Origin of the sequence: Scardovia inopinata JCM 12537, from assembly GCF_001042695.1 — a bacterium.
Classification (GTDB): domain Bacteria; phylum Actinomycetota; class Actinomycetes; order Actinomycetales; family Bifidobacteriaceae; genus Scardovia; species Scardovia inopinata.
This window is the reverse complement of record NZ_AP012334.1, coordinates 1,384,118-1,499,460: the sequence shown is the minus strand read 5'-3', so window position 1 is coordinate 1,499,460 and position 115,343 is coordinate 1,384,118. Positions and strand designations below refer to the sequence as shown.

At 48.4% G+C, this 115,343-nt stretch carries 96 protein-coding genes, 7 tRNA genes and 2 pseudogenes (1 of these 105 cut by a window edge); 71 read left to right on the top strand and 34 right to left on the bottom strand.

Annotation, left to right across the window (positions count from 1 at the left end; genetic code table 11):
* The 7 genes from SCIP_RS06140 to SCIP_RS06110 all read left to right on the top strand — a co-directional run.
* Positions 1-513 carry the final stretch of a type 2 periplasmic-binding domain-containing protein gene (locus SCIP_RS06140; protein WP_006293585.1) on the top strand. It extends 1,245 nt beyond the left edge of the window, so 513 of the gene's 1,758 nt are visible here — the last part of the coding sequence; its start codon lies beyond the left edge, outside the window; the stop codon is at positions 511-513.
* A 133-nt stretch (positions 514-646) separates the two neighbouring features.
* Positions 647-1,318, top strand: a complete 672-nt coding sequence (locus tag SCIP_RS06135; protein ID WP_006293586.1) for an SGNH/GDSL hydrolase family protein — start codon at positions 647-649, stop codon at positions 1,316-1,318.
* Entirely contained in the window at positions 1,315-2,805 is a 1,491-nt protein-coding gene (locus tag SCIP_RS06130; protein WP_006293587.1) for an alpha-L-fucosidase, read from the top strand. The genes SCIP_RS06135 and SCIP_RS06130 overlap by 4 nt, the downstream gene beginning before the upstream one ends.
* Positions 2,806-2,843: 38 nt before the next feature.
* The gene (locus SCIP_RS06125; protein WP_231851921.1) at positions 2,844-5,015 is read left to right on the top strand and encodes a glycoside hydrolase family 3 C-terminal domain-containing protein; all 2,172 of its coding nucleotides are present in this window, start codon (positions 2,844-2,846) and stop codon (positions 5,013-5,015) included.
* Positions 5,016-5,038: 23 nt separating this feature from the next.
* The gene (yicI, locus tag SCIP_RS06120; protein ID WP_006293589.1) at positions 5,039-7,117 is read left to right on the top strand and encodes an alpha-xylosidase; all 2,079 of its coding nucleotides are present in this window, start codon (positions 5,039-5,041) and stop codon (positions 7,115-7,117) included.
* A gap of 5 nt (positions 7,118-7,122) precedes the next feature.
* Positions 7,123-8,679 carry a glycoside hydrolase family 43 protein gene (locus SCIP_RS06115; RefSeq protein WP_040591287.1) on the top strand — a complete coding sequence of 519 codons (1,557 nt, stop codon included), beginning with the start codon at positions 7,123-7,125 and terminating at the stop codon, positions 8,677-8,679.
* 10 nt (positions 8,680-8,689) lie between these two features.
* Positions 8,690-10,864, top strand: coding sequence for a beta-galactosidase (locus SCIP_RS06110; RefSeq protein WP_006293592.1), 2,175 nt, complete (start codon positions 8,690-8,692; stop codon positions 10,862-10,864).
* A gap of 80 nt (positions 10,865-10,944) precedes the next feature.
* On the opposite strand, the gene SCIP_RS06105 is transcribed toward SCIP_RS06110, so the two are convergent.
* From SCIP_RS06105 to SCIP_RS06080, 6 genes and pseudogenes are all read right to left on the bottom strand, one after another.
* Positions 10,945-11,742, bottom strand: a complete 798-nt coding sequence (locus SCIP_RS06105; RefSeq protein ID WP_006293593.1) for a TetR/AcrR family transcriptional regulator — start codon at positions 11,740-11,742, stop codon at positions 10,945-10,947.
* Positions 11,743-11,795: 53 nt separating this feature from the next.
* Entirely contained in the window at positions 11,796-12,617 is an 822-nt protein-coding gene (locus SCIP_RS06100) for an alpha/beta hydrolase (RefSeq protein WP_006293594.1), read from the bottom strand.
* A 37-nt stretch (positions 12,618-12,654) separates the two neighbouring features.
* Positions 12,655-15,234: a GH36-type glycosyl hydrolase domain-containing protein gene (locus tag SCIP_RS06095; RefSeq protein ID WP_006293595.1), complete on the bottom strand. Its 2,580-nt coding sequence runs from the start codon at positions 15,232-15,234 to the stop codon at positions 12,655-12,657.
* Between the two features lie 612 nt (positions 15,235-15,846).
* Positions 15,847-16,383 carry a hypothetical protein gene (locus tag SCIP_RS07565; protein ID WP_006293596.1) on the bottom strand — a complete coding sequence of 179 codons (537 nt, stop codon included), beginning with the start codon at positions 16,381-16,383 and terminating at the stop codon, positions 15,847-15,849.
* 47 nt (positions 16,384-16,430) lie between these two features.
* Positions 16,431-17,003: pseudogene (locus SCIP_RS06085) on the bottom strand (IS982 family transposase); the annotation flags it as partial.
* 96 nt (positions 17,004-17,099) lie between these two features.
* Positions 17,100-18,302, bottom strand: coding sequence for an alpha/beta hydrolase family protein (locus tag SCIP_RS06080; protein WP_006293599.1), 1,203 nt, complete (start codon positions 18,300-18,302; stop codon positions 17,100-17,102).
* A 122-nt stretch (positions 18,303-18,424) separates the two neighbouring features.
* Between SCIP_RS06080 and SCIP_RS06075 the strand changes: the two genes are divergently transcribed.
* A complete protein-coding gene (locus tag SCIP_RS06075) occupies positions 18,425-19,288 on the top strand; it encodes an IS982 family transposase (protein ID WP_048349279.1) in 864 nt (287 codons plus the stop codon).
* Positions 19,289-19,468: 180 nt separating this feature from the next.
* Here the strand turns inward: SCIP_RS06075 and SCIP_RS06070 are convergent, their stop codons facing one another.
* Positions 19,469-20,512 (bottom strand): LacI family DNA-binding transcriptional regulator, encoded by a 1,044-nt coding sequence (locus tag SCIP_RS06070; RefSeq protein ID WP_006293602.1) that lies wholly within the window; start codon positions 20,510-20,512, stop codon positions 19,469-19,471.
* Between the two features lie 240 nt (positions 20,513-20,752).
* Here SCIP_RS06070 and SCIP_RS06065 point away from each other — a divergent pair, with 240 nt between their 5' ends.
* The 6 genes from SCIP_RS06065 to SCIP_RS06040 all read left to right on the top strand — a co-directional run bounded on the left by SCIP_RS06065 (position 20,753) and on the right by SCIP_RS06040 (position 30,572).
* Positions 20,753-22,156, top strand: a complete 1,404-nt coding sequence (locus tag SCIP_RS06065) for an ABC transporter substrate-binding protein (protein ID WP_040591290.1) — start codon at positions 20,753-20,755, stop codon at positions 22,154-22,156.
* Positions 22,157-22,297: 141 nt separating this feature from the next.
* On the top strand, positions 22,298-23,179 hold the full coding sequence (locus tag SCIP_RS06060; RefSeq protein ID WP_006293604.1) for a carbohydrate ABC transporter permease: 882 nt from the start codon (positions 22,298-22,300) through the stop codon (positions 23,177-23,179).
* Positions 23,179-23,994, top strand: coding sequence for a carbohydrate ABC transporter permease (locus SCIP_RS06055; RefSeq protein ID WP_006293605.1), 816 nt, complete (start codon positions 23,179-23,181; stop codon positions 23,992-23,994). The genes SCIP_RS06060 and SCIP_RS06055 overlap by 1 nt, the downstream gene beginning before the upstream one ends.
* A gap of 97 nt (positions 23,995-24,091) precedes the next feature.
* Positions 24,092-26,704 carry a glycoside hydrolase family 31 protein gene (locus SCIP_RS06050; protein ID WP_040591291.1) on the top strand — a complete coding sequence of 871 codons (2,613 nt, stop codon included), beginning with the start codon at positions 24,092-24,094 and terminating at the stop codon, positions 26,702-26,704.
* Between the two features lie 212 nt (positions 26,705-26,916).
* A complete protein-coding gene (locus SCIP_RS06045) occupies positions 26,917-28,764 on the top strand; it encodes an ABC transporter ATP-binding protein (RefSeq protein ID WP_006293607.1) in 1,848 nt (615 codons plus the stop codon).
* Positions 28,764-30,572, top strand: coding sequence for an ABC transporter ATP-binding protein (locus SCIP_RS06040; protein ID WP_006293608.1), 1,809 nt, complete (start codon positions 28,764-28,766; stop codon positions 30,570-30,572). The genes SCIP_RS06045 and SCIP_RS06040 overlap by 1 nt, the downstream gene beginning before the upstream one ends.
* Before the next feature lie 49 nt (positions 30,573-30,621).
* On the opposite strand, the gene trpA is transcribed toward SCIP_RS06040, so the two are convergent.
* From trpA to glf, 7 genes are all read right to left on the bottom strand, one after another.
* Positions 30,622-31,413, bottom strand: a complete 792-nt coding sequence (gene trpA, locus SCIP_RS06035; protein ID WP_006293609.1) for a tryptophan synthase subunit alpha — start codon at positions 31,411-31,413, stop codon at positions 30,622-30,624.
* Complete coding sequence (gene trpB / locus SCIP_RS06030) at positions 31,406-32,590, bottom strand: tryptophan synthase subunit beta (RefSeq protein WP_040591294.1); 1,185 nt, start codon at positions 32,588-32,590, stop codon at positions 31,406-31,408. Before trpB ends, trpA begins: the two co-directional genes overlap by 8 nt.
* Before the next feature lie 81 nt (positions 32,591-32,671).
* Complete coding sequence (locus tag SCIP_RS06025) at positions 32,672-33,388, bottom strand: phosphoribosylanthranilate isomerase (protein ID WP_048349278.1); 717 nt, start codon at positions 33,386-33,388, stop codon at positions 32,672-32,674.
* Positions 33,381-34,235 (bottom strand): indole-3-glycerol phosphate synthase TrpC, encoded by an 855-nt coding sequence (gene trpC, locus SCIP_RS06020; protein ID WP_006293610.1) that lies wholly within the window; start codon positions 34,233-34,235, stop codon positions 33,381-33,383. The genes SCIP_RS06025 and trpC overlap by 8 nt, the downstream gene beginning before the upstream one ends.
* A 19-nt stretch (positions 34,236-34,254) precedes the next feature.
* The gene (trpD, locus tag SCIP_RS06015) at positions 34,255-35,277 is read right to left on the bottom strand and encodes an anthranilate phosphoribosyltransferase (RefSeq protein ID WP_006293611.1); all 1,023 of its coding nucleotides are present in this window, start codon (positions 35,275-35,277) and stop codon (positions 34,255-34,257) included.
* Between the two features lie 557 nt (positions 35,278-35,834).
* A tRNA-Ser gene (locus SCIP_RS06010) sits at positions 35,835-35,919 on the bottom strand.
* Positions 35,920-36,160: 241 nt separating this feature from the next.
* Positions 36,161-37,351: a UDP-galactopyranose mutase gene (gene glf, locus SCIP_RS06005; RefSeq protein ID WP_006293612.1), complete on the bottom strand. Its 1,191-nt coding sequence runs from the start codon at positions 37,349-37,351 to the stop codon at positions 36,161-36,163.
* A 198-nt stretch (positions 37,352-37,549) separates the two neighbouring features.
* Between glf and rfbB the strand changes: the two genes are divergently transcribed.
* From rfbB to SCIP_RS05960, 9 genes and pseudogenes are all read left to right on the top strand, one after another.
* Positions 37,550-38,671, top strand: coding sequence for a dTDP-glucose 4,6-dehydratase (gene rfbB, locus SCIP_RS06000; RefSeq protein ID WP_040591436.1), 1,122 nt, complete (start codon positions 37,550-37,552; stop codon positions 38,669-38,671).
* Positions 38,672-38,685: 14 nt separating this feature from the next.
* Entirely contained in the window at positions 38,686-39,606 is a 921-nt protein-coding gene (locus SCIP_RS05995) for a hypothetical protein (RefSeq protein WP_006293614.1), read from the top strand.
* A 185-nt stretch (positions 39,607-39,791) separates the two neighbouring features.
* On the top strand, positions 39,792-40,088 hold the full coding sequence (gene rpsF / locus SCIP_RS05990) for a 30S ribosomal protein S6 (protein ID WP_006293615.1): 297 nt from the start codon (positions 39,792-39,794) through the stop codon (positions 40,086-40,088).
* A gap of 114 nt (positions 40,089-40,202) precedes the next feature.
* Positions 40,203-40,871 carry a single-stranded DNA-binding protein gene (locus SCIP_RS05985; RefSeq protein ID WP_006293616.1) on the top strand — a complete coding sequence of 223 codons (669 nt, stop codon included), beginning with the start codon at positions 40,203-40,205 and terminating at the stop codon, positions 40,869-40,871.
* 71 nt (positions 40,872-40,942) lie between these two features.
* Positions 40,943-41,200, top strand: coding sequence for a 30S ribosomal protein S18 (gene rpsR / locus SCIP_RS05980; protein WP_006293617.1), 258 nt, complete (start codon positions 40,943-40,945; stop codon positions 41,198-41,200).
* Between the two features lie 20 nt (positions 41,201-41,220).
* Positions 41,221-41,682 (top strand): 50S ribosomal protein L9, encoded by a 462-nt coding sequence (rplI, locus tag SCIP_RS05975; RefSeq protein ID WP_006293618.1) that lies wholly within the window; start codon positions 41,221-41,223, stop codon positions 41,680-41,682.
* Between the two features lie 159 nt (positions 41,683-41,841).
* On the top strand, positions 41,842-42,471 hold the full coding sequence (locus SCIP_RS05970; protein ID WP_171821039.1) for an RICIN domain-containing protein: 630 nt from the start codon (positions 41,842-41,844) through the stop codon (positions 42,469-42,471).
* 23 nt (positions 42,472-42,494) lie between these two features.
* Positions 42,495-43,436, top strand: a pseudogene (locus SCIP_RS05965) (glycosyltransferase family 2 protein).
* Between the two features lie 372 nt (positions 43,437-43,808).
* Positions 43,809-45,134 (top strand): FAD-containing oxidoreductase, encoded by a 1,326-nt coding sequence (locus SCIP_RS05960; RefSeq protein WP_006293621.1) that lies wholly within the window; start codon positions 43,809-43,811, stop codon positions 45,132-45,134.
* Between the two features lie 18 nt (positions 45,135-45,152).
* Here SCIP_RS05960 and SCIP_RS05955 read toward each other — a convergent pair whose 3' ends face one another.
* Genes SCIP_RS05955 through SCIP_RS05945 form a run of 3 tightly spaced genes read right to left on the bottom strand, consistent with a single transcriptional unit; the run spans position 45,153 to position 47,585 of the window.
* Positions 45,153-45,857: a TetR/AcrR family transcriptional regulator gene (locus tag SCIP_RS05955; RefSeq protein ID WP_006293622.1), complete on the bottom strand. Its 705-nt coding sequence runs from the start codon at positions 45,855-45,857 to the stop codon at positions 45,153-45,155.
* A 10-nt stretch (positions 45,858-45,867) separates the two neighbouring features.
* The gene (locus SCIP_RS05950; protein ID WP_006293623.1) at positions 45,868-46,641 is read right to left on the bottom strand and encodes an ABC transporter permease; all 774 of its coding nucleotides are present in this window, start codon (positions 46,639-46,641) and stop codon (positions 45,868-45,870) included.
* Positions 46,641-47,585 carry an ABC transporter ATP-binding protein gene (locus SCIP_RS05945; protein ID WP_006293624.1) on the bottom strand — a complete coding sequence of 315 codons (945 nt, stop codon included), beginning with the start codon at positions 47,583-47,585 and terminating at the stop codon, positions 46,641-46,643. The genes SCIP_RS05950 and SCIP_RS05945 overlap by 1 nt, the downstream gene beginning before the upstream one ends.
* Positions 47,586-47,838: 253 nt before the next feature.
* Between SCIP_RS05945 and SCIP_RS05940 the strand changes: the two genes are divergently transcribed.
* A tRNA-Lys gene (locus tag SCIP_RS05940) sits at positions 47,839-47,909 on the top strand.
* 114 nt (positions 47,910-48,023) lie between these two features.
* Here SCIP_RS05940 and SCIP_RS05935 read toward each other — a convergent pair.
* On the bottom strand, positions 48,024-49,148 hold the full coding sequence (locus SCIP_RS05935; RefSeq protein ID WP_040591296.1) for an IS256-like element ISSin1 family transposase: 1,125 nt from the start codon (positions 49,146-49,148) through the stop codon (positions 48,024-48,026).
* 318 nt (positions 49,149-49,466) lie between these two features.
* Here SCIP_RS05935 and SCIP_RS05930 point away from each other — a divergent pair, with 318 nt between their 5' ends.
* The 4 genes from SCIP_RS05930 to SCIP_RS05915 all read left to right on the top strand — a co-directional run bounded on the left by SCIP_RS05930 (position 49,467) and on the right by SCIP_RS05915 (position 52,261).
* Positions 49,467-50,006, top strand: a complete 540-nt coding sequence (locus SCIP_RS05930) for a GtrA family protein (RefSeq protein WP_171821038.1) — start codon at positions 49,467-49,469, stop codon at positions 50,004-50,006.
* Between the two features lie 111 nt (positions 50,007-50,117).
* Positions 50,118-50,468 carry a tautomerase family protein gene (locus SCIP_RS05925; RefSeq protein WP_006293627.1) on the top strand — a complete coding sequence of 117 codons (351 nt, stop codon included), beginning with the start codon at positions 50,118-50,120 and terminating at the stop codon, positions 50,466-50,468.
* 65 nt (positions 50,469-50,533) lie between these two features.
* Complete coding sequence (locus SCIP_RS05920; protein WP_006293628.1) at positions 50,534-51,187, top strand: histidine phosphatase family protein; 654 nt, start codon at positions 50,534-50,536, stop codon at positions 51,185-51,187.
* A 120-nt stretch (positions 51,188-51,307) separates the two neighbouring features.
* Entirely contained in the window at positions 51,308-52,261 is a 954-nt protein-coding gene (locus SCIP_RS05915) for a hypothetical protein (protein ID WP_006293629.1), read from the top strand.
* A gap of 120 nt (positions 52,262-52,381) precedes the next feature.
* Here the strand turns inward: SCIP_RS05915 and SCIP_RS05910 are convergent, their stop codons facing one another.
* The 3 genes from SCIP_RS05910 to SCIP_RS05900 are packed head-to-tail and all read right to left on the bottom strand — an operon-like array spanning position 52,382 to position 55,154.
* On the bottom strand, positions 52,382-53,194 hold the full coding sequence (locus SCIP_RS05910) for an ABC transporter permease (protein ID WP_040591298.1): 813 nt from the start codon (positions 53,192-53,194) through the stop codon (positions 52,382-52,384).
* On the bottom strand, positions 53,191-54,090 hold the full coding sequence (locus tag SCIP_RS07560) for a DUF805 domain-containing protein (RefSeq protein ID WP_006293631.1): 900 nt from the start codon (positions 54,088-54,090) through the stop codon (positions 53,191-53,193). The genes SCIP_RS05910 and SCIP_RS07560 overlap by 4 nt, the downstream gene beginning before the upstream one ends.
* 29 nt (positions 54,091-54,119) lie before the next feature.
* Positions 54,120-55,154: a DUF805 domain-containing protein gene (locus SCIP_RS05900; protein ID WP_006293632.1), complete on the bottom strand. Its 1,035-nt coding sequence runs from the start codon at positions 55,152-55,154 to the stop codon at positions 54,120-54,122.
* 165 nt (positions 55,155-55,319) lie between these two features.
* Between SCIP_RS05900 and gltX the strand changes: the two genes are divergently transcribed.
* From gltX to SCIP_RS05880, 4 genes are all read left to right on the top strand, one after another.
* Positions 55,320-56,864 carry a glutamate--tRNA ligase gene (gltX, locus tag SCIP_RS05895; RefSeq protein ID WP_006293633.1) on the top strand — a complete coding sequence of 515 codons (1,545 nt, stop codon included), beginning with the start codon at positions 55,320-55,322 and terminating at the stop codon, positions 56,862-56,864.
* Between the two features lie 49 nt (positions 56,865-56,913).
* A tRNA-Glu gene (locus SCIP_RS05890) sits at positions 56,914-56,986 on the top strand.
* Positions 56,987-57,030: 44 nt separating this feature from the next.
* Positions 57,031-57,105, top strand: a tRNA-Gln gene (locus SCIP_RS05885).
* Between the two features lie 69 nt (positions 57,106-57,174).
* A complete protein-coding gene (locus SCIP_RS05880; protein WP_081442846.1) occupies positions 57,175-58,497 on the top strand; it encodes a metallophosphoesterase family protein in 1,323 nt (440 codons plus the stop codon).
* Between the two features lie 36 nt (positions 58,498-58,533).
* On the opposite strand, the gene SCIP_RS08340 is transcribed toward SCIP_RS05880, so the two are convergent.
* Positions 58,534-59,343 carry an IclR family transcriptional regulator gene (locus SCIP_RS08340; protein ID WP_407695025.1) on the bottom strand — a complete coding sequence of 270 codons (810 nt, stop codon included), beginning with the start codon at positions 59,341-59,343 and terminating at the stop codon, positions 58,534-58,536.
* Between the two features lie 759 nt (positions 59,344-60,102).
* Here SCIP_RS08340 and murA point away from each other — a divergent pair.
* The 4 genes from murA to SCIP_RS05855 all read left to right on the top strand — a co-directional run bounded on the left by murA (position 60,103) and on the right by SCIP_RS05855 (position 64,803).
* The gene (gene murA / locus SCIP_RS05870; protein WP_006293637.1) at positions 60,103-61,434 is read left to right on the top strand and encodes a UDP-N-acetylglucosamine 1-carboxyvinyltransferase; all 1,332 of its coding nucleotides are present in this window, start codon (positions 60,103-60,105) and stop codon (positions 61,432-61,434) included.
* 43 nt (positions 61,435-61,477) lie between these two features.
* Positions 61,478-62,404 (top strand): lysophospholipid acyltransferase family protein, encoded by a 927-nt coding sequence (locus tag SCIP_RS05865; protein WP_006293638.1) that lies wholly within the window; start codon positions 61,478-61,480, stop codon positions 62,402-62,404.
* A gap of 163 nt (positions 62,405-62,567) precedes the next feature.
* Positions 62,568-63,566, top strand: a complete 999-nt coding sequence (locus tag SCIP_RS05860) for an NAD(P)H-dependent glycerol-3-phosphate dehydrogenase (RefSeq protein ID WP_006293639.1) — start codon at positions 62,568-62,570, stop codon at positions 63,564-63,566.
* 67 nt (positions 63,567-63,633) lie between these two features.
* Entirely contained in the window at positions 63,634-64,803 is a 1,170-nt protein-coding gene (locus SCIP_RS05855; RefSeq protein ID WP_048349277.1) for a D-alanine--D-alanine ligase family protein, read from the top strand.
* Between the two features lie 27 nt (positions 64,804-64,830).
* On the opposite strand, the gene SCIP_RS07555 is transcribed toward SCIP_RS05855, so the two are convergent.
* The gene (locus SCIP_RS07555; RefSeq protein WP_006293642.1) at positions 64,831-66,144 is read right to left on the bottom strand and encodes a mechanosensitive ion channel family protein; all 1,314 of its coding nucleotides are present in this window, start codon (positions 66,142-66,144) and stop codon (positions 64,831-64,833) included.
* Between the two features lie 415 nt (positions 66,145-66,559).
* Here SCIP_RS07555 and SCIP_RS05845 point away from each other — a divergent pair, with 415 nt between their 5' ends.
* The 4 genes from SCIP_RS05845 to SCIP_RS05830 all read left to right on the top strand — a co-directional run bounded on the left by SCIP_RS05845 (position 66,560) and on the right by SCIP_RS05830 (position 71,282).
* Positions 66,560-67,726: a TolB-like translocation protein gene (locus SCIP_RS05845; RefSeq protein WP_050752394.1), complete on the top strand. Its 1,167-nt coding sequence runs from the start codon at positions 66,560-66,562 to the stop codon at positions 67,724-67,726.
* A gap of 184 nt (positions 67,727-67,910) precedes the next feature.
* Positions 67,911-68,105: a 50S ribosomal protein L28 gene (gene rpmB, locus SCIP_RS05840; RefSeq protein WP_006293644.1), complete on the top strand. Its 195-nt coding sequence runs from the start codon at positions 67,911-67,913 to the stop codon at positions 68,103-68,105.
* 63 nt (positions 68,106-68,168) lie between these two features.
* Positions 68,169-70,442, top strand: a complete 2,274-nt coding sequence (locus SCIP_RS05835) for an ATP-dependent DNA helicase RecG (protein ID WP_006293645.1) — start codon at positions 68,169-68,171, stop codon at positions 70,440-70,442.
* Positions 70,443-70,658: 216 nt separating this feature from the next.
* On the top strand, positions 70,659-71,282 hold the full coding sequence (locus SCIP_RS05830; protein ID WP_006293646.1) for an RsmD family RNA methyltransferase: 624 nt from the start codon (positions 70,659-70,661) through the stop codon (positions 71,280-71,282).
* Between the two features lie 133 nt (positions 71,283-71,415).
* Here the strand turns inward: SCIP_RS05830 and rpmF are convergent, their stop codons facing one another.
* The 4 genes from rpmF to coaD all read right to left on the bottom strand — a co-directional run bounded on the left by rpmF (position 71,416) and on the right by coaD (position 73,805).
* Complete coding sequence (gene rpmF, locus SCIP_RS05825; protein WP_006293647.1) at positions 71,416-71,613, bottom strand: 50S ribosomal protein L32; 198 nt, start codon at positions 71,611-71,613, stop codon at positions 71,416-71,418.
* 78 nt (positions 71,614-71,691) lie between these two features.
* Positions 71,692-72,303, bottom strand: coding sequence for a YceD family protein (locus SCIP_RS05820; RefSeq protein WP_040591300.1), 612 nt, complete (start codon positions 72,301-72,303; stop codon positions 71,692-71,694).
* A 25-nt stretch (positions 72,304-72,328) separates the two neighbouring features.
* Complete coding sequence (locus SCIP_RS05815; protein WP_006293649.1) at positions 72,329-73,186, bottom strand: ATP synthase subunit B family protein; 858 nt, start codon at positions 73,184-73,186, stop codon at positions 72,329-72,331.
* Positions 73,187-73,322: 136 nt separating this feature from the next.
* Positions 73,323-73,805 carry a pantetheine-phosphate adenylyltransferase gene (gene coaD, locus SCIP_RS05810; protein WP_006293650.1) on the bottom strand — a complete coding sequence of 161 codons (483 nt, stop codon included), beginning with the start codon at positions 73,803-73,805 and terminating at the stop codon, positions 73,323-73,325.
* A 298-nt stretch (positions 73,806-74,103) separates the two neighbouring features.
* Between coaD and SCIP_RS05805 the strand changes: the two genes are divergently transcribed.
* On the top strand, positions 74,104-74,463 hold the full coding sequence (locus tag SCIP_RS05805; RefSeq protein WP_081442858.1) for a DUF3039 domain-containing protein: 360 nt from the start codon (positions 74,104-74,106) through the stop codon (positions 74,461-74,463).
* Here SCIP_RS05805 and SCIP_RS05800 read toward each other — a convergent pair.
* Complete coding sequence (locus tag SCIP_RS05800; RefSeq protein ID WP_006293652.1) at positions 74,450-75,787, bottom strand: nicotinate phosphoribosyltransferase; 1,338 nt, start codon at positions 75,785-75,787, stop codon at positions 74,450-74,452. The genes SCIP_RS05805 and SCIP_RS05800 overlap by 14 nt on opposite strands.
* 154 nt (positions 75,788-75,941) lie before the next feature.
* On the opposite strand from SCIP_RS05800, the gene rph reads away from it, so the two are divergent.
* Together rph and SCIP_RS05790 are read left to right on the top strand one after the other, a co-directional pair.
* Entirely contained in the window at positions 75,942-76,721 is a 780-nt protein-coding gene (rph, locus tag SCIP_RS05795; RefSeq protein ID WP_006293653.1) for a ribonuclease PH, read from the top strand.
* Positions 76,722-77,462 carry a non-canonical purine NTP pyrophosphatase gene (locus SCIP_RS05790; RefSeq protein ID WP_006293654.1) on the top strand — a complete coding sequence of 247 codons (741 nt, stop codon included), beginning with the start codon at positions 76,722-76,724 and terminating at the stop codon, positions 77,460-77,462. It begins immediately after the preceding gene.
* Positions 77,463-77,503: 41 nt separating this feature from the next.
* Here SCIP_RS05790 and SCIP_RS05785 read toward each other — a convergent pair.
* Together SCIP_RS05785 and SCIP_RS05780 are read right to left on the bottom strand one after the other, a co-directional pair.
* Positions 77,504-77,584: transfer RNA gene (locus SCIP_RS05785), tRNA-Leu, on the bottom strand.
* Between the two features lie 22 nt (positions 77,585-77,606).
* A tRNA-Thr gene (locus SCIP_RS05780) sits at positions 77,607-77,679 on the bottom strand.
* A gap of 301 nt (positions 77,680-77,980) precedes the next feature.
* On the opposite strand from SCIP_RS05780, the gene SCIP_RS05775 reads away from it, so the two are divergent.
* The 12 genes from SCIP_RS05775 to SCIP_RS05720 all read left to right on the top strand — a co-directional run bounded on the left by SCIP_RS05775 (position 77,981) and on the right by SCIP_RS05720 (position 89,467).
* Positions 77,981-80,827: an Rne/Rng family ribonuclease gene (locus SCIP_RS05775; protein ID WP_081442849.1), complete on the top strand. Its 2,847-nt coding sequence runs from the start codon at positions 77,981-77,983 to the stop codon at positions 80,825-80,827.
* Between the two features lie 169 nt (positions 80,828-80,996).
* Positions 80,997-81,305: a 50S ribosomal protein L21 gene (gene rplU / locus SCIP_RS05770; protein ID WP_006293656.1), complete on the top strand. Its 309-nt coding sequence runs from the start codon at positions 80,997-80,999 to the stop codon at positions 81,303-81,305.
* A gap of 54 nt (positions 81,306-81,359) precedes the next feature.
* Positions 81,360-81,611 carry a 50S ribosomal protein L27 gene (gene rpmA, locus SCIP_RS05765; RefSeq protein WP_006293657.1) on the top strand — a complete coding sequence of 84 codons (252 nt, stop codon included), beginning with the start codon at positions 81,360-81,362 and terminating at the stop codon, positions 81,609-81,611.
* 119 nt (positions 81,612-81,730) lie between these two features.
* Positions 81,731-83,389, top strand: coding sequence for a GTPase ObgE (obgE, locus tag SCIP_RS05760; protein ID WP_040591304.1), 1,659 nt, complete (start codon positions 81,731-81,733; stop codon positions 83,387-83,389).
* Complete coding sequence (locus tag SCIP_RS05755; RefSeq protein WP_006293659.1) at positions 83,376-84,593, top strand: pyridoxal phosphate-dependent aminotransferase; 1,218 nt, start codon at positions 83,376-83,378, stop codon at positions 84,591-84,593. Before obgE ends, SCIP_RS05755 begins: the two co-directional genes overlap by 14 nt.
* A 121-nt stretch (positions 84,594-84,714) precedes the next feature.
* Positions 84,715-84,787, top strand: a tRNA-Trp gene (locus tag SCIP_RS05750).
* Between the two features lie 74 nt (positions 84,788-84,861).
* Positions 84,862-85,092: a preprotein translocase subunit SecE gene (gene secE / locus SCIP_RS05745; RefSeq protein WP_006293660.1), complete on the top strand. Its 231-nt coding sequence runs from the start codon at positions 84,862-84,864 to the stop codon at positions 85,090-85,092.
* 38 nt (positions 85,093-85,130) lie between these two features.
* Complete coding sequence (gene nusG / locus SCIP_RS05740) at positions 85,131-86,099, top strand: transcription termination/antitermination protein NusG (protein WP_040591306.1); 969 nt, start codon at positions 85,131-85,133, stop codon at positions 86,097-86,099.
* 191 nt (positions 86,100-86,290) lie between these two features.
* Positions 86,291-86,725: a 50S ribosomal protein L11 gene (rplK, locus tag SCIP_RS05735; RefSeq protein WP_006293662.1), complete on the top strand. Its 435-nt coding sequence runs from the start codon at positions 86,291-86,293 to the stop codon at positions 86,723-86,725.
* Positions 86,726-86,784: 59 nt separating this feature from the next.
* Positions 86,785-87,477: a 50S ribosomal protein L1 gene (gene rplA / locus SCIP_RS05730; protein WP_006293663.1), complete on the top strand. Its 693-nt coding sequence runs from the start codon at positions 86,785-86,787 to the stop codon at positions 87,475-87,477.
* Positions 87,478-87,898: 421 nt separating this feature from the next.
* A complete protein-coding gene (locus SCIP_RS05725) occupies positions 87,899-88,576 on the top strand; it encodes an HNH endonuclease family protein (RefSeq protein WP_115672883.1) in 678 nt (225 codons plus the stop codon).
* 387 nt (positions 88,577-88,963) lie between these two features.
* A complete protein-coding gene (locus SCIP_RS05720) occupies positions 88,964-89,467 on the top strand; it encodes an ATP-binding cassette domain-containing protein (RefSeq protein ID WP_006293665.1) in 504 nt (167 codons plus the stop codon).
* Between the two features lie 136 nt (positions 89,468-89,603).
* On the opposite strand, the gene SCIP_RS05715 is transcribed toward SCIP_RS05720, so the two are convergent.
* Positions 89,604-92,816 carry a glycoside hydrolase family 2 TIM barrel-domain containing protein gene (locus SCIP_RS05715; protein ID WP_006293666.1) on the bottom strand — a complete coding sequence of 1,071 codons (3,213 nt, stop codon included), beginning with the start codon at positions 92,814-92,816 and terminating at the stop codon, positions 89,604-89,606.
* A 338-nt stretch (positions 92,817-93,154) separates the two neighbouring features.
* On the opposite strand from SCIP_RS05715, the gene SCIP_RS05710 reads away from it, so the two are divergent.
* The 4 genes from SCIP_RS05710 (at position 93,155) to pstB (ending at position 97,236) form a co-directional block, all read left to right on the top strand.
* The gene (locus tag SCIP_RS05710; protein WP_048349276.1) at positions 93,155-94,390 is read left to right on the top strand and encodes a phosphate ABC transporter substrate-binding protein PstS; all 1,236 of its coding nucleotides are present in this window, start codon (positions 93,155-93,157) and stop codon (positions 94,388-94,390) included.
* A complete protein-coding gene (gene pstC / locus SCIP_RS05705) occupies positions 94,390-95,391 on the top strand; it encodes a phosphate ABC transporter permease subunit PstC (RefSeq protein ID WP_006293668.1) in 1,002 nt (333 codons plus the stop codon). The genes SCIP_RS05710 and pstC overlap by 1 nt, the downstream gene beginning before the upstream one ends.
* A complete protein-coding gene (pstA, locus tag SCIP_RS05700) occupies positions 95,388-96,383 on the top strand; it encodes a phosphate ABC transporter permease PstA (RefSeq protein WP_006293669.1) in 996 nt (331 codons plus the stop codon). Before pstC ends, pstA begins: the two co-directional genes overlap by 4 nt.
* A 73-nt stretch (positions 96,384-96,456) precedes the next feature.
* On the top strand, positions 96,457-97,236 hold the full coding sequence (pstB, locus tag SCIP_RS05695; protein WP_006293670.1) for a phosphate ABC transporter ATP-binding protein PstB: 780 nt from the start codon (positions 96,457-96,459) through the stop codon (positions 97,234-97,236).
* Here the strand turns inward: pstB and SCIP_RS08410 are convergent.
* Entirely contained in the window at positions 97,219-97,353 is a 135-nt protein-coding gene (locus tag SCIP_RS08410) for a hypothetical protein (protein ID WP_258190459.1), read from the bottom strand. The genes pstB and SCIP_RS08410 overlap by 18 nt on opposite strands.
* Positions 97,354-97,691: 338 nt before the next feature.
* Here SCIP_RS08410 and SCIP_RS05690 point away from each other — a divergent pair, with 338 nt between their 5' ends.
* Both SCIP_RS05690 and SCIP_RS08335 read left to right on the top strand, forming a co-directional pair.
* Complete coding sequence (locus tag SCIP_RS05690; RefSeq protein WP_006293671.1) at positions 97,692-99,092, top strand: NCS2 family permease; 1,401 nt, start codon at positions 97,692-97,694, stop codon at positions 99,090-99,092.
* Between the two features lie 1,632 nt (positions 99,093-100,724).
* Positions 100,725-101,126, top strand: coding sequence for a DUF559 domain-containing protein (locus SCIP_RS08335; RefSeq protein WP_231288050.1), 402 nt, complete (start codon positions 100,725-100,727; stop codon positions 101,124-101,126).
* Positions 101,127-102,202: 1,076 nt separating this feature from the next.
* Here the strand turns inward: SCIP_RS08335 and SCIP_RS05675 are convergent.
* Together SCIP_RS05675 and trxA are read right to left on the bottom strand one after the other, a co-directional pair.
* Positions 102,203-103,282 carry an aggregation-promoting factor C-terminal-like domain-containing protein gene (locus SCIP_RS05675; RefSeq protein WP_040591311.1) on the bottom strand — a complete coding sequence of 360 codons (1,080 nt, stop codon included), beginning with the start codon at positions 103,280-103,282 and terminating at the stop codon, positions 102,203-102,205.
* Positions 103,283-103,611: 329 nt separating this feature from the next.
* Positions 103,612-103,953 carry a thioredoxin gene (trxA, locus tag SCIP_RS05670; RefSeq protein WP_040591459.1) on the bottom strand — a complete coding sequence of 114 codons (342 nt, stop codon included), beginning with the start codon at positions 103,951-103,953 and terminating at the stop codon, positions 103,612-103,614.
* 532 nt (positions 103,954-104,485) lie between these two features.
* Between trxA and SCIP_RS05665 the strand changes: the two genes are divergently transcribed.
* The 10 genes from SCIP_RS05665 to SCIP_RS05620 all read left to right on the top strand — a co-directional run bounded on the left by SCIP_RS05665 (position 104,486) and on the right by SCIP_RS05620 (position 115,099).
* Positions 104,486-105,121, top strand: a complete 636-nt coding sequence (locus SCIP_RS05665; RefSeq protein ID WP_040591312.1) for a DUF4916 domain-containing protein — start codon at positions 104,486-104,488, stop codon at positions 105,119-105,121.
* A gap of 120 nt (positions 105,122-105,241) precedes the next feature.
* Positions 105,242-106,213 carry an alpha/beta fold hydrolase gene (locus SCIP_RS05660; protein WP_115672844.1) on the top strand — a complete coding sequence of 324 codons (972 nt, stop codon included), beginning with the start codon at positions 105,242-105,244 and terminating at the stop codon, positions 106,211-106,213.
* A 65-nt stretch (positions 106,214-106,278) separates the two neighbouring features.
* Positions 106,279-106,779, top strand: coding sequence for a glycine cleavage system protein GcvH (gcvH, locus tag SCIP_RS05655; protein ID WP_006293677.1), 501 nt, complete (start codon positions 106,279-106,281; stop codon positions 106,777-106,779).
* Positions 106,745-108,082 (top strand): App1 family protein, encoded by a 1,338-nt coding sequence (locus SCIP_RS05650; RefSeq protein ID WP_048349275.1) that lies wholly within the window; start codon positions 106,745-106,747, stop codon positions 108,080-108,082. The genes gcvH and SCIP_RS05650 overlap by 35 nt, the downstream gene beginning before the upstream one ends.
* A 54-nt stretch (positions 108,083-108,136) precedes the next feature.
* Entirely contained in the window at positions 108,137-110,776 is a 2,640-nt protein-coding gene (locus tag SCIP_RS05645; RefSeq protein WP_006293679.1) for a S9 family peptidase, read from the top strand.
* Between the two features lie 40 nt (positions 110,777-110,816).
* Positions 110,817-112,277: a lipoate--protein ligase family protein gene (locus SCIP_RS05640; RefSeq protein ID WP_407695018.1), complete on the top strand. Its 1,461-nt coding sequence runs from the start codon at positions 110,817-110,819 to the stop codon at positions 112,275-112,277.
* Positions 112,278-112,308: 31 nt separating this feature from the next.
* On the top strand, positions 112,309-112,974 hold the full coding sequence (locus SCIP_RS05635; protein WP_006293681.1) for a ribosome maturation factor RimM: 666 nt from the start codon (positions 112,309-112,311) through the stop codon (positions 112,972-112,974).
* A gap of 112 nt (positions 112,975-113,086) precedes the next feature.
* Positions 113,087-113,929: a tRNA (guanosine(37)-N1)-methyltransferase TrmD gene (trmD, locus tag SCIP_RS05630; RefSeq protein ID WP_006293682.1), complete on the top strand. Its 843-nt coding sequence runs from the start codon at positions 113,087-113,089 to the stop codon at positions 113,927-113,929.
* Between the two features lie 490 nt (positions 113,930-114,419).
* Positions 114,420-114,863, top strand: coding sequence for a 30S ribosomal protein S16 (gene rpsP, locus SCIP_RS05625; protein WP_040591468.1), 444 nt, complete (start codon positions 114,420-114,422; stop codon positions 114,861-114,863).
* 2 nt (positions 114,864-114,865) lie between these two features.
* The gene (locus tag SCIP_RS05620) at positions 114,866-115,099 is read left to right on the top strand and encodes an RNA-binding protein (RefSeq protein ID WP_006293684.1); all 234 of its coding nucleotides are present in this window, start codon (positions 114,866-114,868) and stop codon (positions 115,097-115,099) included.
* The last annotated feature ends 244 nt before the right edge of the window (positions 115,100-115,343 follow it).

Here is a 115,343-nt window from a genome sequence, read left to right as displayed (position 1 = left end):
AGCGGTGCCAACTCTAATGTGCCTGCTTCTTTTGGGGGAGGTTCATATTCAGATGGCGTTTCGGCTTTGAACTATCCAACAGAAATAGTTAACGATATTGATCCTGGAACCGGTCAATCCTTTAACGCTTCCATGTGGCCAAGTGAGTTGAAAAAGACTAATGCTAATCCTCTGACTAAAGATTGGCAAAAGCATATGGGAGGTGCAAAGACAACCATGGATTATCTGGAAAAGAACAAAATGATCCTGGTGGCTCCTGGCGCAACCTATACTCAGCCTGATGAGGATTCCCAAATTTCCACTCTTCGGGGATCGGTGAAGACTCAAATAGTGAATGCTTCCTGGAAAGCATCCTTCGCATCAAGTAATTCTGAATTTACCAATATTCTTAACACTATGCGTAATACTGTTCAAGGCTTGGGAATTGACCAGGTAATGAAGGTAGATATGCAGAATGCCAAGGACCAGAATACTGCTCGAGTAGCAATTGCACAGCAGTATAAGAGCAACTAATACAAGAATATAGAGAACAAAAAGTGGCAGAAGCGTCTGCAGAGCTAGATGCTTCTGCGGTGGCTGTACCCTGTCCGGGAAATGATAAGGCGGGGTACAACCACCACTTATTGCAAGGTAGCAGTGGTTGTTCATGCTTATTTTTCCTCAACAATCGCGTATTGTTTTTGCTGGTGATTCTGTGACAGATTCTGGGCGTGACTACTCAGCAATACCAGGAGGATGGGGCTTTGGAAATGGATATGTCAACCATATTCATAATCTTTTATGCGCCACCTATCCTCAGCTGTCATTGATTACAATTAATAAAGGGGTCAGTGGGGATGATATTCAGCTTCTATCTGAACGATGGGAAGAGGATATTGAGAAGGTACATCCGGATTATATTTCCATCATGGTGGGGGTTAATGATGTACTTCCACGGTTCGACTGGCCATATCGTGAGAAAACAAAGAGCGATCTGGAAGAATTTGCAGCCATTTATAATAACCTTCTGAAGAAGAGCCGCAAGGATTTGCCTGATTTGAGAGGATTCATCATCATGGGGCCAGCAATTTTTGAACCCTGGGAACAGGAACCTTTTCGCCTAAAACTGTCCCAGTATGCACACGTTTGTAAGCAGCTGGCTCGACGCTACTCAGCACTGTATGTAGATACACAGACAGCTATTGACACCTATCTGAAGAGACAGCATCCCTATACAGCCAGTCCCGATCGAATTCATCCTACAGAACGTGGAGCAATGATCATCGCCCGAGCATGGTTAAAAACTGTTGGATACAGCTGGGAAGGAGAGGTCTCTTGATTAATTTAGACACTATTGATGCAACAGTATCTCGTGGACCTTATTCAGACAATTGGGAATCCCTGAGCAATGCACAGACTCCTGATTGGTTTCCCAAGGCTAAATTTGGCATCTTCACTCATTGGGGTCTCTATTCCATCCCTGCGTATCGGAATGAGTGGTACCCACGTAATATGTATATTAAAGACCACCCTGAATTCAGATATCATCAGAAGACTTTCGGCAAGCAGTACAATTTTGGTTATAAGGATTTTATTCCGCTTTTTACTGCAGAGAAGTTTGATCCTGATCAATGGTTAGACATTTTTCACGATTGTGGAGCTCGCTACTATTTTCCGGTCAGTGAACACCATGATGGCTTCCAAATGTATAAAAGTGACCTTTCTGTTTGGAATGCATATCATATGGGACCACATCGCGATCTTTTAGGAGAGCTTCGGAAATCCACCCTAACCCACGGTCTTCATTTTGCTACATCGAATCATCGAGCTGAACACTGGTGGTTTATGGGAAATGGTCGAAATATTCATTCTGATATTGGCCCGGGTCAGAAAAGAGGCGATTTCTATTGGCCAGCACAACCAGAGCCCGAGGACCAATTTGATTGGTGGAGTCGCCCCTATCCGAGCGAAGAATTCCTTAATGATTGGCTTTTGAGGGTCTGCGAGATAATAGATAATTATTACCCGGAACTTCTCTATTTTGACTGGTGGATTCAGCATGAGGCTTTTAAGCCATATATCAAGAAATTAGCGGCATTTTATTATAACCGGTCTGTTGAGTGGGGGCATCCGGTGTCGATTTGTTACAAGGATGATAGCATGGCCTGGGGTAGCGGAATCGTTGATGTTGAACGTGGTGGAATGAATATCTCTCAGCCATTTGTGTGGCAAACTGACACATCTGTTGCCCGTAATTCGTGGTCCTATACCAATAATTTGGACTACAAAAGCCTTTCTGAGTTGCTCTCTATTCTGATTGATACTGTCAGCAAGAATGGCAATATGCTTCTGAACGTTGGCCCTAAGGCAGATGGAACAATAGCTGAGCAAGATCAAGATTTATTGGCAGGGATAGGAGCGTGGCTCCGGATAAATGGGGAAGGAATTTATAATACTAAGACTTGGAAAATTGCTCAGGAGGGGCCGACCGTTCCCATGTCAGGCGCTTTCTCTGATCAGAGTAGACAGGAATGGTCCTCTCAAGACTTTAGGTTTACTGCCCGAGACGGAGCTGTCTATGCTTTCTGCCTGAATCCTCAAGGTAAAGAATTTCTCACAGTTACTGCTTTTTCCCGCCATCGTGACAGTCGCCGATCGGTATTTCACGGTATTGTTAAGAAAGTAGAACAGCTGGGATTCGGGTCTGTTGCTTATGATCGCCGAGATGAAGGTATGATCATAAAGCCTCACTACTCAGTAAGTACCGGTGCTTTGAATCGGCTAGGGTCAGACATCCCTTTAGGATTCAAGATCACCCTAGAGTGATTCTTTTTTCTCTGTTTATTCAATAGTATGTGTAATGTGTGAAAGAAAATGATATGACTGTTATTACTGATAAAAATCGGCAAACTGCCGCAAAGCTTCTTACTCAGCTTACATTAGATGAAAAAATCGACATGATTCATGGAAACGGTCTTTTCCAAACAAAGGGAGTACTTCGCATGGGTATTCCGCCTTTAAAAATGAGTGATGGGCCCATGGGAGTGAGACAGGAATTTTCACAAGAAGCGTGGGAAGGTATTTATAGGGATCGAGATTGTGCTACATATTTGCCTTGCGGCAGTGCACTTGCATCCACCTGGAATCCGAACCTTGCTTTTAAGCAGGGGCAAGTCTTGGGACAAGAGGCTAGGGGAAGAGGAAAAGATATAATATTGGGACCCAGCGTAAATATTAAACGATGCCCTTTGAGTGGACGGAATTTTGAATACCTGTCGGAAGATCCTTATCTGACTGAGCAGATGAGTCTTCCTTATATCAAGGGTGTACAGGAATCGGATGTTGCTGCCTGTATCAAACATTTCGCCGCGAATAGCCAGGAAACTGACAGGCTGATGGTTGATGAGTCTATCAGCGAGCGAGCTTTACGAGAAATCTATCTGCCTGTTTTCAAAACAGCAGTAAGAGACGGGGGAGTTTTAAGTCTTATGGGGGCTTACAATTTGGTAAATGGAGAACGTTGCTGTGAATCAGTCACTCTGCTTGACAATATTCTGCGTGAAGAATGGGGTTTTAACGGGGTCGTAATCTCTGATTGGGGTGGTGTTTTTCGTACAAAAGAAAGTGCTGAAGTGAGCCTTGACATTGAGATGTCTGTCAGCAGTAATTTTGACGATTATAAGTTTGCTCGGCCCCTAAAGAAGGCAATTGAAACCGGGAAAATCCCTCGGGAAACTGTTGATAAAAAAGTTTTTCATATTCTTTGTCTCATGGATGCTCTGCATATGCTTCCTTCTGCTAATTCTGATAGGAGGACAGATATGTGTGAACCTGTGAGGAAAGTCGGTTCGTATTCTACGCCGGAGCATCGTATGGCAGCGTTGGATATCGCAAGAGAATCTATCATCCTTCTAAAAAATAATAATTCTTTGCTGCCCCTTAAACCTAACCAAATTGATCGTCTTCTGGTCATTGGTGCCAATGCCGATAGGACACATTCTCAGGGAGGCGGCAGCGCGGAAATCAAGAGTCTATATGAGGTTTCGCCTTTGCTAGGTTTATGCGGTCTTTTAGGAGGTCAGACTGAAGTCACCTATCTGCCAGGTTACGAGGTCGGAGAATCTCACCGGCAAGATCAGTCATGGCAGGCAGAGAGTCTGAATGATGGTACGGCTGGGCAAGATTTAGCAACTGGATCATCGCTTGCTTCCCGGCAGCTTGCAGATGAGGCGGTAGCACAGGCAGCAAAATGTAGTCATGTGCTTTTTATTGGCGGATTAGATCATGATTATGACTGTGAAGGCGTAGACAGGAAGTCTATGAATCTGCCATACGGACAGGATGCTCTTATTGAGCGGCTGTTGGAAGTCAATTCTCGAACGATACTCGCTTTTGTCGGAGGATCTCCTGTTGCAATGCCCTGGGAGGATAAAGCCCATGCTATTGTCTGGAGCTGGTACGGCGGCTGCGAAGCAGGAACAGCTCTTGCCGAAGTGCTTTTAGGACGAATAAATCCTAGCGGGCATCTGCCTGAAACTTTCCCCCTGGAAACTCAGGACTGCCCGGCTGTCTCCATAGGAACGTTCGGGGAAAAAAGACAGGTAGCTTATTCTGAAGATATTTATGTAGGATATAGATATTATGAGAGTAATCATGTTCCAGTCCGCTTCTGTTTTGGGCACGGTTTGACTTATACACACTTTGAGTATTCTGATTTGGATGTGAGTACTGACAGTAGGGCAGCAGACCTTACTTTCAGCGTGACTAATACAGGGGAAATGGCAGGTTTTGCACTTCCCCAGGTGTACCTGTCCTTAAGGGCTACAGGTGAAGACCGGCCAGAGAAAGAATTGAAGAAATTCACTAAAATCTATCTGAGACCTGGACAGCGGCAGGATATCCACCTGGTATTGTCCAAGAATCAGGCTTTACGTTACTGGAGCCTAAAGTCAGGTCGATATGAAATTGCCCCTGAAGCTTCGGTATTCGTGGGTGAATCAGTACAGGATATTAGGCTGTCAGCGGAAATTAAGTAGTAAACAAGTACAAAGGAGTAGTCATGAAATTTCTTGACGGTGATTGGCTGGTCAAAGAAGGGTACAGTGTCAAGTACGCAGCCAATGTATACGAAGCTTCACTCGAAGAAGGGAAACTGACACTATATTGTCCTTTTACTGAACCCATTCATCATCCTGGGCAGACCCTTGACGGAGGCATTCTGACTATTGAAGTCACTAGTCCCCGGCCAAATATTATTACGACCAGATTGATTAATTTCAGGGAAGACCGGCGGTCTCATCCTGCCTTTAGTCTTAACGACACCCATCCTGCAGTTATCATTACAGAAAATGACTCCGGCTGGACTTTTACTTCCGGGAAACTGAGCCTAACCATTGCCTCAGGCGATACTATTGATTTTTCTTACCGCTATGATGGCACCCTGGTGGCACATTCAGGCTGGCGTGCCAAAGCACTTATCACTGATCCTCAGGGAGTTCTTCATGTGTCTGAACAGCTTGATTTAGGGGTCGGCGAAAAAATCTACGGCTTAGGGGAACGGTTTACCAACTTTGTTAAAAACGGGCAGAGTGTAGAAATCTGGAATCGGGATGGGGGAACAGGCACAGATCAGGCCTATAAAAATATTCCCTTTTATCTGAGCAACCGAAACTATGGTCTTTTTGTTGACAGTCCCGGTGATGTCAGTTTTGAAATTGGATCAGAAAAAGTGTCCCGGATACAGTTCTCCTTGCCTGGCCAGGAGATGACATATTCAGTCATTGGAGGCGGTAATCTCAAGGAGATTCTGAATACATATACAGATTTGACAGGCAAACCCCCTCTCCTTCCTGACTGGAGCTATGGTCTGTGGCTGTCCACTTCTTTTACAACAGATTATGATCAAAAAACAGTTATGAGGTTTGTTGATGGGATGAGTGACAGAGGAATACCGTTGTCTGTCTTCCATTTTGACTGCCGTTGGATGAAAGAACTTGAGTGGTGCAATTTTGAATGGGACAGAGACAAGTTCCCCAATCCGCAAAAAATGCTGTCTGATCTTCATAAACGGGGGATCAAGGTCTGTGTCTGGATTAACCCTTATATTGCTCAGAAATCTCCTCTGTTTATTGAGGGGGCAAAGAAGGGGTACTTTATTCATCGTAAGAATGGGAAAATCTGGCAATGGGATAAGTGGCAGGCCGGAATGACAATTGTTGATTTTACAAATCCTGCTGCAGTGACCTGGTATCAGAACAAGCTGAGAAATCTTATGAAGCAGGGGGTTGACTGCTTTAAGACAGATTTTGGGGAGAGAATCCCCACAGATGATGTGGCCTATTATGACGGATCCGATCCGAAAGAAATGCATAACTATTATGCTTACTTGTATAATAAAGCTGTCTATGATCTTGTTGCTCAGGAAAGAGGAGCAGATCAAGCCATTGTCTTTGCCCGGTCTGCTACCGTTGGGGGACAGAAGTTTCCTGTCCACTGGGGCGGTGACTGTTCTTCGAATTATCCTTCGATGGCAGAGTCCTTGCGGGCTGGTTTGTCTTTTGGCATGAGTGGATTTGGGTACTGGAGTCATGATATTGCTGGTTTTGAAGACCGCCCGAGCCCGGATTTATACAAGCGATGGACTCAATTTGGACTTCTTTCTTCTCATTCACGGTATCACGGTTCCACTGAATATAAAGTTCCCTGGCTTTATGGGGAAGAAGCTGTGGAAGTTACCCGGGAATTCACTAAGCTCAAACTGTCTCTTCTGCCTTATCTGAAAAGAATGGCTCAGGAAACTCACGAATCAGGAGTTCCCATGATGAGGGCCATGGTTCTGGAATTTCCAGATGACCATTCCTGCGAAGATATAGACACCCAGTACATGTTGGGGGATGACCTGCTGGTTGCTCCTGTTTTCCGGAAGGATGGGACTGCAGATTTCTATGTGCCTGATGCTGGCGGGAATCAGGCCGGCAAGCCCTGGAGGAATATTCTTACAGGCCAGGAATACGAACCTGGAAAATGGCACAAGCAGCAATTCGACTATCATACTTTGCCTCTTCTGGCCCGTCCTGGGACGAATCCCTGCAGTGACAGTCAGTCCTCCTGCGGCCAGGTTGAAAGGGAGCAGAAGTAAGAGTCATGACCCTCTTTAATTGTGTGCCCGTTCATCGGATGGCTTCTGGTTTCTACCCGGATCCATCAGTCTGTACTATGGTTGATGGATCCTATCTGGCAGTATCAAGTTCGTTTGAATATTTTCCCGGTTTGGGACTCCATATCAGTTGTGATGGTGTTCACTGGACTTATGTAGGTGCTGCTTTAACACGGCCTGACCAGTTCCCCTATGAGGCTATGGGGAATAGTCAGGGGATTTTTGCCCCAACAATAAGATGCTACCGGGGAACCTATTACCTTATTGCGACCAATGTGAACAAAGGTACCATGATCCTAATAGCTGACAACCCGAAGGGCCCCTGGTCTCAGCCCCTGTGGATTGAAGATTGGCCAGGCATTGATCCCAGCTTATTTTTTGATGATGATGGTACGGTTTATATCTGCGGGAATGAGTCGGGCAGGGAAGAAGAGGCAGGTATCTACTTGTCTCGTCTGGATATTCATACGGGTAAGATTCTTTCGGCCCGCCTGAGAATTTGTTCGGGAATAACGGGGTCTAATCCTGAAGGACCGCATATGTATAAGCGTGAGGGAATGTATTACCTGGTTTGGGCTGAAGGGGGTACTGAATCTGGTCATATGGAAAATATTGCCCGTTCTACCAGCCCCTGGGGGCCTTATGAGTTTTACCCCGGTAATCCCCTCATCACTAACAGGAGTACGCATCTGACACTTCAGGCCATTGGTCACTGTGATTTTGCTGATTTTGATTCTGACAGAACTCTTATGGTTTTTCATGGGACCCGCAACAACGATGAATATCCTGCTCAGGGCTGGATTGGCAGAGAGCCTTATGCGACCTGGATTACCTGGAAAAACGGGTGGCCTGACTGTTCAGACCAATCCTATACTTGCTCATTCAACGGGGATGGGCAGGCTCTGGAAGAGAGGACGGACTGGGTTACTCCTGGTATTGATTCACAGCACCGGTATCAGGTGTGCCTCTGCGGCTTTGGGGACCAGGACGGCGGCAGAAACAATATCTATAATGCTGTAATTCATGCGATTAACCAGGATTTCTCTTTGGCAGCCGGGCCCCCTCTGATTGGTTTCAGACAAACAAATCCTCGATTTTCGTGGTCAGCTACTTTGAACACTATCTGGCAGGATTTGGATAGGCTGCAAGGAGACACGTCTGGCAATCTGCTGAGGGCCGGACTGGTTCTGTATGCAAATTCTCATTTTTATGTTGAGCTTTCTGCCTCGGCTCCCCAGGGCTCCCGGCAGGGTAGAAACACCAGGGATATTCGTCTCCTTGTCCATCAGGACGGGCTGATCTCCTTGGTGGGATCCTGCTTAGTTTCCGGACATACTCCGCTTAACTTCACCGTAAAGGGAAATGATAGAGGCTTTGATTTTTTTGCCGGAGACACACTTACCGGATTGAAGGACCTGGGATTTGTCCCTGGCCGTGTCCTTTCCTTTTCCCACGCCGGAGGCTTTACGGGAACAGTCCTGGGGCTTTTTGCTCATGGAAAAGGTACAGCAGAATTTAAGAACATTTCATACACAATTGAGTAAGGAATATTAGATGTATCAAAAAAATAATGAGGTTTGCAACCCTCTCACAGATGAGAAGGGCTTCCTTTTCGGGGGAGATTGGAATCCCGAACAGTGGCCGGAGGAAACATGGGAAAATGATCTTCGGATGCTTGAGGAAGCCCATATCAACGAGGCAACAATCAATATTTTTTCCTGGGCACTATTGCAGAGCCGGGAGAATTCTTATAATTTCACCATGCTCGACAAGATTGTTGGCCTCTTGATAAAACATCATTTTTCTATCATCATGGCAACATCAACTGCTGCTTTGCCGGCTTGGTTAGTTAATCAATATCCAAATATATTGCTTACTGATGTCACAGGCAGGCGGCATGTTTTTGGAGGAAGGCATAATTTCTGCCCCAACAATCCTGATTTCCGACGTTTATCTTCACAATTGGCAGGGCTTTTATCACAGCGATATGGAACGATTTCTGGTTTGAAAGCATGGCATGTAGGCAACGAATATGGAGGAGGCGGTAGCATTTGCTACTGCGAAACCTGTGCTCGAGCCTTTCGGACATGGTTAAAAAAGAAATATCATAGTCTGGAAGAGCTCAATCGTCGGTGGGGTATGAACTTTTGGAGTCATACAATCACTGACTGGGAACAGATTATTCCTCCGGTTTCATATGGGGATGGGATAAGTGGCGATAAAAGCGTTATTTCCAGCCTGCTGATTGAATATAGGCGCTTTCAGAATGATTCTCAGCTCGCGTGCTTTTTAGGAGAAAAGGAGGCAATCCGACAGTTTGATTCTTATACCCCTGTTACCACCAACTTAATGGGATCATTCAAGGACTTGGATTACTTCAGCTGGGGGCCACAGATGGATCTGGTCAGCTGGGACAATTATCCCGGAGCAGATATGGAGCCCAGCTACACGGCCATGTGCCATGACTTGATGAGGGGAGTATCTGCAGGCAAGCCCTTTCTCTTAATGGAACAAACCCCCAATCAGCAAAACTGGTTTCCCTTCTGCAGAGTGAAAAAACCTGGTGAGGTTAGAGCTCTAAGCTGGCAAGCTGTGGCCCATGGGGCGAATAGCGTCCAATTTTTTCAGCTGAAACAGTCTTTGGGCGGCTGTGAGCGTTTCCATGGTGCCGTTATTGGGCATGATGGCACGAATCAGTCGCGTACTTTTAAGCAGATAGCCAGCCTGGGAGACGAGGTCGGCAGAATCAGCCCGGTAATCAGCGGTTCTGTCAATCATTCCCGTGTTGCGGTGATGTTTGACTGGGACAATTACTGGTCTCTGGAAGCCTGCGTAGGGCCAACGTCAGGCTTGTCTTATCCTCAGGAGGTGCATCGTTTTTATAAGACTCTTTACCGGCTGAATCTATCGGCAGATATAATTCCCAGTATGGCTGATCTATCAGCTTTGGAGAAGTATGATCTGATTCTGGCCCCGTGCTTAATAATGGTGAAGCCGGGAGTATCTGAGGCTATAGAAGAATATGTGAGCCAGGGGGGAACTTTTATTACCTCGTATATGTCTGGCATTCACAATGAGGATGATCTGGTAATACCAGGCGGTTATCCGGGTCCCCTGAGGAGACTGACCGGTATATGGGCTGAAGAAATGGAAGCTTTTGCTCCCGATGAGGCTGTTGCTGTGGTGAGTACGTCTGACAAGTTCCCGCAAAGCGGGAAAGGAAAAACTGTTGCCTCGCTCATTAAGCTAGAAACTGCGCAGAGCCTGGCAGCTTACGGAGGAACCACTTTTTATACCGGAACACCTGCAGTTACTGAGAATAAATATGGACAGGGAACTGCTTACTATGTCGGCACCGCTTTGGATGACTCTTCAGCATATGCTTTTGTAAAAGGTATTGCTGACCGTCTGCAGCTGCCATACCTGTCTTCCTGCCCTGGAATAGAGATTTCTCATAGGTATCATGACAAGACGGGAGAGGATATCCTGTTTGTCATTAATACCAGTGATCACAGTAATTCGATATCTGGGGACCTGATAAAAGGATACAAAATACTGACTGCCGGGGCAGAACCTGATTCTGGCCAGCAAGCCTGTGATACTGGTCATCAAGCCTCTGGTGTTGGTCAGTATGCTTCTGGCAGATCAGACTTCCGGTATGAGAACCATAAGCAGGGCGACATACATCTAGATCCCTTTCAGGTGATGATCTTATCGTCACAGAAGTGAGGCAGGAATCTGCGTGAAACAGAGATCTGTTAAGCAGAAAGTATCTTCAGCTGGCTTAGACCAGCTGAAGAAAACTACTTTTACTCTTCAGAAGCAAAGTGAAGGCTTGTACTGTCTAGACAGCCCTGATCCGGGGAAAATTCGCTGGGATCAAGACAGCCTTTCCATTCGCTTTCAGGAAAGATAAGATCACTGAATCGGGCCCATTCATCCAGTAAACTGATGGAGCTGTCAGCCAGCCACCGATACTGAAGACCATCCATTGCGGACATTGCCAGGGTATACAAATCATAGAATTTGCGCTCTGTATAACCTTCCGGCAAAGCCCAGGTCATAGTTTTTATTAACTTCCAGTATTTCTGGTGACGATTTATAAAATAAGTATGGGCAGGATGCTGAGGATTCAAAGCTTCACCCATCAAGGTCGAGAAAAGTTGAACCATCTGGGCTCTTTTAGTGTTGTACATGACGATGTTCAGACAGTAGCGTGGGTAGTAAAAAGAGGTGTGACCGCAGGAGTCTGTAGCTGATGCTGACTGGGCATTGAATCTATCTGCTTCTGGGGTATCGTATGCTTCGGTTAGCAGCATCTCCAGAAGATCATCCTTGGTATTGATATAGTGATACAACCCAGCTTCAGTGATTCCTGCCTCATCCGCAACATCTTGGAGGGACATTCCCCAAAAACCCTTTTGGGCAACGACTTTTAAGGTTCCCTGGATGATTCTTTTACGTCTTTCGCTGGGGCTCATCCTTTTGCGTTTCGTTCTTGTCGAGGAAGAACGAATTTTGCGAGGCTTTACTGTTTCTATGAGTGATGGGTCTGTTACTTTTCCTGCTGATGTTTCAAAAAAAGGCTGCCAAGCGCTGATTACCACTTCTAATAATCCTTTGCTAGATTCATCTCTACGGTAACAAGGCGGTAAGATTTTTACGATTCAAAAGTGCGATTCAGCCAGTCAATTGCCAAGTGTGGCCAGATCTGGATAGCAGGAACCAGAGGACCCTGCCCTCCCCAAGCTGTCTCTTCTGTTCCCAAAGCGAGACCATGTCCCCCAGCGGGGAATAAATGTGCTTCGATGCTTGCTCCTGCCTTTTTGCAAGCCTGAATCAGGCTGAGTGTGTTTTCTACTGGAACAGTGTCGTCAGGCATGGTATGCCAGACAAAGATTGGTGGTGTGTTTGAATCGACATGTTTTTCAATAGAGAGCATATCCAGCAGATGATTATTTGTTTTCTGAGCACCTAAGAGGTGATTAATACTTTCCTGATGAGTTAGAGCGCCAGTTGTAATAACTGGGTATCCTAGAAGAAGGGCATTAGGTTTTACCTGGATGTTATCTCGAGCGTGCTCTCTGATAGCCTCGTTGCCCGAAGATGTAGCCAAGGTAGCAGCAAGATGCCCTCCTGCTGAAAAACCCATGAGAGCTACGTGATCTGGATTGAGGTGCCAGATCTGGGCATTACGCCGAATCAGAGCAAGTGAATCTGCCACTTGAAGTAGGGAAGTGGGATAGATCGAAGGATAAACAGAATATCGCAGAACAAATGCTTGGTATCCGGCTGCTGCAAATTGAATAGCAATAGGTTCTGCTTCCCTGTCAGATGTCATTTCATAGCCTCCACCGGGAAGAATGAGAATTGCCGGCCGATGTCTGTTCATGTCGATTTCGGGGCTGTTATCAAGAACATATCCATATAAATCGGCTTGAGTATTATCAATACCTGTAATTTTTTCGTGTATATAGTGCATGGTGCATTCAATCTATATAAGCTCTATTAATTTAACGCTAGAACGTTGCTTCTACCATAAGAGAAGAATTTGCTTGTAGAGAAGAATCTGACTGGGCCATAAACTCAGACAGTGTTGGAAAGAGAGGGATAGTATTTCCTCGTATCTTCTGTCCGTTGATTTTTAGGCTTCGGCTTCCTGTTCGTTTTAAGTTGATTTTGTACATATGGCCTTGGTAGGTTCTGTTGATAGATATAGATGTAAATGATTCAGGCAGATGAGGATCGATAGTTAAACCATGCAAAGTTGGTCGAATTCCCAATAAGTACTGAGAAACATTCAGAAAATTCCAGGCCGCAGCTCCAGTCAGCCAGCTATTTTTGCCCTCTCCGGGGCAAAAAGACTCTGGCCCGGCAACCATTTGACAGTAAACATATGGCTCGACCTTGCGAATATCTGATTTATCTTCCAGATAGGCCGGGCAGTTGTTCTTGTAGACAGCAAAAGCTTCGGCATCTCTGCCGATAAGTGCATTTGCAATGGATATCCAAGGGTTATTATGGCAGAAGATTCCACCATTCTCTTTATATCCGCAAGGATAGGTGCTGATTTCTCCTAGTTCAATGTGATAAGTCGTGTACGCAGGTTTCAGCATGGCAGTTCCCCATTCACTGGTTAATTTATTGGATACAGAACTAAGAGCTTGAGTCGCCTTTCCATTTTCAATACCTATGCCTGCCATGACGCACATCCCCTGAGGCTCAATGAAAATTTGGCCTTCCTTATTCAAGTGCGATCCAACCGGATGAGACTGAGCATCGTAAGCTCTCAGGAACCAGTCTCCATCCCAGCCTGAGGTCTCAATTGCCGTCTTCATCTCATCAATAGCGTGGCCCACTTCCCGTACCTCTTTGTTTGCAAGTGCTTGATCCCAGCCACTTGGTAAATGCTTTAGAGATGTGCTCCTGTTTAATAGATAAGTTTGAATAATATCCAGATACTGATTTCCATATAAGACGAACATACCAGCAATAAAGACGCTTTCAGCAATACTACTATCTTTGTTTTCCACAGTCTGGAAACTTTCTCCCGGCTGAGAAGAAAAGCAGTTGAGATTGAGGCAATCATTCCAGTCGGCTCTTCCGATGAGAGGTAATCCATGTGGTCCTCTGTGAGATAGAGTGAAGTGGATTGATCGTCTGAGATGTTCCAAGAGACTGACCTGGCTTCCTTTCTGGTTGTTGAAAGGGGTAGGAGTAGACAAAATACTGCTGTCACCGGTTTCCGCAAGATAAGCATAAGTAGAGGCAACCAGCCAAAGAGGGTCATCATTGAAGCCTCCTCCAATATCGGCATTGCCTTTTTTGGTTAGAGGCTGGTATTGATGCCAGGCAGATCCATCGGCGAGTTGGGTCGATGCGATGTCAATTATTCTCTCTCGGGCTCGTTCGGGGATAAGATGGACGAATCCCAGGATGTCCTGGTTGGAGTCTCTGAATCCCATTCCGCGGCCAACGCCAGATTCAAAATAAGAGGCTGAACGCGACATGTTAAAAGTCACCATGCATTGGTATTGATGCCAAACATTCACCATTCTATCCAATTGTGCATCGCCTGAATGAAGGTGAAAAGTAGTGAGAAGGTTGGTCCAGTAGTCCTTGAGCTGCTGTAATGCTTTGATAACTTTTTCTTCCGTATCAAACTTGTGGAAAAGATCATGAGCAGGTATTTTATTGATAATTCCAACTTTACGTGGATCATCAGGATCTTCCCACTTTTCGTCTTGTTCCAGTTCAATATAACCTAATAAAAAGACCAGATTTTCTTTTTGCCCTGGTCCCAGCTTGAGGCGGACATGATGTGCTGCAATAGGAGCCCATCCATGAGCGACAGAATTCGTGGATTTTCCCGTTTTAATAGTTTGGGGGCTATCCCAGCCATTGAATTTGCCCAGGAAAGAATCTCGGTCAGTGTCAAATCCTATGTCATTCTGGTTTGAAGCAAAGAAAGAGTAATGATTACGACGTTCTTTGTATTCTGTCTTGTGGAAGAGAAATGTAGATCCTGGAGTTTTTTCTATCTCTACTTCTCCCGTAGACAGATTGCGCTGGTAGTTGGTGGAATCATCTGCTGCGTTCCACAGACACCATTCAACCGCTGCTGTAATATCAATTGTTCGAGTGGAGTTTTCGGTATTCGTAATTGTCAGGAAATTGATCTCGGCGTCCGCACCTTGGGGAACGAAAACTGTCAGACTACTGCTGATTCCTTTTTTTGTTGTTTCAAACACTGAATATCCAAGACCGTGACGGCACCGGTAAGTATCTAAAGTATTTTTAGCGGGGAGGAAAGTCGGAGACCAAGTTTCAATCGGCTCCGCATATTCATCATCCGGACAGTCGTCTTTCATAAGACTGATATAGTAGCTGCGGGCTCCGTTGTCAGCGGGTACCCCATTATACCGGTAACGTGTAATGCGTCGTAGCTTGGCATCCTTATAAAATGAATACCCTCCCCCGGTATTCGAAATAAGAGAGAAAAAATTTTCATTTCCAAGATAATTGATCCAGGGGAGCGGAGTTGTAGGAGTGTCGATAACATATTCTCTGGCGTTATCATCAAAGTGCCCGTATCGCATAATATTCTTTTTCCTTTCATCCGCTGCATTGCGGCTGTCGAGATGAGTAAGAAGTTTGGAGTTTTCTTTACAAGATTGCTCGTATCTTAGCTTATTGTCTGTTTAGTGTCGTTATATGTCAACAGTGCGAAGAATAGAGCTAATCTGTTTCTCAATAAGGATATCTCTTATTTATGACTTTATAAATAAGAAATTGTCATGGACAGACATGTGATACCCTAGATATACTGGAAATAGATAGGCGAGGGGGAGTATGTTTTCCGCAAAGTTAGCTCTTTCCTGGTGATCAGGCAGTCCACTTTTCCTCTTCACGGAGTGGGTGTCAGCAGCATAGCAATTAGTGAGCACAAGGCTCCATATGGGCACAAAATCAGTCGATCTGATCAACGATAGAGGCTTGACATATTGTGTGATTACAATGTTGTAAATTTATGGATTTATTTTGACTGTTATTAGGGGTTATTTCCATTGTTTATTGCAGCAAGGGGACTGAAACTTGCAACTTCGCCTCAGAGAATCATGGTCTATCTGGGAATTTGTGCTGCTTTCTCTCTGGTAACAGGTGATTGGACGGGAAATCCAGAGTGTTGCTATAAGTTATTTATAATTATGTTATTTATTATTCTGTCTTTTCTGTTCTGCTAAATATTGGGAACGAAGCTGATAATCACGGAATGCTCGTGAGTGGGTTTGTCGGAGAAAATCAAAATTTCTAATTGTCAAGTCAGCCACAGGTTCTCCTTTGTGGTGGGTGGTTCCGTCTGCGTCAGCGACATCATGCTTATAGACTAGGTCTGCTTTACGCTTGAACCAGTTGAGGAAGTTTTGGGTGTGTCCGCTAGTGAGTGACAGGATAGTGTTCATGTCTTTCATGAAAGTGTTGTAGGTGACGTGTATGAGGTAGTGGAAGAGATGGTCTTGGTCGTGGATAACGCTGTGATTGTTTTTTTTGAGGTCTGCTGTTTGCCGTTTGTCGGTGAGGAATTCTGAGCGATCAGGGTGGGAAGCATCTTGCGGTGTAGAGTCATAGGGAAGGTCAATGAAAGTGAAAGTAACCGCTCCACCATCACTAAGAATAGGATTACTCGCCTCTATGGTCCGGTTTTCTTCTCGTAGTTGGGAGAGAACCTGCTGAAAATCCACCTGCATACCACCCCCCCCTCCAGCAATAAAGACTAAATAAAGTACTCGTGGTGCTAGTTAATTTCAAAATATCTTAAATTATAAGCTAATACGATTTGCTCTATCCTCAATTGCAATCCTGTTTTTCCTCTAGCTAGTGTTTGTTCCATATCGAAAAGCGTACAAAGTTCTGAAAAACGTGTCTCAATAGTCCTTCTCATAGCCATTAGTTTCCAATGATTATGTTGCTTAGCCCCCGCCATATTTTGACGTAAGGGAGTCCAAAGATGATAACCTTTTTGCTCCAAATGATCTCTAAGCTCACGACTAAGATAGCCCAAATCGGCCAAAATGTAAGAGTGATGGCAGTTTTCTAATAAGTCCTCAACGGCTCTACTATCGTGCACAGATGCTGGTGTTACAACGTAGTTCAGAATATAGCCTGACAAAGTGACCAGCATATGTACTTTGACCCCATAGAACCATAAGCGTTTGGAAGCATTATAACCAATGTCTGCCCATCCATCAAAAATACGAGCTCTATAATTACGGACAGGTTGACAAAGTGGTAAGGGAAAACTGTCTATGATAACAATGGTATCTAGAGAAATTCGAGTATTCATTGCTTGTCTAATGATTTGGACTAACCTCCTGTTTGTTTAGGCACTTACAGTATAGTCCTTTTGGGCTTTTTATGGTATTTTGAGATTAACTGGCACCACGAGTATATTTACTTTATTACTTTATTCAAATATAGTGTTTAACCAGTCAAAAACTACATTATGGACAAGTCTCAAATTGTTGACTTGGCAATGGGCATCCGCTCCACTTTCAGCTTCAAATATCTGAAGTCTAGTATGGGAATTTTTGGATTTAACGGCTTCGTAAACTACCTTTGCTTGACGTTGTAATTCTGCACTCTCTCCTTCTCCCATGATAAATAAACAGGGACACTGAACTTTGTGATAATTTACAACCTTTGCCCCCTTAAAAACCTCATCAATAGCTTTTTTAAAATCAGTAGTTCCAAATTGCCACGCATATTTTTGAAGATTTAAATCGGCAGACTCATTTAAATTTCCAACCAGTTTTAAAATAGCATTCATTAACCAACTAGAAGTTTTTAAACTGGATCCAAACTCTTTTTTAAATAGTTCGGCAATATCATAAATTGGGGTGCTAGCAATCCATGCCTGAATTCTTGTATCCTGTTCAACAGCTTGTGCAGTGAAATAGCCACCTCCGCTAACACCATAAATAGCTAAATGATTCAATTTAGGATTCTTGTTTTCTAACCAATCAATACATAGTGAAATTGGAGTAGCAGCATTCACATCAAAAGTGAGTTCTCTACTTGGATTAGAGCCTTGACCTGGGAGATCAATCATTAAAACATTATAGCCTCGTTTCCATCCAGGGTATCCTGCAAAATAAAACAGATCTTCCCGATACGTATCCCCACCACCAATCATAATTAGTGTTGGACAATCATCACCACTATGGAGGTAATAACCGGGTAAGTAGGATTCTTGATAGTGAATAGTTAACTCCTCAATAGGTGCTTTTAATGAATAAGTTGCTTTCTTAAAAGATTCTTCCATCCGTTGAACAGTGGGAAGATACTCCTCGGAAAAGGGATTAATAAATTGGATAGCCGAACGAATAGAATAGGTTTGTGCTAGGTAATATTGGGCTTTACTTTGTTTGCTTAAATCTGGATTACCTAGCTTTTGTGCAAGGTAGTCTGCATGAGATAGAAATACCTTTTTCCAAGTACTTGGTTTTGGAGATTTCCCTAGCCGTTGTGCGAGGTAATAAAGCTCCCCATGTGAAAAACCAAACACTTCGCCAATTCCTAGTAACCAATTAAAGAAAAAATCTGTATCACCATTTTTAAAAAATAATCTAGTTGACTGCCGCTTTAGGATAACTTCGCTTTCTTTCATGTTTTACCTCCGCTCTTTCTTTTTTTGAATTGATACCCGTGGTGCTAGTTAATTTCAAAATACCATAAAAAGCCCAAAAGGACTATACTGTAAGTGACCAAACAAACAGAGAGGACGTTCAAATGAGCCACTTACAGTATACCGCTAAATCCCATCACTTACAATGGAATATCAAACAATTATCAAAACTTTGTTATCAGCTGTATCGTGATTATTGCCCTGAACCTTTCAAACATCGTCGCAATATTAGTCTATCTAAAGTTTCAGACCACTCTCTATTAGTCTTGCTTCTCTTGCAAGCTGAACTAGGCATTAAGTCACAACGTCATTTCTATCGTATCTGTCAACTCTTTCCTTGTGGTCGTCTCCTTGAAAGAAGTCGTTTTAATCGGCGGGCACGACAGCTGATTTGGTTAGTCCAAATCATTAGACAAGCAATGAATACTCGAATTTCTCTAGATACCATTGTTATCATAGACAGTTTTCCCTTACCACTTTGTCAACCTGTCCGTAATTATAGAGCTCGTATTTTTGATGGATGGGCAGACATTGGTTATAATGCTTCCAAACGCTTATGGTTCTATGGGGTCAAAGTACATATGCTGGTCACTTTGTCAGGCTATATTCTGAACTACGTTGTAACACCAGCATCTGTGCACGATAGTAGAGCCGTTGAGGACTTATTAGAAAACTGCCATCACTCTTACATTTTGGCCGATTTGGGCTATCTTAGTCGTGAGCTTAGAGATCATTTGGAGCAAAAAGGTTATCATCTTTGGACTCCCTTACGTCAAAATATGGCGGGGGCTAAGCAACATAATCATTGGAAACTAATGGCTATGAGAAGGACTATTGAGACACGTTTTTCAGAACTTTGTACGCTTTTCGATATGGAACAAACACTAGCTAGAGGAAAAACAGGATTGCAATTGAGGATAGAGCAAATCGTATTAGCTTATAATTTAAGATATTTTGAAATTAACTAGCACCACGAGTATAAAGTATATAATTGTATCTTTTACTCTAGCAGGAGTGAAGTATTTGAGAGCAAGACGCAATGATTGCGAAAATTGGCGTGAAAAGGTAAACGCTGCAAATAGTTTGTTCGGCGGGCGTGATCAAGGTCATGGGGTAGAGGGGTTTGCAGTCTTTGCCCCTAGCAAGGGTCACCCATCGTAGCGTGCGTACAGTGATTTTTTCCTGGGTGCTCCGGTTGAGCTGCGGACGGTCAGTTCAACCGGGAACTCTTCGTAGGGCTTCTGCAGGGGCTGCCGGTTGATAAGATCCAGGGTTTTTCGTGCTGCTTCCTGGGCCATAATCCGGGGGTCCTGATGGATTGTTGTCAGTCCCACTTCACCGGCAAAAGTGCTGTCATCATAACCAATAATAGACAAGTCGTGAGGAATCTCCAGGCCGCACTCCCTGGCCCGGAAAAAGAAGGGGATTGCCTGGGAATCCTGATGCAGAAAGACGGCTGTTGGGGCATCATCTTGGGCCAGAAGACCAGTCAGGATGGCATCACAGGATGTAGTAGGAGGGTTGAAGGCCTCGACGACTCCGGTAACAGTTTTTAATTTGCTGCATTCCCGTTGAAAAACTTTCAGACGTTTTTGCGAACTGAATTTGAGATCCGATTGAAAAGTTTGATAAATATACAGGATTTTTCTGTGCCCTAAAGAAGCAAGATGATGAACAACCAGCTTGACGCCGGTATCATCATTGGTTCCTACAGTTGCAGAAAATCCCTGATGTGTGGGGACGTTAATGCCTATCAGGGGAACCCCCGCCGTTTGCAGTCGTTCAATTTCATTATTGCGAATAGCAAAAGAAGACACGATGACAGCATCGGTGTTGTTGCGAACGGGAAGATTATCAAAAAAGAGGTTTCGATTTTCGCTGTCATTCATGGGATAGGAAATGAGATCATAACCTTCGGGAGCAAGAACGTGGTTAAGTCCTTCGAAAACACAGGCCGTGAACCACTCAATCTTTTCATCACCCACCAGGAGGGCGATCCTGTGCGATTTGCCTGATTTAAGATTGCCGGCTGCACGAGAGATAGAAAAATTCAGATCGTCAGCTATGGCCAGGATTTTGTTCCTGGTGGCTTCGGAAACTTGGTCAGGTCGGGAAAAAGCTCTGGAAACGGTGGAGACCGAGACGTGAGCTTTGCGGGCTACGTCGCTGGCCGTTGTTTTATGATGTGTCACCCTTTATATTCTAATACAGGAAATGAAAAGGTTTGCAGTTCAGAATATGATGTGTGTTTTTTTCTAATTGAGATTGCGACACGCCGAAGAGCGAAGCTGACCAAGAATTTTACTGAGGCAAATGCAAACGTTTGCAATGAAACCGTTTGCAAGAATCGAGAAAAGTGTACGAAAGAGATGAAATAAAGAGAGAATTTTGCTATGATAATAGTACCCAAGACATACGAGGAGGTAGTGGGTATGAGAATTAAGCAATTACTGTCAGCGGCAATTGCAACCGTTTGCATTGCTGGACTGGCTGCCTGCGGTTCTGGACAGGCTGAGACCGGCGTCACAGATACTAAAGCCAACAAAGGTTTGTCCACTATTGGAACCACGGTAAAGTACAACCCTAATCATTTGGTCAACGGGGGCAAACCCATCACCATTGATTACTGGACCTGGAATGGTACAGGAGACACAGCCCTGCCAAGCTTCAAAAAGTACAGTAAAATCCATCCCAATGTCACTATAAAACGTCACGATGCTACCTGGGATGATTACTTTACCAAGCTTCCCCTTCAGCTGAGAGGCAAGAATGGTCCTGCCCTCTTTGCAGTTCACAATTCCTATGATTCTGTTCTTAGTCCTTATATGGCTGCCTATGACATTCCTGTCAAGGATCTCCAGAAGGATTATATTGGGGTCAAGCAGCATGTAAAAGACGGGAAGATTTATTACATAGATTCCATTATTAATACCGGCATCTGGTATTACAACACGGATTTATGGAAGAAAGCAGGTCTGACTGATTCCGATATCCCCAAGACATGGGATGATATGCGGGTTGTTGCCAAGAAGCTGACCAAGACCAACGCCAGCGGAAAGATTGTTCAGGCCGGAATTAACTTCAATGGAACCGGCGAATACAATGCCATGTGGCAGGGAATGAACTATCAGCAGGGCGTACTCCTTTTCAAGAAGGACGGAACTACGGTCAATTACAACAATGCGGCTACCAAGAAGACTTTGAATATGATCAAGGCCTTCTATGAGGAAGATAAGTCAGGTTCTGCCAACTTTGGAACTGATGCCCAGAAGAGTTTCGGTAATGGACAGACAGCTATGATCTACCAGTGGGGTCATTTTGCCATTGACCTCAAGCAAAAGTATCCCAAGATTAAGTGGGGCCAGTTTGCTCCTCCGCTGGTAACCAAGGGAACGACTCCCATGGCTTATGATCGCTACAACGGAGAATCTACTCCTGGTATCAATAAGAATGCCCGTCCAGATCAGCAGGCTGTTGCCCAGGATATCATGAAGTATCTGCTGGCTTCCGATGATCTGTGCAAAACAACTGCCCTGAACTTTGGCTCTGTTCCTGCTAAGAGGACTCTGGACTCAGACAAGCAGATTCAGGCTATGCCGGCGTACAAGGTTATACACCCTATTGTTAATCGTCTGATTTGGCCCGGTCCTGTTCCTTCGACTCTGGAGAGCACTTCCCAGAAGGTGTTCGAGAACATCTTCTACAACAAGAAGTCTATCAATGAGGCTGTTGCCAGCGGTCAGCAGACTATGCAGACTGATTTGAACAATTTGTCCAGCAAGTTTACCTCGCTGGAAAGCCAGTACAAGTATTTTGACGAGGCTAAATCCGAGTAACCTACCAAACACCTGATTCGGCGCAGCATACAGGTTTCTCCTTTCTGCATCTGCGCCGGATCTGTCCTCATCTGTTCTCATCTATAAGGCATGACCGTGTAGGCAAATGAAAGATTTGGTCTTAAGAAAGATATGTGAATTATGACAGCGCGACAACGATTTTCCTCTTTTTCCACATGGCTTAACCTGCGCAATATTGCAGTGTTTTTCCTGGTTGCTAACCTTGCGATTTTTACCGTCTACCCTATTGGCAAGGCTTTTGCCGGAAGCCTCCATCAATGGAACCCTCTGACTGGGGCTTATTCCTGGGTCGGATTGAAGAATTTTAAGACCATTCTGACCGATCATCTTTTCTGGCAATCGATTTGGAATACTTTCTATTTCTCTGCTTTTGCAGTTGTTTTTCGAATTGCTCTGGGTCTTGCCATTGCCCTGCTCCTATACTCCAAGTTGGCAAAATACAAGACAGTCCTGAGGGGCTTATTCTATATGCCCACGGTAACTCCATTGGTTGCTGTTTCCCTGGTCTGGGTCTGGATGTTCGATCCCCAATTTGGGCTGGTAGACAAAGTCACCCACCTTGATATCAACTGGCTTCACAGCTCAACCTGGGCTATGCCTGCCATTATCATCATGACGATCTGGAAAGATTTTGGCTACGCCACCGTCCTCTACCTGGCAGCTTTGATGAATGTTCCCTCCGATCTTTATGAGGCTGCTGAAATTGACGGAGCTAACAGCAATCAGATATTCTGGCGGATCACCCTGCCCATGATCAGGCCTACCACCATTTTCATTCTTATTACATCCATCATTACCTATATGCAGGCATATGTGCAGATCCTGATGATGACCTCAGGAGGGCCGGGAACTTCTACCTATACCATCAGCTATCTGATTTATGACACAGCGTTTGTGAAATATAACTTTGGTGAGGCTTCGGCCATGAGCATCATCCTCTTCCTTATAACCGGACTACTTACTCTGCTTATGTTCCGTCTGACCTCGGAAAGTGAAGAATAATGAAAATCAAGAAGCTGCTTTTTAATATCTTTCTGTGGATTCTTGCCCTGATCACAATTATTCCCTTTGTGTGGATGTTTATTTCTTCCTTTGCCCCCAACAGTGACATTGTGAGCATAAACGGAGGGTTTTTCCCCAAACCCAGCACCGTGGCAAACTATGTAGGCATTCAGCAGAAATTTAACTTTATGCGCCTTTTTGCCAACTCTATTTTTATCAGTGTGGTGAAAACAATCATTGCGCTCTATACCAGTGCTCTCTTAGGGTATATTTTTGCAAAAATGCGTTTTAGGGGCAGGAATATTCTGTTTGGCATCACTCTGGCAACGATAATGATCCCCTGGGCTGTAACTATTATTCCCCAGTATGAAATGATGCAGAACTTTGGTCTCTACAACTCATATTGGGCCCTGATTCTTCCTGCTCTGGTCAATGGTTTTGGCATTTTCCAGCTGAGACAGGGAATGGGTGAAATTCCCGATGAGATTGTGGAAGCTGCCAGAGTAGATGGGGCCAGCGAGACCCGCATTTTTCACCAGATTATGCTCCCTCTCTGCCGCAACAGTATAGCTGCCCTGGGAATTTTCGTCTTCCTCTGGAACTGGGAAGACTACCTCTGGCCCTTCCTGATGATCTCCGATGACGACCGGCAAATGCTGTCTGTAGGACTGAAGTCCTTCAACGGTCAGTTTGGAACGGATTATGGCGGTCTTTTTGCAGCAACATCCCTGGCAATTATCCCTGTTCTGATTGTCTATCTGCTTTTCCAAAAGCAGTTTATTGCAGGGATTGCTTCCGGCAGCAGCAAGGGATAGATAAAGCAGAGAGAAAACTGCTGAAAAGAGATTTGCGGGGAATTGCTCTGCCATTGCAGGGATATCCTTGAGGGATATATATTGTAAGGAGTACTCAATGAGTAAAACCAGCACCGAGTATGTGCCATTTGACAGCTTGCCATCCAGACCGCTTATGAATCCCCAGTCTGTGATTGAGGGATCGGGGTGGCGTATTGGTCTCCTGACCGATTCCCTGGTGAGATTTGAGTGGTCACAGACCGGAAAGTTTGAGGATAAGCCTACCCAGATAATCCTGAACCGGAATTTTGACCCGGTTCCTTTTACTCATACCGTTCAGGACGGAATCCATACCATTGAGACAGAAAAGCTGAGAATTAGTTTCGATGGAAAAAAATACAGCCGGCAGGGATTATCTGTTTTCGTCAAGGGAGTGAACACTCAGTTCAATACCTGGCGGTACGGGGACACGGCGCGAGGTAACCTGGGGGGAACAGCCAGGACTCTGGATAACGCCAATGGGGATCTTCCTCTGGAGAATGGCCTGCTTTCTGCTGATGGTTGGGCGATTATTGATGATTCTCAATCCCTGGAGTTAGTACGGTCTGACCAGGATCGCCTTCAGGCGGAAAAGGACCGGAAGCCTTTGGACCGGAATCCTGCAGATTTCAATCCTTTTGGAACCTGGCTTCAGCCCCGTTCTGACTGTCAAAGTCAGGATTTTTATTTCTTCGGGTATGGTCATCGCTTCCGTCAGGCTGTGCAGGATTTCTACCGTCTGACCGGCCCCGTTCCCCTCATTCCCCGCTGGGCTTTAGGCAACTGGTGGAGCCGTTTCTACCGGTACAGCCAGGAAGAATATCTGCAGCTGATGGACCGGTTTTCCCGGGAGGGAATTCCTCTGAGCGTATCGGTCATAGATATGGATTGGCATCTGACCGATATTGATAAAAAGTATGGATCCGGCTGGACTGGTTATACCTGGAATCGTGAGCTTTTCCCCGATCACAAACAGTTCCTGAAAGAGCTTCACCGCAGGTCTTTACGGGTTGCGGTTAATGATCATCCCCGGGATGGAATCAGAGCCTTTGAAGATGGCTACCGGCAGACTGCAGAAAAAGTTGGCATTGATCCTGCCAGCGGGAAAACAGTCGAGTTTGATGCTACTTCTCCCCGTTTCATGGGAGCATATTTTGATCTTCATCACGATTTGGAACACGATGGAATTGATTTTTGGTGGCTTGACTGGCAGCAGGGAGGGGTGACCAGGATGAGGGGGCTGGATCCCTTGTGGATGCTTAATCATATGCACTTCCTGGATTCTTCCCGGAAGGGAAAATGGCCTCTAACTTTCTCCCGATATGCAGGACCGGGTTCTCACCGGTATCCGGTCGGATTTTCCGGCGATACCGTTATTTCCTGGAAATCACTGCAATTTCAGCCTTATTTCACAGCTACTGCTTCCAATATTGGCTACGGCTGGTGGAGCCATGATATTGGTGGCCATATGCTGGGAACCAGGGACGAGGAACTGGAAGCCCGCTGGTATCAGCTGGGAGCCTTCAGCCCTATCAACCGCCTGCATTCTTCTGCTTCCCGCTTTATGGGTAAAGAACCCTGGAATTTTCATGCCCCAGCCCGGCAGGCTATGGTTCAGGCCCTGCGGCTGCGCCATCGCCTGGTACCGTACCTTTATACTATGAATTACAGATCAGCCTATGGGGGTCTGCCTTTGGTAGAACCCATGTATTGGGCAGATCCGGACAAGGAAGACTCTTATTCGGTTCGGGATGAGTACTACTTTGGCAGTCAGCTGGTGGTGTCTCCGGTAGTCAACCCAACTGATCCGGAGTCACGGCGGGCAAAGGCTAACCTTTGGCTCCCCCAGGGAGACTGGTTTGATGCTTTCACCGGCCGCCGGTATTCGGTTCGGTCGGAATGGGGCAGGAGCTTTGAAGCCTGGAGGAGTCTTGAGCAGATTCCTGTTTTTGCTCCTGCCGGGGCCATTATCCCCTTGGCCAATCTTCCTGAATCTGCCAGTAACAATGGCAGCGATGCCAACTTAAACACCTTGGGTAATCCCCAGTCCCTGTCACTGCTGGTTTTCCCCGGTAGATCGGGTGAATTTGCCATGATGGAGGATTCCGGTCTTCTGGGTTCTGAAGGCAAGGCGGAAGGTTTGGCGAAAACGGTGATGACCTGGTCTGATCGGGCGGATTCCAGCCGGGCAGTCTTCACTATTCACAGACCCGAAGGCCAGCTCTCTTCCCTGCCTGAGCAGAGGCAGTGGACCCTTATTGTAAGGGGGGTGGCTCCCTCTAATCCTGAAATCTGGAAGGATATAACTCTCTCCTGCAAGCAGCCAGGCAAGGCTGCTGCAAATCTGTCTTCATCTCAGATTGGTATTTCCTATGATGACGATAACCTTAGCCTGAGTCTGGTTCTGCCGCCGTTGCCAAGAGACGGGGAGATTACTCTTGCTGTGCCCCGGACGGCAGAGAAAATTGCAGACAATCCTTATCAATCTGACTGTTTCACAATCCTCTACGATGCTCAAATTCCATTCCTGACAAAGGACAAGGCTATGGATGCTATTGATCGGGATGGGGCAGGAGCTATTCCTGCTTTGCGAACCTTGACCTCAAGCAGAGCTGATCCTTCGAGTATTCTCTACTCGTCTTTGCCTCAGACTGTGCTGGCTGCGCTGGAAGAGGTGCTTCTGCGATCCTGACGCGATCTTCCTGATACCGTCACCTGATTTGTCTCATATAATGAACAAAGCGTGAAACACGCCCAAGAATACCGCCTGTATTCTTGGGGGAGACCTTGTGTAGCATAAATTCCGTAGTAGACGAGAAATGAAACATAATCAGACATTATAGTGTATAAATATAGCAATTGTGCTGATTATGAAGGACACAGGGATAGGTCACAGCTGTCATCATGTATGTAGATCCGACGAAGAATCAAGAGGCAAGCAACCTGAAATGGATTCTGCCATATTGCCGGCCCGATTGGCCGCGGGTAGCGGGGTCGCTTGTGCTTTTTATTGCTAACGATGCAATTGCCATGATTATGCCTCTGCTTGCCGGAGTGATCGTGGATCAGGTCATCACAGGAAAACGCTATTCTCTCCTGGCCCCCCTCTGCTGGCTGATGGTTATCTTGACCATTGCTCGAGTGGGAACCCGGTATGGCTACCAAATGTGGATGGAACGGTTTGGACAGAATTCCATCTACCGCCTGGTCAGCGATCAGTATGAGAAGCTGCATAGCCTGGATTTCACCTATTTTAATCACACGCGCAACGGTGATATTATGAGTCGAATGACGTCCGACACCGATGCCATTCGCCACTGCCTGAGCTGGGTCAGTTATCAGGTGCTGGACTGCGTTGTTATGTTTGTGGGAGCCCTGTGCATCATGTTTGCCGTGGACTGGCGGCTGGCCTTGGCCTTGGCTGTCTTAACTCCGCCCCTCTTTCTGCTCGCCCGGGCCCTGGCCTCACATGCTCACCCACTCTTTTTTGCCATCCGTAATTCCCTGGCAGACCTCAATTCTATGGTGGAAGAAAATATTGAAGGCAACCGGGTTGTCAAAGCCTTCGTCCGCGAGGAGCATGAGACAGCAGTTTTTGATGAGCGCAACAACGATTACATGCAGCGTAACATGGATCTGGCTTACAATAGCCGCAAATACATGCCCTGGCTGGATGGTCTGGGTTTTGGTTTGGAGCTCGTTACCTTGGGACTAGGCGGTTTCCTGGTCATTCGAGGTTTTATGACTTTGGGGAATTTGGTCACCTTCAACAGCTTCCTGTGGATGGTGGAAGGCCCTGTCCGCCAATCAGGCTGGCTGATTAATGATTGGCAGCGTTTCAATGCCAGCTGCGTAAAAATCCGCCGTCTGTTGACTGCCAAATCGAGGATTGTGGATCCTGCCGGGAATGCAGCCGCCCAGCTGCCCATGAGGGGAGCTATTCAGTTTGATCATGTAAACTTTGCCTTTCCAGATGAACCAGAGACCTTTGTATTGAAAGATTTGAATTTCTCGGTTCCAGCAGGTTCCAAACTGGGCATTTTGGGGGAGACTGGAGCAGGCAAGTCTACCCTGGTTAATCTGATTGCCCGCTTCTATGATCCCACCTCGGGCAGGGTTCTTATTGACGGGAAAGATGTCAAAGAATGGCCGTTGAAAACCCTGCGCAGCAAGGTGAACATAGTTGCTCAGGATACTTTCCTCTTTTCCGACACCATCAGCGAGAATATCGGCTTTGGAGCCGGCGTGGGAGCAAACGAGTCTGTTCCGGGTACTTCCGACGAAGCGTATATTCGCAAAATGGCCCAAATTGCTGGAGCTGACAGCTTCATCAGCGCCATGCCAGAAGGTTATGACACCGTAGTTGGAGAACGGGGGGTTGGCCTGTCTGGCGGTCAGAAGCAGAGACTGAGCCTGGCCCGGTCTCTGGCCGATAATCCTGCTATCTTGATTATGGATGACACTACATCAGCAGTAGACATGGAGACCGAAGCGCAAATTCAGAAACATCTGCGCTCGCTGGATGGGAACAGAACCATGGTAACTATTGCTCATCGAATTTCTTCCATCAAGGATTCTGATCTAATCCTGGTTCTTGAAGGCGGGAAAATTGTAGAGAGAGGAACCCACGATCAACTGGTGTCCATGCATGGACGGTACTGGGAAATCTATCGTAAGCAATTAGGCCTGCAGTCAGGGCAATCTCAGGGCTTTGACTATCAGGTGGGATCTAGAGCAGAGGCAGGTGAGTAATGGCAGGACGCAATACCTATCGCGATGATGAAGAGCTTGAAGAGAAAATCAACTTTCATGACCTAGCCAGGGTAGGGGTCTATCTCAGGCCCTATCGCAAGCAGATCCTAGCGATTGTACTTGTTCTCATGGGCATGAGCTGCATATTGGTTGCTGTGCCCTATCTGACTAAAATTGTTATCGACAGCGCCATTCCTCACAAGGATTTTACTCTCTTGTGGCGTTTGGTTCTTCTGTTCAGTCTGCTCATTATTGTCTATGAGTTTGGGCTCAGATACCGGACCGTATCCATCACCCGGGTAGGGCAGCTGATGCTGAAGGATATACGGCGGGATATCTTCACTCATATTCAAACCTTGTCTTTCGATTATTTTGATTCCAGGCCCCATGGAAAAATCCTGACCAGGGTGGTCAATTATGTCAATACTCTCTCTGACACCCTGTCTGACGGACTCATCGAGGTTATTGTTGATGTTTTTACCTTCCTGGTTACCTTGATTGTTATGTTTCTTGTGGATTGGCGTCTGACTCTGTGGGCCCTGGTCCTCTTTCCGCTTTTGATAGTCTGGGTTATTGTTTTGAAAGTCAAGCAGAAAAAGGCCTATCAGGAGCTATCCAGCAAGCAGAGCAATCTTAACGCTTATATCCACGAATCTATTGCCGGAGTTAAGACCACGCAAACCTTTGCTCAGGAAAAGGCTAAATACCATACATTCCAGGAACAACAAAATAACGTGCGGACTTCCTACATGAAGGCCGTTCATATTCAGTTTCTCTTCTGGCCAGGTATTCAGATTATTTCCACATCTACGATTGCCCTTATCTATTACATTGGCATTATGAGCCTGGGCGGCGTTCATGTGACGACCGGAGTCCTGATTGCTTTCATTGGCTATGCGAATACCTTCTGGGATCCGGTAATCAGCATTGGTAATTTTTATAATCAGCTGGTCACCTGCTCAGCTTACCTGGAGAGGATTTTCGAAACCCTTGATACCAAGCCTTCCATAGCTAACAAGCCTGAAGCCATTCAGCTGCCCCCGATTGAAGGTTGGGTGGATTTCAATAATGTTGTTTTCCGATATGAACCGGATGGGCGCAATATTCTCAATCTGGTGGATTTCCATATTCAGCCCGCTACAACAGTTGCCTTGGTTGGACCAACTGGAGCAGGAAAGACAACCATTATCAATCTTCTTTCCCGCTTTTATGATGTGGCGGAAGGATCAGTCACTATTGACGGCCATGACGTGCGGAATGTGACCCTTCAGTCTTTGCGGAGACAAATGGGGGTTATGCTTCAGGATACTTTCATCTTTTCTGGGAATATTAAAGACAATATCCGTTATGGAAAGCTGGACGCCAGCGACGAGGAGATTGTGGCTGCTGCCAAAGCCGTTCACGCTCATGACTTCATCATGGGACTTCCTCAAGGATATGACACGGTCGTAGAGGAGAGGGGATCTACCTTATCTGCCGGACAGAGACAGTTGATTGCCTTTGCTCGGGTTCTTCTGGCCGATCCCAGGATCCTGATTTTGGATGAAGCCACGTCCAACATTGATACTCGAACCGAGGAAGCTCTCCAGGCTGGGCTGGCCCATCTGTTGAAAGGGCGGACATCCTTTATTATTGCTCACCGCTTGTCTACTATTGAGAATTCTGATGAGATTTTTTATGTGGATCATGGGCAGATTATCGAACATGGCAGCCACACTGATCTTCTCAGACAGAAGGGGGCCTACTACCGTTTATACGAATCGCAGTACGCCATGATTCGCGCTGGTCACGGGGATGGGGACATATAAATCCCCCTCTCATCATCCTCATGTCGCCCCCTGCTTGCTTCAGCCTGTTTTAATCTAAGCTGTCTTTCATTTTCTGGACATAGGTGGTGATGAGGGGGCCGGCGTCCCCGCCATGGTCACCGATAATTCTTACTAAAGCACTGCCTACTATGACCCCATCAGCAAGTTCTGCCATCTGATGAGCCTGTTCAGGAGTATTGATCCCAAAACCAATAGCTACAGGAAGGTCGCTAGTCTGATGGATAGAATCAATAAGGGATCGTAAATCTGTGGTGATTTCGGAGCGTTCCCCGGTGACTCCTAGAGAGGACACCAGATAAATAAAGCCACGAGCCTTTGAAGCAATGGCATGAATTCGCTCTTGAGAAGTCGGGGCAATCATGGAGATGATATCAACTCCGTACCGGGACGCGATGCTGCTGCATTCGTTTTTTTCTTCAAAAGGGAGATCAGGAATAATGATTCCGCTGATCCCCACCTGTTGGCAGCGACGGAAAAAGCGATCATAGCCATAGTAAAAAACGATATTCAGATAAGTCATGAAGACGAGGGGAATAGTGGTCTTGCTGCGGACATGCCCGATTGCAGCAAAAACATCATCAGTTGTTGTTCCGGCAGCCAGAGATCGAATATCTGCTTCCTGAATAATTGGGCCCTCAGCAATTGGGTCTGAGAAGGGGATACCAACCTCAATTAGATCAGCCCCGGCCCGGTCTAGGTCAAGGATGAACTCTTCAGTTTTGTCCAGGCTGGGATCGCCGGCAGTGATAAAGGGGATGAAGGCCTTGCCGTCTGCGAAAGCATCAGAGATGGGCGGTGCCATGGTGTCTGTTCTATTCATCAATATCAACTCCTCTGTATTTGGCGATGGAAGCTACATCCTTGTCGCCCCTGCCTGACAGGCAGATGATGATTATCTGATCTCTACTCATAGTTGGTGCAATCTTACGGGCATAAGCCACGGCATGAGCGCTTTCTATTGCCGGAATAATTCCCTCCATTCGGGAGAGGTATTCAAAGGCATCAACCGCCTCGTCATCGGTGATAGATACATATTCCGCTCTGCCTGTCTGGTTCAGATATGCATGCTCGGGACCAATACCGGGATAATCCAGTCCGGCGGATATGGAATAGACCTTGTCAATCTGTCCGTACTCATTCTGGCAGAAAAGGGATTTCATACCGTGAAAAACGCCGGGTTTTCCGGTAGCAATGGTGGCAGCGGAAAACCCGCTGCCTATTCCGCGGCCGGCAGCTTCACATCCAATCAAACGGACTTGTTTATCTGGGATGAAGTGGTAGAAGGCTCCTATGGCGTTGGAGCCTCCTCCCACGCAGGCAATGACAGCGGTTGGCAGCCGGCCTTCCTGGTCAAGAATCTGTCTGCGGGCTTCCTGAGAAATGACTGATTGGAAGTCCCTGACCATAGTGGGGAAGGGGTGGGGGCCCATTACCGATCCCAGCACATAATGAGTGTCTTCCACCCGGCTGGCCCATTCCCTCATTGCCTCATTAACAGCATCCTTCAACACCTGGGATCCTGTTTTCACATGATGGACCTTGGCCCCCAATAATTCCATCCGGTATACGTTGAGTTTTTGGCGCTGACAGTCAATTTCTCCCATGAATATTTCGCATTCCAGACCCAGAAGCGCAGCAACGGTCGCGGTGGCGACTCCATGCTGACCTGCTCCAGTTTCGGCTATGACCCGAGTTTTCCCCATCTTTTTTGCTAAGAGCACCTGCCCCAGGCAATTATTGATTTTATGAGCTCCGGTGTGATTGAGATCTTCCCTCTTGAGATAGATTTTGGGACCCTGTAAGTCCTCTGTCATTTTTTGCGCATAGTAGAGGAGAGACGGTCTTCCTGCATAATTATTGAGAAGATCCGTCAGCTCATTCTGAAATTCTGGGTTCTGACTGTAATATTTATAAGCTTTTTCCAGTTTGATTAGTTCGCCCATCAGGGTTTCCGGGACGTATTGCCCACCGAACTGTCCAAATCGTCCTTGCGACATGTGGTTCCTTTCTTTTACGGATAGTTATGTGTTATGGAGGTTGAGCTTGGTCTGGTATTTCTTTGACCGGGTACTTCTTGTTTATAATGGGGTGATTTTGTTTATACTATTTCTGCTTTGTCCGGGCGAACTTCTGGCAATCTCCACGCACCTCCGGATCTTGAGTGGATCTTTTACCCTCACTGGTTCTGCTCCCTGGCGCTCCAGATAGGATTCAACTCCGCTGCTTATATCCACTGCGTAAGGATGGAAGCGGCTGATAGCTTCTGTCAGATTCTCCGGACTCAACCCACCGGCCAAAAAATACTTTCTTCCTATGCCGTTTCCTAATGTTTTCTCAGCCTTCTCTAGCAAATCCCACTGAAAGGTTTGTCCGCTGCCGCTGCCGTTATCCAGGAGAATATAATCAGCTGAACTAGATCTTGCCCGGATAATATCATTGAGAGTACGAATGGTGACAGCCTGAATAATTTTGCACGTAGTGATCTTTCTCAGGCGGGTCAGGTAGGATTCATCTTCATGCCCATGCAGCTGGATCATGTCAATAACCTTCGAATCTGCCGCCTGCCCTATCAAGTCCACTGGGGCATCAACAAAAACTCCCACAGCAGTAATGCCCTTTTTCCTCATGGCGGACAGTTTGCCCGCCTGGCTCAGACTGACCCGGCGCCGGCTTCCGGGAGCAAAAACGAAACCGCAGAAATCCGGCGGATAGGTATTAATAGCTTCCATGTCTTCCTCTCGACTCATCCCACAGATTTTGATTTTGGTTGATGTCTGAACATAATCATCAGTCATTTTCTACCTCCACTGTGGATCTGCTCAGCCTTGTTGCATCGTCAGCCACGGGCTCACAAGCCTGACGTAGTCCTGCTATCATCCCTTTTTTGTTGGCACTTCTCATGAGACTCTCCCCAATGAGAACGGCATTAACCCCGGCACTATACACTGCTCGAATATCATCGGCAGTATGAATTCCGCTTTCTGATACATATACAGCATTAGCCGGGACCAGATCCCTATACCGCACGGAATTGGCAATATCCACGGTGAAAGTTCTCAGATCACGATTATTCACACCAATTATTCGCCCGCCACAGGCGACGGCTTGTTTAACTTCGTCCGCATCGTGCGCTTCAATCAGGGCTGACATTCCCAATGATTCAGCCAGCTGACGGTAAGCAGTGAGAGTTCTGCCATCCAGGAGAGAACAGATCAACAGGACTGCGGAAGCCCCAATCACTTTGGCCTGATAGATCATGTAATCGTCTACGGTGAAATCCTTGCGCAGAATGGGAATCGATACGGTCTGTGAAATATCAGTCACATAGCTGTCCTTCCCTTGAAACCACCGGGGCTCGGTCAAACAAGAAATGGCATCAGCACCGGCTTCCTCATAGTCACGGGCAATCTGTTTGTAAGGAAAATCGGGAGAAATCAAGCCTTTCGAGGGGGAAGCCTTCTTGCACTCGCAGATAAAGTGAATACCCGGACCCCGCAAAGCATCTTCAAAAGCGAAGTGGCCGCTGCCAGCACCGTCTGCCAGAGCTTCCGCCGTTTGCCGCATTTGCGAATAGGGAATAGTTTCCTGATCATGAAGTGATCGCAGTCTGGCATAATCCGCCAAATCATCCAAAATTGTCATAATCGGTTCCTTACCTGGGCTAATCGCCAGAAGCGGTTATGAAGGAAGTAAGTACATTCATGGCTGAACCATCATCAATCAGCTGTTCCGCCAATTGGCAGGCTTCTTTCATACTGTCCGACTTTCCAGCTGTATAGATTCCGGCAGCAGCATTCAGGACGGCAATGTCTCTTTTAGCCCCGCGTAGTTCCCCAGCAAGTATATTTCTGGTAATTTCGGCATTTTCCTGGGGAGTTCCGCCAACAATGTCAGTCTTCTTCCTGCGGGCTAAGCCAAAATCCTCAGGCTTAATCTGGCTGGTCTCATAATCTCCGTCTTTTAACTCGCAGACAGTTGTGGGAGCGCTGATAGAAATCTCATCAAGCTTATCCTGTCCATAAACTACCAGAGCACGTTCAACTCCTATATGAGAGAGAACCTGGGCAATGGGCTCAACCAGATATTCATCATAGACGCCCAGCACAAAATATTCAGGCTTCGCAGGGTTGGTGAGAGGGCCAAGAATATTAAAAACCGTCCGAAAACCCAGCTCTTTACGAATTGCTCCTACATACTTCATGGATGTGTGATATTTTTGAGCAAAAAGAAAGCAGATCCCCACAGATTCAAGCAAATCGAGCGCTTTCTGTGGATCCTGCTGAATAGTGACTCCCAGTGCTTCCAGACAGTCTGCAGTCCCGGATTGAGAGGAGGCTGCTCGATTTCCGTGTTTAGCCACCTTAATTCCGGCAGCTGCTATGATCATGGCTGCTGTGGTGGAGATATTGAAAGAGCTGGCTTTATCTCCGCCGGTTCCCACGATGTCAAGGACTTTCATACCCGGGTGGGGGACGGGGGTGGCATGACTTCGCATGGCGGCAGCGCATCCTGAAATCTCTTCGATTGTCTCTGCTCGGGTGCTTTTTGTAGAAAGCGCTGCCAGAAATGCTGCATTTTGTGTGGGTGAAGTCTGGCCGCTCATGATTTCATTCATCACATCATAAGCTTGCTGATAGGTCAGATCGCCGTGAGATACGATGGTTGCAATGGCTTCTTTAATCATTGTTCTTAATTCTTTCTGCTGTGGTTATTGGGCTTGTGTTTATTGTGGTTATGCTTATTATGATTATGCTTGATTCCGCCGAGCTCAGCAATGAAATCTATACCTGGTCGTCCGAAGGATGATAATAAATAGGGATAATAAAAATACACTTGATAAATTCAGATTAAGGACAGTTGACTGAGAATTATCTATATTCTTATTATTAATTTATTAGTGCTAGGGATTCTTATAGGTGTGGAGCTGGTATACTTCCGCAACTGATAAAACCACAACACCATGGATAAAGACTGCTCTGATACTACTGTGTAATCAATTACAGCTGCATTGATCAGTCAGAATAAGTCATAATCAGTCGTGATCAGTTTGAAAGCACCAAAAACTGCGCTCGCTATTGGTGAGCGTTACCATCGAAATTCAGAAACAATAAAATGGTGCATCTTTAAATACCTTTTCCGTATTTAATTAATATACCTTTAGTATATACACCCCTATGACAAAACCTGCGACAGAACTTCGACAATGATAGGGGATGGGATAGGGGACAAATAAAACCTGAGCGGAGGATACGAGATTCGAACTCGTGAGGGTTTGCACCCAACACGCTTTCCAAGCGTGCGCCATAGACCACTAGGCGAATCCTCCGTGTTCTGACCCAACATCAGACAACCCCTAAACTGTAACACAGCCTATCGAATTAGGAAGCATGACCCTTTATTGACGTGTCGCTGGCTCTTTATGAGACTTTTTGATTACATCGCATCACATATATGGGATATGGGTCCGGAGGGGCAGATACAAAAATGAGAATGGCGAATTTCTTCCTTATCGCATTTTCTATCTGACCTTCCGGCTAGCTGGCCTTCCGGGCCTACCCGAGCTTGTACTAGTCTAAAAGAGGAGCAACTTCCGTCTCATAAGCGATGAGGGCACTGTTAATGACCTGATGCATATCGTAATAAGCATAGGTTCCCAACCGACCGCCAAAAATAACCTGTGGCTCTTCAGCTGCTTTGGCCTTATATTGGGCGTAAAGGGCCCGATCCTCATCGGTGTTGATGGGGTAATATGGTTCATCGCCCTTTTTCGCGAAGCGAGAATACTCTTCCCAGACCACAGTTTCATTATGGTTCTGCTGATCGTAGCGCTCGGGATTGAAATTTTTGTATTCAATTGCCCGAGTGTAAGGAACATCAGCATCTGCATAATTCATCACAGGGCAACCGAAATGGTCGTCTTCGTGATATCGCTTTTCTTTGAAATCAACGGTTCTCCACTTGAGCTCACCCAGTTGGTAATCAAAGTAGCGATCCACCGGGCCTGTATAAATAACGGGGAGGCGGCCAACCAGGTTCTTCTTGTTGTAAGGCTGGCTGTCATCGAAGAAGTCAACTCCCAGGGAAACGGTAATGCGGGGATCGTCAATCATCCTCTGGAACCAGGCCGTGTAACCATCTACTGGCAGTCCCTCCCAGGTGTCCTTAAAATAGCGGTTGTTATAGGTAAATCGTACAGGGAGCCGGCGGATTATTGAGGCTGGAAGGTCAGAGGGATCTGTCTGCCACTGCTTGGCTGTGTAATTGCGAATAAAGGCATCGTATAAGGGCTGGCCGATTAATTTTTTACCCTGTTCATCCAGATTTTTCGGCTCAATATCTGCGTACTCGCCTGCCTGCTTCTCTATCAGAGCCTTAGCTTCAGTAGGAGTGTAGGCTGCATGAAAGAACTGATTGATAGTTCCCAAGTTGACAGGCAGGGGGAAAACCTCGCCGTCATGAGTTGTGTATACCCGATGCACATAATTGGTGAATTTAGTGAATCTGTTGACATACTTCCATACCCGTTCATTGCTGGTATGGAAGAGGTGAGCCCCGTACTTATGAATTTCCGCACCGGTTGCGGGATCAAAATAAGAATATGCGTTCCCGCCAATATGGTCACGGATGTCAATGATATGAACTTTCTTGCCGGTGTGTTCAACAACCTGCTGGGCAATGGTCAATCCAAAGAGACCAGCTCCAACAATAACAACGTCAGCATCGATTTCGTTAGTGGCTGCCGTTTGCTCGTTTGCCATAAATATCACCTTTCGTGGGTGGGAAGTTAACATTTCCTATTCTATCGCTGAACGTGTATGGAGAAGGATTTTTGTTGCCTTGATATGCCAAAATAGAAGGGAGGCATACATTTCTGCATGCAAATTATAAGAATTATAGACAGTGTAAGAAACACGGAAGCTACAGAAGAATACAGAAAAATACAGAAAGATTTACAGATGGGAAAATATTCACGCATTCTGGTCACGGGCGGGGCAGGTTTTATTGGTTCGAACTTTGTGCGTTATCTTGTCCACAATCATCCTGAAGTTTCAGTGACTGTTTTGGATGCGCTGACTTATGCAGGCAATATTCATAACCTTGATGGTCTGATTGCTCAGACAACAAGCGGTTCTGAGGAAGAATCCGGGCAGGCTCAGCCCAGACATGTGCAGGGAGCTGGAGCTTCGGCAGCAGCCAGGCCATCAGTCCCAGTAACCTTTATGCACGGCTCAATCTGCGATGATTCACTGGTGGATTCTGTGGTCTCACAGGCCGATGCCATTGTTCATTTCGCCGCAGAATCTCATAATGATAATGCCATTTATGATCCCGATCCTGTTATGAAAACCAATATTATGGGGACTTTCACTATGCTTCAGGCAGCACGCCGCTATGGGGTCCGTTTTCATCATGTATCCACTGATGAGGTTTTTGGTGATTTGCCTTTAGACAGCCAGGAAGAATTCACTGAGGACAGTCCCTACAGGCCTTCAAGCCCCTATGCTGCTTCCAAGGCGGCCTCGGATCATCTGGTCCGCTCCTGGGTTCGGACTTACGGGCTTCAGGCCACAATTTCCACCTGCTCCAATAATTATGGGCCTTATCAGCATGTGGAGAAATTTATCCCTCGCCAAATTACCAATATTCTTCAAGGCAAACCTATAAAGATTTATAGTGATGGATTGGCAGTAAGAGACTGGATTGCCGTAGAAGATCAGTGTTCAGCTGTCTGGAAGATCCTGGAGGCAGGGACCATTGGGGAAACATATGTTATCAGTTCTCGGGGGGAAAGATCCAATATTCAGATTGCTCACGATATCATGTCGCTGATGGGGGCTCCGGCTGACAGCATTGAGTTTGTTCCTGACAGGCCTGGAGCTGACAGACGTTATGCGCTCAATGCCTCAAAAATCAGGGCAGAACTGGGATGGGAGCCTGAATATACTGACTTTTACCAGGGATTGCGCCGAACTATTGCCTGGTACAGGGATCATTGCTCCTGGTGGTTGGCTGCAAAGGAAGCTGCTGAAAGTCGGTATCGTTTGCAGGCGGAAAGAAGAGATAAGTATGGCTTATAAGACAGGAGACGGGCATGGCAGGTAAGAAGAGGAGAAACAGTAGAGGCACGGCTGTAATCGCACGAATCACGTCCTCTTTGAAAGCGGTTTCAGCAAAGACGGTACTTTTGTGGATTATTATTGCTGGTCTGATTATTGCTCTGATCTGGCAGGGAAATAATTACCGTATACAGAGGCAGGAAATTGCCGCAGCTCAATCTGAGCAAAAGGTTCTCTACCAGCAGTATCATTTTGATCCTGGGTATATTATTACAGATTCAGCTTTTTATGATTCTAACTCTCTGACTGTTTCTCAAATTCAGACTTTTCTTACGGCAAGGGGAAAGAATTGCAGGGGCAAATTTTGCTTGAGTTCCTATTCTTTCAGAACTTTCCCGCAGAAGGCTGATGATTTATGCAAGGGATATGACAGTGGAAGCGGAGATAAGAAAAATTCCGGAAACACTGCCACTGCTGCCCGGATCATCGATGCCGCCGCCCGCAGTTGCGGAATTAGTCAGAAGGTTTTGGTGGTTATGCTGGAGAAAGAGCAAGGTTTGGTCACCTCTTCAGGACCGACCAGGACTCAGGTTAATACAGCCTTGGGCTTGTCCTGCCCGGACAATGGTAAATGTGACAGCGATTATTTAGGATTTTTTAAACAGGTTTACGGGGCTGCTCATCGGTTTAAATATTATGCGGCTCATCCCTCTCGATATCCCTATCATTCTCACAGCCTTAACTATATTCGCTATAATCCCAAGACTAGCTGTGGGGGATCTACTGTCTATATTTATAACGATGCAACGGCCTTGTTGTATACTTATACTCCTTATCAGCCCAACGCTGCTGCTCTTAAAGCCGGCCTGGGAACAGGAGATTCCTGTTCTAGCTATGGAAATCGGAATTTTTTCCTTTTGTATAAGACCTGGTTTGGTAATCCTCTCCTGGATTAGAAGCAGCGAATTATAGGTGAGTCAGAGGTGCGGCAGGGGTTGGTCAGGGATAAGTGGAGATATCTGCCCCCTTCGATATAGTAGACAAGTTGCCAAAATCAGGCTGAAACCTGGTGGAAGCAGCGAGCGTAAACACATCTTCTGCTGCAGAAAGTCTGTAGCCTATAGTCCGAAGGAGGTGGGTGATGTCTGCGCATAAATATGAGCTCATGCTGATCGCTGATCCGGAATTGGATGACCGCGCTTTGAAGAAGCTGGTTGATCAGTACATGGAAACAGTCACCAATGAAAAGGGTACTGTAGAGAAGGTCGACATTTGGGGCCGCCGCAAGCTCGCTTACGAGATTAATGGCAAAACTGAAGGCGCTTATGCCGTTGTCGAATACTCCAGTGAACCCGCGACCAGTGCAGAGCTGGATCGTCTTCTTAATCTTAACGAATCCATTGTTCGTACGAAAATCCTTCGTAAGGACGCCAAATAAATTCTGACAATACTCACGAATCAGAAAAATCAGACCATCACCACGATAAATGGACTCTGAATCAGAGTATAATCAGACAGAGTAAGTCACAGTCAAGTAAGTAGGCAGAGCATCATGGCTGGAGAAACACCGGTTACAATAATTGGCAATCTCACTGCTGATCCGGAACTTCGGACGACAGGCAATGGTGGCACAGTGGTGAATTTCACCATTGCTTCCACTCCCCGTACCTATAATCGCAACAGCGGCCAGTGGGAAGACGGCGAAGCTCTCTTCCTGCGCTGCTCCTGCTGGGATTCTCAGTATTCTCCCATGGCTACCAATATTTCCCAGTCCCTATCTAAGGGGATGAGGGTTATTGCTCAGGGGAATCTGACTCAGCGTTCTTACCAGACCCAGTCCGGCGAAAGCCGCACAGTGGTAGAGCTGCGTGTCAATGAGATTGGTCCTGCACTGAGCCGCAATACAGCCCAGGTTCAGCGCAACGCTAACGTTTCCGGGACTGGCTCAGGGGGATACAGCAATAATGGTTCTGCTGCCGGCCGCGGAGGCTATCGCGGTGGAGCCAGCCAGGCAGGGGCATCCCGCGGATTTGGTGGTAACGGGAATGGTGCTGCCGGTGGTCAGAATACCAATGGGCAGAACGGCGGTGGCGGTTATGCCTCACAGGGAACCGATCCCTGGGCTAATTCCTCTGATTCAGGTGCCTTCAATTCGTCTACAGCCTTTGGTTCCAACGCTGACTTCGGTTCTGACGATGAGTTTGCTGATCCTGAGTTTTAATCAGAATTTATTTCATATAGATATACAGATATAAGAATTATCAAAATTTATACAAAAAAGGAAGTGTGCATATGTCACGCAAAAGGCCACAGCCTCCAGTAAAGCCTTTTAAGAAGAAGCCGAATCCGCTGAAGACGGCTAAGATTACAGAAATTGATTATAAGGATGTTGCTTTGCTGCGCAAATTCATTTCTGACCGCGGCAAAATCCGGTCCCGCCGCATCACTGGTGTGACTGTCCAGGAACAGCGTACTATCGCACGTGCGATTAAAAACGCCCGTGAGATGGCCCTCCTTCCTTACAGCTCTACCGGCCGTTCTTCCAAATAACACGAGGCGAGGTACTGATAATGGCAAAGAATGTAAAAGTTATTCTCCGCAAGGAAGTCTCTACTCTGGGTCAGCCTGGCGACACTGTTGAAGTCAAGGCTGGGTATGCCCGTAATTTCCTTATTCCTCAGGGCGAAGCCATGCTGTGGACTGAGCGTGCAGGCAGGCAGATTGAGCAGATGCAGCGTGCCCGCAGGGCTCAGGCTCTGAAGACTCGTGAAGATGCAGTAGCAGCAAAGACTGCTATTGAGGGTACCACCGTGGAAATTGCTGCCCGGGTTTCTGAATCTGGCAAGCTCTTCGGTGGAATCAGTGCCGAGTCCGTGGCCAAGGCCCTGGCAGCTCAGGTTGCTGAGGCTGGATCCGTGGAAGCAAGGAACATCACTGTGGAAGCTATCAAGACTACAGGTACCTACCCTGTGACTGTGAAGCTTCACCCTGAAATTTCTGCTCAGTTTACTGTTAAGGTGGTTGCTGAATAACTACGATCCGCCAGAAGCGATCAATTTGAGGACGGCATAATACCCAGAGGTCCATGGTTCAAATCCATGCCCCGCTACCAATGCCGCGGGTTCGACGCTAAAGAACTCCGCGGCTTTTTCAATATCTTCAGCTTTCCACTGAAGTCTATTGTTCATTTTATGGCTCAGAAATGGGTGGCCGTCAAGAATTCCGATGGTTCTTACACCTTTTACTCCAAGGTTAATACTTCATATGCGCTTGACGTAGATGGGGATAAGACTACAAATTCTACGAATGTTCAGCTATACAGCGCGAACAAGAGCAATGGGCAGAAGTGGGATATCCAGTCCGCAACTTTCGTTGCGCTCCACAAGGATAATTTGGCAGACGGCACGTATACTTTTGCTCGCCCGCAGTTCGCGTCATCTGTGATGGATCTTGAGGCGGGGTCGCATGCGAACGGGGCAAATATCCGCCTCTTTGCGAGGAATAAGTCCGATGCGCAAAAATGGGTTATCACTCATGACAGTGCCGGATATGTCATTATTCGCAATAAAGAGTCTGGCAAGGCCTTAGACGTTGCTGCTGGTATTGCTCAGGATGGTCAGAATATTCAGCAATACACCTATAACTCATCTGATGTTCAGAAATGGGTTGCAGTGAAGAACAGTAACGGTACGTATACATTCTTCTCAAAGTTGAATACACAGTATGCCATTGATGTGGCTGCAGACGCTACTGCAAACTTTACGAATATTGTGCTTTACAAGGCGAATGGCTCTAACGCGCAGCAGTGGAAATTGCAATAGGATAGGTAGGTTATACTACAACTATGAGTGAAATCCAGAAGCCAAAGGTTGCTGTTCTTATTCCGTGCTACAACGAGGAAGTTACTATTGGCAAAGTCGTAGCAGATTTTCAGCAGTCTCTTCCTGATGCTGTGATTTATGTGTATGACAATAACTCCTCGGACCATACTGCTCAAATCGCTGCCTCACTTGGCGCTGTTGTTCGGCATGAACCTCGCCAAGGAAAAGGAAACGTCATTCGTGCAATGTTCAACGAAGTGGACGCGGACGCATACATTATGGTGGATGGAGACGATACTTACCCGGCAGAATCTGCGCCGGAAATGGTGGAGAAGATTCTCGAAGGCTATGACATGGTTATCGGAGACCGTTTAAGCTCCACATATTTTGAGGAAAATAAACGACCATTCCATAATTTTGGCAACTCTTTGGTACGGGATTCTATTAACTTCCTTTTCCAGTCGAACGTGAAGGACATTATGACGGGTTATCGTGCTTTCTCCTTCGCTTTCGTGAAAAGCTATCCAATTCTCTCGAAGGGCTTTGAGTTTGAGACTGAGATGACTATTCACAGTCTCGATAAAAATATGAAACTCTAAGAGATGCCTATTCAGTACCGTGACCGTCCGGAAGGCTCTGTCTCTAAGCTGGATACTGTGGGAGACGGTATTCGAGTTCTCTCAACAATCTTCCGTATGATTCGCGAGTACAAACCGCTGCCATTTTTCAGTACGCTCGGTGGTTTGCTCGGAGTCGTGGGTATTGGGCTGATGATTCCTATCTTCATCAAGTTCTGGCAGACTGGGCAGGTTTTGCAGTTCCCTACACTTTTTGGGTGTTTCTTCTTAATTTTGGCTGGGCTGCTTCTTGGCATTACGGGAATCATTCTGGACATTATTGCTAAGAACGGGCGCAAGGAGTTCATCTCTACCATGAATGTACTGGAATATATACGCAGAAAGTAGCTGTTTAAGAATTTTTGTTGAATTTCATAAAAGGTCTCCTATCTAGGAGATCTTTTTGTGGGTTAATGGCCCATAGGGGTGCAGGCCAGGATCCCTCTCCATATTTTTCTGCATCGCTGTGGTCTACTTCCTGGCCTTCTGGTGGTAAAACACGCAGATACAAACTCGATTTTCCCGATTTTCCACAATTTCCATTTTTGTATCTGCGTGTTTTACTACCAGGGTCCCTGTGGCTTAAAACGGCAAGTCCCAATTTCGGCGGCAGCGAACACTGCAATATATGCTGTGCCGGGAAAGTTGACTGTATTGCGGCATTTCGCCCGCTACTGATAAAACCAGATACTGATAAAACCATAGAAAGGTACTTGTGCTATGCGTGAATACGACCTCATCGTCATAGGGTTTGGCAAAGCAGGTAAAACACTGGCTGCCAGACAGGCTGCAACCGGCAAGAAGGTTGCCCTCATTGAAAAAAGCCCTGCGATGTATGGCGGGACGTGCATCAACATTGCCTGCATCCCGACTAAAACTATGCTTGTTGCTGCCGAGAAGGGGCTGGGGTTTGATGAGGTGATGGCCCAGAAGTCTGCTGTGGTTTCCCGTCTCAATAAGAAGAATTATGCCGCAGTATCCGGTACTGCTGACGTCATTGATGCACGGGCGCGGTTCGTATCCAACAAGGTGGTTGAGGTCTCCGCAGGGGCAGATACAGAGCTGCTCACTGCTGCGGATATCGTCATCGATACTGGCGCTGTCCCTGTGATACCAGATATCCCGGGACTGGCAGGATCCGCGTATGCTTACGATTCCACTGGGATACAGGGCCTCAGCTCACGTCCCGGCAGGCTGGGGATCATCGGCGGAGGGCATATCGGCCTTGAGTTTGCAGGCATTTTCAATAAGCTTGGGACCGATGTAACGGTGTTTGTTAACGGTCCCAGTATCCTCAGGGGGACTGAGCCTGAATTCGCCGATCTCGCATATTCGTATATGAAGGAAGACGGAATCCGCTTTGAACTGGACTCCGCTGTTGCATCTGTGGAAGACTCACGGGGTGCCGCTGTGCTCTCAACCAACAAAGGCGATTTTACGTTTGATGCTGTGCTTTATGCGGTCGGCCGGCGTCCTAATATTGACGGGCTCGGGCTTGAGGCTACAGATATTGAACTGACTGACAGCGGGGCGATCAAAACTGACAGGTTCCTCCAGACAGCTGTTCCCGGGGTGTTTGCCGCTGGGGATGTCAATGGAGGCCCGCAGTTTACGTACATATCCCTTGATGATTTCCGGATAATCAACGCTTATCTCAGCCGGGCAGGGCAGGACGGGCAGACGTACAGCCTTGCTGACCGGAAGAATATCCCCACAGCTACATTTATTACTCCTCCGCTGGCACAGATAGGCCTTACCGAAGCGCAGGCGCAGGGACAGGGGCTTGATTACAGGGCAAAAACGCTTCCTGTTGCATCTATGCCGCGCGCGCACGTCAATAATGATCTCAGGGGAATATTCAAAGTTATTATCAGCAGGGGAGACGGGCGCATCCTCGGCGCAACGCTTTTCGGCAGCCAGGCGCATGAACTTATTAACCTCGTCAAGATGGCGATGGACAACAACATACCGGCAAAGTATCTCGCCAATCAGGTGTTCACCCATCCTACGATGGCTGAGAATTTCAACGATCTTTTTGCGGCCTGATGCAGGAGCTTAGGTAAGTTACACTGTATCCCAGCCGTGCAGCAGGGCATTGAGGCCGGTCTCAAACAGGTGGGAGAAGGACCATCCGGCTGTACCCATGGGTCTCAGCAGATCTGTAAGGGTTTCCTTTTCACGCGGGCCGGCAGCGGCGAGCATCCCGGCAATGCCTTCGTCTATGTCCTTTGCAGCGCCGCCCGCAGGAGGGGCGACTTCAGCGGCAGCAACGCCTCCCACGTACATAGTGACCATATTGATCATTCCGAGTGCGTTGCTCGGCAGGGGGATCCCCAGATCGGCTATCTGTACCAGCAGCCGGGCCGCGGATGCGAACTCGTTCGCTGTACTCATCGGATGTGTCAGGACAAGGATAACTGCGTTAGGATGGCTGTGCAGGATATCCATGAGACAATGGGCATACAGGCTGAAAACTGTTTTCCAGTCCGTGTTCCCGGCAGTAAAGCTCTCCTCTGACAAGGCGGATGTGCATCGGTCGAAAACTTCCTGCCAGATGATTTCTGCAACCCCATCCAGCAGAGCGGCTTTATCCGGGATATGGCGGTAAAAAGCGGCCTGGGAAACACCGAGCCGCTTGCCGAGCGTGCGGAGGGAAAGGGCATCAAAACCTTTCTCATCAACGAGGGTGAGCGCCTCGCGGAGGATGCTTTCACGCGTCAGATGCCCGCGTTTTAAACCGCTGCCCTTTCTTTCCCCTGTATCGCCCATGCCTACGCTCCTATTCCATTTTCCTGGTATCTACCCCCATAATGCATCTTATTATACAGACAGCTACGAGGACGGCAAGGAATATCAGCAGTATCCCGATCTGTCCGCCAACGTCGCCTATTCCCGCCGAATCCAGGCTGACCTTATGGACTGCGTCAAGCGCCCAGTGTGCAGGGGATATTTTTGACACAGGCCGGGCCCAGCCGGGGAACCCTGAGGTCGAGCCGATAGCGCCGCCGATCCCTGCCATCAGCATCCCGACAAGGCTTGCCAGAGCTAGTGCTGTGTTTTCGGACCGGATCCACAGGGACAGCACCACTCCGAATGCGGTAAGGACTGCAGAGAATACAAGTGCCACTATGACAAGCGCTGCTATGCTCCCGTTGGGGCGGTAACCATACAGGAGGCTTCCCGCAGCCAGCACTACAATAAGCTGTACAGCCTGGATCAGATAAATGACTGCCGTTTTCCCCATGATGATATCTGCCGGTGTTGCTGCGGTCGATCGGAGCCGGGGCCATGTCCCCCAGGTGTGTTCATCAAAGAATGACTGGACGATGAACTGCACAGAGAGGAAAGAGAACAGGACCGCCATCCCGGGGACTACCTGTTCCGCGCCTGTTGCCGAGGCATACCCCTCTGAAATAAGCAGGGTTTTGAAAGAAGGTATCATGAACGGTGTAAGTATCAGCGGTATTATAGTCATTAGGATTGTAGGTGTGGGATCGCGCAGCTGGATCAGCAGGTTGAGCCTGGCTATAGCCATAAAACGTTTGATTTTCATTATTTCTCCTTTATTTCTTCGTCTGCAGTTTTTTCTGTACCGACGATATTCAGATACACGCTTTCCAGTGAAGGGCGGACTATACGGATGTCGCTGACTGCGGAATCGTCCACCTGAGGGTCTGCGAGCAGCCTGGCGATGGCGCGCCCGGGATCCTCTGCCGGCCCTTCCAATGACAAATGCCCTTCTTCTTCGCGCCATCCGTTGACATTAGGCAGAGTGCCGGAAGCGAAGGAAACGTGTATCGAAGAATCCGAATGCCTGCTGATGAGGTCGGGGATAGTGCCTGAAGCAGCTATCGTACCTTCATTGAGGATGGCGATAGTAGCGTTGAGCTTTTCAAATTCGGTCAGGTAATGCGACGTGTACACGACAGCCGTACCTTCATCTGCAAGGGAGCGGACCATGTGCAATATCCTGTTGCGCGCTTCGACATCAGCGCCTACTGTAGGCTCGTCAAGGAAGGCAACGCGGGGATGGTGCATTAATGCCATACCTGTGTGCAGCCGCCGTTTCTGGCCGCCGGACAGGTCCCCCGCGCTTTGCTTCGTCTGGTTTTCCAGCCCCAGCGCCTCGATGATCTCATGGGCCCGCTGCACTGATTTTGCGGCGGATATCCCCTGTATCCGGCCTATGCTGGTGAGGTTCTGTTCAACAGAAAGATGGGGATAAACGGCGATGTCCTGCGGGGCGTAGCCGATATACCGTCCGATACTCCTGCGGGAAGGGTCTTTGCCGCAGATGCGGACCTGCCCCGAGTTGGGGCGGAGCATCCCGCACATAATGGTGATCAGCGTGGATTTGCCGGCGCCGTTTTTCCCCAGCAGGCCGAGTATCTGTCCGGGGCGGACTTTCAGGTCCACGCCGCGCAGGACCTTTGTGCTCCCGTATGACTTCTGTGCGTCTGTAAGGCTTATGGCTTCGTCCGATGGATCTGTATCCATGTGTTTGGCCTCCAATCGATGTTTACAGTGTTAACTTATGCAGTTAACGATGTTAACATCGATAGTCCCGATACAGATGCTGCCGGCGTGTCGTGCTCTATTTCTTAGGGGGAGGGGGGACTGCGGCTTACTCAAATACAGCAGGAATAATGACTATATAGCAGCGCAACAATGCCTGAGCCGATGATTATTGGCATGCCCAACTCGCCATAGTGGCAAAAATCGCAAGTGCGATGTATAATGTTTTTCCGTTGCCCCTCTAGCTCAACGGCAGAGCAGCGTCCTTTTAAGTCGTGGGTTCAGGGTTCGAATCCCTGGGGAGCACTTCGGTAAGCTATGCGGAAGCCCTGGAAACATTAATGTTTTTAGGGTTTTTCTTTCCCTGATTATGTAGTGCCCGCGTTTTTGGCTTATAGGCATGGGTGTGTTGCTGGCTGGTTAGTAGGTTTCGTGCCAGGGTGTGCCGTGATGGAATTCTGTGTAGGCTAGTGCGTCTCCCCATCCCGGGATGGTTGCTTTCCATTGTTGGTATTCGTTGATGTGCCGGTAAAGCTGCGTGATGTCGGTGTCTGTGGGCATGGTGGGTAAGTATTCTTTAGGGTTTTGGGTTGCTGTGGAATGTGTGTAACAGTACCAGAAAATTGTTTTGATTTGCCGGTCAAGTTTCATTCCTCTATGCGCGCCTAGCAGGGCTCTTAACTGGGTGTTGACACCGCCTTCTATCTGGTTATTTGTTACGATGACGTGATTCTTATACGTGTAGTAATACTTGTCATGCAGGTTGGTGAATAACTGGTTTTGTTGAATGAGCGTGTTGATGCTCCTGGCTGCTTTGGCAAGACACGCGTGCGTGTCTTGCCAGCGGGTATCGATGAGAGTTTTCTCATCGAGCCAGTCATGCCATGTCTCATACCATAGGGCATACATGTGTACCCATTGCCGTGCATGGTCAAGAGTTTTTACTTTCAATAGGCTTGTTCCTATACGAAGGAGTTGTTTACCGGGTAGTAGACGCGGGTGCAGAGTTGTTGCTGTGCGTATGGTCATGTATATGTGGAACAGGCAGCGTTGAATTTTCGTGTTAGGCCACGTGTTTTTACAGGCTTTTCTAAAACCACTTCCTCCATCAGAAACGGCTATCGTGGGAGCTGCTATCCGTGATAGGAGTGCTGTGTATGCGGCTGTGGTCTCGCTTCTAGCCACGTACCAGCCAATAATATGCGTGGTCGTGCACGCGATTAATACCACGATTTTACGAGTGATGTCAATACCGTCAATGAATACAATATCGTAGGATTCATTGACTAAGGGTGGCAGCGGCCAATACTGCCAGAAACGGCGTGTTTTTTCTCTGAGAGTTCTTCCTGCTATCGTGTAGTCGTTTTGGCTATGCGTGTGGGTGACATAGTCCAGGAATAAGGCAAAATCTTTGAATGTTGAATCATACTCGTGTGTGAAACTCGTTTTACAGTTTTTGCAGTAATAGCGTTGTTTACCGCTACTGGTTGTCCCGTTCTTTTTAATATTCGTACTCTGGCAAGTAACACAGACTATGGTTTTCATACCACCTAGCATGCATGGTTTTTAAACAGGGTTACACCCCGCGCAATCGCGAGGGGTACACGTGTTTCTAGCAACACTCTCATGCCTATACGTAAAAAAGAACAAGAAATTTAAAACACAGTCAACCCCAATAAACACAAGGAATAAAAACTAAAACAGCAACACACCCATGCCTATACGCCCGAATGCGTACCTGAACAGGCCGCAACAAAAAAGATAGCTGTGAGAAATGGTTTTAGATATCCTTCCGGGCCTTTCTTAAAGTAATTCAAAGGGATATAATAGCCGTCTTTCATGGGGTCGTGCTTGAATATAGACGTGAAACGACTTCTTGAGCAGATCATTAAATTTGGAATTGTAGGCGTCATCGCCTTTATCATCGACTTTGGCCTCTACACTCTTTTGGTGCATCTGCACTGGAACGCAGTTTTGGCAGGGGCTCTGTCATTCTGCATCTCACTGATTTTTAATTATCTGGCCAGTATGCGTTTTGTTTTTGTTCATCGGCCAGATATGGCCCGATGGATGGAATTCCTAATTTTCCTGGTGTCATCTGTTATTGGACTGGGAATTAACGAACTTATCATTTGGCTGGGTACTGAGGTTATTCTTACTCCTTCTGCTGGTCAGAACAATCACACCACCTATACGATTTATGCCATTGGCAGTAAGCTGGTAGCAACAGTTATTGTGATGGTTTGGAATTTTATTATTCGCAAGTGGCTCTTAGATGCTCCCAAAGAGGGGGAACCAATCAAGGAGAATTCAGTTGCCCATAGGATTGGATCCTGGTCTCTCAAACATGGTCCTCAAGGTAGGAGCGGCTCAGGCCAGGGCAGAGGAAGAGGGCCGTTCTGAGTCCCTGTCCAGCCTACAGAATTCGCAGACAGACTGATTGGCAAGTCGCATCGCTGAGAGTGATTATAATTATGTCTGTATGCCTGATAGGTTTGATACAAAGGAGTTAATATGCCAGTAATCCATACACATGTCAGTGTTCACACAAGTGCTGAGGAGCGCGAGGCTTTGAAAGTCGCTTACGGCAAGGCAATCTCCATTCTTCCTGGCAAATCGGAAGGGTGGCTGATGTGCCCCTTCGAGGATAATATGCCTATCTACTTTGCTGGTGATGATGACAAGCCGGCAGCCTATGTGGAAGTCAATGTTTTTGGCCGTTCTCCGGTGGCATCTCAGACCTGGGAAAAACTGGGGCAGGCAATAATGCAGGCGATTCACAATACTCTGGGAATCGAGGAAGATCGTATGTATATACGGTATACGGCGACTCCCGATTGGGGTTGGAACGGCGGGAATTTTTAGACTACATCAGCCGCCAGCAGCAAGTACACAATGATTATAATGATTGGTCGTATTAGGCAGATTTTATGGCTTACACAACTATTCATCTGGTCCGTCACGGGCAAGTAGATAATCCCCAACATCTTTTGTATGAAAGACTGCCCGGTTTCCACCTGTCCAGCCGTGGGCGCCGCATGGCAGCAGCGACAGCGGAATATATTGCTGCCGATCCCCAGATGAAGAAAGCCGTTGCCTTGTATTCATCTCCCTTGGAGAGAACCCAGGAAACTGCTCAGGTTATTCAGTCTGCGCTCAACAACCGGCGAGAATCGGATAATTCCCTGGAAATTCTGACAGATCAACGGATTATTGAGGCAGGGAATAATTTTCGGGGCAGGCGAATTGGCTACGGGGAAGGTGCTCTCTGGCGAAATGGCAACTGGCGGCTGGTCTTGAATCTATGGAAGCCCAGCTGGGGTGAAAGTTACCGATCCATCGCCTGTCGCGTAGGTGCTTTTGTCTATGAGAAGGTAGACCAGTACCCGGGCCAGCAGGTTATTGCAGTGACTCATGAGTCTCCCATTTGGACCTTCCGTCACTTGCTGGAAACCGGCAGAGCTGAGCACAACATGCTCTTGCACCATACTGCATTGGCCTCAGTCACTTCTCTGACTTTTGAGACCGGAACTCATAAGCTGATGAATATTAATTATGTTGATCCTGCTGCTGAAGTTAAATAAATCTGATAAGTCAAGTAAGTCTGATAAGTCTAATTAAATCTGGTAAGGTTGCCGGTCTATAAAGCAAAATTATGCAGAAACTGATAGGGAACTGATAGTAGATAAATCGAGGAAATAATAATGGATAATAATGAAAATACAACGAATTATGCGAATAACACCAATAATGATAATAAATCCGCCACAGATTTGCCAGCTGAAGACCTGACAAACAAAGACCTGACAAACAAGGACCCGCAGGAAGTTATCCGTGACTTAAGCCAGGATCCTGCCCTTAAAGCCGCCGCAGACAGCGGCAGAAAACTGATCGATCTGTGGCCTTTGACTGACAGTATTCAGCTGGATAATGATGTGAAATATAATGAAACCCTGCGGGTTCGCCAAACTCGTGAGTTTGCCCGGCTTCTGGTCAAGAACTTCGATGTTACCAGCGCGGATGCGGATTATGTTTATGAAGGGGCTGAGACTATTCCTGGCCGCCCTCAGGAAATCGTCGATGCCCTTATGCTGGCTAATGATGTTTATGATGACGTGGCTGATTTCAGCCAGGAGAAGGACCCGGCTGTTTTTGGGAAAGTAATTGAGCGTATGGGAGGGTTGTACATCAGGAAAAATAAGGAGGATTTTGAAGCTTTAACTAAAGACTGTGACCGCCTCATGGAATCTGTGGCTAAAGACAAGTCCGGATCCTCTGATCTTGCCCTGCGCCTTGCCGTCAGTCTGTATGCCTATACCCGGATTCGTCAGTGTGTTGCCAGCTTCTCGGCTGATAATAGTGCCCGAATAGTGTCGGTTCTTTATCTGAACGAGTTTCATGAGCGCTGGTCTTTGCCCCGTCTTTTTGTTCGGTATGAATATTTGATGATTCCTTTTATGCATTCTCAGGATTCCTGGAATGCTTTGAGCCAGGCTGCTGAGGCTGAGTGGAATAAGCATGCTGAGGATGTGCTTTGGAATCCTGCTGAGGCTAAACGATTGGCCAAGGAAGAAGATGAGAAGAAGAGCAAGGCAGCTTTGGCAAAGAAATTTGAGCATGTCACGGATGATCCAAATAAACCCCATGTGGAGCTTTAGCATTGAGAATAACTCATTCATTTGCAAAATCTGGCTTCACGCCGATCGGCCTGCACACAGAAACTTCACCTGCGCGCAGAACTTTAGCCTGCGCGTAGGTGATCTCTCTGCCGGCTATCTTTAATCTATGCTGTCTTCCTCTGCCGGTCCGAGCATAAGTCTTTCCGCTAGGGAAACCAAGGCCATAACCAAGCCGGTCAGGATAATAATAACAACTGTGGCAGCAAAAACCATAGGGGTTTGGAAGGAATTATAAGCGGCCTGCATCCAGACTCCTATTCCATTCCGGGCTCCAATATATTCGGCTGTAGCGGCTGTAGCAAAAATGTAGGTGGCTGAAATCCGAATTCCGCTGAAAATCTGTCTGGCTGCCACTCTTATGTGTACATGCCAGAGCTCCCAGGGTGAAGTTGCTCCGCAGGTCAGGGCCACGTCCCTAAAGTAGCGAGGAACAGCTATCAGCCCCCGGCAGGTCTGGATGGCAATGGGAAAGAGGCTGAAAACAGCTACCAGAACGATTTTTCCCAGGGATCCATAGCCGAACCAGATAACAAAGAGAGGGGCAATGGTAATAATAGGTAAAGTTTGTGCCCCAACCAGCAGGGGGTAGAAGGAAGCATAAAATGTATGGGACACGTACAGGCCTACGCCAAGAAGAATTCCTGCTCCAATGGCAAGTATAAATCCTATGAAGGCTTCACAGGAAGTGGTATAGGCGGCAGTCAGGAGAGAGGATCTGTTGACTACCATTGCTTGCCAGATTCCCCAGGGGGAAGAGATGATCCGGGCAGAAGTGTGGCTGACGGATACCAGAATTTGCCAGACCAAGAGAAGGAGAAGCAGAGTTATAAGAGAAGGCAGGGCAGCAGCCAGATGATTCTTTTTGTTTTTTGTGGCTGATAATTTTCCTGGGGACTGCAGATTCGATCTCATTGGCGGGCAGCAGGTGGATAAGGATAGCTAGGTGATGGGTAAGCAGGATACGCTACTTGATGGGCCGATGCAGTAGGATATGCTGCTTGCTGCGGCCCCCACGGGGAGGCTGGAGGCTGGCTGGCCGCAGATTGTGGTGTAGGCGGTGCGGATGGCAAAGCCATAAAAACGAAATATGCTATGGAAAGAAGAAGGGAAAGAGTGCAGACAATAAGTAGTATGGGTAGGACGTGGTGGATTAGGTAAGGGACAATTTCCTGTTGGAGTAACTGTGAGATCCTAGTTTTATTGTTGAAATATTCTTCCTGTGAATTCGGAAAATATTCGCCATACTTATTCCAAAGATCAGCGATGGAAGCAAATATAGTCCCCACAATGATCGCTCTTACTATAACTTTAAGCAGACAATAACCAGCCATCCACCAACTGCTATGGTTGCTGTCGTGGAGGCGCCTGCATGAAATTGAGATCATGGGAACTAGACTGGCGAGACTGTAGGCACTACTAAAAATACCACTGATCATAACCCCTACAGTTACCTGAGCATTCGTGTTCGCTCCGAAGACCTGCATACATAAGAGGGGGAAAAGAGCGACGGCCAGGCCTGCTAGATAATTGAAAAGATATGCATACCAGAACTCGGACCGGGAAGCTCTGCCTGAAAAAACTGCATACTGGGTAAAGAGCCGTTTAGCTGCATAAAAGAAGGGGATTGATTTCCAGGCCTGGCCTTTCGGTGGTTCCTGAGGAATATCATCATTCTTCTGGCTGTTCTCCCGATTCCTGGAGTTTGGGAGAGGCGAACCCTGGACTGGGTAAGCCGCTGCCGGGTAGCCTGGTGATGGGTACGGGGCTGAATAACCAGTCATCGTGTATGTTTGGTTCTGGTATGTCATGGTGATGCGTCCCTCGTCTCTATCTGCTGTCAGCTTGTGTAATCCGAATCTGGCTGATTTGGATTAGACTGATTCTGATCAGGGTGACTATTCTCAGAGGTCTGATCAGCCTGCCCGGGCTGGTAAGGCTGATAGGGTTGCTGCGCATCAGAGGTATCGGCTGTTTGCCCGGCAGGAGCTTGGCCGTATGGCGCCTCTTGTCCTGCCTGTGGTGCCTGTTGAGCTGAATAAGCCTGGTTATAATAAGGTGAATAGGGTGATTGGCTTGGGAATGAATTCTGGTTATATGGGTTATACGGCTGCTGGTTCTGGCTTTGGCCGTAAACAGGTGCCTGAGTAAAAATCTGACCGTAGGATTGGGCTTGCCTCTGGGCAGAAGCCTGGCTCCGCCGTAGTTGAGACACAAAGAACTGTGGATTATCTTCGGGTTTGTCAAAGCGCTGGCCGGCAAACTTGGGTCCCAGACACATGAAAACAAGAAAAGCAATGTTAAGTCCCAGACTGATAATTATGAAAGCGAAGGATCCGCCGAATATTTCAAATATGTTCTCTGCAATATCCGAGGGGGTTATATATGAGAGTGAATAATTGTATGATTCTGCGATGTCTACCAGGGAAGAGAAAAAAACACCCGCTAGGATAACTCCTAAAATTAGCTGGCATATATAATAGCCGAGAAGCCACCAACCGCTATGATTACTGTCATGCAGACGGCGGGTTTCAATTGCCAGCGAAGGAACAATAAGGATCAAGTTATAAATAGTGACGACAAAAGTCCCAAAACCGCCAACAGCACTGGGAGATTCGCTTCCTGCTAGTGCTGTAAGGGTGACGATAATAAATAGCCAGGCAAGTGGGATAAGAATACGGGTAGTCAGGAATGCGAACCAGAATTCTGATCTGGAAGCCCGACCGTTGAAAGTGGCGTATTTTTTAAAAAATCGGGAGAATGCCTTGGGAAGCGAGATCCCATACCAAGGCAGGCCCAGGGGAGGCTGTGTGTGCCCTGTGGGTGAAATAGCTGGAGTGTAGGAAGAGTGGTCGGGCTGTTGCTGATAAGTCATGGTACCTTCTACTGATCTGTTACTTTTCGTATTAAATTGACATGTACATTATATATAAAGTGTCCAACATTCGTCTTAACGCAAGGGCACAATGGTTAAGTTGTTATACTGAACACCAAGCATCCGAATGGCAAAAAGCTACGGATGAAAGATAATCAGAGGAAAATGCAAGAAAATACTAAGACCGCCCGGCAGCAGAAAGAAGACAGCCCTATTCATCTACCGCATAATGTTCGCTTGAGGTTTTGCCCTTCACCTACCGGGATTCCTCATGTGGGGATGATCCGCACAGCTCTTTTTAACTGGGCTGAAGCCCGGCATACCAAGGGAACTCTGGTATTTCGCATCGAAGATACCGATGCTGCCAGAGATACAGAAGACAGCTTCAACCAGATTGTTGAATCTTTGGATTGGCTGGGAATTACGTGGGATGAAGGCATCAGGGTAGGAGGACCGCATGGCCCCTATCGGCAGTCAGAAAGAATGGATATTTATGCTGATGTCGCCGCTAAGCTCCTCAAAGCAGGTTATGCTTATGAATCCTTCTCTACAGCAGAAGAGACCAAGAAACGCAACCTGGCTGCAGGCAGACCGGCTGAATTTGGTTATGACGGATATGACCGTACTTTAACAGACGAGCAGAAGGAAGCCTTCCGTCAGGAGGGTCGTAAGCCTGCCCTTCGCATAAAAATGCCTGATGAGGATATTACTTTTACTGATCTGATTCGAGGCGAAATTACCTTCAAAGCTGGGTCAGTTCCTGACTATGTGGTTGTTCGTCCCAACGGCGATCCTCTCTATACTCTGACCAATCCTGTTGATGATGCTTTGATGGATATTAATATGGTCTTGCGGGGAGAAGATTTGCTGAGTTCTACACCCCGACAGATTGTTCTCTATCGTTACCTGATGGAGCTGGGGATAGCCAAGCAGATGCCCCTCTTTGGACACATGCCCTATGTGATGGGAGAGGGCAAGAAAAAGCTGTCGAAGAGGGATCCGGAATCCAACCTCTTCCTCCACCGGGATCATGGCTTTATCCCAGAGGGTCTTTTAAACTACCTGGCTCTCTTGGGCTGGTCTCTAGCCCCAGATCGGGATGTTTTCTCCATGGATGAACTGGTAGAGAATTTTGATGTTCGGGATGTAAAGGCCAATCCGGCTCATTTCGATCTGGATAAGGCAATTGCCATCAATGCAGAGCATATTCGGATGCTGGACGGACAGGACTTCCTCAATCGCAGCGTTCCCTACCTTTTCCGGGACAAAATAGTCAGCGCCGATACGTGGGATGGGCTGACTGACCGGGAGAAGCGGATACTGACTGCGGCTGGTCCTTTGGTTCAAACCCGGGTTCGCCTTCTAGGCGAGGTGTCTGGTATGGTTTCTAGCCTTCTGAGCCGGGAAGAGTTTCTGGAGCCTGATGCAGCCGCCCGCAAGCAGCTTAAGGATTCAGCTCCTGATGTTCTGGATAAAGCCTTGGAAGCTCTGCAGAATATTGATAACGAATCTTGGAAGGCGCAGACAATTCATGAAACCTTGAACAAGGTCCTCATCGAAGACGCTGGCTATAAACCCCGCCTGGCTTTTGGTCCAGTCCGCGTGGCCTTGTCCGGCAGACGGGTGTCTCCGCCACTGTTTGAATCTGCTGAAATTATTGGCAAAGATCTAACTTTGGCGCGACTCGCCCAGTTGCGGAAATACCTCTAGTTGTGTATACTCGCTTTTTGTTGCTTAAAAAAGCGGCAAAAGTGAATACGCCCCTGTCGTATAGCGGTCTAGTACGTTGCCCTCTCACGGCATTAACACCGGTTCAAATCCGGTCGGGGGTACTGGTTTGTACAGGCCTTGTTCTAAAATTGGTAGTGCAAACAATTGGGGTATGGTGTAATTGGCAACACAGGTGATTCTGGTTCATCCATTCTTGGTTCGAGTCCAGGTACCCCAGCCATAAAAGAATAAACAGCGAGAAGGCCTCCATGTGGAGGCTTTTTGTTTTCTCCTACCGATAGCTGGCAATATGACAATGACGACTCACACTCCGGATCTGTCTCAGCGTAACGCAGACGGGGTCTTGTGCGATGCAACTCATGTGTCGGTTTCCGCTCAGCTGGGTAGGCTTCAGTTTCATAAGTCGGGCAAGTTTCGCCTTCTTCAGCTGGCCGATATTCAGGACGGGCCTAGGGTCAGCAAAGATACCATAGCCCTGATTTCCGCTGCTTGTGATGCTGCCCGGCCTGATCTGGTAGTTTTTTCCGGCAATCAGGTAGCTGGATATGATCCTGCTTATGCCTCTACTTTTCTTAAACGACCCTGGTCGGCCAACTGGGCGGATTCGTCCCTGTCTGACCGGGACAGGCAGAAGAATCTCGATCAAACTGCCAGACTGGTACGGGCAGGAATCGAGCAGTTTCTCAAACCCCTGATTGACCGATGCATACCTTTTGCTGTGACTTATGGGAATCATGATACTCAGTGTGGCCTCGATATTGCTACTCTGGATGCCATATATAGGGAATTCCCTGGTTGTCTGAACCCCAAGGCCGTTGCCTGCGATCCTAAAAATCCCCAGCTATTGATGTCTTCTGATCTGACTGATCAAAAAATATACGCCTGCGAGCCAGGTACTTTTGCCCTGCCGGTGGCCAATAATGATGGTTCTGAGAATGTCTTGGGAATTGTTCTTTTGAATTCCGGGACGTATGCTTTGTCCGGCGGCTGTGGATCTCCCTCTCTGGACGCGCTCGAATTTCTGCGCAGCCTTCCTGCTTTTATTCAGGCCCAATCTATGGTTTTCCAAAACATTCCTGTTCCCCAGTATTACCGTCTTTTAAGACCTGTTCCTTCTACCCGGGCTCATGCTGTTCAGGGGTATAGGACCTTTGACGGTTCTTACTACGAAATTGATCCTGATGCTACTGTTTCCGGCAGCTACTTAGGAGAGGGGATTTCTTGCCCGGATAAGGATTCGGGGGAGTTTGACATTCTTTCTTCGTCCGGCAATTATTTTGCCCTGGCGGCAGGCCATGATCACCGCAATGGATTTGCCGGGCAAGTGGACAATCTGCTGCTGGTAGCTACCCCTACCTGTGGCTTCGGCTCATATGGTCCGGCTCCTGCCAAAAGGGCTGCCCGACTTTTTGAGTTTGATATTCGTCATCCTTTCCAGCCCCGCACTCAACTGTTGGAATTTGGTGAGATTGTGGGTAAGCCTTCATCGAAAAAGGCATATTCCTTTGGATCTAACTATGTTCCCAGGTCAGGGGAGGAGTCCTACGATCTGATCAAGAAGAAATCATTGTGGGGCAGGCTGATTCAGAGGCTGCGCACCTGGTTTAGATGAAATCCCATTAACTGGTAATCTGGTAACTAGGCTTTCTCACAGGCCAGTGTGGGAGATAGCATCGCTCAGATGTTTGGCAGCGCTCAGAACAATGGGGGCATAAAGATGCCCCGGATGGACACCCATCCGTTCGGAAGGCCCAGACAGATTAATGGCTGCGATAACCTGGCCGGAAGCGCTGCGGATGGGGGCGGAAACTGAGGAAACCCCGATTTCTCTTTCATTGACTGATTCTGCCCAGTCTCTGCGGCGAACATCGGACAGGGTTTTGCTGCTGAAATGAGCGGTTACCATAAGATCCCTCCAGGTATCGGAAGGCTCCCAGGCAAGAAGTATGTGAGAAGCTGCTCCGGCTGTTAAAGACAGACAAGTGCCAACAGGGACACTGTCCCGCAGGCCGGTGGTTTTTTCCACAGAGGCAATGCAGACTCTCTGGTCTCCCTGGCGGCGATAGATTTGCGCCGATTCGCCAGTCCTATCGTGGAGGGACTGCAGAATAGGCATGCCCGCTGCCAGCAGATGGTCATTGCCTGCAGCAACAGCGAGCTCGGCGAAACGGGTTCCCAGAACAAACCTGCCCTCCGAATCCCGGTCAACAAAATGATGGATTTCCAATGCGGTGGCAATTCTGTGAGCTGTTGGGCGGGAGAGTCCGGAACGATTTGTCAGTTCCACCAGGGTTGCTGGCCCGGCTTCCAGGGATGCCATAACTATAGCTGCCTTGTCTATAACACCAACATTAGAGTGCAGGGCTTTCTCGCGGCTTATGCTGTCTTTGTTCAAAGGAGCAATGGAAACAGCTGATATGCTCTCAGAATGAGCTACCTGCTGAGGATCCTGAAAGATTGACAAAGCTGTCCGGGATTGCTGCAGGGAACTACGTTCAGCGCCATGGCTGCCAGTCTTGCTCCATCCTTCTCGACCGGTATGGGAAGAATCCTGGTTTAGGGCAGCGGCTGTACGTTTTCCGGCAGTTATTTCTGTTCCGGGGGGAAAGTGGAGGTCACTGGTGTAGGAATAATCATCCTCGAGTGTATCCGTCCTGATAACTGGTGTAGTCTCAGGGTTCTGGTCTGTTCGAGCGTCCTTTGCTGAGGAATCCGCAGACTGGGAGTGTTTTTGGGCTTCATCCTGCTCGCGCTGGCGATTTTCTGAAGCGAAATGAAGTTCATAGACGGGCACGAAAGTAGAAGGAATGGTCCAGCTGGTGGTGTTGGGCCTGAGATTTCGCATTTTCTGCTCGCCTGGGTGTGCTGAAGACAGGGAATCGAGGCCCTCCCTGTGTTGAGAAGATTCGTCTGCGCTCATCGCTACCTCACCCTACAAACCTGGATATGTGTATGGTACTTTTTATAGTGTCTCATAATCCGGACATTGAAATGGACCCGAGTGTTTCTTCTCTCAGTGTAAGTACAGACTCGTTGATGACTTTCACTAAGTATGCACAGCCTATATGGAATAATGAAAGGGACTATGTGCAGCCGTTTTCTTAACATTTCGCTCTCAGATTGTCTCGAGACTAAGATGGAATACGGCTCTGCTGTGCGTGTTGGATTAGCCATAAGCGTGCTTTGGTGCGGGATGGATCTGTTTTAAGGAGTAGTAGTGAGCGCTGTAAGGCCAGAGAACGATGTTTTGCATGTTGAAGGTGGCAAGCCACTGAATGGTACTATCAAAGTAAGGGGAGCCAAAAACCTGGTCAGCAAGGCTATGGTTGCTGCCCTCCTGGCCCCGGGTAACTCAGTGCTGAAAAATGTTCCGGAAATTCGCGATGTTCAGGTGGTATCCGATCTTCTTCGTCTGCATGGAGTCGATGTTGATGTTAATGGCAGCACGGGGATAGTAACCATCGATGCCCATCATGTAGAGATGCCAGCCGTGTCTGATGTGGAGACCCTATCGGGTGCTTCCCGCATTCCTATTCTTTTCTCCGGCCCCCTCCTTCACCGTCTGGGAGAGGCTTTTATTCCCACCCTGGGTGGCTGCCGGATTGGGGACAGGCCTATTGATTTCCATCTGGAAACCCTGCGAAAGCTGGGAGCTAATGTAGATAAGGAGCATGAAGATGGAATTCATATCACGGCTCCTGATGGATTAACCGGGGCGAAGATCCATCTCCCCTACCCCTCGGTTGGCGCCACAGAACAGACCATCCTGGCTGCAGTCCTGGCTGATGGCAAGACTGAACTGTCTGGGGCAGCGGTTGAGCCGGAGATCATGGATTTGATTGCTATCCTGCAGAAGATGGGAGCCGTCATCTCCGTAGATGTAGACCGGACCATCCGCATTGAAGGAGTAAAGGAACTCAAAGGCTACACTCATACAGCCCTGACTGACCGGATCGAAGTTGCTTCTTGGGCTTCTGCTGCCCTGGCTACTCGTGGTGATGTCTTCATCAAGGGAGCCACCCAGCCCGAAATGATGACTTTCCTCAACGTTTACCGAAAGGTCGGGGGCGAGTTTGAGGTTACTGATGAGGGGATTCATTTCTGGCATCCAGGCGGGGACCTTCACGCCGTAGCTATTGAGACTGATGTTCACCCTGGATTCATGACCGACTGGCAGCAGCCCCTGGTGGTTGCCCTAACTCAGGCCAAAGGCTTGAGTATTGTTCATGAGACGGTTTATGAGAATCGTTTTGGCTTCACCAAACCCCTGGTACAGATGGGGGCAACTATTCAGCTTTACAAGGAATGCCTGGGATCTCTTCCCTGCCGTTTTAAGCAGCGCAATTTTGAGCACTCTGCTGTTATTTTTGGGCCCACACCTCTCATCGGCAGGGATATTGATGTGCCGGATCTGCGCGGAGGCTTCTCCCACCTGATCGCTGCCTTGGCTGCAGATGGCCCTTCCAATGTCCATGGAATTTCCCTGATTGACCGCGGGTATGCTGATTTCCGTGGTAAGCTGACTTCCCTGGGAGCCCGGATAGACTAAGAACAAAAATTGATTTTCCCGCCAAACGGGCACAATAGGAAGTATGGTATCAGCTGGAAAAGTTTCATCCCGTAAAAACGTCAGACCTTTAAGCAATGAGCAGGTACAAAAGCTGACAGCCAGGCATGTCTGTGTGGATTCTACCTATGATCTGCCTACCGGCCCTCGACGGATCAATACCCGGGAGGTTAATGCCCAGAATCCCAAAGCAACAGCCCGACTGCTGGCCGGAGTTTCCCATGTGCTCAGGCACCGAATGAAACTCAAGGTTTGGGGTCTGGAAAGAGTGCCAGAAGATGGAGTCTTCATTACAGCTGCTACCCATGTGACCCAGTTCGATGTTTTTGTTCCTATGATGTCTCTTTTTCATCAGGGCAGACGGCCCCGCTATATGGCCAAAGCAGAGATGGCTCACTGGCCGGTAATTGGCAAATGGTTTCAGCTGGTTGGTATGCAGCCAGTGGAGAGGCATAAGGGCAAAGCTCAGGCGATTGAAGAAGAATCTATAGAAATACTGACCTCAGGCAGGCCGTTGACAGTCTGGCCGGAGGGAACTGTCACTCGGGATCCTGGCCGCTGGCCTATGAGTTTGAAATCTGGTCCTGCCCATATTGCTTTGGAAGCCTCCCGCCGCCTGGGTTATATGGTTCCTCTCCACTGTTCTGTGACCTGGGGGGCGGCCAGCATTAATCACTTCTGGCCCTGGCCTCGGAAGAATGTGGTTATGTGCTTTGATAACCCCCTTCCTTATACGGATCTGTTGACTGATGCTCAATCCTGGGGGCAGGAACCTCCCAGGGAATTGGTCAGGGAGCTGACAAACAGAATTCGTCAACGGATGGAAAATATTATGGCAGAAATTCGTGGGGAGGAACCGCCAGCAGAGGGATTGTGGGATTACCGCACTATGTCGCGCCGTCCCCGGCCTGAATTATCCGCTGATGTCTCTCTGGAAGCTCTGCCAGACTGACAGACCGACTCGCCCAGAGGCTGTGTGTCATTATGGGCCAGATACAAGTTTTTCTCAGATAAATCCCATCTTCTGTATTAGAATTATAAGCGGAACATATTCGCGAGGCTGCTCCGACTCATAGCCGGAGCCAGTCCAGGACCTCAACAATAAAGGAATGAGGATGGCAGCAGTAACAGTTTTAGGTGCAGGTGCTTGGGGAACAGCTTTTGGCCAGGTTCTTGCTGATGCAGGAAATCAGGTGACTATGTGGGCCATTGAGCCGGAGATTGTGGATGCCATTAATACTCTGCATCAGAATCCGGTTCGCCTGCCCGTTGTAAAACGGTTGCCCGATTCCATGCATGCCACGCTGGATCGGGGAGAGGCTGTGAAAAATGCAGAAATCATTATTGTAACCATTGCAGCCCAGTTTGCCCGCCAAGCTTTGGAAGAATTCCGTGATCTGATTCCTGATCAGGCTATTGTTGTCTCCCTGATGAAGGGAATTGAGCGGTCAACAGATAAGCGGATGGACCAGGTGGTGATGGAAACCCTGCACCTCCCTGCCTCCCGTTTTGCCTGCCTGTCTGGTCCTAATCTCAGCAAGGAAGTTGCCCTCCGTCAGCCGGCTGCTGCTGTAGTTGCCAGCCAGGATCATGACACGGCTGTAAAAGTGGCTACGGTGGCAACGTCCAAGTATTTTAAGATTTTCTCCTCTACCGATGTCATTGGGGTAGAGATGTGTGGATCTTTGAAGAATGTGGTAGCTTTGGCTGTTGGCATGTCCCGGGGAGCAGGTTTTGGTGAAAACACAGCTGCCATGATTGAAACCCGGGGGCTGGCTGAACTGACTCAGCTGGGAGTTGCTGCCGGCGCTCAGGCACAGACTTTCGCCGGTCTGGCTGGGGTGGGTGACCTGGTTGCTACTTGCGGATCCCCCTTAAGCCGTAACTATACTTTTGGCTCCAATCTGGGAAAGGGCATGAGTGTGGATCAGGCTACCAAGGTCAGCAATGGGGTAGCCGAAGGAGTTCCTACTACTGCAGCAGTTGTCGCCCTGGGCGAGAAATATGGGGTCCCCACACCTTTGGCCTCTGCTATGCTGCGGGTCCTGAACGAAGGTATTGATTGCGGAGAGATGCTGGAAGATCTCTTTGGCGACGACATTATTGATGAATAATCACAAATAATCATAATGATGGATGAGCATAGTGATAGATAGTCATATATCTGGGAAGGGATGCATCATGTCTGATAATCTGTCTGATTCTAAGCGAAAGCGTATTGCGATTCTTTATGGGGGAAGGGCAGATGAACACCCTATTTCCTGTATTTCTGCCGGAAGTGTTCTGCGGGCACTTGATACCAGCAAGTTTGAGCCGGTGCCCATTGGGATTACGAAGAATGGTACCTGGATTACAGATGGGGTAGACCCTCGTGAATGGAATTTGGGATCAGGTGCCCTGCCTGCTGTGGAAGAAACTGCGTCATCCCGGCGGGTTGTTTTGGATCCTTCTGCCGGCTCTGAGGGATTCCTGGTCTTCAACAGGCAGACAGGAAAGAACGAGTCTTTGGGCCATATCGATGCCGTTTTCCCCGTGCTTCATGGGCCTTATGGGGAAGATGGAACTATTCAGGGCCTGCTGGAGATGATGGGAATTCCCTATGTTGGCTGCGGGGTTTTTGCTTCTGCCGCTTGCATGGACAAACACTATACTAAAGTTCTCTTGTCTCAGGCTGGTATTCAGGTTGCCCCAGGCATTACTCTCGACACGCGTTCTTACCATAGGGACAGCCACTTTGTTGCAGATGGAGAAAGTTTGCTTCAGGCTGTGGATCGGGCTGGTCTACAGTACCCGCTTTTTGTGAAGCCTTCTCGAGCAGGTTCCAGTTTTGGAGTGACAAAAGTCGACTTCAGTCAGGACAAGTCCCTCCTGATGAATCGGCTTTCTGCCGCAGTGTTTGAGGCAGCTAATCACGATTGGCGAGTCCTGATTGAGCAGGGGATTGACGGCCGCGAGATTGAATGTGCTGTCCTGGCTGCCCGGCCGGGAAGTCTGCCTGAAACGTCCCTTCCTGGCGAGGTTGTGCTGGACGCTCCGGATGATGATACATTCTATGATTTTGATAGTAAGTACATGGACTCGCAGGCTTCTCATGTGGAAGTTCCAGCTCATTTGCCCCAGAAGCTTCTGGAAAAGGTTCGTCAGACAGCAGGTCAGGCTTTTCTGGCTGTGGATGGCCAGGGATTGAGCAGGGTAGATACTTTTGTTACTGCCGACGGTCAGGTGCTGGTCAACGAAATCAATACCATGCCTGGATTTACACCAATTTCCATGTATGCCAAGGCGTGGGAAGCTATGGGACTGTCATACAGGGAGCTTATTTCCCGGCTGATCGACGGGGCGCTGAATTAGGTGAATTTGTGCTGATTGGGTTCGGCGCTAATCCTTTGTCTGTTTTCCCGAGCGCGTACTGCCAATCCGGCGGAGGCTTCCAGAATGACGAGGTTTATTGAATCGTCGCATCTGGGTGGTCGAAATTGCTTCCACCTTATCTGGATTAGCTACCACCCCAATTTGGCGGATGACTTCGGGATTGGTTGGAGATGCTGATATATCCGATGGCTTTCTTTCATTTTTACCACCAACTGCGCCTGAAGAACGGTTCCTTCTTTTTTTACGGTTTTCCCGCGATTCTGTTGCTGATACCAGTTTTTTCAGGATTCTGTTAACATAGGGGTTCCCCTGTGCCTCCTGAGAATTTTTGCTTAAAGTCTGGCCACGATCTTTGTCTTGATTTCTTGGAGGGTTCACCATGGAAGGTTGTTTTAAGTTTTCCCTGGACCGCTCCTGCACCACGGCTTGCGGCGCGATTTCGCCCTGCTTGAGTTGCTTGGAAGGCTTAAAAGCTATTGTTTCCTGATTATCTTCTACTGGTACCGGCCCAGCCAGAGGCTCTTCACTGCCATTCTGAACTATGTAATCTTCTCCGGCAATGGCCCGGGACGCTGCATCAGCGATCTGGGCAAAACTTACTCCGTGGGCAGCATAGAGTACTATTTCGCCAGTAATCCCATAAGGACTGAAGCCAGTAAAACGCACTGACGGGTTAGTTTTCTTCAGACTTAACTGAGAAGTTGCACGGCCAACTAATTCCAGAATTCGTTTGCTGGCCATAGAAACATTGGTGTCGCCTCTCATAACAAAGGGAACGGTAGTGAAAGCAGCGTTGGTGGTGGGCAGTTTTTCCAACTGTGTGGAGTTAAGAACCGAGTTGGGGATCCAGATTTCGCTGCCTGTGCGCTCGCGAATTATGGTGTGACGCCAGGTAATGTCTTTAACAGTTCCCACAGAATCGTTGATTTTAATGGTGTCTCCTGGGGAAATAACCTTTCCCATCATAAGAGTGAATCCTCCGACCAGATTTGAAATAGTATCCTGCAAACCGAGGGATACGGCAAGACCACCAACTCCCAGAGCAGCGATGAAGGTACTGGGAGTAATGCCAAAAACAGGTTTAAGAACAATTAAAACAGCTATGAACCAGAGGAAAATGCGGAGGATGTTGATGAACAGGGTGGCGCTGGGGAGTTTGGTCCGGTTAAAAGCTGTTTGAGTAAGGCGGGTAACCCACTTTATAAGAAAAAAGGCGACAACAAAAGTGACGACAAGATAGATGATTCTGGAGGACCGGGCAGAAAACCAGGCTTCAATAGTGCTCCATTTGGTAGGGAAGGTAAGTCCGACTGTATTCATACCTGTATTTTTGCACATTTTTATGAAGAAAACTATGAGTAAACTGGATAATTTTCTGAGTTTTTGCATTGTGGGTGGTGTGTGGCTGCTGGTTGGGGTGGGTGGCGTGTTTTTGTTGGGTGGTGTGGTTTTGTTGGACTGGTTAGTGTGGGTTTTGTTTTTTTTGGGAGGTTAGTGGGGGGGGGGGAATGATGGAGTGTTTCTTGCAGGCTATGGAATGGTGGTGTAGAGTGTGTGGCAAGAAAGAATGTTATTGTTCTGTTTTTCATGTTTTCTGGTACGCCGATGGGGGTGTCTGGTGGGTGAGTCTGGTAGGGTGTCTGCTGATTGTAGAGCTTATCTTGTTTCTTGTAGTCCCGTGTTTTTTCTTCGGCGGTGGGTCAGGTGGTGTGTTCTCGTGTGTCTTGTCTGGTGTATGGTTTTCTTGTCGGCGTGTTCTCCCCGGGTGAAGATGATACCCTTCCAGGAGGTGTCCTTGAGGGATGTGGTGGCTGTTATTTCCTTGAACCCTCAGTATGAGGAGGAGGTGCGTAAGTCTGGTGGGATGGTGGTGTTCATCAGGAAAGATGGCTCCTACCAGACAATCAAAACCGCCGGCATGGCCTATCAAAAGCCCCTGTGGACGAGGAGGGGAGTGTTTTTTGCTGACTATCGGACAAACTATTTTATTAGCTCGTCATCTCCTTACCAGCATCGAGAAGTAGCTAGCCCGAAAACCCTCTTCCAGAACACGATTATAGAAGATCCTCAAGGAGAAGCTGTGGGTATTTTTGATGTCGGGTTTACAGCTGATATTAAAAACACCCTCCAACTCATCCCCCTATCCTCCAAGAACTTACACACCATCACCTCAGAGATTATGTCGTCCAGTGCTTTTTGTGGCACGCACTTATGGGGATTACGGGAGGGGCCGGTAGATGAGGAAAAAGGGTTAAGCTATTTCATGCTTCGTCAGATAGCACCGTTCTCCTCGAAAAAGTTTCTTATAGACAGCGCCAGTAAGAAACTGTCTGCTGGTGGCATATGGACTACTTATTGTGATCGTGGGGAGTATGTTTCTGTCGCGTCTTATAACCCTCGGGAGGATATTTCTCAACCTCAGATCCTTAGGTGGAATATTCACACCGGTAAACCCACTCTTATCCCTATCAGGGATAAGAACAACCATCCTCTTACTGTCCCTTACGATCAGTCACAAAGCTACGATAGAGGAAGTTTCAGCCCTGATGGGTCAACCCTGGTTTTTGTGTCCTATGAGACGGGGGACCTGATCCAGGTAAATACGCATACCGGTCGTATCCTCCACCGGTTCAACCCGAAGCCCCTACCCCGCACCATATCGGATAATGATCTTCTGCAGCATCATAATGATTTTTCTTCGACCCGCCACTATTATAGTATCCTACGTATTCAGTATGGAAGTGGAGGAAAATTCCGCCCGGTTCAACTGTTTTTTATTAACAAGACAACACGAAAAACCGAGATAACCATCACCCTGAATCAAACCCTAACCAAACTCATGAAAGGCTACACAAAACCCTACGTATACGACGGAGGATTCACCGCCAACCCCAACCTATAAAGGTGATACTGAAATTTGATCATTCAGCCCTGGTTTTTGCCTGGCGCTGAAAAACACTCAATCCTTGCTCATGTATGGGCGTTACGCTACTATGAACACGTTGCGTATCTGCAAAGGTTTTGTGCGCCCGGAATGTACAAGGCTGCTGTGGTACGGCCAGACGTGAAACTAATGAGGAGTTAATATGGCAGCTCGCTGCGATGTATGCGGTAAAGGCCCACAGGTCGGATATTCCGTATCTCATTCACATATTCGCAATAAGCGTCGTTTCCTGCCTAACCTGCAGGCAGTCCACACTACTGTTGACGGCAGGAACGTCCGTCTGCGTGTGTGCACTTCCTGCCTCAAGGCTGGCAAGGTTCAGCGCCGCGTTGCTTAGTAAGTGATGAGCATAAAGACTTTACCCCGCCTTGTGCGGGGTTTTGTTGTTTAAGAAGGCACTATGGCTCTTAGTCTCAACTCGTCATTGTCATCGGTAATCTCTAACAAGCGTCGGGTAAGTGCATTCAAAAGTCTGGGCCTTACAACTGTAGCCGACGCCCTGTTTTATTATCCTTTTAGGGTTACTGACCCTGTGAAGTGCTGTACTCTGCGACAGGTAAAGATTGGGCAAAAGGCAGCTTTTGCTGCCACTGTGCGTCGGATCAGAGTTGTTCCCATGAACGCTAGACGGGGGTACCGGGTAGAGGTCCAGGTAGACGATGCAGATCTGGTTAATCCATCTGCGGGTCAATATGAGGGGTATGCTACTTTTACCTTCTTCACCTATAAAAAACATTATGCCGATTGGCTGTTAAGCCGGCTGAAAAAGGGGAGAACCCTTGTTGCCAGCGGAGAAGCCAGCCTATACGGAAACAATCTTCAGTTTACTCACCCGGAAATCTTAACAGTAGCAGAACCTGGGCAAGAAGATTCAGCAGATGTGGCTTCTCTTGAGGAAGGCATACATCAGCTATCAAGACCTCAGCCAATTTACCATGCCAATTCCCGAATTTCTTCCGCTCATATCCATGAATCTATTCTGGGAATTTTACAGTCGCTGCAAGATCCTATTCCTGATGTCATACCTGAGGAACTGTCAGGAACTTTTATGCATCGTTCCCAGGCGCTGATGGCTATCCATAATCCACACAGCATTGACGAATTCTGGCGGGGAATTTCTACTATGCGTTATGAAGAGGCCCTGGTGTCGCAAACCGCCCTCCTGCAGGAGCGGGAGAAAATGCAATCCAGCGATTCTTATATCTGCACAGAAACCAGCCTGACAGAGAAATTTATTCACTCCCTTCCCTTTGACTTGACTTCAGGCCAGGAAGAAGTGATAAGTCAGATTCAGACTGACATGGGTCGAGACTATCCCATGAGCCGGTTGCTCCAGGGGGAAGTTGGCTCAGGAAAAACTGTGGTTGCTCTAGCTGCTCTGCTGCAGGCGGCGAGTTCCGGATATCAAGCAGTTTTGGTTGCTCCAACTCAGGTTTTGGCCCGGCAACACTATCAGGTGATCGCCTCCATGCTTCAGAAAGCGGAAATTGATCTGCCCCTTGTTTTGCTGACCGGAGGTATGCATCTGGCTGATCGGCGCCAGGCCCTGGCTATTCCTGCTAGTGGGGTTCCCTGCATAGTAGTAGCTACCCATGCAGCCTTTTCTTCCACTTTTCAAGCTCCTCATGTGGCCCTGGAAGTTATTGACGAACAGCATAGGTTTGGGGTTGAACAGAGAGAGAAAATGCGGGAAGAATCATCTGCCATTCCTCATCTGCTGGTGATGACCGCCACCCCTATTCCCCGTTCAGCAGCCATGACCTGGTTCGGCAATCTTGATATTTCCTGGCTTACTGAGCTTCCCCAGGGCAGACAGCCGATTACATCTGTGGTAATTGAAGAAAATGACTCGCAAATTATGGGACAGATGTTTGCTCACATCAGGCATCGTCTGGATGCAGGGGAGAGGGCCTATGTGATTTGTCCCCGCATTGATGACAGTCAGGATGCTGATTCTGCTAATGGTGGAAGGGACGGTACTGAGGAAACGGATACGATAGACCTGCTGAGCTATGATGCGGATGGCATGCTGGCAGACGATCAGGAAAGGGAAAGGCCCCTGCATTCCGTATCAGAAATTGCAGCCCGGCTGGCGGGATTGCCCCAGTTCTCAGGTATTCAGATTGCTACCCTTACTGGCCGTGATGACGATGAAACCAAAGACCAGGTGATGAAAGATTTTTCTTCCGGCACCTCCCCTCTGCTTGTTGCTACAACAGTTATTGAAGTAGGAGTGGATGTTCCTGAAGCCAGCTGCATTGTTGTTTTTGATGCCGACCGTTTTGGACTCTCCCAGCTGCATCAGCTGCGGGGCCGGGTGGGGAGGGGGAAATCCCGCAGTTGGGCTTTCTTTATAAGTCGGGCTCCCCAAGATTCTTTGGCTGCTCAGAGGCTGGAAGTCATTCGTTCAACATCTGACGGGGCAAAAATTGCCCAGGCTGATTTGGAGCTACGCGGAGCCGGAGATGTTTTGGGAGACGCTCAGTCGGGCGGACGCACCTCCTTCAAGCTCCTGCGAGTGGTTAAGGATGCCGATATCATTTCTTCCGCCAGAAAGGATGCAGACAACGTGCTTGTGTCTGATCCGAACCTGAGCCAGGAGGGACATCTACAGCTGGCTGGGGCAGTTCTCGATTTTACCCGGGGTAAAGGGAATCTGCTGATTTCAACCTGATTATCATAGAAATTACTTATTGTTAGCCCCGGAGAGCGCTTCTCCTTCCAAAAAATGATATAGTCGCCATTGGGTTGAAGACTGCAATAAGCCGAAAACCCAGGATGGAAAACAATCAAATCTTTTATCAGATCGCATTCCTGGCTGATTGACCCCGATGGTGGCTGGCACGACAAGTATGGGGCCTCCTGTCAGACCCGTCAGGATAATGAGAGCATGCGCATAATAGCCGGACGATTTAAAAACAGTCACATATATACCCCTAAAGACGGGAGCATTACCAGGCCTACCACTGACCGGACCAAAGAGGCAATTTTTTCCCGTTTGGATTCTTGGGGTATTCTTGACCAGGCCCGGGTTCTGGATCTCTTTGCCGGGACTGGAGCCTTAGGTTTTGAGGCCCTGTCCCGTGGTGCTCAGGCTTTGACAGCGGTGGAAGCTCATGGTCAGGTTGTCTCCTGTATTCGCAGAACTGCCGGCGATTTACTTGCCAAGGATGGGAGTCTGAACATCAGAATTATTAAGAAAAAAGCTGAATTGTACCTTGCCGCCGGCCCTGATCACAGTTCCTTACAGGGAGCCGGGAGCCATAAGGCCTCTCTTCTTCCCGCCACTGTGGTCTTTATGGATCCTCCTTACGCAGTCAGCAGTCAGGACTGCAGTCATATGGTGGCCTTGCTGGCTGAAAGAGGCTGGATGGCAGATGATGCAGTTCTGATAGTGGAGAGGTCGGCCAGGAGTGAGGCTGTAATGGCTCCCCAGGGTTGGGAAATAACGGACAGTCGGCTTTATGGGGAAACAAGAGTGGATTATTTAGGACACTGCAGAAACGGTGTATAAAAGCTATGTATAAAACCTGTGTATAAAAGCGTTTGTGTAGTTGTACAAACTAAATATTAGAAAAACAAATCCCTGCAACCCGTCGGTTGCAAGGATTCATCATTTATTCCCAAACTACTTATTAGGGATTAGCTTAGTTATTAGCCAAAGTCCGCTTGACTGCTGCCCTGTAGGTGCGGCCACGGAAAGAGCCGCAGTTGGGGCAGGCCATGTGTGACAGAGTGGGAGCCCCGCAGTTGGGGCAGGCAATAGTGGTAGTAGCCTGTGCCTTCCAAGCAGCGCGGCGGGTATGCGTATTAGCGCGGGAAGTCCTGTACTTGGGCAATGCCATAGTTATCCTCTTTTTCGATCGATATAAATTTGCTTAAGCATAGGTGAGTTTAGTGCAACCCCTCGAAAACTGTATGCGTTAGTCTTTTCCAGACGTTTCCTTGCCCAGCTGCTGCTTGAAAGCTTCCAGATCAGCCCACCTCAGATCAGTTACCTGATGGTGGTGGTCGGGATTATCGTTGAGATTAATTCCGCATTGAGAGCACAGGCCCAGGCAATCCGGTTTGCACAGAAGCTGCAGGGGGAGAGCCTGAACCAGATTGTCCCTGAGGAGGGATTCCAGGTTGATCAAGCTGGCTGAAGGATCCAGAGAATATACATCTTGAGAGTTTTCATCCAGATCTGTCACCTCTATCTCCTCTTCAGCTTCTTTGTCTGCTTTTCTTTCCCCCTGGTCCTGATAGGAGAAAAAGGCGGAAACGGGCAAATCCAATGTATCTTCCACATCGGTCAGGCAGCGGGTGCACTGGCCAGTCAGATCTGCGCTGACAGTTCCGGTAAAAAGCAGGCCTGACGACAGGCTCTCCAGCCGGGCAGTGATGGTAACAGGTGCTCCCTCGTGGATTCCTACAATGTCATCGCCAATTCCACTGGGAGCTGGCATAGTAGTGTCAACCATAAGGGTCTGGCCGCTCCTATGAGAGAGGGAAGAGATAGACAAAGACCAGTCAGTAGGGTGTTCACGGGTCATAAAAATATACAGTCCTTATTGAGTTTTAGTGATGGTCGGGATAATCTTCAGCTGACAGGCGGGGAATATCCTGCTCCCTGTCTTCCTGTCGCTGGTGAAGAACCTGCAATCCGGATTGAATGCTCTTATGCACTTCCGTGATCTGCTCGTCCAGATCCCGCATAGATTTGGATGCATAATCGTTCGCACCTCGGGTCAGCTGATTGGCCTTCTCCTGCGCCCTGTCCAGAATATCTCGAGCCTTTTCGGTGGCAATAGAGACCACATTCTCCTGGCCGGCAAGGAACTGAGCCTGTTCATTAGCCTCGCGTACAATTCCCTCAGCCCGACTGTGAGCATCAGAAACAATGGAATTCGACTGTGTCTGAGCATTCTCCAGACGGCGTTCTGCCTCCCGCATAAGGGCGGAGGCCCGTTCCAGCTGGACCGGCAGACCTTTCTTCAGATCATGCAGAAGGCTCAGGAACTCTGACTTGCTGATTTTTACCACATCAGTGTTGAAAATACTGGTTTTGGCGTCCTCTATCAACTGCTCCATGTGTTCGATAATGTCGTAAGCGGTAGTGAACTGCTCATCCCCAATCCGATCATCTGCCGGGTCATCGTTGCCTTCGGTCTGCTGATTGTACGTTTCGGGTATATATTGTTTGACAGCCCGTAAAGCGGCATCGGTCGGATCATTATCCGTCTGGTCTGTCTGATGGCCTGCTTGGCTGCTGCCTTCCTGATCCTCCTGGCCTGATCTGTCTTCGGATCCCTGGGCGTCAGGCTGGTAGGTAGAATCGGCTTCGACTTTGTTCCTTGCAGGGTTTTGACTGGTGGCGTCGTCATCGTAGCCATCGGAAGCCGGAGTCGGATTCTCCCTGGAAAGCTCGTCTTCCATAATGACCCTCCTTATGGTGTCTGTGGTGTCTATGTCTCTTGTAAAAAATTTGTAAGGTTTATTCTTATTGTATGGTACTTCTCTTGCCTGATAATCCAGGTTTTATAGCGGCTTAAAAGATCCCTCTGTTCTCCTGCTAAATTTGCAGGGCAGTCATCAGGGGATCAATAACATTGTCAGGAACCATACCTGAAATGTCTCCTCCATGACGGGCAACATCCTTAACAATGGAGCTGGAAATATGTTCCTTGATGGGGTCAGCTGGCAGGAAGAGGGTTTCTACCCCAGCTAGTTTGCGGTTAACCAGGGCCATGCCCAATTCGGCTTCGTAATCACCGTTTTGCCGCAGGCCTTTAACGATGACGGTGGCTCCCACCCGGGTGCAGTATTCAGTAACTAATCCTTCAGTACTTCTGACCACAGCATTGGTACATCCGTCATTTTCCAAGGCGGTTTGGATCATCAGAACCCGCTCATCTTCAGTGAAAAGGGGCTTTTTGGCTGAATTAACTGCTACAAGGACGTGAATCTGATCGAAAAAACGTGAGCAACGCTCAATGACATCCAGGTGACCGGAAGTCACCGGGTCAAAAGAGCCGGGGCATACTGCAATTGTCATTCCTTCAGTTTAGCGCAGACATCCTATAGAAGGGGCACGGACAGCCTGCGGGAAGATATGGGGTATAGGAGGGAGCCTGTAGGACTCATGGGAGCTAGAGGTAAGGAGCGAACAGAATGATAGGGAGGCATTACTATAATGTTTACTCAATAAGTTTACTCAATAAAAGATCCGCAAAAGAGCTATGAAATTAGACGGCTGCCGGGCCTGTGGCCGCCGAAAGCAGTTTTAGTCTCTTACTTTTGCTGAGCAGCAAGATATGGAGGGCAGCATGATGATAAGAACAGAAAACAAAAGCATGGGCGGTAGGCAGAATCAGCTGAGCAGACGGGAAACAGCTCCCATCTGGTTGGATGACAATCAGAATCCGGCACAGACTCAACCAGATCCTGGTACCTCAACAGGCACTAGTGTTCTTGAGCGGGAAGAGACAGCCGAAAAGACTCGGCGGAGTGATGAGGGCGACAACGATCGCTACGCCCATTATGTGTCCAAGGAACGGTTGGAACAGGCTAGAATTACCGGCCGACCTGTCATCGCTCTCTGTGGTAAGGTATGGGTTCCTAAACGGAATCCGGAAGATTATCCGGTTTGCCCTGAGTGCAAAAAAGTATACTCTCAGATGAAGGGTTCTGCTGGCGGAATCAATCCACAGTAACTACTTCGGTGGGAATAGCGGGTTCTCCGTCGCTCAAGGAGAGGGCGCTGACCGGCAGATCGTTCAATTGCTGCCTGTGATAATCACGGGCAGCAAAGAGAGCCTGCGAAGTGGTCAAACTGTCGTCTATATTTCCATGATCAACCGCTGTGATTTGCAGAGCCCTGGTTTGTCCGTATTCCTCAGGGATCTGATAAGAATCCAGCTTTTCCTGGCTCCCGGCAAGAACAAGCTCACCCTGAGCCAGTCCATACTGGTAAGAGCGAAGAGCTTTCTTTCTCCACCCGTCAGTAGCCTTGCCAAAAGATTTCTTGGCGACCGGGTGCATGAGACCATCTGCGCCTTCGCGTTCAACCAACTTATAAACCATATTGTTGGTTACATGTCCAGATCCTGTTACCAGACGGGTACCCACCCCGTAAGAATCAATGGGGGCTGCTGCCAGGGCGGCAATGGAATATTCGTCTAAATCGTTGGTAACAGTAATGGTGGTGCCGGTTGCACCCAGGGCATCCAGCTGATGGCGGGCCCGCTGCGCCAGGGAGGCCAGATCGCCCGAGTCAATGCGAATGCCGCCCAGATGAGGGCCAGCAACATCAACAGCCGTCTTGATGGCTTGATCAATGTTGAAGGTATCAGTAAGTAGGGTGGTGCCCACGCCCAGGGCTTTCACCTGAGATTCAAAGGCGTCCCTTTCTGTATCGTGAACCAGGGTGAAGGCGTGGGCGGCGGTGCCAATGCAGGGAAGACCATACTTCTTAGCCGCTGCAAGATTTGCTGTGGAGGCAAAGCCTCCGACAATCGCAGCTCGGGAGGCAGCTATGGCTGCATATTCACTGATCCGCCTGCCGCCCATATCGGCACAGGGCCGACTGCCGGCTGCTGACGTAATTCTGGAGGCTGCCGATGCTACCGCTGAATCGTAGTTCATAATACTCAAAATCAAAGTTTCCAGGAGAACGCATTCCCCAAAGGTGCCTTCCACCTGAACAACCGGAGAATTGGCAAAGAACATTTCACCTTCGCGGTAGGCCTTAATGCTTCCGTGGAAAGTGAAGTTCCGCAGGTAATTAATGGTTTCTTGGCTGACAATATGATGATCAGCCATATATTGCAGGTCGTCATCTGAGGGCCGAAAATCCTTGAGATACTCCAAAATACGACCCAGGCCGGCAACAACACCGTATCGTCTGCCGCTGGGCAGGTGACGGGTAAAAACTTCAAAGACACTGCGGCGGGCAGCAGTCCCATCTTTGAGGGCAGCATCAAGCATGGTATATTCATACATATCGGTCATCATTGCCGGATTTACAGAGTTAGTCATGAAATTCTCCTCGTATCAGTGGCAGCTGTCTGCTGCCTTCTGCCTACCAGATTAGTCGCAAGCATAGAGGTGAGAAATGTGAGTGACCATGCGTACACTAATGAATTAATCGCAAAGATCAGGCAAGGCACAGATGTGAGGAGCTAAAACTGCCATGGCACAGATTAAAGACTTATTGGATGATACTCAGGCCTTGAAGGCAATTCGAGCAGATGGCAGGGCTGTGGATCAGCTCAGGCCGGTAACCATCACCCGGGGCTGGACCCAAGCTCCGGAAGGATCTGTTCTTATTGAATGCGGGCAAACCCGGGTTTTATGCACAGCCACTTTTAGTCAGGGGGTTCCCCGCTGGCGGAAAGATTCAGGCTTGGGTTGGGTAACTGCCGAGTATGCCATGATTCCCCGAGCTACGGCTGACAGGACTGACAGGGAGTCGGTCAGGGGCAAGATTGGAGGTCGAACCCATGAGATCAGTCGTCTGATTGGCAGGGTTTTGCGCGGGATCGTAGACCTGGGTGCCTTGGGAGAGAACATGATTCAGATTGACTGCGATGTTCTTCAGGCTGACGGAGGAACCAGAACAGCTTCCATTACCGGAGCTTACGTTGCTCTGGCCGATGCCGTGTCCTGGGCTAAGAAAAATAAGAAAATTAAAGCGGCAAAGCGGGTCCTGCTGGATCAGGTTTCCGCTGTGTCCGTGGGCATTATTAATGGGACTCCTATGCTGGACCTGCCATATACGGAAGATTCCCAGGCAATGACCGATATGAATGTTGCTATGACGGCATCAGGAAAATTCATTGAAATTCAAGGAACAGCTGAACATCGACCTTTCAGCCGGGATGAGCTTAATACTCTTCTTGATCTGGCTCAGAAGGGAAATACACAATTGCAGGAATTGCAAAAGCAGGCTCTGAAAAAGGAGATTAGGTAGATGAATCAGGCAGCAGGGGAAGACCATGAAAAGAGGGGAAGCGCCCCTCATCAGAAGAAAACCCTTGTGGTAGCTACGCACAATCAGGGGAAAGTTGCTGAAATACAAAGGATTTTGGCTGACAGCCTGGGACAGGCTGCTGAAGGTTTGATTGCCGTTACTTCGGCTTCCTTGGGGCTTCCTGACCCGGAGGAGACCGGAACAACTTTTGAGGAAAATGCCCTGCTCAAGGCCAGGGATGCCGCTGAAAGAACCGGGTTTCCTGCTATGGCTGACGATTCCGGTCTTATTGTTGATCTGATGGGTCGGGCTCCGGGCGTTCTTTCTGCCCGCTGGGCAGGCCGTCATGGTGATGATGCTGCCAACAATGCTCTTCTGCTCAACCAGTTGTCTGACATTCCCGATGGCAAGCGTCAGGCTCGTTTCTGCTGCGCCTGTGCCCTGGTCATTCCCCGGCAGGAGAGTGGGAACCATCAGGGGGAAAGGGGCTATAAGGAATATGTGGAAACGGGAGTCATGCCGGGAATCATCATTCGTCAGCCCAGGGGAGAGAACGGTTTTGGCTATGATCCCATTTTTGTTCCTGACGATCAGAGCCAAGTGAGCTCAGGGCAGTTTGAGGCCACTGGAGGACGTCCCCTGACCACAGCACAGATGACGGCAGAGCAGAAAAACACCATTTCTCACAGGGGAGCAGCTCTGCGGGCCATGGCTGCCCATATAAAGGACATTGTAGGCTGAGCACGACCGTGTCACACGTGGCATAATACATAATATGAGGGTGCGCGAGAAGGGAGTTGAACCCTCACGTCATAAGACACAGGAACCTAAATCCTGCGCGTCTACCATTCCGCCACTCGCGCAAAACTGTTGTTCATCAGTAAGAGCCGCTTACCAGAATCGGACTGGTGACCTTCTCATTACGAGTGAGACGCTCTACCAACTGAGCTAAAGCGGCATGTGCATACACACAGGTCTCAATTCTATGTCATACGCAAGATTTTATTGGTCTTTATTCCTGCCGTGTTGCACTTAATTTTTGAGGCTGGCCGAAGGAATCGCGAAAAAGGAGAGTGGACGTTTTCTGCAAGGTATGCCATACTGGGAGTGATGATCCTGCATGATCATCACAGAGTATGAGCGTTGATCCCCTTCTGAGGCGTGTTAGTGTTTGTCCGGATGTGTCGGTGTCCGCCATACCTATAGAGACTTTCGGAAAGCTGAGAAACTGATTCGCACGAGCGTGAGGTAGATGCTCGATGAAGCAGTTTCCGGCAAAGTTGAGGATACAGTGCAGTGTATCCTGCCAGGAGTTAACGGTGTCTGACGAAGACAAAAAAGGCCGTGCTGTAGATGCGGCGCACAAAATAAATAATACTGCCACCAGTAGTAACGCCAGTAAGAACGAAACTCATTCCACACAGGATTCACAGCGGCAGCCAGCAGCTGCAGGAATGCCCAGGAGGACCCGTCGCAGCCGGGGACGTGTTACCCGGGTGGCCGGAGCTGCTGGAGCAGCCTTGCCGGTTGTGGTGAGCTCCCGTTCTGAGAAGGACAAACCGGTTTCGCTCCCTGAACCTCATGAAAACCCCGATCGGGCTAGGCAGGAGAGGCTGAAGGCTTTGGCAGATGAAATCTTTACCGATAAGGGGATTCCTTCACCACGGGCATCGTCTTCCTCTTCTATTTCTGACCGCCCCCGTCCCATTTCTTCAGCGGATTCACCTGCTCCTACCCTCCGCAGGTTGCCTGCAAAGCCGGCAATGGACTCTCTTTTCTCTGCCTCATCAGCTGATGATGATAAAACGAGGGCTATTATACTTCCCCCTGCAAAGCCCATGACTTCTTTGCTTTTCCAGGCACCGGTGCTGACTCCGGCTTCGTATAATTCGCATAACAAGACTGGCTCATCGCCCCTTGACCAGATCAACACTCTTCTTGATGAAAAAGAAGAGGAAAAGAGCCAGGACAGGGGAGATTTCAGCCATTCAAGCCGCCGGCGCAGAAAAGATAGGGATCATAGAGACAGCCACTACGATCATACTGACCGTTCTGATCGCACCAGCCGCGGGAATGCTGACACAGATTTTTCTGAGGATGAATCAGAAGAAGAGCTGCGCCAAGAACGCCACAGCAAGCGTCGCCTTAATGCCCAGGAAAGGCGGGCTGCTGCGGAAGTCGAACAGATTGAGGAAGATCTGTCTGACGAGGACATCAGCTACCGTCCCATTGAAGATGGCTTTGACCAGGTTGATGACGATGTCGATGAGGAATTCAATGACTCCGGAAACGGCCGTTCCTCCGAGCGCTCCCGCTCCCGCCAGTCTGATCGGCAGGAAACAGAGACGACTGTCCGTCGCCGTCGCCGTCGCCGTAATCGGAACAGCTCTGACCAGCAGGAGGAGCAGATTCCCCGTTCCCGTAAACAGCAGTATATTGATAAGATTACCGGAATTGAGGGGTCAACCCGGCTGGAAGCCAAGCGGCAGAGGAGGCGGGACAACCGTCGGGAGCGGTCCCGTCATTCTCTGGTTACTGAGCAGGATTTCCTGGCCCGCCGTGAAAATGTGGACAGGCTCATGGTGGTGCGTGAGCGAGGCCGTCATTCCCAGGTGTCGGTTATCGAAGACAACGTTCTGGTGGAACACTATATTTCTGACATTGAAGAAGTATCTTCTGTGGGCAATATTTACCAAGGACGGGTGCAGAATGTCTTGCCCAGCATGGAAGCGGCCTTTGTAGATATTGGTCAGTACCGCAACGGTGTTCTGTATGCAGGCGAAGTCAACTGGGATACCACTCGGCTTGAAGGCCAGCCCCGCCTGGTGGAACATGCTTTTCGCCCGGGAGACAATGTTTTAGTCCAGGTTACCAAGGACCCCATCGGTCATAAGGGAGCCCGTCTGACTGCTCAGATTACGGTTGCCGGCCGCTACCTGGTTTTGGTTCCCGCAGGCGGCATCACTGGTGTTTCCCGTAAGCTCCCTGAACGTGAACGGACCCGTCTAAAGAATATTGTTTCCAAGATCGCTCCCGATAATATGGGGGTGATTATCCGTACTGCCGCCGATGGAGCCAGTGAAGAGGCCATTCAGCACGATCTGGAACACCTGGTCAAGAAGTGGGAAAATGTGGAAAAGAAGCTCAAGGAGTATCAGAGTTCCAAACGGCCGCATTTGCTCCAGGGCGAGCCCGATGTTGTTATTCGGGTTATTCGCGATATTTTTAACGACGATTTCAAGAAACTGGTTGTAGAAGGCGACAGCGTTTACAACCGTATTAAGGAATACTTGGAAGAAGCTGCTCCCGATATGCTGGATCGCTTGGAAAAGTGGGATCCGGAAGAGCATGAGGGAAAGGATGTTTTTGATAAGTGGTCCATCGATTCACAGCTGCGGAAGGGAATGGAGAGGAAGGTTTACCTTCCCTCCGGCGGTTCGTTGATTGTGGACAGAACAGAGGCTATGACCACGATCGATGTGAATACCGGCCGCTTTATTGGTAAGGGGCAGTCTCTGGAAGCAACGGTCACCAAGTGTAATCTGGAGGCGGCGGAAGAGATTGTCCGCCAGCTGCGTTTGCGCGATATTGGTGGCATGATCATGATTGATTTTGTCGATATGGTTATGCCCCAGAACCGTGACCTGGTTCTGCGTCGTCTGGTTGAATGCCTTTCCAGGGATAGAACCAAGCATCAGGTGGCAGAAGTGACATCTCTGGGTTTGGTTCAAATGACCCGTAAGCGGGTTGGGCAAGGCTTGGTTGAGGCTTTCTCTGAAGAATGCCCCACCTGCGCAGGAAGAGGTTTTATTCTCCATACCGAGCCCACAGTGTCTGCAGATTTTGATGATCCTTACGCTCTTAAAGGCGGAGATCCTTTCATTCATACCAATAAGCATGGGCACGGGCATAACCATTATGAAGAGACTGATGCCAATGCTCCCCAGGGGTCGACTCCTCAGGTCAAAGCAACTTTGGCTCGGATTGCTGCTGCAGCCGCAGAAGCTGCTGAAGCCGATAAAACTGAAGAAGGTGCGGAAACCAACGATCAATCGGCAAATCAGCCTCCAGCCGACACGGGCGGAGAGGATGTCCAGGAGAACTAATATCTTTGATGTTCTGAGTGCGCTGTGGTATGTTGCATCGTTTTGGTGTGATTTACGTCCCCCGGCGCATATAGAGTGGATAGCTGGTGTCTTAACAGATGTGGCGCGTCGGGCGCCTGCAGACGTCTGCTCACCACAAGAAATAGCTTAACAACAGGCAAGGTAGGATATGTACGCGATTGTAAAAGCTGGCGGCCACCAGGAAAAGGTTGAGGTTGGGGATAAAATCCTCGTTAACCGCCTTGATGCCAAGAAGGGCGATTCCGTAGAGTTCCCCGTCGCTCTTGTAGTCGATGGATCTCAGGTTACCGTTGCTGCCAAGGATCTGGCCAAAATCTCTGTCAAGGCTGAAGTCGTCAATGATGAAGCCAAGGGTAAGAAGATTACCATTCAGAAGTTCAAGAACAAGACAGGCGTTGCCCGTCGTAAGGGGCACCGTCAAAAGTTGACTATGGTAAAGATTACAGAGATCGCCTAAGAATGTGACTGGCTACGGTCCTCACATCTTTTAGAAATTTTGAAAGGATAAAAAATGGCACACAAGAAAGGCGCTTCGAGCTCCCGTAACGGCCGCGATTCAGGCCCACAATACCTCGGTCTGAAAAAATTCGGCGGTGAAACAGTGGTCGCCGGCAATATCATCGTTCGTCAGCGGGGCAGCAAGTTCCATCCTGGTCATGGTGTGGGCATGGGGAAGGATCATACCCTCTTCGCCCTGCAGGACGGCACTGTGAAGTTTGGTGTCCGTCGCGATCGCAAGGTCGTCGATGTGGTTGCCGAATAGGCATTGTAAATCAAACAAGTACAGGTAGAGCCGCGTTTTTACGCGGCTTCATTTGTATCTGACCTTATCGGCAGATAATGAGGGTAGAAAATAACGACGATCGGGTGGATAATAGGAATATGAGTGATTTTGTTGACAGGGTGACCGTCCATGTCCGCGGCGGTAATGGGGGAGACGGAGCCGCATCCATCAGGCGGGAGAAATATAAGCCCTTGGCCGGTCCTAACGGAGGTGATGGAGGTGATGGAGGATCAGTTATTGTCTTGGCAGATCCCAACACCACATCTTTGTTGAATTATCGTTTTGCACCCCATAGAACTGCCCAGAACGGTACCATGGGCAAGGGGGACGATAAGGATGGTGCTTCGGGGGCTGATGTCATTCTTCCTGTTCCGCCGGGAACGGTTGTTTTCGATGTCAGCAATCATAAAAAAGAAACTTTTCTGGCCGATCTTCGCCACTGCGGAGACACAGTGGTGGTGGCTCAGGGGGGAGCTGGAGGTTTAGGCAATAGGTCTCTTGCGAATAAAGCCCGAAGAGCTCCGGGTTTTGCCCTATTGGGAGAACCGGGCCAGGAGCGGGATGTAGTTTTTGAGCTTAAGTCTATAGCCGATGTGGCTCTGGTAGGATATCCCAGTGCTGGAAAATCCAGTTTGATTGCCTCCATGAGCGCAGCCCGGCCCAAAATAGCTGACTATCCTTTTACTACGTTGGTTCCCAACCTGGGAGTAGTCAAGGCTGATGACAAGGTTTTCACCGTTGCTGATGTTCCTGGTCTGATTCCTGGCGCCGCCCAAGGAAAGGGCTTGGGGCTGGAATTTCTGCGGCATATTGAACGCACGGGAGTCATTGTTCATGTGATTGATTGTGCGACTCTGGAACCCGACAGGGACCCTCTGTCTGACTACCAAGCCCTGGAAAAGGAACTAAGCCACTATGAACAGGCTTTGCAGCTTCCTCTTGGTGCGATTGCCATCAAAGACAGGCCTCGGGTTATTGTTCTTAATAAAATTGATCTTCCTGAAGCCCGTGAACTTGCTGAGTTTGTCAAACCTTCCTTTGAAAAGATGGGATTGACAACTGTTCTTGTGTCCACAGCCAGCCATGAGGGTTTGCGTGAATTGACTTTTGTCCTGTCTGATCTGGTTCAGACCATGCGGCAGAAGGTCAGACAGGTGGAAGAATCACAAGAGACCGGCCAGGAGAGGGTGGTTCTGCATCCTCTGGAGAATAAGTCACGACGCCGAAATTCCGGCCCAGGAACTGTGGGGGTCGACTTTGATGTTGTTCGTCATGAGGACAAGAATGGTCACGTTTGGTTTGCAGTAACTGGCAATAAGCCGGAACGGTGGATTCTGCAAACAAACTTTGATAATGAGGAAGCTGTCGGCTACCTGGCAGACCGCCTGGCTAAGCTGGGGGTTGAAGATGCTTTGAAGGCCAAGGGTGCCCGTCTGGGTGATGAAGTTTACATCGGTCAGGGGGATAATGCTGTGGGCTTTGACTGGGATCCTACCATCAGCGCAGGTGCTCAGATGCTTGATGACAATCCTCAGGCTCAGCGGGGACATGATGCCCGCCTGGATGCCTTGGAAGAAGCCCGCGTCCACAGGAGAACCAACGTGGAACGTCGGCGGGAATATCATCAGTGGATGGATGCCAAGGCAGCAGTTCGTCAGGCAATGGAAAAAGAACGGGCAGCGGGCCATTGGAATGATCCTTCCCGTAATGATGATCCGCATGATACGCAAGGATTGGAGAATTATGAAGCTCAGTGATCGGGTAGAGGCCATTGCCCCCAGTGTTACCCTCAAAATTGACACTCAGGCTAAGAGTATGATGTCTGCGGGAATTAAGGTTATTAATTATGGGGTAGGCGAGCCAGATTTTCCAACTCCTGATTACATTGTTCAGGCTGCTGCAGAAGCTGCCCGGGATCCCCGCAATCATCGCTATACTGCGACTCAAGGGCTACAGGAATTAAGAGAAGCGATAGGGCAAAAAACTCTGCGCGATTCCGGTTACGCTGTAGATCCGGAGCAGATTGTAATTACCAACGGGGGCAAGCAGGCGGTCTATGAGACCATGCAGGTTCTTCTTAACCCCGGGGATCAGGTAATTATCCCAGCCCCCTATTGGGTGAGCTTTACTGAAGTAGTCAAACTTGCAGGTGGACAGCCGGTGATTGTGGCCAGCGGGATGGATCAGGGTTTTATTCCAACTGTCGAACAGCTGGAAGCGGCACGAACAGAAAAAACCAAGGCCCTGGTTATTAATTCGCCCAATAATCCCTCCGGGGCGGTATGGGGGGTCGATCGCCTGCGAGAGGTGGCAGCATGGGCTGGGGAACACGGACTGTGGGTGATTGCCGATGAGATCTATGAGCATATGGTTTATGATGGGGCCCAGACCGCCCATATTGGTGCTGTTTGCCCTGCCCTGCGACCCCAGCTCCTGGTACTGAACGGGGTGGCTAAGACCTATGCCATGACCGGCTGGAGGGTTGGCTGGCTGATTGGTCCCCGCCAGGTTGCTGCCGCTGCTGCCAAACTTCAGGGACACATGACGTCAAACGTCAATAATATTGCTCAAAGAGCTGCCCTGAAGGCCGTCAGCGGAGATTTAAGCGCTGTGCAGAAGATGCGGTCAGCTTTTGACATTCGCCGAAAGACAATAGTTGCCAAGCTTAACGCTATTCCCGGAGTCTCCTGCAGTCTGCCCGATGGTGCTTTCTATGTATTCCCCAATGTTTCCGGTCTTCTTGGCCGTCCTCTTGGACCCAGGAATCAGGTTTTTTCTTCTTCGGCAGACCTGGCTTCCGCCTTACTGGACCAGATTCATATTGCCGTGGTTCCCGGTGAAGGTTTTGGTATGCCTGGATATATTCGTTTTTCCTATGCCCTGTCGGATCAGGATCTATCTGAAGGAATGGACCGCTTTGCAGCCTGGGTTGGTGCAGGCGATAGGCTTGTTTCCAGCTGAACACGCCGGCTGGGTTGGCTAGACTAAATCCATATGGGCCGCTAAACTTAAAACTTGGCTGTTTACCGCCGGTTTCGCATCAGGTCAAATCTAGTGCAGTCGGTACAATAACAGTGCACTTAGGGAAGTGGCACAATTGGTAGCGCAACGGTCTCCAAAACCGTAGGTTGTGGGTTCGAGTCCCGCCTTCCCTGCTGGATGCCATCATCGCTGTTCGCGATGGTGGCACATTATTAGGAAACGATAACAGTCAAGGTTAGGAACCGGTATGGCAGAGTCTTCACACAGGACCGTTAAGGAGAAGAAGCCGAATATCTTTATGCGTATCGGTCAGTTCATTAAGCAGGTTCTGGATGAGATGCGCAAGGTAGTTGCGCCATCAGGACTGGAACTACTGAAGTGGTCTCTGGCTGTCTTTATTTTTGTGCTTTTGCTGATGCTTTTCACCACAGGCATTGATTTTGGCCTGGGTAAGCTGATGCTCTTCCTCTTTGGATAAGGCCCCACCATAGTTGATAAGCGGTAATGAAGGATAGTATGGCAAACGATAGAGATAATCTTTTCGACGATGGCAGCAGCCACACCCCCGGCGAGGCTGAGAATCAGCCTGCACAGGATGGTGATCAGTCTTTGCGGGATGAAGCCCAGGTGGATTTGAATCTGGCTGATCTTGATGCTCAGGAGGCTGATACTGCTCAGAAGGCTGTTGAGGCAGATCAGGAGGCTTTGGAACAGGCCCAAACCGATCATGACCCTGATAGGGAAGAGGCTGATGAGCAGGCTTTATCAGATGCCACTGAGGTTTTGGATGAGCACCTGTCTGATGCTGTGGATGAAGTTGTTGAAGCTGATGAAGATAAAGAAGCTTCCGGTCAGTATCAGGAAGAAGATGCTGGCGACAAGGCCGTAGACGAGTTCAGGAATTCTTTAAGAACCCTGGATGGCAAGTGGTATGTGCTCCATACCTATTCTGGCTATGAAAAGCGGGTCAAGGCAAATATTGAATCCCGGGTACAGAACTTTGGCCTGGAAGACACAGTTTTTCAGGTTGAAGTGCCAATGGAAGAAGTAGAAAAGCATACAGAAAAAGGCAAAAAAATTATTTCCCGGGTTCGCATCCCTGGGTATGTGCTGATCCGTATGTGGCCGGATGATGATGCCCGCCGTATTATTCGTGAGACTGAAGGAGTTACGGGCTTTGTGGGCTCTAACCGGGAGGCAGTCCCCTTGAGTAGGCAGGAGGTTGTCGATATGATGGCTCCCATGATTCGCTCTCAGGCTCTGAAGGAATCCGGCGACAAACCTAAGGCTGCACGGCAGCGGAAGATTGAAGTCTCCTTTGAGATGGGGGAGACCGTGACCGTGACCGATGGTCCCTTTGCTACCATGACCGGGGTTATCTCCGAACTACAGCCGACTACTCAGAAACTGACTGTTCTGGTTAATATTTTTGGCCGGGATACCCCGGTTGAGCTTGGTTTTGATCAGGTAGAAAAACTCTCTTAATTTCAGGAAAACCCTCCTAGTCTCAGGGTTTTGGCATAATAGTACAGCTTGTCCTGCTGACGAAGAGCTCTGTCTTTTTATGTGAGAAGGCAGATGTCTGCTTCAGATAGAGGACTGGATATATAAGGTGCGGGAGATGCAGGCGAATGTCTTGTGTCGTTTGAACCGCGTATAGAAAGAAGAACCATATAATGGCTCAAAAAAAGAAAAAAGTCTCAGCACTTATCAAGCTGCAGATTCCAGCAGGTAAGGCCAATCCTGCTCCGCCTCTGGGCACTGCTCTGGGTTCCCGTGGCGTGAACATCATGGACTTTACCAAGGCTTATAACGATGCTACCAAGGATAAGATCGGTCAGATCATTCCTGTTGAGATCACTGTTTATGAGGATCGTTCCTTCACTTTCATTCTGAAGACTCCTCCGGCGGCTGAACTCCTCCGCAAGGCAGCAGGTGTTGACAAGGGTGCTGGTAACCCCTTGACTACTAAGGTTGGTTCTGTAACCAAGGCTCAGGTACGTGAAATTGCTGAAACAAAGATGCCCGATCTTTCTGCACGCGATATTGAAGCAGGAATGAAGATCATCGAAGGCACCGCTCGTTCCATGGGTATTACCGTAACAGACTAATTAACCAACCAAGCAGAGGGCTTCCTATGCCTTACTGCGACTGCTAAGGAGAAAAGCAGATGACAAAGCGTTCACGCAAGTACCGCGAAGCCGCAGAAATGGTCGACCGCGGTAATTTTTACACTGATGAGCAAGCTGTAGCCCTGCTCAAGAGCATGCCTAAGCATGGGTTTGATGAGACCCTTGAGGTTACATATGTTCTGAATGTTGATCCTCGCAAGGCCGATCAATTGGTTCGCGGTACCGTCAACCTTCCTCATGGAACTGGTAAGACTGCCCGCGTCCTTGTTTTCGCCCGAGGCCCTCAGGCTACGGCTGCAACTGAAGCTGGGGCTGATGAAGTGGGCGATGACGAGTTGATTACCAAGGTTGCCAATGGCTATCTTGATTTCGATGCCGTCGTTGCCACCCCCGACATGATGGGTAAGGTAGGTCGTTTGGGCCGTGTGCTTGGTCCCCGTGGCCTTATGCCCAATCCAAAGACCGGTACCGTTACTATGGATGTAGCGAAGGCTGTTGCTGATATTAAAGGCGGAAAGATTGAATTCCGTGTTGACAAGGATGGCAACCTGAGCTTTATTATTGGCAAAATGTCTTTTGCAGAACATGATCTGGTGGAGAATTTCCGGGCTGTTGCTGACGAAATTCGCCGTCTGAAGCCAGCTACTGTCAAGGGTCGCTATATTGAGAAGGTCACCATGACCTCTACAATGAACCCTGGTGTTCCTATGGATACTGCACCCCTGGTTTAGTTTTTACATATCGTCGGGAATCCGACCTGATAATTCCGATAATTCCGGCTCTTTTGTGGCTTTGCTGCAGGGGAGCCGGTTTTGTTTATAGCTTACCTACCGTTGCAAGGGTGACGGTATATACACTCGGGGGATCTGACGGACAGTTTGCAGTCAGGCTTTTAGCAGTGAATTTGCAGGTGGCGTAAGAGAAGAATGGTATAGAATATCAACCATGGTATCAAGGGGAAACAGATTGGATACGTCAGGTTCGTGGCAGAAGGATTCTGCTGGCGGGGAGGAGCAAGGCAAATTCCCTATTACCGATGCCCCTGATCCTGATCCCTCAGATTATCCTAGGTATTCAGCTTCCGAACCATTGCCAACTCAAGGCTCGACAGCCCATGGTTATGCTTATCGCAGCAGGAAAACCAGTTGGAAAATGTTTGCTCTCCTGGTTGCCCTAGCTGTTTTAGTCGGCCTGGTTATCGCCCTTATCCTGCCCCGAGTAAGCGCGCAGATTGCCACTTCTACCGGAGCCAATAATCCTACAGGAGAAGCAGCCAATGTCCTGCAAAGTCTGACGGTCAGGAATTCTGGCTCTTCATCTGGCTATGACAGGGATCTTTTCGGATTCCGGCAAACTGATGATGATGGTAATGGTTGTGATATAAGGGAAGACGTTCTGGCCCGGGACATGACGTCGGTTCGCTACAAGAGGGGAAGCTCCTGCCAGGTATATACCGGAGTACTTGTCGATCCGTATACGGGCAAGACAATACATTTTCACCGTGGGGTTACCACCAGTGCTTTGGTTCAGATTGATCATGTAGTTGCCCTGCACAATGCCTGGAATTCCGGCGCAAGTTCCTGGTCTACAGCAAAACGGTATCAGTTTGCCAATGATCCCTATAACCTCCTGGCTGTCGATGGGAATGCCAATCAGGACAAGGGTGATGCTTCCGCAGATGAGTGGCTGCCGTCGAACAAAAGGTACAGGTGTTCTTATGTTGCCAGGCAGATTGCGGTAAAGAAAAAATATTCACTGACTGTGACTGAATCCGAAAAAACAGCCATGATGACGACCTTGTCTTCCTGCCCTGCTCAGAAACTGCCGTAAATGCGAGCAGGGCATAGATTATACTTTTTCATAGTATAATTTTCTTCCGATATTTCTCTGATATTTCTGGTAGGTAACACTAAGCACAGCAGTCGAATCGTGAAAATTCGGCTATATACTTTGCATAAAAGCATCGGAAGGCGTTGGCGTTTCTTTTTTGAATTCGGTATATTATTTAATTTTAGTATTAAATATAATTTAATGCGGAAGATGACAAATGAAACGCTTATTTCATACAATTGCAACCTGTGTTTGGTGTATGAAAATTGCTTTTTTGACAGCACCTCTGTATACACTTTGTGCTCTCATTCTTAGCATTTTTTCCGCCCTAGTCCCATCTTTGCAGATGGGTTGCGTGGGCAGGCTAACAACAAGTTCGAATTGACGGTGAGGGAGAACTTGTTGCTAGGCAATTTTCGAGGGGGATCTTCAAGTAAGACTCACTACTCTGAACCAGAGATGTGGAATAAGGTGCAAGCAGTTGATGAGAAAACGTTGGTGAACAATCTTCCCAAGGGGATTGATACACAGCTAGGTGCTCAATGGGATGGGGTGGATCTATCCGGTGGGCAATGGCAGCGGTTAACTATTGCTCGTACATTACTCAAACATGCTGCAATTAGAATTTTTGATGAGCCGACGAGCAACGTTGATTCATTGGCTGAAAAACAGATCATTAATGAGTTAAAGAAAACTGGTTCTGATTGCATTACTATTCTGGTCAGCCACAGGGCATGGACGCTCAAGCAGGCTGACATGATTTATGTATTCGACTCTGGTCACATCGTGGATAGTGGGTCATATGACGCCCTTCGAAGTACCAGTAAAGCATTTCGTGATCTTTTCGATTATCAATTAGAGAAAGGAGGCGATAAAGCTGAAGAAGCCTGATTCGCCTCAGTAACTGTCAGCACAGATAAGGACTTAGCTAAAGATCACCTGCCCGAGTCTGTTCGTCAAGGAAAGTTTTCGTCTGGTCAGAAGCGGCTGATCTGTATATTAATATTATTCATATTTCGTATATTATTTACAGTAAATCCAGACTAATTTTCAGATCCAGTGGCTGATCTGCTGCCAGATGATAGCGGTCATGGACCGGGGCTCCCCAGGAATCATCGCCTCCAATTCCCATTTGCCCTGCAAGAGTTCTCAGATAAGTATGCTGAGGGTGCAAGGGCAGGTCTTCCCGATGGGTAGCATCTTCAATCTGCAGGGTGCTGTAGGGCAGGAGGCTAAGGCAGAAGGCGGCCTGAGGGTCAAAAGTCTGTCCCCTGGTTTCCCCGCTTCCGGCACTGATTCGGAGCCCGTGCCCCTGCTGATCGGTAATTTGAGCCCAGCGGACGCCTTCATGATTCCCTGTTTCTTGGGGGAGCAGGTAGGGTGCAAATTCTTGCTGAGCGGTAGTGGAGAAAATGCCTAGGTGGCTTCCTTCCCTGCGATCCTGATAGTTCTCGTCATCTCCAAAACCGTAGTAGGTCAGGTTAGAATATCTGGCTGGCAGAGCCCATTCTAGGCCAAAGGCGGGTAGGCTGGGGGTCTGTTCTTCGGCGCTACCGGGGTAAGACAGGTGCAGATGCACCCGGGCAGTTGAATCAACCTGGTAGGAGAGTGTTACCGGAGTGTGGTGGGGATTAGCCAATCGATATGTATAAACAGCACTGATGCTTTGGTCAGATACGTCAGTTTTTATATCACTTACTGTTGCATAGCGGCCTGCCCCAAACCAGACGCTGCGGTCAAAGCCGTGGCTGCATCCTCGATCGTTGTCTGTCATGGGACGCCAGGTGAGAATCTGGGGAGGGCGGGCAATAATTTGATCATTCCCGTCAGTCATAGATACTATTCCCCCCTGGGCCAGGGAGAGAAGGACTTCCTTGGTCTTCTTTCTGCCTGCTGAAGCATCTGTAGTCTGAAGTCCCAGATTCCAGCGGCCACTCACCGTTGCAACGGATATGTTTGACGTGAGCTGGTCAGATTTGTCGGTCAGACTCTTCTTTATCAGACTCTTCTGTAGAGTATGAGCCAGCTGACCGCAGCTGATCTGGTAGCCAGAATCTGCCCAGGCTGTCATTTGTCCCAGATGATAAGTGACCTGGTAGATCAGCTCAGATGGACCGTCAGCTTTTATCCTGATCTGATCTGTGGGCAGGGAAAGAGGAATAGTGCGGGATTGGCCGGCAGGAATATCCCAAACCTTCTTTTCCTGCCAGACTGGCAGACCATCTGCCAAGAGAGTTATGGTGAAATAATTGCCGCCCTGAGCGGTGGAAACAAAGAGGCTGTCGTTGTTGATAGTCAGTCTGATTTGGCCCGGACCGGAACCTGTCAGCTTAATCTTGATATTTGAATAGAGCTCTTTGACCTCTGCCGCCTTGGGAGAAACTGTTCGGTCAGCAAAAATAATGCCATTGCAGGAAAACTCATAATCTGCCGGCCGGTCATCCCAGTCGCCTCCGTATGTGAGTCGCTTGCTGCCGTCGGGCAAGGTTTGAGTCAGGGCCTGGTCGATGTAATCCCAAATAAATCCTCCTTGATAGAGAGGATATTTTTCCAGATCGGTATACTCCTTCAACCCTCCCAGAGAATTACCCATAGCATGCATATATTCACAGGAAATATAGGGCTTAGAGGGATTAGATTCCAAGTAATCCTTAATTTCCGCCGGTTTGGCGTACATCCGGCTTTCCACGTCGGTAATGTGGTCAAAGGCACGGTTCCAGGTAACGCCCTCGTAATGAACAGGGCGGATTGGATCGAGCGAATGAGCACATCTGCTCATGGATTCAAAAACTTTCCCCGCATAAGATTCGTTCCCCAAAGACCACATCAGCACACTGGCGTGATTATAATCCCTCTGTATCATAGAGCTGATTCGGTCGCAACAGGCATCTCCCCATTCCATTTTGCTGCTGGGAACATTGGTCTGAGGAACAACCGTCTCGCCCGGGGTAGACCAGGTCCCGTGTGTTTCTATATTGGTTTCATCAATCAGATAAATACCATACTGGTCGCACAGGTCGTACCAGAGATCCTGATTAGGATAATGACTGGTGCGAACAGCGTTGATATTGTGCCGCTTGAGGAAGTGCATATCCCAGATCATATCGTCGGCGGTCACTGATCGTCCCCGCTGACAGTCGAATTCGTGTCGGTTGACTCCTTTGAAAATAACGCGTTTTCCATTGAGAGCCAAAATGCCTGAAGCAGGGTCAATGGCGAAACGGCGCAGGCCCAGTCGTTGAATACTAGTTTCCAGGAGGTTGCCCGCTGAATCTTGTGTTTGCACGGACAGGGTGTAAAGATAGGGATCTTCGGCACTCCAGGAGTGAGCCTGATCAATGGTGCCAGAAAAAGTCACTACTCCAGGACCTGGAGTCTGATCCAGCCTTGTTCGCTCTGATTGCCATACCAGGACACCTTCCTGATTGCAGACGGTGGCTCTCAAACTGGCTGCACCCTGCGCGGTTACAGAGGCCTGAAAACTTCCCTGATTGCTGGCCTGATCAAAATCGGTGCTGATTGTCATGTTGTTTACATGACCTTGGGGATGGACAGCAATCTCAACCTGCCGAAATAGTCCATGCATCCGCCAGAAATCCTGGTCCTCCAGCCAGCTGGCTGAACTGAATTCGTAGCAGGCAACAGCCAGGGTATTATCGGTGGGTTTGATAAGACTGCTGATGTCGAATTCGCTGGGAGTAAAAGAATCCTCCCCGTAACCCACGAAAGTTCCGTTTAACCAGACGTAGATGGCAGTGGAAGCTCCATGGAAAATGATGCTGGTGCTTAAACTGTTTTCTAGCTCCCGGGTCAGGGAAGGATTAAGACAGAAAGTTGTTCTGTAGAGGGCAACATGATTTAGGTCCATAGGAACAGAAGGGGCTGTGCAGTCCCGCCTCCCATCCCAGGGGTATTGCTGGTTAACGTATTGGGGCCTCATAAATCCTTCTGTTTCCAGGCAGGAGGGGACGGTGATCGGCCTGTAGACTGAGTCGTCATAGTGAGGTGCTGCAAAATCTGCTTTCTCCACATCCACTTGGCTGGCTGGCAGCACCAACACTTTCCACTGTCCATCCAGGTATTGCTGGCAGGGAGAAGGGGCAAAAGGATCCGGATTTAGGTCGGGCCCTTTTCCTGGTGCATAAAAATGATGGGAATGGGGTTCCAACCGATTAACTTCGTAGACGGTGGGGTCGGTCAGCCAGTCCGGCCTGGCAAGAGAAGAAGTGTGGTGGGTCATGGGTGTTCCTTATGGGTCTTCCTTTTGTTTCCCTGCCGGGGGCGTCTCTGTTCCCGGTGAAAGGACTGGTAATAACTTACTCGACAAATCTTAACTTAATAAGTCTTAATACATATAATAATTCAAAAACTGGAAAAATAGTTGTGACGGAGAGGGCTGGCCATGTCGGAGAAAGTGCTGGCAAGGGAGGTGTTTCTCCCAGTCCTGATTTGGCAAAATACTCATGTAGAATAAGGACTAAGCGGCAAGATGATTGCTGCAACAGGAATAAAGCAGCATTTGGATAAAGACTAAAGTAAAGACTAAAGACTTAAAGACTATAGACTATAGGGGTGGTCATGGGGAACAATATGTGGGTCAGGGCGGCAGCAATCTGCTGTGCTATTTCACTGCCACTGACCCTGTCAGCATGCGGAGATAATGAGCTTTCCCCTTATCTGTCCCAGAACTTGTCTGAGCAGCAATCAGCACTCCCCGCGAATAAGCCGCATCTGAGCGGGGAATTCGCCGGAGCCGGAGCCTCTTCCCAGAAAAGCGCTGTCGATGCCTGGATTGTGGGTTTTTCCGCCTCGCAACCTCAGACTGCCATTTCCTATGATCCTTCTGGTTCCGGGGCAGGGGTCAATACCTTCCTGACTGGAGCTGTATCCTGGGCAGGGACTGATGCTCCCTTAAGCAGGCAGCAGCTGGAATCATCCCGATCGGTCTGCCAAGGAAAAACCGCTTTTGACATTCCCGTCTATATTTCTCCCATAGCCGTCGTCTATAATCTGTCTGCTTATGGGCTCAATAGCAGGAAGAATCCTATCCGCCTATCACCTGGTACCCTGGCAAAAATTTTCACTGGCTCCATTACTAGGTGGAACGATCCTGCCATTAAGAAGGAGAATCCCAGTCTGGCAGCAAAATTGCCCGATATCTCCGTCACTCCCGTCTGGCGATCTGATAAATCGGGAACAACCAAGGTTTTTCAGAACTACCTCAAGGAAGCAGCCCCAGCTGCCTGGTCCTTTGAGCCTTCGGAAACCTGGCCGAATTCGGTAGGGCAGGGGGCGAAGGGAACATCAGGGGTTGTGTTGACTGCCAGTCAGGCTCAGGGAACCATAGGTTATGCGGATGCTGCCCAGGCCTCAAACCTGGGAAGAGCTGCCGTGAAGGTGGGCTCGTCCTACGTTTCTTATTCGGCAGCAGCAACTTCCCATCTGATTAGTAAGTCCCCGCTTAGTTCCAAAGATAAGGGTCCAAGCCGATATGTCATCGATGTAGACTTTGCGACCAGTGATAGCGCGTCGTACCCTATTGCCCTAGTCAGCTATGCGGTTGCCTGTCCGGTCTATTCCCCGGCCCGACGGCAGACAGCAGACTTTATCAAACAGTGGCTGACTTACGTTGTCAGTCCGCAGGGGCAGAAACTGGCAGCTGAGAATGCCGGTTCTGTTCCTCTTAGTCCGCAGGTGAGAAAAGAAATCATGAAGTCTATTTCCAGAATTTCATCAGGATCATCAGGATCATCAGGATCGTCAGGATTGTCGGAGTCGTCAAAGGTGTCAGGGTCGTCAGGGGAGGCACGATAATGGCAGCGCGTTTACCTCGTGCCCTCCAGGCTCAGGCCCAGGAAAAACATGACCTGACTGTCTCTTCGACTTCTAAGCACCGGGCTGATAAGGTTTTCAAAGGCCTGGCCATGGGATCAGGAATCCTTATCCTTGCTATTCTGGCCGCAGTAACGGTTTTTCTTTTTATCCAGGCTGCTCCCATTGTTGTGGGCAGGAAGGACCACATTAGGGAGACCATCTCAGGATTTACCGGCGGTCAGACCACAAATTTCCTGGCTTTTGTGGGTCCTTTGGTTTTCGGAACAGTCATTACCTCAGCCCTGGCCCTCCTCATGGCTGTCTTTGTAGCTATAGGAATAGCCCTTTTCATCTCACATTATGCCCCGAAAAGATTGTCCTCTATTCTCAGCTATGTGGTTGATCTGTTGGCTGCTATCCCATCTGTGGTTTACGGCCTTTGGGGTGCACTAGTTCTAGTTCCGCATATTTATCCAGTCTGGGATTTGATTAATAAGGCCGTGGGCTGGATTCCTCTCTTCGGGCCTCAGGCTTCCAATCCACCCCGAACCGTAGCTACAGTATCGTTGGTGCTTGCCGTGATGATTCTGCCTATTATTACTTCCATGGCCAGAGACATTTTTATACAGACCCCTGTTCTTCAGCAGGAAGCAGCTCTTGCTTTGGGAGCTACCAAATGGGAAATGATTAAGCTGGCTGTTTTGCCTTTTGGCAAGTCTGGTCTGGTTTCGGCCTCTATGCTTGGCCTTGGCCGGGCTTTGGGGGAGACGATGGCGGTTTTGATGATTCTCTCACCTGGGCGTACATATGGAATAAACCTTCTTAAGGCGTCCAGCAATCAGACTATCGCTGCTAACATTGCTGCCCAGTTCCCGGAGGCTGACAGCATGGGCGTTTCTGCCTTGGTCGCTACCGGCTTGGTCCTTTTTGTGATTACCTTCCTGGTGAACTATATAGCCCGTCGGGTAACGTCCGGTTCTGTTGGCAAGGAGGGGAAATGATGAATAAAAATACGTCTTCAGATTCCTCTGACGTCCCAACTCCTGACTTCGATAAATTCGCTCCCAGCCGCTCCTCCTTGCGATCGCGCAAACGAACAGATGTGGTCATGCGAATTCTCATTTATACGGCTTTTGTGATTGCTCTTATCCCCCTGATTTCTGTTCTGTGGACAACTATTTCAAACGGCTTGCCCCAGTTCACCTGGTATTTCCTCACTCATAATATGCGGGGGGTCGTTGGAGGGCTCTACCCCTATGGAGGAATCCTTCATGCCACAATAGGGACTATTGAAATCACCCTGGCTGCCATGATTATCTCCATACCGATTGGAATTTTGACCTCTGTCTACCTGGTTGAATATGCCCACAGTGGCAGACTGGCAAAAGCTATTTCTTTCTTCGTTGATGTCATGAGTGGCATCCCCTCCATTGTCGCTGGTCTTTTCGCATATTCCATGTTCGCCATCCTTGCCGAGCCCGGGACTGTCAATGGCCTGGTCGGGGCTGTGGCCCTCTCTATCCTCATGATTCCTACCGTGGTACGGTCCAGCCAGGAGATGTTGACGATTGTTCCCAATGATCTGAGGGAAGCTGCATACGCTTTAGGCGTTCCGCGCTCGCGCACTATTGTGAGAATTGTTCTTAGAACTGCATTGCCAGGAATCATATCGGGGGTTATTCTGGCCATCGCCCGTGTCATTGGAGAAACCGCCCCCCTGCTTATTGCCTCTGGCTTTATCAGCTCCACCAATACCAATCTTTTCTCCGGCCGTATGACCACCCTACCTGTATATGTATACAATGAATATTCTCAGGGACTGGCTGCCTGCCCGGCTGCTGCCAGAGCCCTGTCCAACCCCTGCATTGCTTCCATCAGAATGGAGAGGGCCTGGTCCGCAGCCTTGGCACTGATCCTTATCGTTCTACTTTTGAATGCTCTGGGAAGATTGATCGCTAAAGTGTTTTCAGTCAAAGGATCAGCTAAATCATGATCAAAAAAAGTTTTATACACATACATAATAAAAACTGCGAAAACAACACGAATCGGGAAAGCAGGGAATAAATATGGGCCAAAGAATGGATGTAAACCATCTCAACGTTTATTATGGTGATTTTCACGCTGTTGATGATGTCACTATGGCTCTGGAAGCCAATAAGGTGACTGCCTTTATCGGTCCGTCAGGCTGCGGAAAATCGACAGTTTTGCGAACCTTGAATCGGATGCATGAAACTCTTCCTGGGGCATACTGCACGGGGGAAGTCTTGCTGGAAGGACAGAACCTTTACGCCGATACCATTGACCCGGTGGAAGTCAGAAGAAATGTGGGAATGGTCTTTCAAAGGCCAAATCCTTTCCCTACTATGTCCATTCGTGACAATGTTCTGGCTGGGATCCGTCTGAATAATTGTCGTATTTCCAAGGAAGATGCCGATGAACTAGTCGAATGGGCCCTGAGGGGGGCAAATTTGTGGAACGAAGTCAAAGACCGGCTGGATAAGCCGGGGATTGGCCTGTCCGGCGGCCAGCAGCAGCGCTTGTGCATTGCCCGCGCTGTAGCCGTTCATCCCCAGGTTCTGCTTATGGATGAGCCCTGCTCAGCCCTGGACCCCATTTCTACCCTGGCAGTGGAGGACCTGATCACCCAGCTTAAAGATGAGTATACTATCGTGATTGTGACTCACAATATGCAGCAGGCTGCCCGGGTCTCTGACACCACTGCCTTCTTTAATACTCAGGGATCTGGCAAACCTGGGCATTTGGTTGAAATGACCGACACGGCAACCATGTTCTCCAGCCCCAAGAAAAAGGAAACAGAAAGTTACATTTCAGGACATTTTGGCTGATCCTTTGGCTGATCCTGCTTCCCACTTTTTCCCTCGTTTCTTCATCTTCTCTTCTTCACCTTTTTCTTCCCTCATCTTCTTCATCTTCTCTTCTTCACCTTTTTCTTCCCCTCCCATTCTCTTTTTCTTCTTTTCTTTCGTCTTTCTCTTCCGCCTGACTTATCTCATTATGCGGACCACGATCCTGTCAAAGCTGACACTATGCATAATCACATCGGTACTGTGTATTATTCTCGAACATGTTCCCCCTCAACAACGATATGTACTGGTTTCTGGTGATTCCGCATTTCTTGTGGGTCAATCCTCAGACCCGGCGCTGTATTGCTGAGGAGAGCGGTGGTCATTTTGTTTAACCAGTCCACTACTAGCAGTCTTGTATGTGACTGCCCCGGGGTATGACAAGGAGAAACAAGGAGCCCACACATACTAATACATCTCGTATGTGAAGGAATCTGATGGAGAAATTTTTTAAACTCAAGGAGAACGGTACCACCGTCTCCACTGAGGTAATTGCAGGTCTGACAACCTTCTTCGCAATGGCATACATCATTGCGCTAAACCCTAACGTTTTGTCCTCAGCAGGGATGCCGTGGGGAGCTGTTTTCATTGCAACAATTATTTCGGCAGTGATCGGCACCCTAGTCATGGGTTTGTTTGCCAATGTGCCTTATGCTCTGGCACCGGGTGTTGGCATGAACGCTTTTTTCACCTTTACTGTGGTCAAAGGTCTGAATTTCACCTGGCAGGAAGCCATGGCGATGGTATTTATCTGCGGTTTGATTAATATTTTGATTACGGTGACCAAACTGCGAAAGATGATTATTCGCGCAATTCCGCCGATGCTTCAGCACGCTATTAGTGGTGGCATCGGTATTTTTATTGCTTACGTGGGCCTGGTCGATATTGGTCTGATTCATTTTACTGCTGACAAAACCGCTGCTTCCGGAGCCAACATCGGGATGGCGTCCATTAATACTCCCACTCTGGTTCTTTTCCTGATTGGCCTTTTCCTGGCTATCATTCTGACCATCCTTAAGTTCCCTGGAAAATGGAGCTTTCTGAACAAGGGAGCTTTCATTATCTCCATGATTGTTACTACCGTGATCGGCATTCCCATGGGAGTAACCAGCCTGTCTCACAGCGTCAATCTGGGGCAATCTTTCGGCCAGCTTCCCCAAACGTTCCTAGCTATTTTCACACCTCAGGGCTTTCCAGCTCTGTTCAATGATCCAGCCAGGATACCCTTGGTGCTGGTGACCATCTTCGCCTTCTCCCTATCGGATATTTTTGACACTATCGGCACTTTTATTGGAACAGGGCGACAGTCAGGCATTTTTTCCCAGGAAGACGAGGAGGCTATGGAGAATGGAACTGGATTCAGCTCCAAGATGGATAAAGCTCTCTTTGCTGATGCTACGGCAACATCCATTGGGGCTCTGGTGGGCACCTCTAACACAACCACCTATGTCGAATCCGCAGCCGGCATTGCTTCCGGCGGCCGCACTGGTCTCACTTCCATTGTGGTGACCATCTGCTTCCTCCTCAGTGCTGTCCTTTCTCCGGTGGTTTCCGCCGTTCCGACGGCAGCCACGGCTCCCATTCTTGTAATCGTTGGCTGCATGATGATGAGCTCTTTCGGCGAAATTCGTTGGGATGACATTAGCACCGCTATTCCTGCTTTCTTCACCTCTATCTTCATGGCCTTTTCCTACTCCATCTCCTATGGTATCGCCGCTGGTTTCATTACCTACTGCGTAGCAAAGGTCTGCAAAAAGGAAGGCAAGGATGTGCATCCCATTGTGTGGGGAGTTGTGATCTTGTTTATCCTGGATCTAGCGCTCCAGTCTATTATTTAAAAATTTATTTAAAAAATTTAAGATGAGTTTAGGATGAGTTTAGGATGAATTTAGGATGAGTCTAAGATGAATGGTATGCAGTAAGAATGATATGCCATCATAGCATGTTGTTTTGCCGTCCAGCTCAGTGTATTGGGTTTATACAGTGAGACCTATGACTCATCACTTCATTACTGTTATGGTGCATATGGGATGAGGCTTACTCGCATCCATATTTGTCCGCGATGGTGAATATCGACATGGGTACTGTTGGAATGACAATACCCATGTTTTTCTTCCTCTTCCTCTTCCTTTTTACCCTTTCTCGGCTTCCCCTCTTACTTTTCCTCGGCGTTTTCTTCTTGTCTCTTCATTTTTGTCTTTTTCTTTGTCGCTGCTGACACCAAGTGGGGAAATTCTTTCCATTTCGCTGTTTTGGGTCAAGCTTGGCGTTTCAGGGCTTGGTAATCTGCGCGGTATTCTTTCTACGCTCACCCAACAAAGAGATCCGTGATAAAGTTTTAGCCTTTCCAATCGTCTCCCTCTTATATCTTCGCGTTGGGTGAGGAAACTAAGCAGTGTATTGGGTAAAAAATCGATATTAAATCGTCTTTAAGCCATGTAAATGCATCTTGCCGAAAAATCTCGGTCCAGGAGATCCTAAACAAGCAGAAAATGTCCTTGAAACTACAAAAATTCAAACAAGCGAAGTTCAAACAGGGAAGGCGTACAAATATTGAGAATGTAGGGATCTACGGGATCGTATCTTGTATTTAGGAGTTAAGGAAATTTGTCATGTCAGCTTTCCTAATCAGAAGTTGAAATTCCTTGAGTTCGGCGTGTTTTCCACATAAAGATGAGAGGCTTTTCCACATTCGACCACATTGAGGTTTTCTCTTTTCTATAGAAGTTTTTTGCAATATATTAGACCTATTCTGAACGGTTAAGACTATCGTCGAGAAGTAAGTCGGCCTGAGGGAAAGCAAAAATTGATGAGACGCGGATAGCGGGCTGGCAAATAGCCAGTTTGGAGTCAGCAACCATCATGTTTTAGGTTGTAGGTAGGAGGCTAACAAAGCCATCAGCTTGCAATCGTTTGCACTTCATGGTCGAATTCTCTTCGTGGTCGAACGAAATTTATCGGAGGAAATGCAGAATATGCGAGCTTCACTCATATTGCGTCGTCCCAGACGCGACAATATCATGCGGTATGCTGCCTGGAGCCGTCAACAGGATGCATACGCGCAGTGCATCAATCTCCAGCGCCGCACCCGACATGAAATTGTAGCAAGTCATTTCACGGCGGCTGCTTTGCTTGGAGTTCCTCTGCCAGTTAAGCGCCAGACACTTTTTGTTGCTGTTCGATATAAAGAGCAGCGGCTGAGACTTAAAAATGTCAGCTGTCGGTACTGGAGCAATGCAGATACCCCAGGGTCTGTCGTCGAAATCAGCGGGATTACTTGTGTTTCGCCCGAAGCGTTGTTCATCCAAATGTCAATGGAACTTACGCTTAAGCAGTTAATTATGTTCGGTGATTCACTGATCTGCCGAGATCAGAAGCTTGCGCTTACAACGATTCCACAAATCCGGTCTTTCATTGCTCGATGCAAAAGATTCCGCGGTCTGAGGAAATGCTTGCGTGCGCTGCGTCTAATGCGCACTCGCACTGATTCTCCACAGGAAACGAATGTGCGGTTGCAAATTCTCCAGCATGGGCTTCCAGAGCCTCGAGTCAATGTTCAGGTAGGGAATAATTTCATTGATCTTGCTTATCCAGCTGTTCGCATAGGAATTGAGTACGATGGGCAGCATCACCTTCAACAAATTGACAGTGACCACGAGCGTGTCAATCATATTCAATCAACAGGTTGGCGGATATTCGTTATTGATAAATTTATTCTTGATTCTTCCGCACGTTTTACGGTTTTTCTTAGCGACATCATTGAGGCTATCAATGGTGTTTCCGAGAGAAAGTTTGATCTGTCGCTGGCGCGGGCAGCTGTGACTGTTCACAAAATTGCTGATGGTCGACGACGCAGGGTTTTCTTGGGATAATTGTGGGTAAGTAAAAGTAAGTATATAAGTATCTTATTCCTTTCTTGTTATCAGTAAGCGTGCATTCGATAGTTTTTGGCCGCCTACCCAAATAACTTATTTTTGCAGCGCAAGCATTATCAAGCTCAGCGTTGAGTAACTCTACACTGTTCACTCATTATTCTAACGTGTTGTGTCATTTAAAGCAGTCATGTCATTGTGAATAATAGCTGCTGGCATTTTGAAGGTTCTTCTTTTGAATTTATCAATTTGGTACATCAATATTTTATTTTTGTCCTCACCTAACACGCGATTACCGTTTGTATAAGCCTGAAGAATCAGCACATTTCTAAATCAATTTCGTGTTAGGTGAGTCGAGTGCGCAATGGAACAGAAATAATTTTCAAGTATCAAACAGTAGTAAGGATCTTTATTGATGGCGATGCGGCATCCAGTATGTAAAAGCATTCATTCAGCCGTAATACCATTAAACGATGGAAATGGTCTGAGGCGAGGCTTTATTAAAGGATAGAATACAGGTTTTGCCTCAGACAGTGATTCGAACCAGTCTGTTTTGGCTCGAATACGCGGTGAGGCTTTGTCGAGACTACCAGCTCAGGCTCACCCAACGTGCAGATAGCGTGTACAGATAGCGTGCAGATAGGGAGGGAAAAATAATGATGGAAGTACTGGTTTTCCTTTTCTTAAAGGATAATAAGTTTTTTACGGAAGAAGGTAAATGCGAGTTGGGTGAGGGGAGGCGAAGGGAGGCGAAGGGCGAAGACAGCAAAAGCATAAGAACGAGCGACGCATGCCGAGGAAATCAGGAAACGTGGAAAGAAGTGGTAAACCAATTTGTGAGAAAGCAAGAAGTGACGAAATTAGGAGTATGTGGGTCATTAGTTAAGGATGGGATTAAGAGTTGACCGTTAATCAAGCGCCTAGCTTCTTGCCTAGCTTCTTATCGTCTAAACATAGCAACAGATTATGTTGAAGCTAAGTGGGCGCTGCTCCGAGCGGCTGACTCTCCGAGCGGCTGACTCTCAGACCTAACCTTTTTATAAGACCTTTTAATCTTCAAAAACCTTATTTACTCTTTAATACCAGCCACTGCTGTTGGAATGAGCCCAGGCGCCGCATGGAGTCGAGTAACGGCCAGCAATATAATTTAAGCCCCAGTTAATTTGAACCCTGGAGTCGCTCTGCCAACCGGCACCCATCTTGCTGCCGGGCAGTGCTTGTGGAATTCCATAAGCGCCAGAAGGATTAGCAGCGGTGGTACTCCAGCCGGATTCGCGCTGCCATAGCTGCACCAAGCATGTAAACTGACTTTCATTCCAACCCCGTGCGAGCACTTGGGAGTGCGCATAGGACTGAGCTTGGCCAACTGGCATGGTGGTGCCGTAGTTAGGAGTGGAACTTGATGAAGAGTTGGAAGATCGGGAAGAAGAACTGGAAGATGATCCAGTACCGGTGTTTGAAGACTTCGTGGATTTAACTGGCTTCTTGGTTCCTACCAGGATGACCTTATTAACTGGAGCCGTCTTGACATATTGAGAGATGGTATTAGTTGAGAGGGTCTTTGTCCCGTTTTTGGTGACCAAATTAGTGTAGGTCATAGTGCCGGTTTTCCCCTCTGTCTGGACTTTAGTTGTTCCAATGGGCAAGGAGCTGTCATTCTTCTTAATTACATTGAAGGGGATTGATTCTTCAATGGTCTGAATCTCAGAATTTGGGCTTGAAATTTTAATGACTGTGGATTCAGTCACCTTGGAATTCAGCGAAGGGGATACGGTGTCATTGGCATTGAGAGTAATATTTCCTGCCTGAAGCACAGACTTTACCGTGGTAAACCGATTCCCCACGACAAGGCGACTTTTACCGTTGACGGTTACTCGAATGTAGGTTGTGTTCTTTCCTGCTCCATTACGGCCCTGGGACAGGGCTTCGCGGATATTATCGCGGGAGACGTCCTGGGACCCATTTTTGAGATCATTCACTGAATACTCGGTTATATGAGCTGTGGCTGCAGCAGACTTCTGCCCCATTTTAAAAACAATGGCTCCGCAGGTGGTAACCATGGCAATGGCAGCAATAATAGCAATGACGACCATCCATTGCTTGCGTGACATACGCGAGAATATTGATTCGTTGCGTGCTATGTGACGTCCAGCCATAAAACTCCTTAATACGTTCGCTCATTGCTATCCGTTGAGTAACACTAAGTCAGTACTTTAACAAACGTCATAAACATTTTCCACGAAAAAGGTAAGTATAGAAGAGAATAGAGAGAATATATGAGGATTCTGCCTATAATCATCGCTACATTTAGTATATGAAAGATAGTATATGAAAGATGAAGACTGGGATTGTGTCAGACATCAAAGAGGGCCGATTAACTGGTTGATGTAGATGGACCTGACAGGTATGTCACATGAAAGAATGGTAGGGGATAATCCTGATCAGGACATCCCCAGACAGGACTGTCCCCCAATGAAAGAAAGGTTTATTGTGCGGCTTCGGCCATGTCCAGCTTTCTTGCCTGTGAAATGAGATCATCTAAATCAGACTTGCGTAGGGCGCCGGCTTCTTTGTAGATAGTCTGACCGTTCTTGATGATTGCCAATGTGGGAACCGCCTGGATCCCAGCCGCTGCAGCCAAATCCTGATTCTGGTCAATATCAACTTTGGCAAAATATGCATCGGTATTTTCTTCACTGGCTTTGTCGTATATAGGGCCAAACGCCTTGCAGGGGCCGCACCAGGTTGCCCAGAAATCGATAAAGACTAGGTCGTTGTTCTTGATGGTTTGGTCGAGGGTAGCGGAAGTGAGTTCATGAGTAGCCATTTTTTGCCTTTCTGTGGTCTGCATATGAAGGTTACCATTATACGGATTATGCCTGAGCGGTGCTCGGAGGAAGGGGCTGGCAGATTTTTGTCTTTTGCACGAATCTGACAGTCCTGACTTCTTCATACGTGAATAACTATCGGAGGCTTAGTCCTATTCCCTGTTCACTCTCAGCGGGAGGAGAGGTTTTGAATATGGATGTTTTGAATATGGAGTAAGTCTGATCTGCACTGGTTCCAATTCAAGCGGTACAGGACAACTTAAATAGCAAGTAGACAATAATAGATATAAATGAGCATCAATGGCAGGTCGCGCGGGTTCCCTGAAACGCGGGTTCTCTGAAAGGTGTGAGATGAAGAAACGAGGTAAAGAAATGGGGTAAAGATATGAGATAAAAGTATAAAAGTAAAGTATAAATAAAAGTATGTAAATCGAACAAATAGAAGGATTGTCGGGAGAGCAGGAGTCGAAGAATTATCTGAAGGCGTAAGAACCAGATTCCATTATCACCTCTGAGGAGCATAATAGGGATATGCCAGTGCTAAATGATGAAGTTCCTGATCCAGGTGATTTTGATGCCAACCGTCATCGGGGTGAATTTGACAATATTACTCCTGATGACTTCATTCGTGGCTCAGGCGGCGCGAATCCGCCGGGTTGGCTGTCCAGCGAGGATGTGGATGACCTGCGCAAGAAGACGCCGATTCCTTATGTTGTGGTCGTTCCAGTGAGAACGGACGATCTGGGCAGGATCCGCCAGGTTGGTACTCTCTTGTGCGCAGATGCTGGAGATGATGCGGCTGTCCGCCGAACGCTTATTTCCGGGCGAATTCTCTATAATGAATCTATCCGTGAGGCTATTGCCAGAAATATTTCTAAAGATTTAGGTGATCTGACCCTGGCTTTTCTTCCCCCAACGGTTCAGCCCTTTACCATCGCCCAATTTTTCCCCACTCCAGGATTTTCTGATTTTTATGATCCTCGCCAGCATGCTATAGCCCTCTGCTACATTATCCCTATCGACGGGGATGTCAAACCCCAGGATGAAACCCTGGATGTGGAGTGGTCCCATCCGTCAGAGGCTCTTCAGCCTGATTTTCTCAATCAGTTGGGCCGGGGAATGGATGTGATTCTTTCGCAGGCATTGACCGGCAATGGTATGCTATAAGTAAGATAAATATAAATAAATTAAATATAAACAAGGTAAATAAAAAAACAATTAATATAAAAATATAACATAGACAAAATAAACAAAATAAATAAGATTGATTATTCCTAGGAGGCTGCGATGACTGATACCACACCAACTCTTCAAGCTCAGCAGGTTATGGATGCAATGTCAGACGATATGGAAATTGTGACCTCTGTATATAGAGATGGACAAGATGGGGATATTCCCGTAATCCTGCTTCATGCTTTTCCCCTGGATCACCGAATGTGGGGCAGGTGTGCTCAGGAACTGGTCAGAATTTCTGAAGAGAATCATGAAGATTTTCCCGTTCTGGCTCCTGATATGCCTGGTTCAGGTATGAGCCCGGTCCCTGATGCTGAACTTTCTGGCGAGCAGAATGATGATGGATCCTATAAACAGGCTTGTGATCGACTTGCTGTTTCCTATGTTTTGGCTGTGCAGGATATGGGCTACAGCAAGGCTGTGTGGGTTGGCATTTCTATGGGCGGGTATGTGGCTTTAGCCATTCAGCGCCTTTTCCCAGAAATGGTAGCCGGCCTTGTCCTGTGTGATACTAGGGCTGAACGTGACACGGCTGAGGGTTATGCCAATCGGTTGAACGTGGCCAGGCAAGCTTTGCTGGCACACTCTGTAGAGCCGGTCATGCATTTTGCCCGGCCTCAGGAAGATGATTCTGACTTTAAGAAATCTGACGAGTACATTGCTACTTTTACCGACTGGATAGATCAACAGAGTCCGGCTGGTATTGCCTGGAGGGAAAATATGGCTGCAGGCCGGCAAGATGAGACAGGAACCCTCGCTACCATTACCGCTCCGGCCACCCTGATCAGCGGTCAACTGGACCGGTTCAGCGGACCGGATGTGATGCGGAATATGGTTCCTTTGATGTCCGGGGCCAATCCAGCTTTCTACGAAATCAAAGATGCCGGTCATTTTTCTTGTTTTGAAAAGCCGACTGAGGTGGCGCAGGCGATTGAAGACACAGTCCGCAGGGTGGTAACTCTGGGCAAAGGAAATCAACCAGAGGGGAATCAGCCGGAAGGCAATCAGGTAAAAGAAGAATCCTGATCCGGACCGGATGCGAACCAAGAATCACGACCAGCAGATATGAACGAGACAGAAATGAGACAGACATGAATGATTTTGGCCTGAATCTGAATAACAGGGACGGAGAAGAAGAGTTTGATGATAACAACAGAAGTCAAGAAGATACGACAGGTTCTTCAGCTCCTGTAGGCGGGCAGAATTTTGATATCCCTGAGAATCTGTCTTATTCCGAAGACCATGTCTGGGTTGACTCCTCCGTTTCCCCAGCCCTGGTGGGAATAACGGCTTATGCGGCTGAACAGTTGGGAGATATTGTTTATATTGATTTCCCCGAAGAGGGTGACCAGGTACGGGTAGGAGACGAACCGGTCGAACTGGAATCAGCAAAGGCAATCAGCCCTGTGGTCATTCCAGTTGAGGGGACTATAGCGTATGTCAATACAGCAGCCGACAGCGATCCCCAGGTTGTCACCAACGATCCTTATGGAGAAGGATGGCTGCTAAAAATCAATCTTGAAGATGATGAACCGGATCTTCTGAATAGTGAGGAATATGCCAGAGCTATCGAACAGCAAAGCAAGAAATAGGCTGGAAGCCCATCAGAGGGAAGACCTGCGGGAAAGAACCCTGAAGAATGTTAAGGAAGATGCCAGGGAGGATATCCAGGAGGGGATTGAACCTCCCCCTGATACTATGGAGACTATCCCCATAATTGTTAAGCGAAGTTCCACCGTTATTGATGCCCCCTCCCTGGCAGAGCGGTTGAGGAAGAAATCAGTTCCCGCAAAAGTTGCCAAGGCTGCTGTGATATCTGGATTTAACCTATGGCATAAGGTTGCCAGCCTTGTGGCACGGTGGATCGGATGGACTCCACGGGTTGCTCCCTACGTGGGTTATGGGACCACCCAGTACGTCCGCTTGATTTGCCGAACGGTCCTGGGCATGCGTCATCTGGCCCCGACGGGGACCGTATCTCTGGGAATCCGAAATATGCTTATGATTCCAGCCCCGCATATACGAGTCAAGGCTAAAATTGACGATACCCCTATTTTGACTGCTCAGATAGGCAACTCAGAAGCATTTGAACCAGTCGGGGGAACAGACGAACTTAGCAGTCGGTCGATCTTTAGCGACAGCCAAGGATATTTGGATCTGATTGCGAAAAGAGAACTAACTCCAGGCGAGCATGAAGTTACCTATAAAGTTGCCGGCAGGAAACCGGTTAAAGCGCCGGTGTATGTTTTCTCCTCAACCACCAGAATCGGCATCATCTCCGATGTGGATGACACTATTCTGGTCTCACAGGTTCCTACCTTGCTCAAAGCAGTTTATAATTTTCTTTTTCTGAACCCTTACGAGAGGAGTTCGGTGCCTGGAATGGCTGTTCTCTACTCAAAGATCAATGATCTTTTCCCCGACGCGCCATTTTTCTATTTATCAACCTCTCCCTGGAATGTGGAAACAACTATAAGAAATTTTATTGACCGCTATGGTTTCCCCCAGGGGCCTCTCCTCCTTCGGGATCTGGATCCTAGGCCAAAGAAATTTACTCCTACGGGGGTCCAACATAAGCTGGAATTTGTTGAGCAGCTTATGAGTGATTTCCCTCATATGAAGTTCATTCTTTTTGGTGATGATGGTCAGAAAGATACCAGCACTTATGCACGGCTGACTTATATGTATCCCGGTAGAATCATAGCTATTGGCATTAGGCAGATTAGTCGACAAGAAGCAAGTATTCAGCAAAAGCTGTCCAGGTCCATTCCAGATGTTCGGTCTGCAGAAGTTCCCATGTTTTATGGGCCAACCGGGACGAGTCTGATGAGGTCAATGCTTCCGTATCTCAAGGCTTATGCGAATCAGGAAGAAGAACTTAAGGTGCAGGACTGACTGCGGGGCTAGGGCTGATTGTCTCAGGACTGACTGCTGTATCAAAGGAAAATTATGGGAAAAACTACTCAAAACACACAAAGTCAACGACCGGAGCCGGCTGAGAGGAATCCTCAGGCTATACGGCCGCCCCGGGCAAAAAAAGTAAGTCAGATCAGGTCAGTCCACGGAGAAACTTTTACTGATTACTATGAGTGGCTGCGGCAGAAGGAATCACCGGAAGTCCAGGCCTATGTAAAAGCGCAGAATGAGTATGCCTCAGCGCGTTTGGCACCGGAGAAAAACTTGGCTTCACGCCTCTTTGATGAGCTCAAGGCTCACGTTGAAGAGAACGACATGTCGGTTCCTGTACGTCTTTTCGACTACTGGTACTTCAGCCGCACCCAGGAAGGAGAGCAGTATGGAATTACCTGCCGAACTCCGATCAAGAATCAGGATGACTGGGATCCTCCTCAAATTCAGACAGGAGAAAATTACAGACTTCCCGGAGAGGAAGTAATTTTTGATGCTAATAAGGAAGCTCAGGGCCATGATTTTTTCCGCAGTGGGGGCATGGATTTGAGCGATGATGGCCGCTGGATGCTGTACCTGATTGATACTCATGGCAACGAGCGGTATGACTGCTATGTGCGAGATCTGAAGGAAAATGAGCAGCTTCCTGATTGTATTCGGGGGATTGGAGCGAATGCCTGTTTTACTCCTGATGGACAGTGGATTTTCTATACCCGGCTCGATCAGGCGTGGCGGCCTTGCTCAATCTGGCGCCATCACGTTGGGGATGATCTGTCGCAGGATGTGGAAGTTTATCATGAGCAGGATGAACGATTTTGGTGCGGGGTCGGATTATCTTTTGATGAATCCCTTATTGTTATTGAAACCGCCTCGAAAACTACCAGCGAAGTTCTTTTCTTGGAATCTTCGCATCCCTTGGGCGAGTTTTCGGTTTTTATTCCCCGCGCCGACGATATTGAATATGATGTCAGTTTTGCGAAATTTGAAAACGTTCGGGAGGCTGTGCAGGCTCAGGCTCGGGATCTGGAGTCCGATGGCCAGACAGAGAAAGCCCATAAACTCCTGTCTTTGCTTCCTCAGGTGGAAGTGGATGCTGATGGGGCCCTGCCTGTAGCTGTGGTCTCCCATAATGTTACTGATCCGAATTTTGAAATTGATATTATAAATATGAAGACCGAACAGGCCCCTTATACTTTGGGGCAAGGAGTCTGCATAGCCAGGGGGAGTGATTATGGCTGCGAGAAGGGGCAGGCCGATCATAAGGATCTTCCTGTAGATACCCCTTATTATGACCAGGTTAATCCTCAGATGCTTCAGGGTGCTCAGGGGCTCGCCATAGGGGGACTGGGGATTTACAGGAATTTTGTGACCTTGTCTTACCGCTCTTCTGGCCTGCCTCATATTGCTGTGGAGACCAAAAACAGGGTCTTGGCTGATTATCTGCTCGGTCAGCCCTGGCACTTTTCTGAGTTAAGGGGACCTGACCCGCAAGCTGTATATTCGATTGGTTTTACGGGTAATCCTTCCTATGACGCTCCGACTGTTCGATACAGCTACGGCAGCTATGTTCATCCGCCGCGTTTGTGCTCTTATAATCCCCATAGTGGTCAGAGTACTTTGCTGAAGGCAGCAAGAGTGAATAATTATACTGAATCTGATTATGCAGAAAGGCGGATTTGGGTCCGAACTCGGGATGGAGAAAAAGTGCCAGTATTCCTGACATGGAAGAAGGGGCTGGTCCCGGTTATGGACAAGGCATCTGATGATCAGGGCCGCCCTCTCGGCTTGGGGCAGACGGATTATGTGCTGACTGCCCCTTCGATGGAGGATGCTGCTCGGCGATCTGCTGCCCTGTGGGAAAACCAGGGCCACAATGTCGGCTCCGGTGCAGCTGAATTTTCAAGGACCAGCCGGATCGGGCAGACTGATAAACTTCATCCTGCTCCTATGTTTATAACTGCCTATGGTTCTTATGGCTATTGCACTGATCCTGGGTTTGGGACCTCTCGGTTGAGTTTTCTGGATCGCGGGGTGGTCAGAGTAGAAATTCAAATTCGGGGCGGGGGTGAAATGGGCCGAGCCTGGTATGAGCAGGGGAGAAGAATAAATAAAAACAATAGTTTCTTTGATTTTATTGATGTAACCGCTGCCTTGCAGGCTTGCGGCTGGGCCAGCCCGGAAACGACGGTAGCCAACGGGGGCTCTGCCGGTGGCCTTCTGATGGGGGCAGTGGCAAACCTTGCTCCCTTCCTTTATGCAGGTATAGAAGCCGACGTTCCTTTTGTGGATGCTTTGAATTCCATCCTTGATCCGTCTCTTCCCCTGACGGTAACTGAGTGGGATGAGTGGGGCGATCCTCTGCATAATAAAGATGTTTTTGATTATATGAAAGCGTATACTCCGTATGAAAATGTCGCATCGGGGCAAGAACGGCGTGCTGCCTTTGGGACTGAGCATTTTCCGAAAATTTTTATCACAACATCTATGAATGATACCAGAGTTCTCTATGTTGAGCCTCTAAAGTGGCTGTCCCGACTCCAGGAGGAAGAAGTCAGTGCTGATGCTTTTGCCCGAATAGAAATAGAGGCAGGTCATGGAGGAGTATCAGGACGATACAAGGCCTGGGAACAAATTAGTCAGGAAAATGCCTGGTGCCTGATGGTGCTGGGAATCAATCAGTGATGTGCAACGAGTGATATATCGATATATCGGGGTGAAAACAGTGAAGTATCGGGGAGAATACAAGGAGCCAGGAGGGAAATTGGTCGCCGTTGAAATCGACGACACCTGGCCTTCTTCTGGAACCTTCGTTCAGATAGATGGGGATTTTTTTATTGAAGGAACCTTGCATCCTGAAAAAGTTCTCGACAGTTTAGCCGAAGAAATCCTTTCCTCCTCTAGTGCGAGTGAATGTCTTGAATTGAACGATCCTGTCAAGTCAGATAGGCGTTTAAGCGTATCTCCGGGCAAGTGTTCAGGTCTATCTCTGAGCAGGCGTTCTGGCCTGTCTTCTGCGAAGTCCTCAGACAATGGCCTGTCTCATCCGGCAGATCAGGCACATTTGGCTGAGTCTGTCGAAAAAGCCCTGAATAGTTGTATGAAACGATGGGAAGAATCTGGCATTCTCTTTATAGGGATAAGTCCTCATGGACTGACCCAGGCCGTGATGCGGGCACTTGCCCAGTTCCCCGACATTGCAACCTTGCCCCCGTCGCTTCCTGAAGCTCCTGTTCGCCGCATTCCCCGTGTTTCTTCCACTCCATTCGGCAGATTGAATGTGCAGGAGCCATCAGCTTCTAAAAACAGTTTGAAGGACAGTTCTAAGAACAATTCTACAAACAGTCAAAATCAGTCAACCGCCGAAGCAGTGAGTGTGCGATCGGATCCTCGTTGGCAAAGCTTAAATCTGGAAATTATTCATAACCTCAGTGCTCCACCTATGAGCCCGGCTATGCAGATGGGGCTGGATGAAGCCCTGGGACAGGCTGTTGCTAGGGGCGATACGGGACCTGTCCTTCGATTCTGGGAGTGGGGGTCACCAGCGGTTGTTCTTGGCCTTCATCAGTCTGTCAGCCATGAGATTCATGAGGATCTGGCCAAAGACAAAGGATTCACCATTGTCAGGAGGCTTACTGGGGGAGGAGCAATGTTTATCGAACCGGGGAATACTATTACCTATTCCTTATACCTTCCTCTTGATTTTGTTGCAGGAATGAGTGTGGAATCATCCTACCCGTTCTGCGATGCTTGGGTTCTTGAAGCCTTGAACACGTTGGGAGTCAAAGCCTTTTACCAGCCAATTAACGATATTTCTTCCCCTCTGGGGAAAATTGGAGGAGCTGCTCAAAGGCGCTTTTCGGGAGGCGAAAGCGGTCCTGGCTGCCTTCTCCATCACGTCACCATGGCCTATGATATTGATGCTCATCTTATGACCTCCATCCTGAAAATTTCTCCTGAAAAAAGTGCTGATAAATCAGTCAAATCTGCCGCAAAAAGGGTGGATCCCCTCAAATCTCAAACTGGTTGTTCCCGGCAGGAAATCATTAATTTTATGTATAATTTTCTGCTGACAGCTCTGCCATATGCAAAGTCGGGAGAGCTTGGTTCCCAGCTGATGGCGGAGGCTGAACGGTTAAGTACTAATAAATATGCAATGAGTCAATGGGTGCATCGCATTCCTTAGAAAGCTGACAATTTCAGATGGACTCTGTAGCATGGAAACCATGACAAACTATCTGGAAACTGAAGCCGATGGGCTACTTCGCGTCTGTCGAATTGGCCGCGCCCAGGGGTTAAAGGGAGAAGTTAACATTCAGGTTTTTACTGACAGCCCCGTGCTCCGCTTTCAGCCGGGATCAATTCTTCTTGATAATCAGGGGAAATCATGGACTGTTGAGCGCTCGCGAACTTTCAAAAACCGATGGATCATCAAGCTTGAGGGGGTCGATGACCGCAACGCATCTGAAGAATTAAAAGGAATGATTCTGTATGTTCCTGCACCTGAGACCAGTACTGACAAAGCCAAGTCGTCCGCAGATTCAGACGTTCCCCCTGTTCCCCCTGATGCTGCCCCGGCCCAGGATGAACAGACCGGTGAGGAGGGTTGGTATCCGCAGGAATTGATTGGCCTGGAGGTCCTGGCTGTTGATGACCATGAAAGTGCCCTGGCTGCGGATTACGACGGTGTAGATGCTCATGTAATCGGCCATGTCTCCGAGGTGGATCTTAACAATCCTCAGCCCCTGATTACCGTGAAACTGGTTGATGCTGGCGGGAAAGAGGCCTTAATTCCTTTTGTTGAGGCCTTGGTTCCCATCGTTGATCCTGATGAAGGCTATATTCTTGTTGATCCTCCTGGAGGTTTGCTCGATCTGACATAATTTTGAGCAGAGCCCTGCGGTTGGTTAGGCCGCCACTTTGTCTGACGCTTGTGGTTGACGCTTTCGACTGGCTTTTATCGACGTTTTTGACTAAAACTTTGAAGGAAATAGTATGAAAATTGATATTGTATCCGTCTTTCCTGACTATTTTGATTCACTTCGTCTGAGCTTGTTGGGTAAGGCGCAGGATAGTGGAATCGTCGATTTACAAACCCATGATCTGCGGCAGTGGACCCATGATGTTCACCGATCCGTTGATGATACTCCGGTTGGCGGGGGGGCAGGCATGGTGATGAAGCCGGAGGTTTGGGCTGAATGTCTGGATGAGCTTATTGGGGGAAAGCCTGGTGATTTGTCATCATCGGGAGAACTTTCCGGTTCATCGGGAGAGCTTTCCGGTCCGGTCCTCATTTTCCCCAACCCTGCCGCTCTGCTGTTTAATCAGAAACAGGCCAATGACCTCTCCCGAAAAGAGCGCATAATTTTCGGATGCGGCCGGTATGAAGGTTATGATGCCCGAATTCCAACATATTACCGAGAGCGGGGACTCGACGTTCGTGAATATTCCATTGGGGATTATGTTCTTAATGGGGGGGAAGCGGCAGTGAGCGTCATGGTGGAAGCTATAACCCGCTTGATTCCAGGGTTTATGGGGAATCCTGATTCAATAGTGGAAGAATCCTATAGTGGGGCGGAAGGTTTGCTGGAATATCAGCAGTACACGAAACCAGCGCAGTGGCGCGGATTAGAGGTTCCTTCGGTTCTTCTGAGCGGGGACCATGCGAAGGTTAACCGCTTTCGGCGCGATGATTCTTTGACAAAGACGGCACGGATTAGACCGGATATTATTGAGCGCCTGGAGTGCTCTGCTTTAGATAAAGCGGATTGCAAGATTCTTGGTGGCTTGGGCTGGGATCTGTCAGGTTTGCATCCAAGGAAATCTCAGGAATTATAGAGTGTTACTCTTGGTCCCCGGCTTTTGGCTTTTTAGCCCTGCTTTATTGAGGAAGTAAGGCATTTATATCAATGTGGTGGGAGGCTAAAAACATAATGGCGTGGCCGGCTCACCCAAAGCGCAATTATATATGACCAGGGTTTGGTGTCGTGCGCCAGGCTCTTGTATATATGCGTGTTGGGTGAGTAAGGATGGGTGCATTGCGTGAGCCGAGACATGCATGGTGAGATATGCGTGTTGGGCGAGCCGGAAAAGATGAGGACGACCAGGTAGATGAGGATGAAGCTGCTCCGAACATGAGCTAAGAATTGCGGGACAAGCTGACGCCAGGGGAAAATAGTCAAAATCCATAAGTGCGTTTATAATGACCTGTGTTATCGCGTCTGGAGGAGCCCTCAAAACCTCGAGGCGTGGGTTCATGCACAGCACCAGTGGTTATGCCCCACATAATCGATGGAATGTGCGCCCCAAAGATACAAGGAGAGCCATTTTGGCAACACGTATTCGTTTGAAGCGTATGGGTAGGAAGTTCTATGCTTTCTATCGTGTAGTAGTCGTGGATTCCCGCAAGAAGCGCGATGGTAAGGTTATTGAAGAGATCGGCATTTATGATCCCAACAAGCAACCTTCCCTGATCCAGATCAAGTCTGACCGCGCCCAGTACTGGCTGTCTGTTGGCGCCCAACCCTCAGATCCAGTTCATAAGTTGCTGAGGATCACTGGCGATTGGCAGAAGTTTAAAGGTCTGCCTGGTGCTGAAGGCAGTTTGAAGGTAGCTGAAGAGGGGCCTGATGCTCAGGCTCGTGTTGAGGCTGCTGAAAACCAGGCTCAAAAGCTTAAGGCTGCACAGTCTGAGGAGAAGGCTAAGGAAGCCGAAGCTGCACAGGCTGAAACTGCCGATGAGACCGATCAGACCGAAGAAAAGGCTGAGTAAAAATGCTTACTGAAGCGGTGGAACATCTGATTTGCAATATTGTCGATTTTCCAGATGATGTGTCGGTAAAGTCATATCAGAATTCGCGAGGTGAGTTGATTCGCGTGCGTGTGAATTCTGAGGATATCGGCCGGGTGATTGGTCGTCACGGTCGCACAGCAACCGCAATCAGGACTGTTATTCAAGCGATTGCCGACCATAGCGTTCGCGTGGATATTATGGATTCCCGCCGATAGTTTAGATAATCTACGAGAATTCAAGCGCGAAGAATGTTTCGCTGCTTTTGAGCGATAGCGGACTCACTGAAGAAGTGAGTCCGCTTTTTGTTAGGGTTTTGTTAGGAAGGTTGAGCAGAGATGCAGTCAAAGATGTCAGTTCAAGTTTAGGCTCACAGACTGGGCTTGGCATAGACATGCGGCAGACGGGCGGTAGATATGCAAGAGGTATGCGGCAGACGCGGCAGGACATGCAGCAGGTATG

Bases quoted from the DNA above. Each gene is read 5' to 3' on its own strand.
- SCIP_RS06040 (WP_006293608.1), top strand. From the start codon at position 28,764: ATGGCAGGACGCAATACCTATCGCGATGATGAAGAGCTTGAAGAGAAA.
- SCIP_RS05645 (WP_006293679.1), top strand. From the start codon at position 108,137: ATGGGAAAAACTACTCAAAACACACAAAGTCAACGACCGGAGCCGGCT.
- coaD (WP_006293650.1), bottom strand. From the start codon at position 73,805: ATGACAATTGCAGTATGCCCCGGCTCTTTTGACCCGGTGACTTCCGGT.
- SCIP_RS06060 (WP_006293604.1), top strand. From the start codon at position 22,298: ATGACAGCGCGACAACGATTTTCCTCTTTTTCCACATGGCTTAACCTG.
- SCIP_RS05945 (WP_006293624.1), bottom strand. From the start codon at position 47,585: ATGGATACAGATCCATCGGACGAAGCCATAAGCCTTACAGACGCACAG.
- SCIP_RS08410 (WP_258190459.1), bottom strand. From the start codon at position 97,353: ATGGGAGGGGAAGAAAAAGGTGAAGAAGAGAAGATGAAGAAGATGAGG.
- SCIP_RS05880 (WP_081442846.1), top strand. From the start codon at position 57,175: ATGACAATGACGACTCACACTCCGGATCTGTCTCAGCGTAACGCAGAC.
- SCIP_RS07560 (WP_006293631.1), bottom strand. From the start codon at position 54,090: ATGACATACCAGAACCAAACATACACGATGACTGGTTATTCAGCCCCG.
- SCIP_RS05635 (WP_006293681.1), top strand. From the start codon at position 112,309: ATGGAAACCATGACAAACTATCTGGAAACTGAAGCCGATGGGCTACTT.
- SCIP_RS05715 (WP_006293666.1), bottom strand. From the start codon at position 92,816: ATGACCCACCACACTTCTTCTCTTGCCAGGCCGGACTGGCTGACCGAC.
- rpmA (WP_006293657.1), top strand. From the start codon at position 81,360: ATGGCACACAAGAAAGGCGCTTCGAGCTCCCGTAACGGCCGCGATTCA.
- SCIP_RS05820 (WP_040591300.1), bottom strand. From the start codon at position 72,303: ATGACCCGTGAACACCCTACTGACTGGTCTTTGTCTATCTCTTCCCTC.
- SCIP_RS05830 (WP_006293646.1), top strand. From the start codon at position 70,659: ATGCGCATAATAGCCGGACGATTTAAAAACAGTCACATATATACCCCT.
- SCIP_RS05935 (WP_040591296.1), bottom strand. From the start codon at position 49,148: ATGAAAACCATAGTCTGTGTTACTTGCCAGAGTACGAATATTAAAAAG.
- trpD (WP_006293611.1), bottom strand. From the start codon at position 35,277: ATGATTAAAGAAGCCATTGCAACCATCGTATCTCACGGCGATCTGACC.
- SCIP_RS05790 (WP_006293654.1), top strand. From the start codon at position 76,722: ATGAATCAGGCAGCAGGGGAAGACCATGAAAAGAGGGGAAGCGCCCCT.
- SCIP_RS05660 (WP_115672844.1), top strand. From the start codon at position 105,242: ATGACTGATACCACACCAACTCTTCAAGCTCAGCAGGTTATGGATGCA.
- trpC (WP_006293610.1), bottom strand. From the start codon at position 34,235: ATGACAATTTTGGATGATTTGGCGGATTATGCCAGACTGCGATCACTT.
- rph (WP_006293653.1), top strand. From the start codon at position 75,942: ATGGCACAGATTAAAGACTTATTGGATGATACTCAGGCCTTGAAGGCA.
- SCIP_RS05675 (WP_040591311.1), bottom strand. From the start codon at position 103,282: ATGGCTGGACGTCACATAGCACGCAACGAATCAATATTCTCGCGTATG.
- SCIP_RS06135 (WP_006293586.1), top strand. From the start codon at position 647: ATGCTTATTTTTCCTCAACAATCGCGTATTGTTTTTGCTGGTGATTCT.
- SCIP_RS06045 (WP_006293607.1), top strand. From the start codon at position 26,917: ATGTATGTAGATCCGACGAAGAATCAAGAGGCAAGCAACCTGAAATGG.
- SCIP_RS05725 (WP_115672883.1), top strand. From the start codon at position 87,899: ATGTTTGCTCTCCTGGTTGCCCTAGCTGTTTTAGTCGGCCTGGTTATC.
- pstA (WP_006293669.1), top strand. From the start codon at position 95,388: ATGATGAATAAAAATACGTCTTCAGATTCCTCTGACGTCCCAACTCCT.
- SCIP_RS05855 (WP_048349277.1), top strand. From the start codon at position 63,634: ATGTCTGATAATCTGTCTGATTCTAAGCGAAAGCGTATTGCGATTCTT.
- pstB (WP_006293670.1), top strand. From the start codon at position 96,457: ATGGGCCAAAGAATGGATGTAAACCATCTCAACGTTTATTATGGTGAT.
- rfbB (WP_040591436.1), top strand. From the start codon at position 37,550: ATGGGAAAATATTCACGCATTCTGGTCACGGGCGGGGCAGGTTTTATT.
- SCIP_RS07565 (WP_006293596.1), bottom strand. From the start codon at position 16,383: ATGCAGGTGGATTTTCAGCAGGTTCTCTCCCAACTACGAGAAGAAAAC.
- SCIP_RS05970 (WP_171821039.1), top strand. From the start codon at position 41,842: ATGGCTCAGAAATGGGTGGCCGTCAAGAATTCCGATGGTTCTTACACC.
- rplK (WP_006293662.1), top strand. From the start codon at position 86,291: ATGGCTCAAAAAAAGAAAAAAGTCTCAGCACTTATCAAGCTGCAGATT.
- SCIP_RS05915 (WP_006293629.1), top strand. From the start codon at position 51,308: ATGGATAATAATGAAAATACAACGAATTATGCGAATAACACCAATAAT.
- SCIP_RS05950 (WP_006293623.1), bottom strand. From the start codon at position 46,641: ATGAAAATCAAACGTTTTATGGCTATAGCCAGGCTCAACCTGCTGATC.
- SCIP_RS07555 (WP_006293642.1), bottom strand. From the start codon at position 66,144: ATGAATACAGTCGGACTTACCTTCCCTACCAAATGGAGCACTATTGAA.
- SCIP_RS06025 (WP_048349278.1), bottom strand. From the start codon at position 33,388: ATGACTGATGATTATGTTCAGACATCAACCAAAATCAAAATCTGTGGG.
- SCIP_RS05650 (WP_048349275.1), top strand. From the start codon at position 106,745: ATGCCAGAGCTATCGAACAGCAAAGCAAGAAATAGGCTGGAAGCCCAT.
- SCIP_RS05865 (WP_006293638.1), top strand. From the start codon at position 61,478: ATGGTATCAGCTGGAAAAGTTTCATCCCGTAAAAACGTCAGACCTTTA.
- SCIP_RS06055 (WP_006293605.1), top strand. From the start codon at position 23,179: ATGAAAATCAAGAAGCTGCTTTTTAATATCTTTCTGTGGATTCTTGCC.
- secE (WP_006293660.1), top strand. From the start codon at position 84,862: ATGGCAGAGTCTTCACACAGGACCGTTAAGGAGAAGAAGCCGAATATC.
- SCIP_RS05805 (WP_081442858.1), top strand. From the start codon at position 74,104: ATGGGCGGTAGGCAGAATCAGCTGAGCAGACGGGAAACAGCTCCCATC.
- SCIP_RS05860 (WP_006293639.1), top strand. From the start codon at position 62,568: ATGGCAGCAGTAACAGTTTTAGGTGCAGGTGCTTGGGGAACAGCTTTT.
- rpsF (WP_006293615.1), top strand. From the start codon at position 39,792: ATGTCTGCGCATAAATATGAGCTCATGCTGATCGCTGATCCGGAATTG.
- SCIP_RS06050 (WP_040591291.1), top strand. From the start codon at position 24,092: ATGAGTAAAACCAGCACCGAGTATGTGCCATTTGACAGCTTGCCATCC.
- trpB (WP_040591294.1), bottom strand. From the start codon at position 32,590: ATGTCGCAAGGACGATTTGGACAGTTCGGTGGGCAATACGTCCCGGAA.
- SCIP_RS05755 (WP_006293659.1), top strand. From the start codon at position 83,376: ATGAAGCTCAGTGATCGGGTAGAGGCCATTGCCCCCAGTGTTACCCTC.
- rplU (WP_006293656.1), top strand. From the start codon at position 80,997: ATGTACGCGATTGTAAAAGCTGGCGGCCACCAGGAAAAGGTTGAGGTT.
- SCIP_RS05920 (WP_006293628.1), top strand. From the start codon at position 50,534: ATGGCTTACACAACTATTCATCTGGTCCGTCACGGGCAAGTAGATAAT.
- SCIP_RS05620 (WP_006293684.1), top strand. From the start codon at position 114,866: ATGCTTACTGAAGCGGTGGAACATCTGATTTGCAATATTGTCGATTTT.
- pstC (WP_006293668.1), top strand. From the start codon at position 94,390: ATGGCAGCGCGTTTACCTCGTGCCCTCCAGGCTCAGGCCCAGGAAAAA.
- SCIP_RS05835 (WP_006293645.1), top strand. From the start codon at position 68,169: ATGGCTCTTAGTCTCAACTCGTCATTGTCATCGGTAATCTCTAACAAG.
- yicI (WP_006293589.1), top strand. From the start codon at position 5,039: ATGAAATTTCTTGACGGTGATTGGCTGGTCAAAGAAGGGTACAGTGTC.
- obgE (WP_040591304.1), top strand. From the start codon at position 81,731: ATGAGTGATTTTGTTGACAGGGTGACCGTCCATGTCCGCGGCGGTAAT.
- glf (WP_006293612.1), bottom strand. From the start codon at position 37,351: ATGGCAAACGAGCAAACGGCAGCCACTAACGAAATCGATGCTGACGTT.
- SCIP_RS05995 (WP_006293614.1), top strand. From the start codon at position 38,686: ATGGCAGGTAAGAAGAGGAGAAACAGTAGAGGCACGGCTGTAATCGCA.
- SCIP_RS05775 (WP_081442849.1), top strand. From the start codon at position 77,981: ATGAAGCAGTTTCCGGCAAAGTTGAGGATACAGTGCAGTGTATCCTGC.
- trxA (WP_040591459.1), bottom strand. From the start codon at position 103,953: ATGGCTACTCATGAACTCACTTCCGCTACCCTCGACCAAACCATCAAG.
- rpsR (WP_006293617.1), top strand. From the start codon at position 40,943: ATGTCACGCAAAAGGCCACAGCCTCCAGTAAAGCCTTTTAAGAAGAAG.
- gltX (WP_006293633.1), top strand. From the start codon at position 55,320: ATGCAAGAAAATACTAAGACCGCCCGGCAGCAGAAAGAAGACAGCCCT.
- SCIP_RS06110 (WP_006293592.1), top strand. From the start codon at position 8,690: ATGTATCAAAAAAATAATGAGGTTTGCAACCCTCTCACAGATGAGAAG.
- SCIP_RS05800 (WP_006293652.1), bottom strand. From the start codon at position 75,787: ATGACTAACTCTGTAAATCCGGCAATGATGACCGATATGTATGAATAT.
- rpmB (WP_006293644.1), top strand. From the start codon at position 67,911: ATGGCAGCTCGCTGCGATGTATGCGGTAAAGGCCCACAGGTCGGATAT.
- SCIP_RS05960 (WP_006293621.1), top strand. From the start codon at position 43,809: ATGCGTGAATACGACCTCATCGTCATAGGGTTTGGCAAAGCAGGTAAA.
- SCIP_RS05955 (WP_006293622.1), bottom strand. From the start codon at position 45,857: ATGGGCGATACAGGGGAAAGAAAGGGCAGCGGTTTAAAACGCGGGCAT.
- SCIP_RS06095 (WP_006293595.1), bottom strand. From the start codon at position 15,234: ATGCGATACGGGCACTTTGATGATAACGCCAGAGAATATGTTATCGAC.
- SCIP_RS06075 (WP_048349279.1), top strand. From the start codon at position 18,425: ATGAGCCACTTACAGTATACCGCTAAATCCCATCACTTACAATGGAAT.
- rplI (WP_006293618.1), top strand. From the start codon at position 41,221: ATGGCAAAGAATGTAAAAGTTATTCTCCGCAAGGAAGTCTCTACTCTG.
- SCIP_RS08335 (WP_231288050.1), top strand. From the start codon at position 100,725: ATGCGCACTCGCACTGATTCTCCACAGGAAACGAATGTGCGGTTGCAA.
- SCIP_RS05710 (WP_048349276.1), top strand. From the start codon at position 93,155: ATGGGGAACAATATGTGGGTCAGGGCGGCAGCAATCTGCTGTGCTATT.
- SCIP_RS05900 (WP_006293632.1), bottom strand. From the start codon at position 55,154: ATGACTTATCAGCAACAGCCCGACCACTCTTCCTACACTCCAGCTATT.
- trpA (WP_006293609.1), bottom strand. From the start codon at position 31,413: ATGAATAGAACAGACACCATGGCACCGCCCATCTCTGATGCTTTCGCA.
- rpmF (WP_006293647.1), bottom strand. From the start codon at position 71,613: ATGGCATTGCCCAAGTACAGGACTTCCCGCGCTAATACGCATACCCGC.
- rplA (WP_006293663.1), top strand. From the start codon at position 86,785: ATGACAAAGCGTTCACGCAAGTACCGCGAAGCCGCAGAAATGGTCGAC.
- SCIP_RS06115 (WP_040591287.1), top strand. From the start codon at position 7,123: ATGACCCTCTTTAATTGTGTGCCCGTTCATCGGATGGCTTCTGGTTTC.
- SCIP_RS05985 (WP_006293616.1), top strand. From the start codon at position 40,203: ATGGCTGGAGAAACACCGGTTACAATAATTGGCAATCTCACTGCTGAT.
- nusG (WP_040591306.1), top strand. From the start codon at position 85,131: ATGGCAAACGATAGAGATAATCTTTTCGACGATGGCAGCAGCCACACC.
- SCIP_RS06065 (WP_040591290.1), top strand. From the start codon at position 20,753: ATGAGAATTAAGCAATTACTGTCAGCGGCAATTGCAACCGTTTGCATT.
- SCIP_RS05665 (WP_040591312.1), top strand. From the start codon at position 104,486: ATGCCAGTGCTAAATGATGAAGTTCCTGATCCAGGTGATTTTGATGCC.
- SCIP_RS05910 (WP_040591298.1), bottom strand. From the start codon at position 53,194: ATGAGATCGAATCTGCAGTCCCCAGGAAAATTATCAGCCACAAAAAAC.
- SCIP_RS05690 (WP_006293671.1), top strand. From the start codon at position 97,692: ATGGAGAAATTTTTTAAACTCAAGGAGAACGGTACCACCGTCTCCACT.
- gcvH (WP_006293677.1), top strand. From the start codon at position 106,279: ATGAATGATTTTGGCCTGAATCTGAATAACAGGGACGGAGAAGAAGAG.
- SCIP_RS05815 (WP_006293649.1), bottom strand. From the start codon at position 73,186: ATGGAAGACGAGCTTTCCAGGGAGAATCCGACTCCGGCTTCCGATGGC.
- trmD (WP_006293682.1), top strand. From the start codon at position 113,087: ATGAAAATTGATATTGTATCCGTCTTTCCTGACTATTTTGATTCACTT.
- SCIP_RS05845 (WP_050752394.1), top strand. From the start codon at position 66,560: ATGGTTTTCTTGTCGGCGTGTTCTCCCCGGGTGAAGATGATACCCTTC.
- SCIP_RS06080 (WP_006293599.1), bottom strand. From the start codon at position 18,302: ATGAAAGAAAGCGAAGTTATCCTAAAGCGGCAGTCAACTAGATTATTT.
- SCIP_RS06100 (WP_006293594.1), bottom strand. From the start codon at position 12,617: ATGCACTATATACACGAAAAAATTACAGGTATTGATAATACTCAAGCC.
- SCIP_RS05925 (WP_006293627.1), top strand. From the start codon at position 50,118: ATGCCAGTAATCCATACACATGTCAGTGTTCACACAAGTGCTGAGGAG.